99 protein-coding genes, 1 pseudogene and 1 riboswitch (1 of these 101 running past the window's edge) are annotated in these 115,343 nt (G+C 46.9%); of the genes and pseudogenes, 42 read left to right on the top strand and 58 right to left on the bottom strand.

Annotated elements, in window-relative coordinates:
- A protein-coding gene (locus ACFS25_RS17570) for a DUF4249 domain-containing protein (protein ID WP_381503664.1) crosses the window boundary here: on the top strand, positions 1–832 show its 3' portion. It extends 200 nt beyond the left edge of the window; only the last 832 of its 1,032 coding nucleotides appear in the window; the start codon falls outside the window, past its left edge; it ends in the stop codon at positions 830–832.
- Between the two features lie 2 nt (positions 833–834).
- Here the strand turns inward: ACFS25_RS17570 and ACFS25_RS17565 are convergent, their stop codons facing one another.
- The 4 genes from ACFS25_RS17565 to recQ form a co-directional block, all read right to left on the bottom strand.
- Positions 835–2,013, bottom strand: a complete 1,179-nt coding sequence (locus ACFS25_RS17565; protein WP_381503662.1) for a lytic transglycosylase domain-containing protein — start codon at positions 2,011–2,013, stop codon at positions 835–837.
- 203 nt (positions 2,014–2,216) lie between these two features.
- Positions 2,217–3,452 (bottom strand): lytic transglycosylase domain-containing protein, encoded by a 1,236-nt coding sequence (locus ACFS25_RS17560; protein WP_381503660.1) that lies wholly within the window; start codon positions 3,450–3,452, stop codon positions 2,217–2,219.
- Between the two features lie 167 nt (positions 3,453–3,619).
- Complete coding sequence (locus ACFS25_RS17555) at positions 3,620–4,684, bottom strand: lytic transglycosylase domain-containing protein (RefSeq protein WP_381503658.1); 1,065 nt, start codon at positions 4,682–4,684, stop codon at positions 3,620–3,622.
- Positions 4,685–4,872: 188 nt separating this feature from the next.
- Positions 4,873–6,996, bottom strand: coding sequence for a DNA helicase RecQ (gene recQ, locus ACFS25_RS17550; RefSeq protein ID WP_381503656.1), 2,124 nt, complete (start codon positions 6,994–6,996; stop codon positions 4,873–4,875).
- Between the two features lie 214 nt (positions 6,997–7,210).
- Here recQ and ACFS25_RS17545 point away from each other — a divergent pair, with 214 nt between their 5' ends.
- Positions 7,211–7,876, top strand: a complete 666-nt coding sequence (locus tag ACFS25_RS17545) for a hypothetical protein (RefSeq protein WP_381503655.1) — start codon at positions 7,211–7,213, stop codon at positions 7,874–7,876.
- Positions 7,877–7,933: 57 nt separating this feature from the next.
- Here ACFS25_RS17545 and ACFS25_RS17540 read toward each other — a convergent pair whose 3' ends face one another.
- Positions 7,934–8,359: a hypothetical protein gene (locus ACFS25_RS17540; RefSeq protein ID WP_381503653.1), complete on the bottom strand. Its 426-nt coding sequence runs from the start codon at positions 8,357–8,359 to the stop codon at positions 7,934–7,936.
- Between the two features lie 272 nt (positions 8,360–8,631).
- Between ACFS25_RS17540 and ACFS25_RS17535 the strand changes: the two genes are divergently transcribed.
- From ACFS25_RS17535 to ACFS25_RS17515, 5 genes are all read left to right on the top strand, one after another.
- The gene (locus ACFS25_RS17535) at positions 8,632–10,170 is read left to right on the top strand and encodes a serine hydrolase domain-containing protein (protein ID WP_381503651.1); all 1,539 of its coding nucleotides are present in this window, start codon (positions 8,632–8,634) and stop codon (positions 10,168–10,170) included.
- 87 nt (positions 10,171–10,257) lie between these two features.
- A complete protein-coding gene (locus tag ACFS25_RS17530) occupies positions 10,258–12,621 on the top strand; it encodes a penicillin acylase family protein (RefSeq protein ID WP_381503649.1) in 2,364 nt (787 codons plus the stop codon).
- A 140-nt stretch (positions 12,622–12,761) separates the two neighbouring features.
- Positions 12,762–14,591 carry an arginine--tRNA ligase gene (gene argS / locus ACFS25_RS17525; RefSeq protein WP_381503646.1) on the top strand — a complete coding sequence of 610 codons (1,830 nt, stop codon included), beginning with the start codon at positions 12,762–12,764 and terminating at the stop codon, positions 14,589–14,591.
- Positions 14,592–14,658: 67 nt separating this feature from the next.
- Positions 14,659–15,276 (top strand): glutathione peroxidase, encoded by a 618-nt coding sequence (locus tag ACFS25_RS17520; RefSeq protein WP_381503644.1) that lies wholly within the window; start codon positions 14,659–14,661, stop codon positions 15,274–15,276.
- A gap of 94 nt (positions 15,277–15,370) precedes the next feature.
- Complete coding sequence (locus ACFS25_RS17515) at positions 15,371–16,267, top strand: 1,4-dihydroxy-2-naphthoate polyprenyltransferase (protein ID WP_381503643.1); 897 nt, start codon at positions 15,371–15,373, stop codon at positions 16,265–16,267.
- A 16-nt stretch (positions 16,268–16,283) separates the two neighbouring features.
- Here ACFS25_RS17515 and ACFS25_RS17510 read toward each other — a convergent pair whose 3' ends face one another.
- The 4 genes from ACFS25_RS17510 to ACFS25_RS17495 all read right to left on the bottom strand — a co-directional run bounded on the left by ACFS25_RS17510 (position 16,284) and on the right by ACFS25_RS17495 (position 24,360).
- On the bottom strand, positions 16,284–18,614 hold the full coding sequence (locus tag ACFS25_RS17510; RefSeq protein ID WP_381503641.1) for a metallophosphoesterase: 2,331 nt from the start codon (positions 18,612–18,614) through the stop codon (positions 16,284–16,286).
- Positions 18,615–18,700: 86 nt separating this feature from the next.
- A complete protein-coding gene (locus ACFS25_RS17505) occupies positions 18,701–19,102 on the bottom strand; it encodes a hypothetical protein (protein WP_381503639.1) in 402 nt (133 codons plus the stop codon).
- 225 nt (positions 19,103–19,327) lie between these two features.
- Positions 19,328–22,786 (bottom strand): isoleucine--tRNA ligase, encoded by a 3,459-nt coding sequence (ileS, locus tag ACFS25_RS17500; protein ID WP_381503637.1) that lies wholly within the window; start codon positions 22,784–22,786, stop codon positions 19,328–19,330.
- Positions 22,787–22,959: 173 nt separating this feature from the next.
- On the bottom strand, positions 22,960–24,360 hold the full coding sequence (locus ACFS25_RS17495) for an OmpA family protein (protein ID WP_381503635.1): 1,401 nt from the start codon (positions 24,358–24,360) through the stop codon (positions 22,960–22,962).
- Between the two features lie 233 nt (positions 24,361–24,593).
- Here ACFS25_RS17495 and ACFS25_RS17490 point away from each other — a divergent pair, with 233 nt between their 5' ends.
- The 6 genes from ACFS25_RS17490 (at position 24,594) to ACFS25_RS17465 (ending at position 31,715) form a co-directional block, all read left to right on the top strand.
- Complete coding sequence (locus tag ACFS25_RS17490) at positions 24,594–26,015, top strand: Gfo/Idh/MocA family protein (protein ID WP_381503634.1); 1,422 nt, start codon at positions 24,594–24,596, stop codon at positions 26,013–26,015.
- Between the two features lie 91 nt (positions 26,016–26,106).
- Positions 26,107–27,501, top strand: coding sequence for a putative oxidoreductase C-terminal domain-containing protein (locus ACFS25_RS17485; RefSeq protein WP_381503632.1), 1,395 nt, complete (start codon positions 26,107–26,109; stop codon positions 27,499–27,501).
- A gap of 98 nt (positions 27,502–27,599) precedes the next feature.
- Positions 27,600–28,775 carry a Gfo/Idh/MocA family protein gene (locus ACFS25_RS17480; RefSeq protein ID WP_381503630.1) on the top strand — a complete coding sequence of 392 codons (1,176 nt, stop codon included), beginning with the start codon at positions 27,600–27,602 and terminating at the stop codon, positions 28,773–28,775.
- Positions 28,776–28,902: 127 nt separating this feature from the next.
- Positions 28,903–29,739 (top strand): ThuA domain-containing protein, encoded by an 837-nt coding sequence (locus ACFS25_RS17475; protein WP_381503628.1) that lies wholly within the window; start codon positions 28,903–28,905, stop codon positions 29,737–29,739.
- Between the two features lie 61 nt (positions 29,740–29,800).
- Positions 29,801–30,724 carry an SMP-30/gluconolactonase/LRE family protein gene (locus tag ACFS25_RS17470; protein WP_381503627.1) on the top strand — a complete coding sequence of 308 codons (924 nt, stop codon included), beginning with the start codon at positions 29,801–29,803 and terminating at the stop codon, positions 30,722–30,724.
- A gap of 73 nt (positions 30,725–30,797) precedes the next feature.
- Positions 30,798–31,715 (top strand): YihY/virulence factor BrkB family protein, encoded by a 918-nt coding sequence (locus tag ACFS25_RS17465; RefSeq protein WP_381504561.1) that lies wholly within the window; start codon positions 30,798–30,800, stop codon positions 31,713–31,715.
- 24 nt (positions 31,716–31,739) lie between these two features.
- On the opposite strand, the gene ACFS25_RS17460 is transcribed toward ACFS25_RS17465, so the two are convergent.
- Entirely contained in the window at positions 31,740–32,228 is a 489-nt protein-coding gene (locus ACFS25_RS17460; RefSeq protein WP_381503625.1) for a low affinity iron permease family protein, read from the bottom strand.
- Positions 32,229–32,516: 288 nt separating this feature from the next.
- On the opposite strand from ACFS25_RS17460, the gene ACFS25_RS17455 reads away from it, so the two are divergent.
- Entirely contained in the window at positions 32,517–34,937 is a 2,421-nt protein-coding gene (locus ACFS25_RS17455) for a PAS domain-containing sensor histidine kinase (RefSeq protein WP_381503623.1), read from the top strand.
- Positions 34,938–34,974: 37 nt separating this feature from the next.
- Here the strand turns inward: ACFS25_RS17455 and ACFS25_RS17450 are convergent, their stop codons facing one another.
- From ACFS25_RS17450 to ACFS25_RS17425, 6 genes are all read right to left on the bottom strand, one after another.
- Positions 34,975–35,487 carry a hypothetical protein gene (locus ACFS25_RS17450; RefSeq protein WP_381503621.1) on the bottom strand — a complete coding sequence of 171 codons (513 nt, stop codon included), beginning with the start codon at positions 35,485–35,487 and terminating at the stop codon, positions 34,975–34,977.
- A gap of 85 nt (positions 35,488–35,572) precedes the next feature.
- Positions 35,573–36,130 carry a hypothetical protein gene (locus ACFS25_RS17445; protein ID WP_381503619.1) on the bottom strand — a complete coding sequence of 186 codons (558 nt, stop codon included), beginning with the start codon at positions 36,128–36,130 and terminating at the stop codon, positions 35,573–35,575.
- Between the two features lie 38 nt (positions 36,131–36,168).
- On the bottom strand, positions 36,169–37,557 hold the full coding sequence (locus ACFS25_RS17440) for an alkaline phosphatase family protein (protein ID WP_381503617.1): 1,389 nt from the start codon (positions 37,555–37,557) through the stop codon (positions 36,169–36,171).
- A gap of 49 nt (positions 37,558–37,606) precedes the next feature.
- Positions 37,607–38,869: a metabolite traffic protein EboE gene (eboE, locus tag ACFS25_RS17435; RefSeq protein WP_381503616.1), complete on the bottom strand. Its 1,263-nt coding sequence runs from the start codon at positions 38,867–38,869 to the stop codon at positions 37,607–37,609.
- Positions 38,870–38,944: 75 nt separating this feature from the next.
- Positions 38,945–40,117 (bottom strand): 3-dehydroquinate synthase, encoded by a 1,173-nt coding sequence (locus ACFS25_RS17430; RefSeq protein WP_381503615.1) that lies wholly within the window; start codon positions 40,115–40,117, stop codon positions 38,945–38,947.
- 455 nt (positions 40,118–40,572) lie between these two features.
- Positions 40,573–41,562 (bottom strand): glycosyltransferase, encoded by a 990-nt coding sequence (locus tag ACFS25_RS17425; RefSeq protein WP_381503613.1) that lies wholly within the window; start codon positions 41,560–41,562, stop codon positions 40,573–40,575.
- 326 nt (positions 41,563–41,888) lie between these two features.
- Here ACFS25_RS17425 and ACFS25_RS17420 point away from each other — a divergent pair, with 326 nt between their 5' ends.
- Positions 41,889–42,641, top strand: coding sequence for an SDR family NAD(P)-dependent oxidoreductase (locus ACFS25_RS17420; protein WP_381503611.1), 753 nt, complete (start codon positions 41,889–41,891; stop codon positions 42,639–42,641).
- Positions 42,642–43,011: 370 nt separating this feature from the next.
- On the opposite strand, the gene ACFS25_RS17415 is transcribed toward ACFS25_RS17420, so the two are convergent.
- The 7 genes from ACFS25_RS17415 to ACFS25_RS17385 form a co-directional block, all read right to left on the bottom strand.
- Positions 43,012–43,566: a rhodanese-like domain-containing protein gene (locus ACFS25_RS17415; protein ID WP_381503610.1), complete on the bottom strand. Its 555-nt coding sequence runs from the start codon at positions 43,564–43,566 to the stop codon at positions 43,012–43,014.
- 143 nt (positions 43,567–43,709) lie between these two features.
- The gene (locus ACFS25_RS17410; protein WP_381503609.1) at positions 43,710–44,378 is read right to left on the bottom strand and encodes an alpha/beta hydrolase; all 669 of its coding nucleotides are present in this window, start codon (positions 44,376–44,378) and stop codon (positions 43,710–43,712) included.
- Between the two features lie 13 nt (positions 44,379–44,391).
- On the bottom strand, positions 44,392–44,898 hold the full coding sequence (locus ACFS25_RS17405) for a PaaI family thioesterase (RefSeq protein ID WP_381503608.1): 507 nt from the start codon (positions 44,896–44,898) through the stop codon (positions 44,392–44,394).
- A gap of 73 nt (positions 44,899–44,971) precedes the next feature.
- Positions 44,972–45,430: a DinB family protein gene (locus ACFS25_RS17400; protein WP_381503606.1), complete on the bottom strand. Its 459-nt coding sequence runs from the start codon at positions 45,428–45,430 to the stop codon at positions 44,972–44,974.
- Positions 45,431–45,463: 33 nt separating this feature from the next.
- Positions 45,464–45,901: a MarR family winged helix-turn-helix transcriptional regulator gene (locus ACFS25_RS17395; RefSeq protein ID WP_381503604.1), complete on the bottom strand. Its 438-nt coding sequence runs from the start codon at positions 45,899–45,901 to the stop codon at positions 45,464–45,466.
- 155 nt (positions 45,902–46,056) lie between these two features.
- Positions 46,057–47,076, bottom strand: a complete 1,020-nt coding sequence (locus ACFS25_RS17390; protein WP_381503602.1) for a bile acid:sodium symporter family protein — start codon at positions 47,074–47,076, stop codon at positions 46,057–46,059.
- Between the two features lie 101 nt (positions 47,077–47,177).
- Positions 47,178–48,104: a Ppx/GppA phosphatase family protein gene (locus tag ACFS25_RS17385; protein ID WP_381503600.1), complete on the bottom strand. Its 927-nt coding sequence runs from the start codon at positions 48,102–48,104 to the stop codon at positions 47,178–47,180.
- Between the two features lie 58 nt (positions 48,105–48,162).
- Between ACFS25_RS17385 and rpsU the strand changes: the two genes are divergently transcribed.
- From rpsU to ACFS25_RS17365, 4 genes are all read left to right on the top strand, one after another.
- Positions 48,163–48,360, top strand: a complete 198-nt coding sequence (gene rpsU, locus ACFS25_RS17380; RefSeq protein WP_046576296.1) for a 30S ribosomal protein S21 — start codon at positions 48,163–48,165, stop codon at positions 48,358–48,360.
- A 214-nt stretch (positions 48,361–48,574) separates the two neighbouring features.
- Positions 48,575–49,495, top strand: a complete 921-nt coding sequence (locus ACFS25_RS17375; RefSeq protein WP_381503598.1) for a tyrosine-type recombinase/integrase — start codon at positions 48,575–48,577, stop codon at positions 49,493–49,495.
- A 182-nt stretch (positions 49,496–49,677) separates the two neighbouring features.
- Positions 49,678–52,320: a GH116 family glycosyl-hydrolase gene (locus ACFS25_RS17370; protein WP_381503596.1), complete on the top strand. Its 2,643-nt coding sequence runs from the start codon at positions 49,678–49,680 to the stop codon at positions 52,318–52,320.
- 38 nt (positions 52,321–52,358) lie between these two features.
- Complete coding sequence (locus ACFS25_RS17365) at positions 52,359–53,033, top strand: EboA domain-containing protein (protein WP_381503593.1); 675 nt, start codon at positions 52,359–52,361, stop codon at positions 53,031–53,033.
- Between the two features lie 143 nt (positions 53,034–53,176).
- Here ACFS25_RS17365 and ACFS25_RS17360 read toward each other — a convergent pair whose 3' ends face one another.
- Together ACFS25_RS17360 and ACFS25_RS17355 are read right to left on the bottom strand one after the other, a co-directional pair.
- Positions 53,177–53,839 (bottom strand): porin family protein, encoded by a 663-nt coding sequence (locus ACFS25_RS17360; protein ID WP_381503591.1) that lies wholly within the window; start codon positions 53,837–53,839, stop codon positions 53,177–53,179.
- A gap of 6 nt (positions 53,840–53,845) precedes the next feature.
- Entirely contained in the window at positions 53,846–54,520 is a 675-nt protein-coding gene (locus ACFS25_RS17355; protein WP_381503589.1) for a DUF4136 domain-containing protein, read from the bottom strand.
- A gap of 161 nt (positions 54,521–54,681) precedes the next feature.
- On the opposite strand from ACFS25_RS17355, the gene ACFS25_RS17350 reads away from it, so the two are divergent.
- Together ACFS25_RS17350 and eboC are read left to right on the top strand one after the other, a co-directional pair.
- Positions 54,682–55,614: a TatD family hydrolase gene (locus ACFS25_RS17350; RefSeq protein ID WP_381503587.1), complete on the top strand. Its 933-nt coding sequence runs from the start codon at positions 54,682–54,684 to the stop codon at positions 55,612–55,614.
- A gap of 116 nt (positions 55,615–55,730) precedes the next feature.
- Positions 55,731–56,612, top strand: a complete 882-nt coding sequence (gene eboC, locus ACFS25_RS17345) for a UbiA-like protein EboC (RefSeq protein WP_381503585.1) — start codon at positions 55,731–55,733, stop codon at positions 56,610–56,612.
- 77 nt (positions 56,613–56,689) lie between these two features.
- Here the strand turns inward: eboC and ACFS25_RS17340 are convergent, their stop codons facing one another.
- The 10 genes from ACFS25_RS17340 to ACFS25_RS17295 form a co-directional block, all read right to left on the bottom strand.
- Entirely contained in the window at positions 56,690–57,121 is a 432-nt protein-coding gene (locus ACFS25_RS17340) for a BrxA/BrxB family bacilliredoxin (RefSeq protein ID WP_381503583.1), read from the bottom strand.
- 79 nt (positions 57,122–57,200) lie between these two features.
- Positions 57,201–57,512: a DUF59 domain-containing protein gene (locus tag ACFS25_RS17335; protein WP_381503581.1), complete on the bottom strand. Its 312-nt coding sequence runs from the start codon at positions 57,510–57,512 to the stop codon at positions 57,201–57,203.
- Between the two features lie 10 nt (positions 57,513–57,522).
- Complete coding sequence (locus tag ACFS25_RS17330; RefSeq protein ID WP_381503579.1) at positions 57,523–57,951, bottom strand: SufE family protein; 429 nt, start codon at positions 57,949–57,951, stop codon at positions 57,523–57,525.
- A 2-nt stretch (positions 57,952–57,953) separates the two neighbouring features.
- Positions 57,954–58,235, bottom strand: a complete 282-nt coding sequence (locus tag ACFS25_RS17325) for a type II toxin-antitoxin system RelE/ParE family toxin (protein ID WP_381503578.1) — start codon at positions 58,233–58,235, stop codon at positions 57,954–57,956.
- Complete coding sequence (locus ACFS25_RS17320; protein WP_381503577.1) at positions 58,232–58,456, bottom strand: hypothetical protein; 225 nt, start codon at positions 58,454–58,456, stop codon at positions 58,232–58,234. The genes ACFS25_RS17325 and ACFS25_RS17320 overlap by 4 nt, the downstream gene beginning before the upstream one ends.
- 19 nt (positions 58,457–58,475) lie before the next feature.
- Positions 58,476–59,714 (bottom strand): SufS family cysteine desulfurase, encoded by a 1,239-nt coding sequence (locus ACFS25_RS17315; RefSeq protein WP_381503575.1) that lies wholly within the window; start codon positions 59,712–59,714, stop codon positions 58,476–58,478.
- Between the two features lie 96 nt (positions 59,715–59,810).
- Positions 59,811–60,731 (bottom strand): esterase-like activity of phytase family protein, encoded by a 921-nt coding sequence (locus ACFS25_RS17310; protein ID WP_381503573.1) that lies wholly within the window; start codon positions 60,729–60,731, stop codon positions 59,811–59,813.
- A gap of 97 nt (positions 60,732–60,828) precedes the next feature.
- On the bottom strand, positions 60,829–62,154 hold the full coding sequence (sufD, locus tag ACFS25_RS17305; protein WP_381503571.1) for a Fe-S cluster assembly protein SufD: 1,326 nt from the start codon (positions 62,152–62,154) through the stop codon (positions 60,829–60,831).
- A gap of 97 nt (positions 62,155–62,251) precedes the next feature.
- Positions 62,252–63,010: a Fe-S cluster assembly ATPase SufC gene (sufC, locus tag ACFS25_RS17300; protein WP_381503570.1), complete on the bottom strand. Its 759-nt coding sequence runs from the start codon at positions 63,008–63,010 to the stop codon at positions 62,252–62,254.
- 243 nt (positions 63,011–63,253) lie between these two features.
- Positions 63,254–64,954 (bottom strand): DUF11 domain-containing protein, encoded by a 1,701-nt coding sequence (locus ACFS25_RS17295; protein WP_381503568.1) that lies wholly within the window; start codon positions 64,952–64,954, stop codon positions 63,254–63,256.
- A gap of 367 nt (positions 64,955–65,321) precedes the next feature.
- Between ACFS25_RS17295 and ACFS25_RS17290 the strand changes: the two genes are divergently transcribed.
- The 6 genes and pseudogenes from ACFS25_RS17290 (at position 65,322) to ACFS25_RS17265 (ending at position 70,546) form a co-directional block, all read left to right on the top strand.
- Positions 65,322–66,785 (top strand): arginine deiminase family protein, encoded by a 1,464-nt coding sequence (locus ACFS25_RS17290; RefSeq protein WP_381504558.1) that lies wholly within the window; start codon positions 65,322–65,324, stop codon positions 66,783–66,785.
- A 138-nt stretch (positions 66,786–66,923) separates the two neighbouring features.
- Positions 66,924–67,154 (top strand): annotated as a pseudogene (locus ACFS25_RS17285) (four helix bundle protein); the annotation flags it as partial.
- A 97-nt stretch (positions 67,155–67,251) separates the two neighbouring features.
- On the top strand, positions 67,252–68,181 hold the full coding sequence (gene ctlX, locus ACFS25_RS17280; protein ID WP_381503566.1) for a citrulline utilization hydrolase CtlX: 930 nt from the start codon (positions 67,252–67,254) through the stop codon (positions 68,179–68,181).
- Between the two features lie 137 nt (positions 68,182–68,318).
- Positions 68,319–68,786 (top strand): MarR family winged helix-turn-helix transcriptional regulator, encoded by a 468-nt coding sequence (locus tag ACFS25_RS17275; protein ID WP_381504555.1) that lies wholly within the window; start codon positions 68,319–68,321, stop codon positions 68,784–68,786.
- A 47-nt stretch (positions 68,787–68,833) separates the two neighbouring features.
- On the top strand, positions 68,834–69,049 hold the full coding sequence (locus ACFS25_RS17270) for a hypothetical protein (RefSeq protein WP_381503564.1): 216 nt from the start codon (positions 68,834–68,836) through the stop codon (positions 69,047–69,049).
- A 609-nt stretch (positions 69,050–69,658) separates the two neighbouring features.
- Positions 69,659–70,546 carry a cation diffusion facilitator family transporter gene (locus ACFS25_RS17265; protein WP_381503562.1) on the top strand — a complete coding sequence of 296 codons (888 nt, stop codon included), beginning with the start codon at positions 69,659–69,661 and terminating at the stop codon, positions 70,544–70,546.
- A gap of 30 nt (positions 70,547–70,576) precedes the next feature.
- On the opposite strand, the gene ACFS25_RS17260 is transcribed toward ACFS25_RS17265, so the two are convergent.
- Positions 70,577–71,104 carry an RICIN domain-containing protein gene (locus tag ACFS25_RS17260; protein ID WP_381503561.1) on the bottom strand — a complete coding sequence of 176 codons (528 nt, stop codon included), beginning with the start codon at positions 71,102–71,104 and terminating at the stop codon, positions 70,577–70,579.
- Between the two features lie 93 nt (positions 71,105–71,197).
- The gene (locus ACFS25_RS17255) at positions 71,198–72,028 is read right to left on the bottom strand and encodes a sugar phosphate isomerase/epimerase family protein (protein WP_381503559.1); all 831 of its coding nucleotides are present in this window, start codon (positions 72,026–72,028) and stop codon (positions 71,198–71,200) included.
- Between the two features lie 61 nt (positions 72,029–72,089).
- On the opposite strand from ACFS25_RS17255, the gene ACFS25_RS17250 reads away from it, so the two are divergent.
- From ACFS25_RS17250 to ACFS25_RS17240, 3 genes are all read left to right on the top strand, one after another.
- Positions 72,090–72,245, top strand: a complete 156-nt coding sequence (locus ACFS25_RS17250) for a hypothetical protein (RefSeq protein ID WP_381503557.1) — start codon at positions 72,090–72,092, stop codon at positions 72,243–72,245.
- A gap of 137 nt (positions 72,246–72,382) precedes the next feature.
- The gene (locus ACFS25_RS17245) at positions 72,383–74,029 is read left to right on the top strand and encodes an amidohydrolase family protein (RefSeq protein WP_381503556.1); all 1,647 of its coding nucleotides are present in this window, start codon (positions 72,383–72,385) and stop codon (positions 74,027–74,029) included.
- A gap of 801 nt (positions 74,030–74,830) precedes the next feature.
- Entirely contained in the window at positions 74,831–76,096 is a 1,266-nt protein-coding gene (locus ACFS25_RS17240; RefSeq protein ID WP_381503555.1) for a hypothetical protein, read from the top strand.
- 265 nt (positions 76,097–76,361) lie between these two features.
- On the opposite strand, the gene ACFS25_RS17235 is transcribed toward ACFS25_RS17240, so the two are convergent.
- Positions 76,362–77,204, bottom strand: coding sequence for a porin family protein (locus ACFS25_RS17235; protein ID WP_381503553.1), 843 nt, complete (start codon positions 77,202–77,204; stop codon positions 76,362–76,364).
- A 157-nt stretch (positions 77,205–77,361) separates the two neighbouring features.
- Here ACFS25_RS17235 and ACFS25_RS17230 point away from each other — a divergent pair, with 157 nt between their 5' ends.
- Complete coding sequence (locus ACFS25_RS17230; protein ID WP_381503551.1) at positions 77,362–78,075, top strand: SDR family oxidoreductase; 714 nt, start codon at positions 77,362–77,364, stop codon at positions 78,073–78,075.
- 60 nt (positions 78,076–78,135) lie between these two features.
- Here the strand turns inward: ACFS25_RS17230 and ACFS25_RS17225 are convergent, their stop codons facing one another.
- The 7 genes from ACFS25_RS17225 to ACFS25_RS17195 all read right to left on the bottom strand — a co-directional run bounded on the left by ACFS25_RS17225 (position 78,136) and on the right by ACFS25_RS17195 (position 90,061).
- On the bottom strand, positions 78,136–80,103 hold the full coding sequence (locus ACFS25_RS17225; RefSeq protein ID WP_381503550.1) for a S8 family peptidase: 1,968 nt from the start codon (positions 80,101–80,103) through the stop codon (positions 78,136–78,138).
- A 282-nt stretch (positions 80,104–80,385) separates the two neighbouring features.
- Positions 80,386–82,029: a TldD/PmbA family protein gene (locus ACFS25_RS17220; protein WP_381503549.1), complete on the bottom strand. Its 1,644-nt coding sequence runs from the start codon at positions 82,027–82,029 to the stop codon at positions 80,386–80,388.
- Positions 82,030–82,098: 69 nt separating this feature from the next.
- Positions 82,099–83,475, bottom strand: a complete 1,377-nt coding sequence (locus tag ACFS25_RS17215; protein ID WP_381503548.1) for a TldD/PmbA family protein — start codon at positions 83,473–83,475, stop codon at positions 82,099–82,101.
- Positions 83,476–83,785: 310 nt separating this feature from the next.
- The gene (locus ACFS25_RS17210) at positions 83,786–84,301 is read right to left on the bottom strand and encodes a hypothetical protein (protein ID WP_381503547.1); all 516 of its coding nucleotides are present in this window, start codon (positions 84,299–84,301) and stop codon (positions 83,786–83,788) included.
- Between the two features lie 31 nt (positions 84,302–84,332).
- Positions 84,333–85,796, bottom strand: coding sequence for a SusD/RagB family nutrient-binding outer membrane lipoprotein (locus ACFS25_RS17205; protein WP_381503546.1), 1,464 nt, complete (start codon positions 85,794–85,796; stop codon positions 84,333–84,335).
- A 27-nt stretch (positions 85,797–85,823) separates the two neighbouring features.
- Positions 85,824–88,985: a SusC/RagA family TonB-linked outer membrane protein gene (locus tag ACFS25_RS17200; protein ID WP_381503544.1), complete on the bottom strand. Its 3,162-nt coding sequence runs from the start codon at positions 88,983–88,985 to the stop codon at positions 85,824–85,826.
- A gap of 716 nt (positions 88,986–89,701) precedes the next feature.
- Positions 89,702–90,061 carry a carboxypeptidase-like regulatory domain-containing protein gene (locus ACFS25_RS17195; RefSeq protein WP_381503541.1) on the bottom strand — a complete coding sequence of 120 codons (360 nt, stop codon included), beginning with the start codon at positions 90,059–90,061 and terminating at the stop codon, positions 89,702–89,704.
- A gap of 173 nt (positions 90,062–90,234) precedes the next feature.
- On the opposite strand from ACFS25_RS17195, the gene ACFS25_RS17190 reads away from it, so the two are divergent.
- Positions 90,235–91,593 (top strand): amidohydrolase, encoded by a 1,359-nt coding sequence (locus ACFS25_RS17190; RefSeq protein ID WP_381503539.1) that lies wholly within the window; start codon positions 90,235–90,237, stop codon positions 91,591–91,593.
- Between the two features lie 77 nt (positions 91,594–91,670).
- Here ACFS25_RS17190 and ACFS25_RS17185 read toward each other — a convergent pair whose 3' ends face one another.
- The 4 genes from ACFS25_RS17185 to ACFS25_RS17170 form a co-directional block, all read right to left on the bottom strand.
- Positions 91,671–92,468 carry an SDR family oxidoreductase gene (locus ACFS25_RS17185; RefSeq protein WP_381503537.1) on the bottom strand — a complete coding sequence of 266 codons (798 nt, stop codon included), beginning with the start codon at positions 92,466–92,468 and terminating at the stop codon, positions 91,671–91,673.
- A 12-nt stretch (positions 92,469–92,480) separates the two neighbouring features.
- On the bottom strand, positions 92,481–93,389 hold the full coding sequence (locus ACFS25_RS17180; RefSeq protein WP_381503535.1) for a S66 peptidase family protein: 909 nt from the start codon (positions 93,387–93,389) through the stop codon (positions 92,481–92,483).
- 107 nt (positions 93,390–93,496) lie between these two features.
- Positions 93,497–94,357: a DUF2306 domain-containing protein gene (locus ACFS25_RS17175; RefSeq protein WP_381503533.1), complete on the bottom strand. Its 861-nt coding sequence runs from the start codon at positions 94,355–94,357 to the stop codon at positions 93,497–93,499.
- 103 nt (positions 94,358–94,460) lie between these two features.
- Positions 94,461–95,453 carry an ion channel gene (locus ACFS25_RS17170; protein WP_381503531.1) on the bottom strand — a complete coding sequence of 331 codons (993 nt, stop codon included), beginning with the start codon at positions 95,451–95,453 and terminating at the stop codon, positions 94,461–94,463.
- A gap of 112 nt (positions 95,454–95,565) precedes the next feature.
- Between ACFS25_RS17170 and ACFS25_RS17165 the strand changes: the two genes are divergently transcribed.
- The 3 genes from ACFS25_RS17165 to ACFS25_RS17155 all read left to right on the top strand — a co-directional run bounded on the left by ACFS25_RS17165 (position 95,566) and on the right by ACFS25_RS17155 (position 99,128).
- Positions 95,566–97,167: a Na+/H+ antiporter gene (locus ACFS25_RS17165; protein ID WP_381503529.1), complete on the top strand. Its 1,602-nt coding sequence runs from the start codon at positions 95,566–95,568 to the stop codon at positions 97,165–97,167.
- A gap of 186 nt (positions 97,168–97,353) precedes the next feature.
- Positions 97,354–98,367, top strand: a complete 1,014-nt coding sequence (locus tag ACFS25_RS17160; protein ID WP_381503527.1) for a glycosyltransferase family 2 protein — start codon at positions 97,354–97,356, stop codon at positions 98,365–98,367.
- Complete coding sequence (locus tag ACFS25_RS17155; RefSeq protein ID WP_381503525.1) at positions 98,304–99,128, top strand: polysaccharide deacetylase family protein; 825 nt, start codon at positions 98,304–98,306, stop codon at positions 99,126–99,128. The genes ACFS25_RS17160 and ACFS25_RS17155 overlap by 64 nt, the downstream gene beginning before the upstream one ends.
- A gap of 84 nt (positions 99,129–99,212) precedes the next feature.
- Here ACFS25_RS17155 and ACFS25_RS17150 read toward each other — a convergent pair whose 3' ends face one another.
- Positions 99,213–99,539 carry a DUF721 domain-containing protein gene (locus ACFS25_RS17150; protein ID WP_381503523.1) on the bottom strand — a complete coding sequence of 109 codons (327 nt, stop codon included), beginning with the start codon at positions 99,537–99,539 and terminating at the stop codon, positions 99,213–99,215.
- Between the two features lie 188 nt (positions 99,540–99,727).
- Positions 99,728–99,831, top strand: a riboswitch (SAM riboswitch).
- A 251-nt stretch (positions 99,832–100,082) separates the two neighbouring features.
- Here ACFS25_RS17150 and ACFS25_RS17145 point away from each other — a divergent pair.
- The 4 genes from ACFS25_RS17145 to ACFS25_RS17130 all read left to right on the top strand — a co-directional run bounded on the left by ACFS25_RS17145 (position 100,083) and on the right by ACFS25_RS17130 (position 103,946).
- Complete coding sequence (locus ACFS25_RS17145; RefSeq protein ID WP_381503521.1) at positions 100,083–101,396, top strand: O-acetylhomoserine aminocarboxypropyltransferase/cysteine synthase family protein; 1,314 nt, start codon at positions 100,083–100,085, stop codon at positions 101,394–101,396.
- Between the two features lie 52 nt (positions 101,397–101,448).
- Positions 101,449–102,543 carry a homoserine O-acetyltransferase family protein gene (locus ACFS25_RS17140; RefSeq protein ID WP_381503519.1) on the top strand — a complete coding sequence of 365 codons (1,095 nt, stop codon included), beginning with the start codon at positions 101,449–101,451 and terminating at the stop codon, positions 102,541–102,543.
- A 6-nt stretch (positions 102,544–102,549) separates the two neighbouring features.
- Positions 102,550–103,143 (top strand): GDSL-type esterase/lipase family protein, encoded by a 594-nt coding sequence (locus ACFS25_RS17135; protein ID WP_381503517.1) that lies wholly within the window; start codon positions 102,550–102,552, stop codon positions 103,141–103,143.
- Between the two features lie 74 nt (positions 103,144–103,217).
- Positions 103,218–103,946 carry an esterase family protein gene (locus tag ACFS25_RS17130; protein WP_381503515.1) on the top strand — a complete coding sequence of 243 codons (729 nt, stop codon included), beginning with the start codon at positions 103,218–103,220 and terminating at the stop codon, positions 103,944–103,946.
- A gap of 87 nt (positions 103,947–104,033) precedes the next feature.
- Here the strand turns inward: ACFS25_RS17130 and ACFS25_RS17125 are convergent, their stop codons facing one another.
- The 4 genes from ACFS25_RS17125 to ACFS25_RS17110 form a co-directional block, all read right to left on the bottom strand.
- On the bottom strand, positions 104,034–105,116 hold the full coding sequence (locus ACFS25_RS17125) for a lipase family protein (RefSeq protein ID WP_381503513.1): 1,083 nt from the start codon (positions 105,114–105,116) through the stop codon (positions 104,034–104,036).
- A gap of 232 nt (positions 105,117–105,348) precedes the next feature.
- Positions 105,349–106,533, bottom strand: a complete 1,185-nt coding sequence (locus ACFS25_RS17120) for an amine oxidase (RefSeq protein ID WP_381503511.1) — start codon at positions 106,531–106,533, stop codon at positions 105,349–105,351.
- 131 nt (positions 106,534–106,664) lie between these two features.
- On the bottom strand, positions 106,665–107,489 hold the full coding sequence (locus ACFS25_RS17115; RefSeq protein ID WP_381503508.1) for a 5'-methylthioadenosine/adenosylhomocysteine nucleosidase: 825 nt from the start codon (positions 107,487–107,489) through the stop codon (positions 106,665–106,667).
- An 18-nt stretch (positions 107,490–107,507) separates the two neighbouring features.
- A complete protein-coding gene (locus ACFS25_RS17110; protein WP_381503506.1) occupies positions 107,508–108,827 on the bottom strand; it encodes an NCS2 family permease in 1,320 nt (439 codons plus the stop codon).
- Between the two features lie 291 nt (positions 108,828–109,118).
- On the opposite strand from ACFS25_RS17110, the gene ACFS25_RS17105 reads away from it, so the two are divergent.
- Positions 109,119–110,498 (top strand): amidohydrolase, encoded by a 1,380-nt coding sequence (locus ACFS25_RS17105; RefSeq protein WP_381503504.1) that lies wholly within the window; start codon positions 109,119–109,121, stop codon positions 110,496–110,498.
- 130 nt (positions 110,499–110,628) lie between these two features.
- Here the strand turns inward: ACFS25_RS17105 and ACFS25_RS17100 are convergent, their stop codons facing one another.
- From ACFS25_RS17100 to ACFS25_RS17090, 3 genes are all read right to left on the bottom strand, one after another.
- The gene (locus tag ACFS25_RS17100; RefSeq protein WP_381503502.1) at positions 110,629–111,354 is read right to left on the bottom strand and encodes a glucosamine-6-phosphate deaminase; all 726 of its coding nucleotides are present in this window, start codon (positions 111,352–111,354) and stop codon (positions 110,629–110,631) included.
- Between the two features lie 215 nt (positions 111,355–111,569).
- Entirely contained in the window at positions 111,570–111,995 is a 426-nt protein-coding gene (locus ACFS25_RS17095; RefSeq protein ID WP_381503500.1) for a DoxX family protein, read from the bottom strand.
- A 100-nt stretch (positions 111,996–112,095) separates the two neighbouring features.
- Complete coding sequence (locus ACFS25_RS17090) at positions 112,096–112,584, bottom strand: hypothetical protein (protein WP_381503498.1); 489 nt, start codon at positions 112,582–112,584, stop codon at positions 112,096–112,098.
- 42 nt (positions 112,585–112,626) lie between these two features.
- Between ACFS25_RS17090 and lysA the strand changes: the two genes are divergently transcribed.
- Positions 112,627–113,910: a diaminopimelate decarboxylase gene (gene lysA / locus ACFS25_RS17085; RefSeq protein WP_381503497.1), complete on the top strand. Its 1,284-nt coding sequence runs from the start codon at positions 112,627–112,629 to the stop codon at positions 113,908–113,910.
- Positions 113,911–114,003: 93 nt separating this feature from the next.
- Entirely contained in the window at positions 114,004–114,717 is a 714-nt protein-coding gene (locus ACFS25_RS17080; protein WP_381503495.1) for a YebC/PmpR family DNA-binding transcriptional regulator, read from the top strand.
- A gap of 36 nt (positions 114,718–114,753) precedes the next feature.
- Here ACFS25_RS17080 and ACFS25_RS17075 read toward each other — a convergent pair.
- Positions 114,754–115,343: T9SS type B sorting domain-containing protein (locus ACFS25_RS17075; protein ID WP_381503493.1), on the bottom strand; the 590-nt coding region annotated here is incomplete at its 5' end.

The raw sequence follows: 115,343 nt of genomic DNA, 5'->3' as shown, positions 1-115,343 counted from the left end.
CGTGAAAGAAGCTCAGGTAGTGCTGGCCGATGATCAGGGGCATTCGACGCGCTTTGTGGCGATGGGATCAGGAATGTACCAAACCGTAGACTCAGCGTTTCGGGGTCAGGTTGGTCGGGCATACAGTTTATCCGTTGTGCTGGCTGACGGAAAACGCTACGTCACGAAGCCCGAACAGATGCCCGCTGTGCCGGTAATTGATAGTATTTCGGCGAAGTTGAGTGAAACGGGTAATTTGGCCAAGCCATATGCGGCTTCCTATTCAGTGAATACGCGCGATCCGGCTAGTGAGAAAAACTATTACCGCTGGACTGCCTACGGCTATACCAACCGCCTGTCGGTGGGAGTTCCCTGTAGCCTGGGTAGCCCAAGTCTCTGTAATAATCGCTGTTGGACAACGGTGTCGAGCGATGCCGTGAATGTGTACAGTGATGAGGCTATTAACGGGAATCCTCTTCGTGGACGGGTAGTATTACAAGTGCCAATTTATGCTATTGGCCCGCAACTGGTTGAAGTGCAGCAGTATGCTATCACACAAACAAATTACCAATTCTGGCAACTTTATAAGCAGCAAAACGCGCGAACCGGCAGCATTTTCGATCCGTTACCCGCACCTATTACCGGTAATGTCGTAAATGCTAATGACCCAACCGATATGGCACGTGGCTACTACGCCGTTACATCTATTACGCGTAAGCGCACCCGGCAGGCTAACTACAATGCCCTATTTTATGGAGCGTTGACCAGTTATCTATCAAGCCTGCTTTTGCCACCGGGCGATTGCCGCGATACGTATGGTCAAGTGCCTCTTACGGAACCTGACGGTTGGTAGACTTATAATTTCCACTGCACAATCCAACCGGTCTTTACAACCTTCGGGCGAGGAATACCTGCCAGACCCGTAGCGGGATTCATCGCTATGAGCGTGAGTGGAACTGTCGTATTTGTTTGGGCAGAAACGGCTTTAGTCGCTCGCAAAAATAGATTGCCATAAGCGTCTATATCATCGACGACCGCGTAAAGTATATCGCCCATTTTAAGCTCATTTTCGTCAATCTGTACATTTTCCGTAAGAGCAAACGACCAACTTTGGCCCACTTTTAGCTGTCCGGCCTGCACTAATCGCGTGGCTACATCACCCACAAAAACGGCTGGGACAGTTGGGTTCTTTTTGAACATTTCGGTTAGCAGACTGTCCATGACAACGGCTTCGTTGCGGCTATTCGTTGGAGAGTGGTTTGGCATATCACTCGAGTCGGTTAGCGACTCGACCGAAACACCAGATAATTCAGGTTCTGCGTCCTGAAGCCAGCCCATACGACGGGCCTGCTCGCGTTCCTGCTCGTAGGGATTACCTACCGTTGCCAGCATCATACCAACTGAGCCGACGCCGTAGGATGGATTCGTGAACAACTCTTTCATGGCCAGAATCCGGTATAAATAATAACCGGTTTCCGGGTTCATCGTCATGGCGTAATAATCGCGGTGCCCTACTTTTGTGATTTTCCGTTGCACCATACCTACGCCCCCGTTATACGCTGCGGCTACCAGTGTCCAGGAGCCTAATTCACGATACAGAAACCTCAGGTATTTGCAAGCGGCTTCGGTCGATTTCAGCAGGTCGGAGCGCTCATCATTTCCAGGTTTAATTGAGAGTCCCATATCCTGAGCCGTATTGTCCATAAACTGCCAGTAACCAACGGCTCCCGCTGATGATACGGCTTTGGCATTCCAGGCGCTCTCTATAAGAGGCAGGTATTTGAAATCGTTGGGAATGGTGTACTTGCTGAGAATTGGCTCGATAACGGCGAAGAAAGGTGCTGAGCGGGCCTTCAACCCATTTAGGTGTCGCACATATCCTGAACTTCCTGCCAACGCAAAGGCCAGTTTAGCCGACACATTACCTTGCTCGGTCGGTACAATTTCGCCACAGAAATGTAAACGGCCCGGTCCTGTTAGTGGCCGTTGCTGAACTGGAGAATGGTGGCTCAGCTTGCTCGTTGAAACAGGCATTTTTTTTTGTGCTGACACCGTCGATCCGAGAAATAAAAAACTCAAAATCAACAAGACAGCAAGCTTAGCGAATAGTATCAAAACAACCAGCTATTAATTGGATCTATAACCAACGCCACCGCATATAGGTTTAGTTTGACCTGAGTATTGGCCAGTGGAAATCACTATGTTTAATGAAACGTATTATTTCTACTAATAGTAAATTAAAGCGCCTTCCAGGTTAGAATCCAACCCGACTTTATTTGACTTATATCCGACAATTTAATGCCAAGACGGCCAGTAGAGGCATCTACTGCCGAGAGCGTGAGGTTATACGTATGCTTTTCGCTGGCCGAATACAACTTGTCAGCTCGTAGGTAAAGCTTGTCAGTTTTCTCATCAATATCTTCTACAACGGCATACAATACATCGCCTTCCTCAACTTCCAGTCCGCCAGCTATACCGTCGCGGGTGAGGTGGAAAACCCATACCTGCCCACGCTGTAAACCAGACTGCTCAGTTAATCGCGCTTTAATGCCTCCCCGGAATACATCAGCCGCGTTTGGTAGTGGAATATCCATCGTTCTGCCCCTTGTCGGGTGCAATTCTTCCTTAATTGGCGCACTGACAGCAGCCTTTGTAGCCTCATTCATGACAACTTCAGGAATAAGTATTTCATCAAGATCAGGTTCAGCGCCTGATATAGAGCCAAGTGGTTCGCTTAAGTTAGCCATCATCCGTGCTGGAATAAGATGCTGGTAGGAGCGATAGTTGGAGAAGAGTTCTTTAAAAGCTAGAATTCGATATAAGTATTTACCCGTTTCGGCATTCAGGCGCAGATAATAATAATCGCGTTGTTGTTGTCGCCGGATATTGCCTAATAATGCACCAATGCCATTATTATACGCTGCGGCAGCCAGTGTCCAAGAGCCTAACCGGTTATATAAATAACGCAGATACCGGCAGGCGGCATTGGTTGATTTAATCAGATGGTGGCGCTCGTCAACACCATGCCCTATGGTCAAGCCTAATTCACGGGCTGTGGCGGGCATAAACTGCCAATATCCTACGGCTCCTTTTGGTGATACGGCAAGGCTTTGCAGGGCACTTTCAACCAAGGGTAGGTATTTAAAATCCAGGGGTATTCCATGATGAGCGAGAATAGGCTCAATAATTGGGAAGAAAACAGACGCGCGTTGTCGAATGCGTAATAATGCCTGATTGTGGTCCGTGTTGCGTACCAACGCCGAGACTAACCGGCGGGCAACGACTTCTTCATGTATGGGTACTGATTCACCGCAGAAATAAACGGGCGGCAACATGGTTCTCAATCCCGGATCAAATGCTAAAGCAGTTGGTGCCGTAAAAACAGCAATAGATGTTGGTGTATGTAGCGAAACGCTGGGAGGACTTACACTTGCCACAACTAATCCAGTCGCCAGTGAAAGTGAGGCTAACAAGTTTATCAATGGTCAAGTACAAGTTTTAGCATTTATATCTGTTTAGACGAAATAGTTAATCTATTGTAACATTATATAGTCATTATTTCAAGAAATGATAAATTTAAAGTCAATAAAAAAAGCCACTTGATAAAAGCGGCTTTTTAACGGTGGGTTATTTATCTTAGCTATAACCAGTCCCAGAAGTGCAGAGGACGAATTCCTTCGCCTTTTTTCCATTGCAGGAAGCGTGGTCGACGGAATCGGAGCACCATTAGACCCATCATTAATTTTTTGATAGGTAGATGATTGCCTTGCTGTTCCAGATCAGGAATAGGCGCATTAAGTGTGGCTTTGGCTAATGCCGCGTTGGCAATCAATTGCTCAGTATCCGATAGCGTTCTGGTTAAAACCGTGTTAGGGCGAGGTCCCCAGGTGGGCATTGAATTGTCTTCGTCAACCAGTTCGATGGTAGGCGAATCTTTAATTTTTTTAGGCAATGCCAATGGTTTGTGCCAGCTTGGTAATGGCTTCATAAGTTCTGCCATCGTTGAGCCACGCAACATCAGGGCATACTGGCGCGGGTTACTTAGCAACTCTTTAAACGCCAGGATTCTGAACAGGTAGTGACTTGTTTCGCGGTGTAGCCGGAGTCGGAAATAATTCGACTGGCCCTGTTGTTCCATTTTATTGCGAACGTGCGTAATGCCACCATTATACGCTGCGGCTACCAGTGTCCAGGAACCTAATTCACGGTATAGTTGGTGAAGATGCTGACAAACAGCAACCGTTGCTTTTTGCAGATTATAGCGTTCATCAATGTCGCCGTCTATTTTTAGACCCAGTTCGCGGGCGGTAGCGGGCATCAGTTGCCAGTAGCCCGACGCGCCTTTATACGATACGCTGCTATTGTCCAAGGCACTTTCGGCCAGCGGCATAAATCGAAAATCGCGTGGAATCTTATACTTTCTAAGAATTGGGTCAATGATGGGAAAAAACGTGGAAGCTCGCAACCGGAGATCAAGCAGAAACTCCTGCTGTGCACCATATGTACGGAGTGTTTGTATCCACCGGCGCGACACCCGAGGTTCATTAACGGGTACTTCTTCTCCACAAAAATAAATGGGAAACAAGCGTTTTGTTGAGTCAACGACTAATAATGCAGGGTTGTTCAGTCCGCTTGACGACAAACTTAACCGGCTCGTGTCGGCCCCAAAAAGGGGGAGAGCGAGGGCCGGTTTTACAGCGGCCATGAGCAAAGAAAAACTTACCTCTTTTATCAAAATTACATTAGTTGTTGTGATACATACAGACAATAAAACCCGTACCGAAGTAGCGGGTCTGTCTGATTATAGAATACGAATCTAAGGAATTACCGATAAGATACCAAATGATTTTCTAAGAATTATCCAACGGTCCACCTGAAAACAGGATTTTATTTTTACATAAGCCCCATTACGAGGGTTAGTTTGCTATAATCATATCGACCGCCCAAATAGTCGAAAACAGGCTTTAAACGGCCTTCTTCTATACCTACCGTGGCAATTGCTTTTTCAATTTCACGCCGTTCGATGGGGTCAATAAGTGATACTAAATCGATGTCGTATCCTGAGCGCGCAAGCTGTACCAGATGGCTGGCAACAGAGCCCGGTGTTAGTTGCCGCTCGGTGGCAATCTCTGCAATTGTTAGCCCATTGTTATACAAATCAAGCGTTATTAATTGAGTTGATCCTTTAGGCTTTTCACCGGCCTGCACCCGACCGCGCACATAGCCGACAATCTCCGCCAGAAACCGCTTTCCGAACAGTTGTAGCTTACGTTCGCCAACCCCGCTCACATTGCGCAGGGTATCGGGTGTGGTGGGTCGCAGACGAGCCATGTCCTCGAGCGTTGTATCCGTAAAAATAACGTAAGGCGGCACATTCTGCTCGTCGGCGAGTTGCTTGCGTAGTACGCGCAGCCGCTCGAACAAATCGTCGCGTTGTGTTTCGGGTTTGGTTCTGGTTTTTTCGACCACCGGCTTTGGCGCATCATCAGGTCGAACGAGATCAATTTTGCGACCTGAATACAGCACTTGATCGGCCAGGATTCCCCGTCGTAGGGCGTAGTGTTGATCGTAGGCGATTTCGATTACACCAATATTAATAAGTTGATGTAAGTAGTTCCGCCAGTCTTCAAAGCGAAGATCGCGGCCTGCACCGTAGGTTTTTACCTGATCGTAACCGCCCTGCAACACCTGCTGACTTCGCGAACCCCGCAAAATATCGATGAGTAAGTTCATTGGTACTCGTTCGCCGGTTCGGATAATGGCCGACAAGGCTTTTTGAGCCAGAATCGTACCGTCGAACGTAACGCGGGGATCGCGGCAAACGTCGCAGTTGCCACAAGGGTCGGGGAGTTCTTCGGAAAAGTAAGAAAGTAAAATTTGTCGGCGGCAGGTGTGGGCATCGGCGTATTGTTGCATCCGCTCAAGCTTGGCTAACTGCAAACCAAGATTTGCCGGGCTATTTTCTGCCAGCATCTCTTTATAGGTGGCCACATCGGCAAAGCTGTAAAAGAGTACCGTTTGAGCCGCAGCGCCATCGCGCCCCGCCCGCCCAATTTCCTGATAAAAGCTCTCGATGTTTTTGGGCATATTGTAATGAATCACCCAACGCACATTCGACTTATCGATGCCCATGCCAAAGGCAATCGTCGCGCACATAATCTTAACGTCGTCCCGTAGGAAAGCTTCCTGCGTTTTTGATCGGTCGGTGGGGTCCATTTTGGCGTGGTAAAAAGCCGCATTAAACCCTTTCTCCTGCAATTTAGCCGCCAGCGATTCCGTCGATTTTCGGCTTAGACAATAAATAATGCCCGATGTATCGGGTTTCTGTTGCAACAACCGGACGATCTGCTGAATGCGATTCTGACCGGGGAGCACCTGTAAACTCAGATTTTTCCGATTAAACGAATCCACAAATATGGCCGGGTCGTTCATGCCAAGTCGCGTGGCAATGTCGTGCCGTGTGAGTTTGTCGGCAGTGGCGGTAAGGGCAATTGTTGGCACCGCCGGGAACTGCTCTTTCAGGATATGCAGTTGGGTATATTCTGGCCGAAAATCGTGTCCCCATGAGGAAATGCAGTGCGCTTCGTCAATGGCAAACAGCGATACCGTGGCTCGTTTTAGAAAATGATAAAATGACTCCGTGAGCAGCTTTTCAGGGGAAACGTAAAGCAATTTGAGTTTACCACTGATGCAGTCGTCTTCAATATCGCGCTGCTCCCGGCTGGTTTGTGTGCTGTTGTAAAAGGCCGCTTCAATGCCGTTCATATGCAGGGCACCCACCTGGTCTTTCATGAGAGCAATCAGGGGAGAAACCACTACCGTGAGGCCCGGTAGCATCAGAGCCGGAATCTGAAAACAAACCGATTTTCCACCCCCCGTAGGCATGAGTACCACCGTATCGCGACCACTTAGGATTGACTGGATGACAGCCTCCTGCATAGGCCGGAAGCGGTCATATCCATAGTAGCGTTTGAGGTAATCGGCGGGTTGCTGAATATGGGGCGTTGAAACGGTCATTAACTTGCTAAAGAACAGGTAACTAAGTCAGCCTAGACAGGCCGGATAATTCACATAAAAGGTCTGTTGATTCTGATTAACAGACTACTATCTTTATCTCAAATTTAAGGAAAATTTAAGTCATTTTCGTTAACGGATTCGTGATTTTATCCTCATCTTTCCGTCCTATGAACGAAAAAATAGTTGTTCTCTCACAAACCCCAATCCGAGTACCATGAAAAAGAACCTGTTAATCTGTTGCCTTTCCCTAGGCCTGCTTTTTGCCTTCAACGGTATGGCTCAGGATGATAAACCATCGAAAAATAAGGCTAAAAAAGAAATGAGTGAGGCCGATGCGTCGGCTAAAGCAGCGGCCAAAGCTGAAAAGAAAGCGGCTAAAGATGCGGTAAAATCGGCTAAAACCGACGCAGCTACTACGGGGGATGATGCTGCGAAAGCACAGGCTAAAGCTGATAAGAAAGCGGCTAAAGATGCGGCAAAGACCGCCAAAGCGGACGTTAAAAACACAACTGATGCAACTACGGATAAAGTCACTACAGCTACTGTAAATGACCGAATGGCAGCGGCCAGAGCGGCCAAAGCCGCTAAAAAGGCGGCTGCTGACAATGGCACTGTGGCTACTACAACAACGGATAATGCCTCGAAGAAAGCCGACAAGATGGCCAATAATTCGGGTCTGAAAGATGATAAAGTAGCGAAAACACCGAAAGGTACGAGTACAATGAAGGAAGAAAAAGCGACTCCTGCCGACTACAAAGCCCCAGTTGACGCTTCCAAAAAAGGCCCCAGTGGTGAGAAGGTTATGACTGGCCCGCGCGGTGGCAAATACTACATTAATAAAAACGGCAACAAAACGTATTTGAGTAGTATAAAAGGCTAGCCTATTGTCTTAAACAAGAAGTGGGGTCAGGTTTAAGAACCTGACCCCACTTCTTGTTTAATTCGTTGCCGACATTGTGTTGTCTGGCGGAATTGAGCCTACAATAATACCGTCTTTAATAAGTTGACTAACAATTTGGCGCGGAGGAACTTCATTGCTGCCGCCCGTTGTGACGATGGCTTTCCAAAAGGGCTTGCCAGTAGCAAGACTCGTCATTTCCAGATAAAGCTCATTATAGGACGATATATATCGGCCATTGCCGGACGTATAATTTCGATTAAGGTCAATTGTTAAAAGAACTTCGCTCTTGCAGGTCTGCCGTTGGTTCTCAATGGCTTCTTCCGGGCTATCGAATGAGATAGGGCTATTTGATACCGTACATACTTGATAGCCCGCTGGAAATGCCGTTTGAAAGGTAGGTAAATACGTTTGTTTGACTGTTGGGAGCCGTGATACAACAAGAATACGCCGAAACTCCGGCATAACGTCCTTTTTTATATTTGATTGTATCGTAGCTGTTACGCAACTCATTAAGTTTACGACTAAGCTAACCATAAGGACTATATAAGACGCCGTCTTCATTGCTTTCTTCGTTACAGTTGTTGAACAAAAACAACAAAATAGTTACGTTCTACTTGGTAGCGTCTATCAATGTTCCTGAAGGCGAATAATCCTGAATACCGCTGGATAAATTAACAAGTTGTGCATGTACATGGTGGTCCGTTATTTACGGGGAGTTTAAGCAGGCTAAACAAATGAATAATTCTTTATTCTATACGCTGTGCCTCGTTGCAAGCGTATTATTGTACGGTTGCAAGCATAATCAGGATGTTACTCCACCCGTAGCTGAGGTAATAAGCTTTAGTCAAGCTCCCACGGTGGCGATACGAAGCAGCGCATCAGCCATGCTTTCTGCCACTGTTACGGCAGCACCAACGGGTCAGGCCATAACTACTGGATTTGTGTGGTCGAAAACAAATGCATCACCAACACTTGCCGATAGCAAAACCGCCCGATCAGCAACGCTTTCAACCCTGCCTTACCAATTCGGTGATTCACTAACGGGTTTGGAAAACAAGGCAACTTACTTCGCCCGTGCTTACTTGACTACAGCGGCTGGCACCGCTTACAGTTCAGTCGTGACGTTCAAAGTACAGATTGCTCTGACAGATGTTTTCGCCCAGACCCTGACCAGCCTTCTGCAAAACCGCGATATTGGGTATGGCTTCGTAATTTATGAAAACAACGAAATGAAGGCGTCGGGCATGGGCGGCTTAAAGTCGAGGTCGGTTGATAGCGAAGGAGAAAAGCCGTACACGCTCGATACCAAAATGCACATTGCCAGTATGAGCAAAACCATTGCGGCCATGACTTTTACGCAATTGGCGGCTCAAAAAGGCATTCGAACAACCGATAAAATTAGTCCTTACCTACCGCCATCCTGGGCTAAGGGAGAAAATATTGACCAAATTACTTTTCGTGATTTATTTAATCACCGCAGCGGTATCATTGGTCTGGGTAACAACTGCCAGAACGGTGCCTATAGTGAAAATATTTATTCTGGCCTTAAGCAACTGATTGCGAATGGGGTCAAATCGGCTAATCGAGGACAATACTGCTATCAGAATGCTAATGTTGGTCTTATGCGTGTACTGATTCCGGCCATAACGGGCTACGTTTTCACGGGCAACGATGCCGTGGACGATCAGCAGACGCAACAACGTTATTTAGCGTATGTTCAAACTAATGTTCTTGACAAAGTGGGCCTTGGAAATGCGATTCCCACCTATCCGGCGGGCGACCCAACATACTGCTATAGTTATACTTATGTAGCCGGTCGGAAAGGGTGGAATCCGGGCAATTTTGCTAACACGCTAGGCGCTTATGGTTGGTATCTAACTCCTCGCGAAGCTGGTAAACTATATGCAACTGTACTGTCATCGCCCGATCAATCGGTGTTGCCAACGGCTTATAAAGATACATTATTGCTCAATAACCTGGGGTGTTACCGGGCCTCAACGAGTCTGGGCGATCTGGCTTATCATGATGGCTGGTGGTATTATGACAGCAAAGCGCCCTACATGGGCCTTCGGACAATCTGGATGAAACTACCGAACAATATAACCGTTGCGCTTTTTGTCAATGCGCTGAATAGCCAGACTGGTTTGTTCCCTACCGACAATGGTGTTGACATTGTGCCATTCGTATTCCGGGCTTATACAACGGCACGACAACTCAGCGGTGGGCGGCTGGCAGCCGTAACCTTAACCCTGGAGCATCCTGAGCCGCATTAAGGTGTTGTGGCTGTAATAAAGATAAACAACCGGCAAAAGCTACACTAAAGGGAAAAAGTTAGTATGTTCAGGTTCAAATCTGATCGTATGCGCCAATTGCTTTTTCTGATTGCTGTCTCTTTGCCACTTTGTTGTAACTCACAGTCAAGTCAAACGGTACAGATGTCCGGGTTGCACCAACCCGTCGAAATCATCCGCGATCGCTGGGGTGTCAACCATATTTATGCCAAAAATGAGTACGACTTGTTCTTTTCGCAAGGCTACTCGGCGGCTCAGGATCGGCTGTTTCAATTGGAAATCTGGCGTCGGCAGGCCACCGGTACAGTTGCTGAACTGCTCGGACCCCAGGAAACAAAGCGTGATATCGGCACTCGTTTATTTCGCTATCGAGGTGACATCAATAAAGAATTACTGCATTATCATCCACACGGACCGCAGATCGTCGGGGCATTTGTGGACGGTATCAACGCCTATATTACCAACATTCTAAAAACACCCGAGAAGTTGCCGTTCGAGTTTCGGGTACTCGATACAAAGCCGGGGTTGTGGACGCCCGAGGTTGTTATCAGCCGTCACCAGGGACTGATGTACAACGTTCGCGAAGAACTGAATTATGGTCGGTTAGTGAAACTGATTGGCCCCGACAAACTTCGTGAACTGCAATGGTTTCATCCCGTGACCAAAGCAACCGAACCAGACTTAACGCTACACATAAATGGCGACGAACTTTTTCAACCAATTTTGGAACTGTACGAAGCCTTTCGCTTGCCACTAAAATTTCAGGGACAAGCAACAAAGGCCGATGAAGATGAAGCCGCTTTACCACAACCTACCCCGAATCAAAACTTTGACGCTGAAAAATACTACGTCGGGTCTAATAACTGGGTTATTTCGGGGGCTAAATCCGCCAGTGGTTATCCGATGCTTGCCAATGATCCCCACCGGGCGCAATCGACCCCCTCATTACGTTATTGGGTTCATCTACACGCGCCGGGCTGGAATGTAATTGGGGCAGGAGAGCCGACGCTTCCGGGCGTTTCGGTTGGGCACAACGAGTATGGCGCATGGGGCTTAACCATTTTTGAGACGGATAACGAAGACTTATACGTTTATGAAACCAACCCGGCTAATCCAAACCAGTATCGATACAAGGGTCAATGGGTACTGATGAAAACCATGACCGAAACCATTTCTGTAAAAGGTGGGCAGTCGCAAACGGCCACCCTAAAATACACCCGACATGGGCCGGTAGTGTTCGAGGATAAGCAACATCACAAAGCCTATGCTATTAGATCGGGTGGGCTCGAAATAGGTAGTGCGCCCTATCTGGCTAGTTTACGGATGAATCAGGCTCGAAACTGGCCGGAGTTTCGGCAGGCATGTTTGTTCAGTCGGGTACCGGGAGAAAACATGATATGGGCGGATAAAACCGGCACGATTGGCTGGCAATCGGTTGGCTTGGCACCAATCCGAAAAAACTTTACGGGGTTAGTGCCGGTACCGGGCGATGGTCGGTTTGAGTGGGGTGGCTTCCTGCCTATCGAAAAGTTACCTAACAAACTTAATCCGCCCGAAGGCTATGTGGTAACAGCGAATAATAACCTCACATCGCCCGACTTTCCCAATCGAAATGCTATCGCCTGGACATGGGCCGGTCCCTCGCGGGCGCATCGTATCGAAGAAGTGCTAAACGATGGCAAGCGTAAGACTTTAGTGGATTTTATGGCGTTGCAAGCCGATTATCTGTCTATTCCAGCCCGGACGCTGGTGCCATTGCTGCAAAATCTGGCTTCGCCCACCGACCGGACCGAAAAGGCATTGAATTACCTCAACCGGTGGGATTACAAACTCACGCCCAATTCCGTAGCGGCTTCAATTTACGTAGCTTGGGAAGGGCAATTGAAGCAGTCGGTTTATCTGACAAAAGTGCCTGCAACTGCCCGTCCTTATCTAAAAAGTTTACCGACAAAGCGGATAATTGACGCCTTACTTATTCCAACTGCCGCTCGCGATAGCCTGCTGTTAACCTGCCTTGACCGAGCCGTAGCGGAACTTACAACCCGACTCGGCTCTGACATGGATGAGTGGTCGTATGGGCAGCGCAAAAACAAGCATATTACCCTTACGCACCCGCTTAGTACGATGGTTGATAAAGCTATGCGCCAGAAAATTAATCTTGGGCCAGTGGCGCGGGGTGGCTATGGTGAGACCGTCAACGCAACGTCTAATGATCTAAATCAGACGCATGGCGCGTCGTTTCGCATTCTGGTTGATACCGAAGACTGGGACAAGACGCTGGGTATTAATAATCCCGGTCAGTCGGGTGATCCAGCCAGCCCGCACTATGCTGATCTTTTTCCGATCTGGGCCGAAAATGGGTATTTTCCCGTCTTCTTCTCGAAGGAAAAAATTAAGACAGTTGCAGAAGGAACGACCACGTTGAAGCCCTGATGTAGCGTAGCCCATGACTATCGTTGCAAGAAAACCATTGAACTAAACCCACAATTAGAGTCATAGGCTGATACTCGCGCTATACTCTGTGACAGGTAGTACGCTCTATATAAGGGCTACATTTCGTACTTTTGCCGGTAATGGATATTCAGTCAACAATAGAAACCGACATTGTACGGTGCATAGCCGAATTATATCCGGTCAATCCCGGCGTTGTACAACTTAGTCCAACTAAAAAAGAGTTCGAAGGTCAGTACACCTTTGTTACGTTTCCTTACACAAAGATTCTCCGTCAGGCACCCGCGCAAATTGGGCAGGCTATCGGCACGTGGCTGGTCGAAAACAGTGTAGTCGTCAGCGGCTTCAATGTCGTTCAGGGATTCCTGAATATTAGCGTTGCCGGAGTTGTTTGGGTAGATAAGCTAAACGAGATTGTTCATAATCCATCGTTTGGCATATTGCCCCAAAAAGGGCAGTCGGTGATGGTTGAATTTTCCTCGCCGAACACCAACAAACCACTGCATCTTGGTCATCTGCGCAATAACTTTCTGGGCGATTCTGTAAGCCGGATTTTGGCGGCAAACGGCTACGATGTCGTTAAGACCTGCATCGTTAACGACAGGGGTATTCATATTTGCAAATCAATGCTGGCTTACCGGATGTTCGGCACCGATGCGTCGGGCCGGGCCGAAACGCCGGAGTCGTCGGGGATGAAAGGCGATCACCTGGTCGGGAAATATTATGTCCTATTCGATAAAGCTTACAAAGCACAAGTCGAAGAAATGGTTACGCAGGGATTGTCGGGAGGCCGCACCCCCGGCGTTCCGGTGACGAAAGAGGAAGCCGAAAAGAGTGCCCCATTGATGCTTGAGGTTCAGCAGATGCTACGACTTTGGGAACAGGGCGATCCCGAAACGAAGGCATTATGGAATCAACTTAATGGCTGGGTATACGATGGATTTGCGGTTACTTATAAAAGCATCGGTGTTAGCTTCGACAAAACATATTACGAATCAAACACGTATCTACTTGGTAAAGAAATCGTAGAGCAGGGTCTTCAAAAAGGCGTTTTCTATCGCAAAGAAGATAATTCAGTTTGGATTGATCTGACCGAAGAAGGACTGGACCAGAAGCTGGTTATGCGGGCCGATGGTACGTCGGTCTATATGACTCAGGACCTCGGCACCACAGCCCTGAAGTTTCAGGATTTTCATAGCGACCGCCAAATATGGGTTGTTGGTAACGAACAAGACTACCACTTTAACGCCTTGTTTGCTATCCTTCGTCGTCTGGGTACAGAATACGCGAATGACCTGTATCACCTGTCGTACGGCATGGTTGACCTACCAACGGGCAAAATGAAATCCCGCGAGGGTACCGTTGTCGATGCTGATGATTTGATTCAGGAAACAATCGACGCGGCTTCAACATCCGCTGATGAAGCCGCCAAAGGCAAACTAGCTGAGTTTAGCGAAGCCGAGAAAACAACCCTGTTTCAGATGCTTGGCTTGGGAGCCCTAAAATATTATCTCCTGAAGGTTGATCCGCAGAAACGAATGCAGTTCAATCCTGCTGAGTCGGTCGATTTACACGGGAACACAGGGCCGTATATTCAGTATGTACACGCTCGGATTCGGTCTATTTTGCGGAAAGCGATGGAGATGAATATCATCTTGGATGACACTGTTGCGGTAACTCAGTTAGACGACGTTGAGCAGCAACTGATATTCTTGTTGAGCCAGTATCCGCAACATGTAAACGACGCCGGAAAAGCTTATGCTCCTTCTTATATCGCGCAATATGCCTATGAGTTAGCGAAGACATTTAATCAGTTTTACGACAAGTTGTCCATCCTTAAAGAAACGGATAGGGTTAAGCTTCATGCCCGACTTATTTTATCAGAAGTCGTTGGTGAAACTATTCGTAAAGCAATGGGTTTATTGGGCGTAGAGGTCCCTGAAAAAATGTAGTTAGTTGCTTCTGCTTCAGTATCTTTAATTTACCTTTTCCAAATTCTACTAAAGTGTTAAATTAACAATGAAAAAGAACCTTGTTTTTACCTTAATCGGTGTCGTGCTGGTCGCGACCCTAACCAGTTTTATGTCCTTATCAACTCTTGTTAAAGGCATCTTTAGCAACAAACGTGAAGTTGCTATTGCCCCAGCAAATGCTGCACCTACAAAAAGTCTGTATGACTTCACCGTTAAGTCATTAGATGGAAAGCCCGTCTCGTTGAGCGGATTCAAAGGCAAAAAAGTAGTAATCCTGAACGTCGCATCGAAGTGTGGATTTACTCCTCAGTATGCTGACTGGGAGAAATTCTACAAAGAACATGGCGATAAAGTTGTGGTGCTAGGTTTCCCTGCCAATAACTTTAACAGTCAGGAACCAGGTACCAGTGAAGAAATCGCTACGTTTTGCCAAAAAAATTACGGCGTCACATTCCCGATGTTCGAAAAAGTAGATGTATTGGGTGCGAACCAATCTCCTCTCTACAAGTGGCTGACTGACAAATCGCTGAATGGCTGGAATGAAAAAGCGCCAACCTGGAACTTCTGCAAATACGTCATCAATGAAAAAGGTGAACTAACGCATTTCTTTGCTTCAAAAGTGAAGCCTGAAGATGAAGAGTTCAAGAAAGCAGTAGGTATGTAATTGACAAAACCGGGCCATTGTATTAAAAGAGTAAATAGTTGGTGAAAGCCTTACATGCTCCTTTACTTCAGTGGCCCGGTTTTACTTTTCAATAATGACAAAAAGCTGGATTGCGGCTGCCCGACCGCGTACATTGCCACTGGCCTTAGCCAGTATTATTCTCGGAAGTTTTCTAGCGTTCGCTAACCAACATTTTAGTTGGCAAATTGCTGTCCTGGCTGCATTGACAACCGTTTTTCTGCAAATTCTGTCCAATTTTGCCAACGACTATGGTGATGCTGTGTCGGGGAAAGATACCGAATTACGGGTAGGACCGCGCCGTGCTGTTGCTACCGGCGACATTACGAAGGAAGCTATGCTGCGGGGTATTATACTGATGGCGGTACTTTCGCTACTTTGCGGTATCGGGCTGCTGGTTGTAGCTTTTTATAAGGTAGAACCGAAAATATTCTGGTTTTTCTTCGTGCTTGGTCTTCTTAGCATTGCGGCTGCAATTGGCTATACGAATGGCAAACGGCCATATGGCTATGCCGGTTTCGGTGATGTTGCCGTACTTATTTTCTTTGGTTGGGTTGGTGTACTGGGTACCTATTTCCTGTACACACTATCATTCAATCCTTTGTTACTATTACCCGCTACGAGCGTCGGGTTATTTGCTACGGGTGTGCTGAACATCAATAACATACGTGATATTGAGACTGATACACTAACGGGAAAACGCTCTATTCCGGCTCGACTTGGCTTGCCACTTGCCATTCGCTACCATTGGGGATTGTTGATTACAGGTATGGCTTGTGCTGTTGCCTACTCGTTCCTGACCGATGCTACCTGGTCAGGCTATCTCTACATACTTGCGTTTCCGCTAGTTGTTCTAAATGGCCGTGCTGTTGCAAACCATAAGCGCCCTATAGAACTTAACGCTCGTCTTGGGCAACTTGCCCTGACGACATTATTATTTGTTGTCCTGTTTGGACTAGCGCAAGTGTTATAAACCTTGTTGGTTTAGCTTATTGCCGCACTACCTTCCTGGTGATTCTATTTTGTCCAGCCTGAACTGTAAGCAGATACGTTCCAGGCGCATTTGGCATCGGTACAGATTCGGAAATTGTCGTGACCTGACCAAACTGTTTCTGAAATACAGAACGGCCCTGTTCATCACGCAGGCTCAAACTGACTTCTTTTTTCTGGGTCGTACTCAATTCTACATAGACTACTTCGTGAGCCGGATTAGGGTAAATTTTTAGTTGTCCACCAGCAAACTCTTCTTCAGCGGTAGGTATCAGGACTGTTATCGAAGCCCGACCCGAAGCACTGCCTTTTCCGCAATTATTTTCAATACTTGCTACAGAATAAACGATGGATTTCGTTGACTGAATAGTCAGAACCATTGGGTTGATGCTACCCGAAAAAGAGGTGCCATCTGATAAACTACCATGCCAGGGACCATCGCCCGTAAAGCTTAACGTGAGGGAGATTGGTTGGCCCTGCAATACCGTCGTTGATCCAGCTAATGTTGCCGTTGGCAGTGATTTTATCGTGAAACCAGCGCTGGGAACAAGCTGTGCGTAGGTAATTCCCCGTGGTCTTACCCGTAATCGGTAGCCCGTTCCGGGTAATAAATTAGTTGGAATAGTAGCTTTCAACGTAGTCAACGCGCCTGAACCAACAATTTGTTCGGAGGTGAAATTACCGGATGCGTCGGATATAAGTACGTCGTATTGCCAACCAGCGGCTTTTGTGGTGTTTTCGGGTATGGCGGTAACGGCAATAGTACTACCTACACAGACGGCTGTTGATACGGATGATTTTGTTGTTATTGTAGGCGGTTGCTGCACTACAATGGTAAACTGATCAGTCAGGCATTGTCGAGCGTCAGTGTCAGTAACGGCAACCGGAATTGTTCCTGGCTTGTCGGCAGTATAGCGTATAGTTCGGCTGGTTTGTCCACCTGACCAGTGATAATCACCCATCCACGACGCTGTAAATTGTAGAGTATCAGCATATTCGGCGGTGAGCGAAGTGATTTTGTTTACATTTTTCATGATGGTAAACTTGTCTTGCACAGAGCCGTCAGCCATCACTAATTGTGCATCCAAGCGATTGTCGTTCACATCCAAAAGCATTGAGCCACCGAGGGTAGTATTGTTGTAAACAGTAGCTGGATGCGGAAAATCGGGAGATTGTCCACCCAATTGTCCACCTGACCCATTAACAACGTAAACTGTACCTTGGCCTTTGGTCAAAATGGGGCATGAGTTGGGCGACCCATCGTAACGGGCGGTTGTGTTTTCGGCTATGTTGGTCGCTTTATCAAATGTATTCGCTAAGCCCCGCAGTCCTTTAAGCCGATACGTTCGTTCATACCCGTGGCTGTGACCATTTAAGACCAGATCGACCCCAAACCGCTCCAGAATTGGGGTAAGATTCTCGCGTATCAAACGCATCGATAACTCGGTATCGGAATTATGGCCTCCTTTGCTGTAAGGAGGATGATGGAAAATTACTATCGTCCAGGGTAGCTTGTTAGCGGCAAGATCACGCTTTAGCCATTGCACCTGTGTAGATGTCGTATCATAAAGCCGGTATTGTCTATCCTGTCTACCCTGTGAGTCGAGTGAAATTAAATGAACATTACCATAGTCGGCGGAGAAGTAAGACTTTGAACCGGATGAAATTCCCCCCGATTCACCTTGCTCTGGAAAGGAAAATAGCCTGTAGTAAGCAGTATTGAAATTTGTCTCGCTGTCGGCATAGTCATGATTACCGGGCGTTATAAATAGAGGTGTGTTGCGTAATGTTTGTGCATAAACCGGGAACACGACCTGCTGGTATTCCTCTTCCAAACCATACGAATAGGCATTGTCACCCAGCCATATCCAAAGGTCGGCTGGCCGGTTGGTGGTAGCCGCCAGATAAGACTGATAAACGTTTTTCTGATTTTGAGTACCACTGCCAAAATCACCCAGTACCCAGAAACGAAGTGGGCGAGTATCTCCGGCAGGCACCGCCGTTTTAACGTAGTAATCGGGACCGTTCGTCAATTGAGTGTCGTCGTAACCAATGGCATAGGCATAACGGGTAGCGGGTAGCAATCCGGTAAGTGTCAAACTATGCTCAAGTGTAGGTTGCGACTCGCGGACATTGCCCGTTAATTGGCTTGCCGATGCGCCAAACCAGACCCGGCCAGTAGTCGGCTGGTCAGTCCGCCATCGAACGACAACAGACGTTGGCGTAACGACTTGTAAATAAGGGCCTCGCACTAGTTTCGGCGATTGTGCATCAGCCTTGTATCCTAAAAAATAAAAATAAATTATAATTAAGTAAAAACTATGTTTCATGCAGTGACGATTACAATCGCTGCGAAATTACGTCTGCCGATTGCAACATCCTATGTTATATTTTAAATATCTGTAAATCAGTATACTTATCTATGGCTAAGCAGCGATTGGTGAATACGAAGTAAGTATCGAACTGGCCAGTCGCTTTGATTATACGCTTCCAACTGAGATATTTTGAAAAGCAATTGCCGCTCTGTTCGTCTTCTCTCCTCGGGAGATAGATTCTTCAGGTTGATTGGTAGCTGATGAAGTGCAAGATTTAGCTGAACACAGGCTGTGATCGGTAAAGAAAAATGAGTTGCCAGCCGCTGGACGTCTGATAATTTCCAGAGATCGGGTTTTGAGCGTCGGTTTCGAATGGCATTACCACTCAGCCCAACAGCAATACCCAATTGCTCATCATTGAGCGGACACTCGCGCAGCCGCCACATAACAGCCTGATAATTATTAACAAACGAGTGTAATGTAGTGCGTAAATAGTCGACCAAAGCTATAAATTTTTAAGTGAACGGAGGGAGTAATACGTAATGTTTACTAAAGATAGACATATAATGCACTTAATTAATCTTTTACAGGCAATATTCGTGCCGTTGTATACTTGCAGTTAAATCTTTAGAATAAATAGATGCATAGAAATCGATAATATATAGTTGAAAGTAAAAAAGGTCACTCGCTGGCGAATGACCTTTTTACTGTATTAAAGGATGAAATGCTTATGCTCGATCTACTTTAAGACGCAGCTGAAATTCGTCCATCTCAATTTCTGCTGCCATAGATTCAGTCGAAAAATCGTTCAGATCACTAACCAGTTCAAGAGAAACGGCCTGGACTTCCTGCTGAATATAGGCTTTAGTCTCTGCGTCTTCAATTGCTTTGGTCAAAACTTCATTATTACGTTCGAGCTGGATGATAATCTTATCAGTAACCGCAAATCCCCGATCTTTCCGTAGATTTTGAATTCTGTTTACAAAGTCGCGGGCGATGCCTTCACGGCGCAATTCGTCGGTCACCGTCACATCCAGCGCAACCGTCAGTCCACTTTCACTCGCTACGAGCCAGCCCGGAATATCTTCGGTAGATATCTCAACATCAGTCAGTTGTAAGTTGTAAATGCCGAGTTGTAAGCTGTCGTTTTGTTCCAGTTGTTTCAACTGCTCGGGAGTTATGGCCGTAATGGTGGCTGCAACGTCCTTCATTTGTTTCCCAAATTTGGGACCAAGCGCTTTGAAATTCGGCTTAACTTTTTTCTTGAGGAGACCGCTGGCATCGTCCACAAATTCAACTGCTTTTACATTGACCTCCGACATGATGATTGGCGCAACGTGCTCAATCTGACGGCGCGTATCGGCGTTCAAAACGGGAACCAGCACTCGGCTCAAGGGTTGCCGAACCTTCAATTTGTGGCCTTTTCGAAGTGAGTGTACCAACGATGATATTTGCTGGGCCAATTCCATCGAGCGTTCTAACTCCGCGTCGATCAACGCATGATCGCCTTGAGGAAAATTAGTCAGGTGTACAGATGTAGTGCCTTCATTTAGGTTACCATAAAGCCAATCAGCGTAGAAAGGCGCGATGGGCGACATCAACTGCGACACGGTACTTAGGCATTCGTGCAGCGTTTCGTAAGCTGCTTGTTTATCGATTGTCAACTCGCCTTGCCAGAAACGGCGACGTGATAACCGGACATACCAGTTCGACAACTGATCGTTTACAAAATCTTGTACAGCCCGACCCGCTTTGGTTGGATTATAGCTGTCAAACTGCTGCTCAACTTCCAGAATAAGCGATTGTAGTTTGGATAAAATCCAACGGTCAAGTTCAGATCGTTCGGCTACGGGTACTGTTCGCCCGACAAACGAAAACTGGTCCAGATTCGCGTAAAGAGCAAAGAAGTTGTACGTATTCGATAGCGTACCGAACAACTTTCGTTGCACTTCACCAATACCGTCTGTGTTGAATTTTAAATTATCCCAGGGTTCTGCATTCGTGATCATGTACCAGCGTGTGGCATCGGGACCGTATTTCTCCAGTGTCGCGAATGGGTCGGCGGCATTGCCCAGTCGTTTCGACATTTTGTTGCCGTTCTTATCAAGCACTAGGCCGGTTGAGACCACGTTTTTGAATGCCACCGAGTCGAACAGCATAACCGAAATGGCATGGAGCGTGAAGAACCAGCCCCGTGTTTGGTCAACACCCTCGGAGATAAAATCGGCAGGGAACGACTTTTTGAAAACGTCCTGGTTCTCGAACGGATAGTGCCATTGCGCATACGGCATCGCTCCCGAATCGAACCAAACGTCGATCAGGTCAGACTCGCGCTGCATGACTTTACCGCTCTCCGAAACAAAATATACTTCATCAACATAAGGTCGATGGAGGTCGTGATCACCTGACGAAAGTTTTTCTAGAAAAGCACCATTCTTTATCCGTTGATCATCGGTGAGCGCATCACTCCATTGTGCTTTTTGAACATGATCTGTCAATTCAGCAACCGACCCAATGCAAACTTCTTCACCCGATTCTGACCGCCAGATAGGTAATGGAGTTCCCCAGAAACGACTACGGCTGAGGTTCCAGTCCACAAGGTTTTCGAGCCAGTTACCAAAGCGTCCCGTTCCCGTACTTTCGGGCTGCCAGTTAATGGTTTTATTCAGTTCGACAAGCCGATCCTTCTTGGCCGTTGTGCGGATAAACCAGCTATCGAGCGGGTAGTATAAAATTGGTTTGTCGGTTCGCCAGCAGTGTGGGTATGGGTGTTCGTATTTCTCGACCCGAAAGGCTCTGTTTTCCTCCTTTAATTTAATGGCGATGAGCACGTCAGTCGGCTTGAAATCCGGATCCGCACGTTCTTCGTCAGAATAATATTCTTCCTTCACATACCTCCCGGCATAGTCCGTGATTTCGGCAACAAACTGGCCGTGTTTGTCCACGATAGGCACGTCTTTCCCGGTTTCATCCTTCACCATGATGGCTGGAATTCCGGCAATCTGTGCTACCCGAAAGTCATCGGCTCCGAAGGTTGGCGACGTATGAACAATTCCCGTTCCGTCTTCGGTCGTGACGAAATCACCCAGAATTACCCGAAAAGCGGGCGTTTCAGGTGTAACGTAGGGCATGAGTTGTTCATACTCAATTCCCTCTAAGTGATCGCCTTTGAAACCCGGTATATCAATGATAGTCCAGGGGATGATTGCTCCGGCACTCCGATCATCATCGAGCAGATAATCCACGAAAGCCCGACTATTCACGCTATCCTGATGCCCTTTTTCGTTAAACCACCGGCTCACCAATGCCTTCGCCAATACCACATTGATTGGTAAGAAGGTATAAGGATTGAAAGTTTTAATCAATACATAGTCGATGTTTGCGCCAACGGTCAATGCCGAGTTGGCGGGCAATGTCCATGGGGTAGTCGTCCAGGCAAGAATAAATATATCGTCAGAATCAGCTGCATCGAAGAGATAGGCCGATTTGCCAGTGAGTTTAGCCTTAAACTGGGCGACTATAGTTGTGTCGCGAACATCCTTGTAGGTGCCGGGCATGTTCAACTCGTGCGAACTCAAACCGGTACCAGCCTTAGGCGAATAGGGTTGAATGGAATAGCCCTTGTAGAGCATTTTCTTGCCATCCACCTCCTGGTCATACAACTGTTTGAGTAGATACCAGACCGACTCAATGTACTCGTTTTTGTAAGTTACGTATGGATTATCAAGGTCTACCCAATAGCCCATTTTTTGGGTCAGGTCGTTCCACTGGTCGGTGAAGCGCATGACTGTTTCCCGGCATTTGCGGTTGTAATCCTCAACGCTGATGCCCCCTTCTGATTCGGGTTTACCAATATGATCTTTGGTGATGCCGAGTTCTTTTTCGACCTGCAACTCAATGGGCAGACCGTGCGTATCCCAGCCACCCTTGCGTTCAACCTGAAAGCCTTGCAGCGTTTTATACCGACAAAAAATATCTTTTATCGTCCGGGCCATCACATGGTGAATACCCGGTGCGCCATTGGCTGAGGGCGGACCCTCGTAGAATGTGAAACTGGGCTTTCCTTCGCGGATAGCAACGGATTGTTCAAAAACCTGATTCTGGTTCCAATACGTTAAAACCTCGGCTGCGATCTTTGCGTAATCGAGGGACTCATATTGCTGATACTTCACGTCTGAGAGGATCATACGGCGCAAGTTGGTCTCGTGTTGATATACGAGAATGTTTGTGCGGTTAAAAAATAAGTGCAAAGATAAGTAAATAGACAGCACAGGCTGTCTGATCCTATAAAGCTCTATCAGAAGGCAACAAAAAAGCGAACCGCTGTGGTTCGCTTTTTAAGAAAGAGGGTTGAATCCTCTCAAATCGTCAGGATCGCAAACTCAACTCGACGATTCACTTTGCGTTCATCGTCGGTGCCTTTGGTCAGAATAGGTCTCGTATCGCCATAGCCGATAGTCTGAATCCGGTCAATGTCGAGGCCTTTCTGAACCAGATAGCGTTGGCAGGCAATCACCCGGTCGCGCGAGAGTTGCAGGTTCTTGTCGTGGTCACCAATGATGTCGGTGTGCCCTTCGAGCCGGATGGTCATGTTGGGGTTGCCCTGCATCATTGACACCAATTGATCTAACTCAGCGTAAGAGGCCGATAGCAAATCCGACTTCGACATCTCGAAATAAATATTTTTGAGTGTCACCTTATCGCCTACGGCTAAAGGTGTTAGCGTAATATCGCGCGTGAGTTTTTGACCCCCAGCCAGTTTGCTCAAGTCCAGAACGCCACTGCTCGATTGATAACCCCGCGCCGATGCTATGTATGTGTAAACCTGTCCTTTTACCAGGCTCATTCGGTAGGCGCCCGTTGAGGCAAAACTCTGAACAGAATCAATTGCCTGTTTGCTGGACGAAAGTTGATAGTCGATGGTAGCCGTAACGGGCCTTTTGTTTTTTGCATCACTGACCACACCCGACACGGCTATTAAAGTGGGGACGGGTACTGGTGCAGGAGTTGGTTTGGCCTTTGGCGTTTCTGGTTTAGGTGTTTCCATCTCACCGCCGGATTCGCCCGATGTTTGGGGGAGCGTCATTGGTTTTTTGGTCGGCAAGGGTTTCGACGGAGTGGGTGTTGGCGTAGTTTGGGGGGCATAGACAACCTGATCTGCCGGATTATTCACATATAAGTTATAGATGTTCCAGCAAACATATTGATCAGTGTTACATTCAAAAAGATCAAAGTTCTCCAGTCCTTTGTCTAAACGCTCAAAATAAAGCGTAAACGTGACTACATCACCGGGGAAAGTATTCCTACCGACGAGCACCTTTCTTCCGGTAGCCGGATCGATTTGTTCCTTTTTTAATGGAATTCCTTCTGCCTTCACAAACGCAAATGTTCGCGCTCCATTGGCCCCAACCAAATAGCCTGCCGGGTCGAAACCAATAGTTCCTGTGGATGTCGGTCTTCCGTTTCGGTCGTATCTCGGCTTGGCATTATCCGTATAGGTCAGATTCACAATGGTGTAATCTCTTGTTAAACGGATGCTGTTCACCGTCACCCCAGGGTCGGCGGGGCGACTACTGCTTGGCTGATTGCTGGTGTTGGGATAGGTATCGTCGGGAGATTGTTGGCTACCGGATGGATATTGCTGACCACCACCTGAGGGATACCCGGATGGATAAGAGCCAAACATACAGGACGAAGTCAGTCCTGCCAAAAAGAGGAAAATAAGGTAGCGTTTCCGCATGGATTTTACTATATAAGGCATTATTAATCAGAGGTAAAGAACGGGATATTTGACGAAAAATTTCATTGTCACAGTTCAGAATGAACATTTAATCGGCTATTTCTATGAGACGGTTTTACCAGGCCAATGGTTACGGTAGGCCGGTATAAACTTTAGTTTTTGAGAATCGACCTACTAAACAAGTAAAGGAATAGTAAAAATTGGTGGGCTGAATCTTACTACATAATAGGAAAAGACTCTGAACTCCTGCGCGTATGTCCCCCGAAAAAAAATCAGTTGTCTCTCGACGAAAATTCCTCGATTTGGCGGCTAAAGGAACCCTGGCTTCTACAGCGATCCTCAACGGTTTTCCAACTATAGTACCCGCTTCGGTATTTGGAAAAAACGCTCCTAGCAATCGAATTAACGTCGCGGCTATCGGTACGGGGCGTATCTCACGCGGGCACGATATGCCGGGCGTATGGCAGTACGATAATGCACTGATTATGGCCGTTTGCGATCTGGACAGTAAGCGGGCAGAGGAAGCTAAACAGTTGGTCAATAGTATTTACGCCAAGAAAGCGGGTAAGGATTACGATGGCGTTCGGGTGTATACCGATTACCGTGAACTGTTATTGAACAAAGATATTGATGCGGTACTTGTCAGCACGCCCGATCATTGGCATGCTCCCATTGTTATTGATGCCGTGCGGGCCAAAAAGGATGTGTACATGCAGAAACCGGCATCGCTCACTATTGCCGAAGGGCGTATGATGGCCGATGCCGTTAAACAGTCGAACCAAATTGTGCAGGTTGGGAGTCAGCAACGGTCGTCTGAACAGTTTCGGTACGCTGCTGAGTTGGTACGCAATGGACGCATCGGGCAGTTGAAAACCGTGTATGTCGGGTTACCCGGTGATCCATCGGGCAATGAGGAACCACAAATGCCCATCCCCAAAAACCTGAACTACGACATGTGGTTGGGGACGACACCAGAAGTTTACTACACTGAAAAACGGGTGCATCCCCAGGCTGACTTCGACCGTCCCGGCTGGCTTCGTTGCGAGCAGTTCGGCGCGGGAATGATTACCGGCTGGGGGGCGCACCATGTTGACTCGGCGCACTGGGCTATGAACACGGAATATACTGGCCCGGTTGAAATCTGGGGTAAAGCCGATTTTCCAAAACACGGTTTGTGGGATGTACACGGCATCTTTCGCACAGAAGCGATGTACGAAAACGGTGTACACATGGTTGTGAGCAATGAGATACCCAACGGCATTAAGTTCGAGGGAACTGAGGGCTGGATATTTGTATCGCGGGGCGATGCAGCCGTAACCGCCAGTGATCCCGTAGCTAAACAAAATGCGGCTAAAAAACTCGACGCCAGTGACCCCAAAATTATGACATCGGTGATTGGACCAAACGAGGTTCATCTAACCGTTAGTAAAGAACACCACGGCAACTGGTTGGAGAGTATTGTCAGCCGAAAACCGCCCATCGCCCCGGCTGAAGTAGGCCACCGGTCGTGTTCGGCTTGTTTGCTGCACCACGCAGCCATGAAACTGAACCGGAAACTTTACTGGGACCCCAAAAAAGAGCAGTTCAAAAACGACCCCGAAGCCAACAAACTTCTGTCTCGTCCGCAACGGGCTCCATATGCCATTAAGATGCTGGCATCGGCTAAAAGTCATTAAGGAGCAAGTTAGTAACACTTCAACAGAGGCTTTAGACACTAGACGTAAAGCCTCTGTTGAAGTGTCACAGATTAGATAAAAAACACCATCAATGCAGTTGATACCCACCGTTGTTTGCCTATTTATGGCTACGCTGATTGCCGCCTGTCAGTCGTCGGAGAAGAGCGAAAAAGATCCTGCTGCAATCCGGCTAATTACGTTAGACCCTGGTCATTTTCATGCCGCATTAGTGCAGAAAATGATGTACGAAGGTGTCGATTCGGTGGTGCATGTGTATGCGCCCGAAGGCCAGGACTTACAGTTACACCTCAACAAAATTCAGGGGTATAATACCCGCCCTGACAATCCAACCCATTGGAAAGAAGACGTATATAAAGGCGCTGATTTTCTGGATAAAATGCTGGCTGATCGGGCCACGTTAGGCAACGCCAAAAATGTGGTTGTGATGTCGGGGAATAACCGGCTGAAAAGCGATTACATTCAAAAAACTGTTGGCGCTGGCTTTAATGTATTGGCTGATAAACCGATGGTCATTAACGCTTCAACGTTTGATCAGCTGAAAGAATCGTTTGCCACAGCCGAGAAAAACAAGGTGCTGCTCTACGATATTATGACGGAGCGGTACGAAATATCTACCATGCTGCAACGGGCATTTTCCAGGCAAGCCGGGTTATTTGGTACATTGGAAAAAGGAACGCCCGGTAATCCCGCTGTTACGAAAGAGAGCGTTCACCATTTCTATAAGGATGTGTCGGGGAGTATTCTAACCCGCCCGTCCTGGTTCATGGATGTAGCGCAACAGGGCGAAGGCATCGTAGACGTAACCACGCACTTAGTTGATCTGGTACAGTGGGAATGTTTCCCAGAACAAATCATTGACTACCAGAAAGATATTAGCCTGACATCGGCCCGGCGCTGGACAACAGATATGAGTTTGAGCCAGTTTAAAGCCATCACCAAGCAGAACTCGTTTCCGGATTATCTCAAAAAAGACGTAGTGAACGATAGTATTCTTCGGGTGTATAGCAACGGTGAAATTAACTACCAGCTTCGGGGTATCCATGCCAAAGTATCCGTGACCTGGGCGTATAAAGCACCGGCAGGAGCGGGCGACACCCACTACTCGATCATGCGTGGCACCAAAGCCAATCTGGTTATTCGACAGGCAGCGGCTCAGCAATATAAACCCACCTTGTATATTGAGGCTGTTACCGGAAATAAGGATTTGGAGGCTTCGTTGAAAGCTGTTTTGCCGAAAATCCAGCAGGAATTTCCGGGCGTTGAGGTAAAGAAGGTAGCTTCAGGTTGGGAGGTGATTATTCCCTCAACATATAAAGAAGGCCACGAAGCGCATTTCGGTCGGGTTGCCCAGAAGTATCTGGATTACCTGAAAGCGGGTAAAATGCCCACCTGGGAAGTCCCTAATATGATTGCCAAATACTATACGACAACACAGGCTCTGGAGCTGGCAAAGAAGGCAAAATAGTATTTCACCCCGGCCCCGCTCCTGAAAACAGGAATGGAGAATTAACTACAAAATTTACTCTGGAAGTCAATTCGACACTTGCTCATTAACAAGTAGATATGAACGAATCACAAGCGGCCAATCGGCGTCAGTTTATCAAGGGATCTATTGCTACCGCGGCTGGCTTAGTTGCGTTGCCAACACTGGCCAGTGAGACGATAAGTGCGCCCATTAACCTAAGTAGTGGATCACCGGGAGATCGTTTAGGGAAACCAGTAGCATCTCGGATTCGGTTTGCTGTTATTGGCATGAACCACGGCCACATTTACAGTCAAGTTGAAGCCGTAACAAGAGGAGGTGGCGAACTCGTTTCCTTTTATGCCAAAGAAGCTGATTTAGCTGCCGCCTTTGCCAAGCGATACCCGCAGGTAAAGCAGGCCAAAAGTGAAACGGAAATCCTTGACGATAAATCAATTCAACTCGTTCTCAGTTCTGCCATTCCTAATGAGCGCGCGCCTATCGGTATTCGGGTAATGCGCGCCGGTAAAGATTACATGGCTGACAAGCCCGGCATTACTACTCTCGAACAACTCGCCGAGGTGCGTCGTGTGCAGAAAGAGACCAAGCGTATTTACTCGATTATGTACAGCGAGCGGTTCGAGAATCGGGCAACGGTCAAGGCTGGCGAACTGGTTAAAGCTGGAGCCATTGGCAGTGTTATTCAGACGATTGGCTTGGGTCCCCACCGAATGACGCCAAAATTCCGACCAGACTGGTTCTTTGATCGTGAGCGCTTTGGGGGCATTATCTGCGATATTGGTTCACATCAATTCGACCAGTTTCTGTTCTTCACAGGCTCGAAAAAAGCTGATATAGTGGCCTCGCAGGTCGGTAATGTTCACTACCAGCAATACCCCAAATTTGAAGATTTCGGCGATGTCATGCTTCGTGGGGATGGCGGAATGGGCTATATTCGGGTGGATTGGTTTACACCTGACGGGTTGAAAAGTTGGGGAGATGGCCGATTAACAATCCTTGGTACCGAAGGCTTCATCGAGATTCGGAAGAATGTTGACCCCGGTGGACGGGAGGGAGGAAACCATCTTTTTATAACGGACCAGAAGGAAACGCGTTATCTGGATTGCAGCAAAGAGCCGCTGCCTTATGGCGAACAACTTGTAGATGACATTCTGAATCGAACCGAAACGGCCATGTCGCAGGAGCATTGTTTCCTGGCAACAGAACTGGCACTCAAGGCGCAGAAACAGGCACAAACGATTCATCTTAATAAGTGAGATTCATTCCTTTTGCTAAGTTAGAAAGAAGTAATACGGTCAACGGTTACCCATTGACCATGAATCGACGGTCACGCGTAGATAATTGCCAAGTTGTGCTTATAGATTCATCAACCAGGCGCAGAAGATGAATCGATTTAGTACGGTATGGCTTTTAGGATTGTTTTTATGCTTGCTGTCCATAAGTGTTGGCCGGAGTCAGAACGTTAACTGGAAAAAAGTCAAGGTGCTGGTTTATACGAAAAATGGCAAAGGGTACGTCCATGATAACATTCCTAATGCGGTTGTGTGCATACAGAAACTTGGCCAGCAGAATGGTTTTCTGGTCGATGTGGCCGACCAGCCAACTAGCTTCACCGAAGATAACCTTAAGAAATATACCCTCCTGATTTTTCCAAGTACGAACAACGACGTTTTCGATACGGATGCCCAGCGACTGGCTTTTCGGCGCTATATCGAAGCTGGTGGTGGTTTTGTGGGCATCCATTCCGTAATGGGAACTGAGCGAAACTGGTCCTGGTTTAAGCGGATGATTGGTGGCACGTTTGCGTGGCATCCTAAGTTTCAGAAATTTAACGTTGACGTTATCGATTCAAAAAATTCATCGATGCAGGGATTGCCGAAGGTATGGGAGCGGGAAGATGAGTTTTATTTCACTAAGGAAATGTCGCCCGGTCCAACGGTCATTATGGCGAATGAGTTAACATCGCTCAATCAGGATGAACCGGAAAAAGTAAAAACATTCGGCGGGTCTTATACGCAACTTTATCCATCGGCCTGGTACTATAATTTTGATGGTGGCTATACCTGGTGTACCACGCTTGGTCACGCTAAAACAGATTACGAACGCGATCCTATGTTTATCCGGCACATTTACCAGGGTATCCGTTATGTGGCCGGACAAGTAACAACGATTGATTTCAGTAAAGCCTACGCTGATTCGAGAGACACACCAATTCGGTGAGTTTACTGACAACTGCGCGAAAAATTGACTTAAAAAGGCTACTTCCCATTAACTCTATTTTATGAACAAGTACACCAAAATTGGATTTACACTGGCATTCCTCTTAACCGTATCCTGTGATTTATTTAGCCAATCAACCACTATGCCACGGGCTGATTCCGAAACCATCATTGCGGCAAATGCTACGCTTCAAAAAATTTCCAGTCAGTTTAAATTCACCGAAGGTCCAACCCCTGATAAGACCGGAGCTATTTATTTTACCGACCAGCCTAATGATAAAATCTGGAAATATGGCGTTGATGGAAACTTATCTCTTTTCATGGATAAGGCTGGCCGCTCTAATGGCATGTATTTCGACAAAAAAGGGAATCTAATCAGTTGCGCCGATGAAAAAGATGAATTATGGTCCATCAGCCCAGATAAAAAGATTACCGTGTTGCTCACCGATTTTCAAGGCCACCGGCTCAACGGGCCGAATGATTTATGGATTGAACCAAAAGGCGGGATTTATTTTACAGACCCCTATTACCAGCGCGACTATTGGGATCGGAAAAAGCCAGATATCGATGGGGAGAAAGTGTATTATCTGCCGAAAGGAAAGAAAGAGGCTATCGTTGTTGATAGTGATTTAAAGCAGCCTAATGGAATTACTGGCACGCCCGACGGTAAATATTTATATGTGGCGGATATCAGGGACAACAAAACGTACAAATACCAGATACAGTCGGATGGTACCTTAACCAACCGCCAGCTTTACGTTAGCCAGGGGTCTGATGGTATGACGCTGGACAATCGGGGAAATCTTTATCTGACAGGCAAAGGTGTTACCGTATACAGTCCGACAGGCAAAAAAATTGAGACTATTGCGGTGCCATCTGGTTGGGTTGGTAATGTCTGTTTCGGCGGAAAAGACCGGAGCCTTTTATTTATCACCGCATCGGAGTCTGTTTATACGCTTCAAATGCAAGTAAAGGGCGTCGAGTAGCAGGTATCCGTAAACTCTACAGCTAAACCTAAGGTTACTCTAATACACGTAGATCGTTTAGCTGTTGAAAAAAGTGGTGCCTGTCTTCCGGCTTCTAAAACAAGCGTTTACCAACTTGCAGGCCAATGACCCCGTTCGTATGGCTGGGGCTACTGCTTTTTTTGCCTTTTTCGGCTTGCCACCCATTGTCATTATCCTCAGCAGCGTACTCAGCCAACTTTTCAATGACCGTTATCAGCGCGTTAGCGGCCAGTTATTCAATGAACTAGCTGACCTGTTTGGTCCTAAAAGTGCAAATCAGTTAGAAGATATCTCGCATCGCTTACAGTTTCCTAAGCCCAGTTTGCTCCTTACTGTACTCAGCTTTGTTTTATTGCTGCTGGCCTCAACTACCTTATTTGCCATCCTTAAAAACTCACTCAATCAACTCTGGAATATTAAAAGTAAACCGGGTCGAAACTTTTTGCATGTTCTGACCGACAAGTTGATTGCTCTGGCTATCATTTTAGGCTCCGGCTTATTGTTCAGTTCGTCGATAGCGCTGGAGCAACTGATGGCCCAACTGGGTACTGAGTTATCTTTTTCTTCACTAACTTATCACCACAGTATCGCTAACCTTGGGCATCATGTCGTATCAATATTTATCCGCATGGTCTGGTTTGCCATACTGTTTAAGTTTTTGCCGGATGTTCGAATTTCGTGGCGAGCGGTTTGGTTAGGTGCTTTTTTTACAAGCGGCCTTTTTAAAGTAGGTGAAGGTATTTTAAATCATCTGCTGATTAATAGCCAGATTGGATCGATGTATGGCACGTCGGGGGCTATCATTTTATTGCTTCTGTTTGTTTTTTACGCGTCCTTAATTTTCTACTATGGAGCAGCCTTTACTCGTCAGTACAGCGAATGGACCCATTTATCCGCCGAGCCTACTAGCCATGCCATAGCCTATACCATTACTGAGATCGAGCCAGCAAACGATAAAAATGTTGAGTAGGATTGAGGTTTATCTGTACCAGATTTACAAAGTATGTCCTGTGCCAGATTCATCTTCCAGTTTTTCGGAGGCATCCTTAATCGCTTCCTCAATAGAATGGGACTGACGGAGATCAGAGGCATTTTTAGTTATATCGGCCATCGTCTGGTAGTGTTGTTGCAACACGAATAATTCTTCCTCTGTCAAGTTCTCCACTGATACCAATCGATTACTGGCTCCCTTTGTAGCGGCTATGAGTTCATTGAGTTTTAATTGAACAGACATTGACTCTTTATTCTGAGCCTTTTGGATTAAAAACACCATCAAAAAGGTAATGATTGTTGTGCCAGTATTAATGATCAACTGCCAATTTTCAGAATAGCCAAAAATAGGACCAGTTATAGCCCATATAAGTACAGTTGCTAAAGCGATCAGAAAAGCCGCTGAGCTACCTGTTGCTTTAGCTACGGTGGAGGAAAAACGTTCAAAAATGCTTTTAGAAACAGCTTGTGAAGGTTGTTGTTGGCTTTCCATTACTATAAGGTGTTAATTTATTCAACGCCAAACTTCGCATAAATGAAACAGAATGATGGCATCTTTTGCAAGGTTTAACCGCTTTTTATCCCTTCCTGTTAATCATACGTTTTTTTAGGCATTCCCTAACGCAGAAAAGGTTATTGAACAAGCTTCCGTTTAAGTCGTTGTGCCTCTATAAAAGCTGTGTCTGGTTTGCAACCATCAGTTGCTTTTCTCCTGAATGAAAGACTTGACGATTACTTTTTTTTTCTACTAATTTGGCGTGATATTTCTGATTCTACCTGAATGACAGGCAACTATAAAAGCGCTGACGAGGAGTTACTCGCCCTAAGAGAAGAACTTCAGCGAGTTAAACAACAGACAAGCTCTGCTTTAGAAGCCGTTGGTATTGGCCTGTGGACTATGATTCCACAGCAAAATCGTATTCTCTGGGACGAGCAATGCCAGAAAATTTATGGTTGGCCAAAGAAATCTATTCCATTCGACGAGTTTCTATCCCGTATTCATCCCCAGGACATAGACAATCTGCGGGCCGCACTAACCAACCCACCTAGTCAGCAAACGGGTAAACCCACAACGATCGATTACCGGATCACCAGTCCAATTGATGATACAATACGCTGGATACGCATTACTGGCCGGGTAACTAAACAATCATCGGGAGCCGCTGATTATTTTTCAGGTACCGCCCAGAATATTACGGAAGAAAAGCGCAAAGAGGCTACCCTGAAAACGGTTGAAAAGCGGTTTCAAATGGCATTCACACACGCATCCGTCGGCGTGGTCATTCTGGATACTCAGAGCAATATTCAGCTCATCAACAAAGCCTTCGCTGATTTGGTCGGCTATTCGCAGGAGGAACTGATCGATAAACATTTTGAGTCCATCACTCATCCCGACGATATGGAAGAAAATGTGTTCCTGATTCAGCAATTGTTACGGGGTGAAACGAACTCGTATGTATTTAATAAGCGCTATGTGCGTAAAGATGGCCGACTTGTTTGGGGGCAGGTTAGTTCGGCCTTAATTCGGGATGGGGAGGGTAGGCCAGACAGTTTCATTAGTATTGTACAGGATATTACCGCCGAACTACAAGCGCAGTCTGAACAGAAAAAACTACTATCGTTGCTGGGAGCCAGTGAAGAACGTTTACGGGAAGCTATCGAACTGGCAGAGCTAGGCACCTTTGATGTAAACATTGCTGAAGAAACGATACAACTCTCGGAGCGGGCCAAAGGTTGGCTAGGGTTTACACCTGATGAAATACCTGATGTAGCTCAGTTATTCAATGTTATTCGGGACCGGGACGTTTTGGAAACCGCTCTATATGAAACAATAAATAAGGGGGTAGATGCCACACTGGATATTGAATATTGGGCGCTGAATCGACAAACGGGTCAGGAGCGGCTGTATCACGCACAGGGGCGCATTATTAAACGTAGCCCGGAAGATACAACCTTTTCACTACGGGGTATTGCGAAAGATATTACAGCGCAGAAGCAGTATGCTCAGGCGTTAGAGCAACAAGTCCAGTGGCGCACCCAAGCTCTGCAGCAAGCTAATAGTCTGGTCGAGTTACAAACCGATCAGCTTCGGTTTGTAACTGATAGTGCGCTGACGGCCATTGCACTCTATTCCATCATACGCAATGAAGCAACCGGCGACGTTATTGATTTGCGTTACGAATTGATCAACCAGATGGCCCTGCGCATGACGGGCCTGCAGGTTACCGATTTAATTGGCCACACTATGCTGGAGGTATTCCCTGCTATTAAGAACAGCAGTGTCTGGAGACGCTATCTGGAACTGGCTCAAACCGGAGTACCCCTTCGGTACCACAATCATTATACGCAGGATGGGTACGATATTTGGTATCAGGTGCAGGGCGTCCGCCAGGGTGAATTGCTGGTTCTATCCTTTCTTGACATTACCGAGCTTAAACAAACCCAGCTTAAACTTGAAGCGCTTAACAAAAATTTAATAGAGGCTAACGACAATCTGCAACAGTTTGCCTTCGTAGCCTCGCACGATTTGCAGGAGCCTTTACGGAAGATTCAGTCCTTCGGTACTCTTTTACAGGAGCAGTACGCCGATCGATTGGGCGAAGGAGCTACCCTCATACAGCGGATGCAGCTGGCTGCCGAACGGATGTCTATTTTAATTAAAGATCTTCTAACCTTCTCCCGAATTACGGCAAACTCCCAAATTACAACTGATGTTCCTCTTGACCGAGTGATAGAACGGGTAATCGACGATTTGGACGTTGCTATTCAGGAAGCCAATGCGAACCTACAAATCAAGTCGCTGCCTAGTGTAAAGGGCGACGAGTCTCAATTACGGCAACTCTTTCAAAACTTACTCTCTAATGCGTTGAAATTCCGCCAGCCGAAAAATGAATTACATATTTGTATTAGCGCCCGACTAGTTGCCGAATCGGATTTGCCAGCCAGCGTTAAACCGACACGGCAGACGGCCAACTATCATCTTATCTGCGTTGAAGACAATGGAATTGGTTTTGATGAGAAGTATGTGGATCGCATTTTTCAGGTATTTCAACGCTTGCATGGCAAGAGTCAATATGCCGGTACGGGTATCGGTCTGGCTATTGTTCAGAGAGTAGCCGCTAACCATGGCGGTGTAATTACGGCTACGAGTCGATTAGGCGAAGGGAGTACGTTTCAGGTGTATCTGCCAGCCGGAAGCTGAATCGAAATCAGAAAATGGTCGATAGAAAAAATAACCTCTACTGATCATCCAGTTTCTTAGGCGTTTGCACAACTTTGCCGTTTTCAACAAGTTTGGTCTTCAATACTTTCTGTTTAGGAATGGTAAATAACAGCATTGGCTGACTGGTAAACGACTGAGGAGACTTTGTGAGCGTTGTGTCGGCCATACGAATGTACCGCACCGTAAGGATTGAGTCCTGCACGAATACTTTACTAATCGAAAGTTTTGGGGGTGTTTTGGTTGGTGGAAGCGCAATACCGATGGCCATTTCTTTATCAAAATTAGGCACATCAGGTTTTTTGCTCATGGTCGTGGCTGGTTGAAACACCTGCCCGAACGTGTCGGCCTGTTCAAACACGAAAAGTGTAGGTTTTCCCTTACTGACCGGGGCATCGTTGCTTAGAAAATAACCGTTGAGCAAACGGTACTTTAAATTGACTTGAGCGAGGGCAAATAGACTAAAAGATAGGCTAGCAGCAACGAAAAGAGGAACGCGAAGATGACGACAAAAAAAGGCAAAAAGAGACATAATCAGACAAAAACAAAAGGGTAACCATATTTCCCTAACGTCTGATTTCAGGATTCGGTGTATATATGAACATAAAAAAGATAGCTTACTTTGGCAATTGAGATGCTGGTCCCGTAGCATTTTGAATGGTCATACCCGATACATTAAAACAGGAATTTTGGTTATCGCTCTGACACTCAAATAAATCAAACGATTCAACGCCCTTATCTAGCCGCTCGAAGTAAAGAATAAAGGGCACTCGCTCGTCATTTTTAATGTCACGGGTGTCCGGCGAGGTAGGAATGCCTTCTGTTTTTATTAAGGCATAAGTGCGCTTCCCGTCCGCTGTAGCCAAAACCGCTTTAGGGTTAAACGAAATGCTGCTGCTGCCGTAGTAATTGCCATTACGGTCGCTCTTATCTTTACCAAACGACATGTACAACACTGTATAACTGGCTGTCAGGCGTATATCGGTCACTCGAATATCGGGGTCTTGTGAGTGACCAAGACCACCTTGCGGGTCTGGATAAAGCCGCGGTAGAATAGCCGCCATTGGCTGCCCATGCTGATAGTATTCAGCACCATCGGCTGGTGCATTCACCGCCGGTGGTCGGTGCGACGTACAGGCAGAAACAAACAGAATGAGGGCGACAGTGGCTTTCATACGATTAAATTACGTCCTTTCGTCTAATAACCAATAACTTACTTCGTCTGTTTTTCGAATACCTCTGCGGATAACGTTTCCCAGATTTTGTCGTATACAGCCGTGGCTGACAGGGTGTTGCCTACTTCCTGACTACTCACAAAAACAGGATGATACTCCCGCGCGGTGCCAATCCGTCCGTGCGATCCTTTAACGAGTGTAGCATCCAGCGAAATCACGTTCATCAGATACCGGAAGCCAAGCAATTTACGCCCTAATTTGTAACCGGCTTTAAGTTTGATAAGTGGATTCGTTTGGTCCATAAACATCTCAACGGGGTCGTAGCCCGGTTTCTGGTGAATAGCTACCAGACGGGCAAAATCTGGCGCACGGGCATCGTCGAGCCAATAGTAATAGGTGAACCAACTATCGGCGTCGGCCACCACAACCAGATCACCGGAGCGTTCATGATCAATATGATACGCTTTTTGTTGTTCTTTGTCGAGAACCAATTCAATACCCGGTGTTTTTTCCAGTAGCGAACGCACTTTATCAAAGACACTTGGGTCATTGATGTACACATGCGCAATCTGATGGTCGGGCGTGGCGAAAGCAGGTGAAGCTCCTCCGTCGAACAATTCCAAACCACGTTCTTCCCGGTAGCGAATCATACCCGCTTCGCGCAAAATCCGGTTGATGTGAATTGGCTTACTCACATTCGTAATGCCGTATTCCGACAACACAATTACTTCGGCATCCTGCTTTTCGTAGTACTGAATCAAATCGCGGCAAACGTCGTCGATTTCACGCAGGTCAGTGGCGATTTTTGAGAAATCCTGCCCGAATTTCTGTAGGCAATAATCCAAGTGGGGCAGGTAAATCAGCGTCAGTGTTGGGTTGTGCCATTTGTCCACCAGCATCGATGCGTCGGCAATCCAGCGAGTGCATTTGATCGTAGTGGCGGGCCCCCAAAACTGAAAAAGCGGAAACGTGCCAAGTTCTTTCTGAAGTCGGTCGCGAAGGTCGGCGGGTTGGGTGTAGCAATCAGGTATTTTCATACCGTCAGACGGATACTGTGGCCGGGGCGTGGCCGAATAATCGGCGGAGGAGTACATATTGTACCACCAGAACATCTTGGAAACCGTAAAATTCGGATCAAGTTTTTTTGCCCGTTCCCAAATCTTTTCACCCGAAACAAGCTTGTTTGACTGTTTCCAGAATTTCACTTCCGAATCGGTGCGATCATACCACCCGTTGCCAACAATGCCGGTTTCACTGGGCCATTTGCCCGTTACATACGTGGACTGCACCGACGTTGTTACAGCCGGTAGCATTGGGTCGATAGTGGCCTGATGCTTACTGGCAAACCATTGTTTCAGAAAAGGAGTGTGTTCGCCGATGAGCGAATAGGACAAGCCCACAACGTCGAGTACTACGGTCTTTTTCATATGTTTTGACAATAATGACGAGATAATCAGCTAATTAAGGAAAATCCAGTTAATCTAAATGTTCCTCATACTGTAAGCCTACCCCCAAAACCCACTTCATTTCTCGTTCAATTGAGTCAACTAAATCTTTTTTTAGCTCGTCTGGCAATACACCCCATGTGTAGGTTTCGACCTCAAGCTGATTCGTAAACCGCCGGTCGGCTTGTAACTGCAACACCTCCCGAATATCATCCTGCGTGGATGTTAGTACGTCATACGCTGATACGAAAAGCGGGACATGAAAATGCGCCCGCCACTCGGCATGATTGTTGTCAAAAGCGGCCAAAGCCTCCGGCAAATCGGGAAAGCGTACTAACTCGCCAGATTGCATTCGGGCCACGACCTGGTGCAAATAGGTTGGCTCGTTAAATTGTTCGAATGCCTGTCGCACGGCCTCACGGCTTTGCTTGGTCGAAGGCGACTCCAGCATTGGGAATTCAGCTTTTAAAGCCGCGCTAATCTGAATTTTACCGACGCGTAAGCCATATTTTTTGAGTTTATCCAGTACTTCAGCCGGGCGTTCGTAACCTACGGCAAAATGGCAAACATCGTAACACAAGCGAACGTGTTCGCAGATGGCGGCTTCGGCTTCTTCGTCGGTCAGGCCAAACTGTTCACTCAACTGCTCAATACCCATCGGCAATAGGTAATCCATGAACCAGCTAACAAATTCGTCGGCTGTTTCAATAACGCCGTCGGGTTCAGGCTCTAGATCGAGGTGCATCAAGCGGTCGGTTTGGCGGTGCAAACGAACCAATTCACTAACGACTTCCAATACATTTTGCGTCGTTTGCGAAAAGATGAGGTCTCGAGCGGCTGGTAGATCCCACTCAAACCAATGACGGTAGGAGAGGGGCGAGGTCGAAACGCCCCCCTGAATAGCATTTCCCAACTCATCGACTGGCAATAAAACCGACAAAATTCGGAACAGCCGTTTCGTGTACTCGACCCTTGCTTCGGTGGTCCAGTCGGGAGCGTGAACCTGATCTTTAACAACGGTATTGTGAAACCCACCAAACGGAAAACCGTTCATCGTGAAGATATAACAATCGTTTTCGGTCAGCCAATGTTGAAACGCCACTAGATTTTCGGGCATTTCCAATTCTTCGCTAGCCACATTAGACAGCCGCAAACCAATGCCAAACGGTGCATCGGGCGATAATCGTTGCTTTAGTTCTGGAATAGTTTGCTGCAAGGCGGTAAAATGGTCCGTCCATGTTTCACCAGCATGAATATTGGTACAATAGCCCAAGTGTCCGAGGGAAGTTTTCATACGAAGAAACCTGTTAAGTATTGGAAGCCACTTCGCTTCGGTGCGGGGCCACTTGTATAATCTAACTTATAGGTTTTATAAGGCAGGCTGAAGATTTAATGATTCCTGTTCACGTAAGGTAGCAATTGCCTGTCGAACGTGGTCAGCATCTATTTCATGCACCTCTACCCCCCGACCAATGCCTTGTAACAGCATAATGGTTAGTTGTCCGCCCAAATGTTCACGAAACTCGGCAAGTCCTTTCAGCACACCCGCGCTGTTATCGGTGTCGAGCATGGGCTGATAAAGGGTAAAGCCAAGTGTTCGCAGCGTGGTCAGAATACGGCTCGTATCGGCTTCGGTTAGCCAACCGAGTTGCTGGGAGTACAGACTATCCAGCGCAATGCCAATGGCAACGGCTTCGCCGTGACGTGTCTCGAAGTTGGTGAGTTGTTCCAGCTTATGGGCACTCCAGTGGCCGAAATCCAGCGGTCTTGAAGAACCCATTTCAAACGGATCTCCGCTCGAAATATGTTGCAGGTGCATCTCAGCGCAACGATGAATGAGGTACTGCATTGCCGTCATGTCGCGAGCTGCAAGCCTTTCGGCATGGCTCTCAATCCACTCAAAAAAAGCGTTGTCTTTAATGAGCGCTACTTTAATGGCTTCCGAGATACCCGCCCGCCAGTCACGATCATCGAGCGTCAATAAAAACTGATTGTCGTTGAAAACCGCCACGGGTGGTACAAATGTCCCGAGAAAGTTTTTCTTTGATCGGTAATTAACGCCATTCTTAACGCCCACGCCCGAATCATTCTGCGAGAGCACGGTTGTCGGGATGCGAATATGGCGAATGCCCCGGTGTGAAATAGCAGCCGCATAGCCGACTAAATCGAGCACCGATCCACCCCCAATAGCGGCTACATAAGAATGTCTGTCAATCCCATTACGATCTACGGCATCCACAATTTTCTCGACTAAATCAGGGTCATTTTTCGCGACTTCGCCACCTGGAATAATCAATAACTCCGGCACAAGGTCAACAAGATCAGCGTGTTGAGCAAAGTACGTTTTGATGCTTGTCGGTAAGTCAGGATGTGTATCAACAACACCTGAATCAATAACGAATAAAAGTTTTTTTCGAGTCTCGGCGCTGGCTTGTTGAGTGAAAAAGTCAGCGAGTAACGGGTTGGTACTATCGAAAAGTTTTCCGGTAAAAAAGACGTTGTATACGAATTGAACCGTGAAAGACTGCTGCAAATGGCTCATCTCCTTAATTATGTAAAAACTCAAAATTACCCAAAAAACAACAGGATTGCTCAAAAAAGTCCCCTACGCTAAATTCATTTTTTTGCGAAATCTACCAAGTGATCATGCGACCTGGAGATTGTCGTACAGCAACTGTGTTTCGATTAGTTCTAAAAAATTAATGTACTAAGAAGCCGATGGGATGATTGGCCGGTTTGCTGATTGCAAAACGAATGAATAGGAGAGTCGCCTGGGTAACTGGCTAATGCAGATTGGCGTTGGTCCGACTTAAAACTATATGCTGATGTCGTATGTCACTGTCGTAGTTCCTATGAAACGGATTGTGTACGACTATCTTAAACGTATTGAGGGGCGTGACCGGAGAGGTTAGGCAGGTACGTTGAAATCAAGTAAGAAAAACTGGCATCAAAAAGATGCATTGAGGAATACCCCGGCTAGCGTATTCCTCAACGCACTTACCAATACAGCACTTTGTATTTAACCGCTCCGTAGAGACGCCAATAGACGGATAAAAACGGCGTTGCAACAGCCGTTAGTACAGCGTGTTTTATGACAATCCAGGTTAGAGGTGAACTGGGCAAATGATGCATTACCAGATCTGTTGATAAAAAAAGCCAGACACTAAGGCTCATAATGGCAATGCCTTCCTGCCCGATCAGCAGACTAATCAGACCGATGGCTATACTCACTACAGAGGCATAATAGCGCATTACCTGCCGCCGGTAAGCCGGAATACGCTCCCGAAAAAGGTTTGGATGACGTTTGTAAAGCAAGGCATCGTAGGAATTTTTGCGCTCATCCTGAAGTAAAATATACCAGGGAAATGGGCGAATATGATAAACGACAACCGATTCAGGGCATTTCACAATGGAGATTCCCGCCTGAAGAAACTTGAATTGGAGATCACTGTCTTCGCGCCAGGCTGTATCAAACGCTTCCTCAAATCCGTCAACTTGTTCCAGTGTGGATTTCCGGCAAAAGCAGTTAGCCGCCATGAATTCCGCGCGTTTCAGAAATGTGGCGGTGCGATCGAGTGGGGTAGGTTTATTCGGCAAGAGTACCCGTAGTTGCCCGCTCATGACCTGCGCTCCCTGCTGAAAGTAAGGTAGTGTGGATGAAAGCCATTCTGGTTCAGGCAGGCAGTCGTCGTCGGTGAACGCAATGATACGTCCGCGAGCCGCTCGCCAACCCCGATTTCGGGCAGCCGCTGGGCCGCGTCGTTCGGTCTGGCCGAAGTAGCGTACGTCAATAGGTCCGCCGTTGCGGGCTATTTGTTTAGCAAAGAGTAAGACAGCCGTTTTGGTTTCGGGCGAGTTCCCTTCATCGACCACAATAATCTCAAATCGATCGTGCGGAAATCGTTGACGACCCAGTGCGTCGAGGCATTTGAGCAGTAAGGCCGGCTGTTGATAAGTCGGGATTACTACCGAAAATTCAGGTAGCATAAATTAAAAAAATAAGAATGACTGTTTCGTTAAAAAAGAGTAGCGAAGTGGCTCATTCTGAGTAGTGTTTTACCCAATACAGGTATGGATATGAAACGTTTTACTCTTTTAACCCACAACATAACCGACGCAGTGCAAAAACCCGACCAAAATCGGTCGAAGGCTTTTTTTGATTAAATTATCATTTGGTAAATTATTGTGAGTAAGAAAGTTAGATGTTTTAAACTCTACCATACGGGATAAACGAAGAGGAATTGTAGTGTGCGGTTCACAAACCTCCGACAGCCCGTTTATCTTTGCGGAATCACCTATTTTTCGTCGTTTATATGTCTCGTATTGCCCTCATCACCGGCGCAACGTCTGGTATTGGCCGCGCCACTGCTAAAGCCTTTGCCGACCTCGACTACCGTCTTATTCTTTGCGGTCGTCGGCAGGATCGTTTAGAGGAATTGGAGGAACAACTTATTGCTCAGACCATAGTGACAACGCTCAGCTTCGATGTGCGCGACTGGACCGACGTCGAAGAGGCTATTAGTGGCCTGCCCGACGAATGGAAAGCCATTGATATTCTGGTGAACAATGCCGGGAGCGCACAAGGAATGTCGGCTATTCAGGATGGAAACCCCACCGATTGGGATCAGATGATTGATGGGAATGTACAGGGGTTGCTCTATGTTTCAAAAGCTGTTATGGCAGGAATGGTTGAACGCAAGCGGGGCCATATTGTCAACTTGAGTTCTATAGCAGGTAAACAAACCTATGCCAATGGTGCGGTCTATTGTGCCAGCAAAGCCGCAGTTGAAGCGATTAGTATGGGAATGCGGCTGGACCTGACCCAGCATGGTATTAAAGTAACAAACATTGCGCCCGGGGCTGTTGAAACGGAGTTTTCCGTTGTGCGTTTCAAAGGAGACACCGACCGAGCGGCCAAGGTTTATGAAGGCTTTACACCCCTTACCGCCGACGATATTGCTGATACAATTGTGTATGCTGTAACGGCTCCTGCTCATGTAACCATCGCAGATATGACAATTCTGGCGAGTGCGCAGGCCGCAGCTACGACGATTTATCGGAAGTGAATTTCGCACTGACCAAGGTTTTCGCCCTGAACTATGCTACCGGCTCAGGGTGAAAACCTTGGTTAAGATAACGGCTACGAAAAAGACTATTTTTATCACGGGAGCGTCATCGTGCATCTGTCTATCACGCTACTAAATTTGGTGTGGACGGGTTGTCAGAATCCCTGCCAGGCACGATGCTCAGGCGTTGTATAGTGCCTGGAAAATCATGAGTAATGACGACTTCTTCGCTATGATTAACCAGCGGTTTGGTTTAGTAGATTGATAACAGGTAGTTGCCTAAGTCTACAATTGCTCTGGCTATAGCCTTGAGCAACTGCCCTTACAACAGAGTAGTTAAGGAAATTATACCTGTTGCCAACTAACATAGTTATCTGATCAATAGAGATTTTCCCATAGAGAGCTGGCCTACGGAACCGGTCCAGACTGACATGCCACCAGTCATATTCTTAACATTTTTAAAGCCATTTTCCGTCAATATGTAGCTAGCACGTGGGCTGCGATGACTGTGCGAACAATACACGATGATCTCCTTATTTTTGGCGTCTTTCAACTCGGCTAAGCGACTCTCTAATTCCTGAATCGGAATGTTAATGGCGTTTTTTAAATGACCAAACTTTTCGTCGGCCTTACCCGTAAATTCTTCGGGCGTTCGCACGTCCAACAATACCACATCTGGTCGCAGGGCGACAATCTTACAGAGTTCGGCAGGGGTAACATTCTTGAAAACAATACTATTTTTGAGCACTAAGCGCATGCCACAATGCGGACAGGTACCCGGTTTGTCAACTATAGCATGGTCGCAGTCAGACCCGCAGGGTAGGCATACATATTGTTCGCTATCCTGTTTAACGTTTTTTTTCTGCCCGTAAGCCTGGAAAAACAACCCCGACAAAAGCACCAATAGAAGCAGTAAATGTTTCATTCATATACGTTTTTTTACAAGAATACGACCACGCTGTAATTTGTCAGGTTAATTATGATGAGCGGTAGTTTTCAGCAACTTAGCTTCACAAACGTCTGAAAAGATCGGTAGTATTTAACCTAATCTACAGGAATGGCCTTCAATCAGTGAGCCGTAAAAAGTGATTGCAATACCTCGGACTCTACCCGATGCCCACCGTCAAACGCCGTTATGTTTAACCCCGAAACTTCGGTTTTCATCCGGCTCAAATAGCCTTCGACATCGTCCATTTTCCCAATATATTCGTCTTGTCTGCCATAAACATAGTGCGTTTCGATAGGAGCCAACTTAGCCGGGTCAATTAGTCCCTGAAAACCATTTGGAAAATAGCCCGCCCATAAAATCAGCCTGTCAGCGCGAATAGGACCGTTTGGGCCAACGCTGTAGTTGAGCCATCGGCAGGCCGTAGCTGCGCCTTGCGAAAAACCCAATACTGTAATGTGAAGTTGTGTGGCGTCGTAACCATTCAGAATCAGGTCATATAGCGAATTCAGATAAGCCAGGAAGTCGCTGATTTCGTGTTCCCGCTCTTCACGGGTTAGCCACGAAGCACCGATTCGAGTGTAAGTACCGTCTAAATAAAAGCGGGATAAGCCCTCCGGCACGACGATTAACGTCTGACCATCGTCTAAGCTTGAGAATTTACGGCTGAAATATTGCGCCAGTTGACCAAATCCGTGCAAACAAAACCAAATGTTTTTTGTCTGATCGGTCAGTTCACCAATGGTGTAGTAGCGGGCCGTTCGCTGAACGGCGAGGTGGTGTTCAGTCATTCTTTCTAGAAGATTATCGCCACGGAAAAAGCATACAGGTCGTTGTGGCGTGGGCATAGAGTTTTCCCTGCTCATCCACAATTTTGGCCTCGGCAGTTGCTACAGATCGCCCTGAATGAATAAGCGTCCCTATAGCCAGCACCTTGCCCGTGGTGATTGTCAGTGGCCGAATGAAGTTGACCTTTAGCTCAAGCGTGGTATAACCTGTTCCCGCGGGTAATGTCGAATGGATAGCACAGCCTAGGGCCGAATCGAGAATGGTACAGAAAACACCTCCGTGAACAGAGCCAATGGGATTATAATGAAATTCCTGTGGTACAATCGAGAACGTAACTTTGCCTTCCTCGACCGCTTCAATCTGCATGTCGAGTGTGTTGGCGATAGCAGCAGCCGGATATTTGCCCGCAATGATTCCCCGTAAATAGTCCATGCCCGATAGGGTAGACCCCACTTTTACCCCAATTGCCTGATCTTCCCACGAGTAGGTGCGCGTACGTTCTGGTTGATTTATGTCATTCATTACTTATAAAGAAATTGGCTCTGAATAGCGATGGATAATTGAGTTGATTTTAAGATACTGGTCTTATAGAGAGTTATTTATGAGAAAAATAATTTCCTTTCTTTATTGCCTGCATTATTTGACCGGCGTGATATGAGTTGTGATGCATTAGAAATGTAAGCCCTTGCAGTCTTGATACCTCCCCAAAAGGCGATTGTATAATCTCGGCCCATTGGGTATCACTCGTTTGTTGTATGTACCCGGCGATCATCGCGAAACTATCATTGACCAGTTGCTGAACTGATACCAGATCGAGTGGATTGCCTTCGTCCGAAATACCCCCACTAGCCTGTGGGTGAATGCTCAGTTCTCGGCCAAACAGAATTTGGGCAAACCGATGCATAACCTCGGCTGTGTGCAGTGCTATGAAACCCGCCGAAGCGGTTTCGGGTGTTAGACGATTGCGGTAATTGTCAGGTGTCAATTTCCGAATTGGTCCCTGTGCAGGAGTTTGATTCAGCTGCCAGAGTTGGGTCAGGAATTCAGTTGTCATAGATATTTTGGCGTGTAGCCTCTAGCTACGCTATCAGGGTAAAAGTTTGGTCATTGCATTATCAGAAAAAACGGTTAGCCCCTCAATAGCATCAGTGCCAAGCTCGTTGCGAATTTGCTCATTTAGTACTTTCCAGATTTTGTGGCATCGTTTCGCTAATGACCTGCCATCGTCGCTCAAAAATAAACCGCTTCGTAGACTGTCGGTTAGCCAGCCGTTTTTATGTAACAAGTGCACATCCCGGTTCATAGCCGATTTTTCGATCTGTAGCAATTGCGACAACTCAGCCTGTCGCACACCCGGTTGCGCAAAAATGCGCATGAGTAATCCTGCCTGAGCGAAGGTAATACCCTCGCACACGAAGGCATCGTTATATCGTCCTGTCACGACCCGCGCCAACATCCTGAGTCGTCCGGCAATGCAATAGGTCTCGGTCGGATCGCTGTTTTGCCAGTGTGGTTTGGTACTCATATCGTAAACATAAATTAATAAGTTGTATATGCAACTTGCATTGACTGAAAAAGCCATTTAGCTGATCGACAACTAAATGGCTTTTTTAACGGTCTCAACCTATCTTAATGCTCACTTTAGTAAGAACATGCGTAAGTCAGCATAGACCTCCGTTTTTACATTCCCTGAATATCCTCTGAGGACACAGGATAAGTTGAAGAGGTTATATTTTGATTTAGCAGAACCCCTTTCGGTGGGTGCTGGCTCCAGTAGGTGGCAAGCAGCGAACCAGTCGTGTTCATAATTGGTCCGAAGAGGGCAGGAGCTAGTCCTACGGTAGCAATTTTGCCCATCTGAACGGCAATCCCCGATGCTAACCCGCCGTTTTGCAGCCCAACTTCAATAGCCACCGTGCGGCAACTCTGCTCGTCCATACCAAAAAGCCGGGCGCTCCAGTAGCCTAACGTGAAGCCGGTTAAGTTGTGGATCAGAACGCAAAGGGCTAGTGTCCAGCCTACAGTTAAGAGGCTATCGCGACCAGTGGCTGTAATAATGGCAACAATCAGCACAATACCACCCATCGAAATGAGAGGCATTACACGGTTTAGGATGACGGCTGACTTGTGGAAAATACGGTTCAGTGCTAACCCTACCAAAACGGGTAGAATGACAATCTCCATAATTTCAATCATCATTTTCAGGAACGAAATCTCAATGAATTGGCCCGCCAGCAATGTCATCAAAAGTGGCATCAGGAGAGGGGCCAGTAACGTTGCCAGTGTTGTAATGGTGATTGACAGGGGCACGTTGGCTTTGGCAATAAAGCACATAACGTTCGAAGCAAGGCCGCTGGGCGAACAGCCAATTAGCACGACCCCAGCCGCAATTTCGGGTGGAAAGTTGAATACGTTAGCCAGTGTAAAGCCCAGCAAAGGCATGATGAGAAAGTGGCAAGACACGCCAATGAATACCGCCTTGGGTTGTTTAATAACGCCCTCAAAGTCTTTGATCGACATGGTAGTGCCCATGCCAAGCATGATGATTTGCAGTAGTGGCACAATAAGTTTTTTCAATGGGAAGTCACCTATTTTGGTGAATGGCCCCGGAAAGGTCATTGCTGTGGCCACAGCGGCAATAATCAGGGCGGTATAGATCAAATTGCTGTAGGACGAGCGGGCATTGGTTTCTGCTTTCATTTCCTGAAATGAGTAATGTGTAATGAATACCGGGCATAGATAGTCCAAAGGGCGAATACCCATAAAATTACCCGTTCACAAAGGCATTACTCGCTAAACATTTAGTCATTAAGTGACGCTAAGATCCCTTCTTTTAAGGAGTATGTCGAGGTTCTGATCTGCGAAATTCCGTACGTCTTTAACACATAATCAATCAGGCAAACCGCTACCACGATCATATCTACCCGCAGTTCGATCATACCGGGAATCTGCATACGGTCAGCATGATTTTGGGTAATAAGCAATTCATAAGCGCGATAAAATTCTGCAATGGGTAAGGCGAAGTCGCTTTGATTTACATCGGGTAAGTGCCCTTGTTCGTGCATGCACCACATATCTACCAACGTATCAAACGAACCAGAGGAACCTACCAGAATTGTGGGCTGATATTGGTGGATTGCGTTGGCTAACGGCAGCAGTTGTTCCTGAAAGTAATCATAAAGCCGATTAAGACTACCCGAATTAATCGGGTCAGTAGTCATGAATTTTTCGCGGAGACGTTGGCCACCGATCTCAAAACTTTGTTTCCAGAAAATCCGCGACTGATTACCCAGAATAAACTCAACACTGCCTCCGCCAATATCCATCACCAGAGAAGTTGCATCATCCAGGGCTCCAGCCGCCCGAACACCTTTGTAGATATAGTCGGCTTCCTGCTCGCCCGAAATAACCTGAATTTGAATGCCCGTTTCTTGTTGAACACGGTCAATAAATTCCTGCTGATTGCTGGCAACCCGAATTGCACTAGTTCCGGTTGCTATGACCTGAGTGAGTTCAACACCATACTGGTCAAGTACTTGCCGAAAGTAAGTTAGCACAACTAACGCCCGGCCAATGCCTTCTTCCGTGATGATTCCCTTATTTATACCAGCCTGACCGATTCTGGCTGGGTGACTTTCGCGGAAGAGTGTTGTGTATGTATCACCGCTTTTGTCAGCAATCAGCAGGTGAAATGTATTGGTACCTAAGTCAATAATGGCTTGTTTCATAGTTGCAAATTTATTACCTTTGCCGTCCGGTTTTTAGCTAAAACAGAATATTTAGAACATGCTTATCATTAACGTAAAAGACAACGAGTCGATTGACAAAGCCCTGAAACGCTTCAAGAAGAAATTCGAGAAGACGGGTGTGTTACGGCAGTTGCGGTCGCGGACAGCTTTTCAAAAGCCGTCGATCAAGCGTCGCACCGAGATTATCAAAGCCACCTACAAAGAACGTATGTACGGCAACCACACTGAGCAATAGAAGTAGCTCGTGTGGTGTAATTGGTCTTAACCGAATCGTTGAATGCGCAGTCAACGATAACGAATTGCCAGGTAAAATATGGAAGCAGCAAGCAGAGATGTTTGCTGCTTTTTTGTTTGTCATTTTTTTTCATTACTCGCCATGGGCCACCCCTGTTTCATCGGAATGATAGAAAATGAAGTAGCTTTGGTGACGTAAAAATCAGGGAAATCAAATGAATCCCACAAATCCTGCCGGGCAAACTTTCTGTTCAGACTTTCTCCAACACATTCGTTACGAAAAACGGCTGAGTCATCATACCTTGACTGCCTACACAAATGATTTAGAGCAATTTCGCCTGTTTCTGTTAACGGAATGTAACATTGCTGAACCCGAACGCTCCGACTTTCGACACATCCGCTCGTGGATTGTGAGCTTGGTCGAAGCCGGGACGGATAAATCATCGGTAAACCGGAAGATAGCCACGCTTCGGAGTTTCTTCGGTTTTCTGCTACGACGGAAAGTAATTGATTTCGATCCAACGTCGAAGATTCAGGCGTTGAAAGCTAGTAAAAAATTACCGCAGTACGTTGAAGAGAAACCAATGGAAATGTTGCTCAACGACATTGAGTTTTCCGATACATTTGAGGGCATCCGCGACAAACTAGTACTTGAATTGCTATACGGAACGGGTATTCGTCTGAGCGAACTGATTGGCCTGAAAACCGCTGATGTCAACCTCTACGAGAAGACAATTACTGTACTGGGCAAGCGTAACAAGCACCGGATTATACCCTTGAACCAACCTCTGTTTGAGCTAATTCAGCAGTACTGCCGATCCAAAGAAAACGAGTTCTCCGGCCAGGCCGATGGCATTTATTTAATCGTGAGTGATAAGGGTGTGGCGGCCTATCCAATGCTGATTCAGCGGATTGTGAAGCAGAACCTCACGCTTGTTACAACGCTTGAGAAAAAAAGCCCACACGTATTGCGACACTCGTTTGCCACGCACCTGCTCAACCGGGGCGCCGACCTGAATGCTATTAAAGATTTGCTTGGACACAGTAGTTTAGCCGCTACCCAGATTTATACACATACCAGTCTGGAACAACTAAAAAAGACCTACGATCAGGCTCACCCAAAAGCCAAAAAGTAAGTGGATTTAGTCTGCTAGTGAGCCAATTCATTAGATGATGTCCTCTGTTTTTTTGAGGGAATAGCCAAAGGGTGAGGTGAGTATAGTTGTTGACCAGCGGAGTTTTAGATAGAGAACCAAACCAATTTGGTACGACTCCTTTATGTGTCATGGCAAGAAATAGCCTCAATCGTCGCACCTTCATGAAAGCCACTAGCTTTTCTGCTACAGGTTTTCTACTGGATTTTTCGTCTCTTACTAATCGCTTCTTGTCAGTCCAAGACAAATCTGACCCGACTAAACCGTCGCCTGAATGGATCAAATCGTTATATGAACGCGGAGCGCCAACCACCTACCGGAAAACAAAAAACGAGCTTCAGTACATCGGGATGCCTGTAGGAGGAATTGGTTGCGGGTGTGTGTATTTGGGTGGCGATGGACGGCTTTGGCTTTGGGACATCTTCAACAAAAACCAGACTGGCGTTGTCTATAAAGACGTTCCGTGGCACGAAAAAATACAGAATAACCTGTCGGTTTTGCGCCCATTCGATGGAGCTAACTATGTTGAGCCCGTTAAAGATATTCGCCCACTAGAACAGGGTTTTTCGCTTAAGATTGACTACGAAGGAAAGAGCGTAACCAAACGCTTATTAGCGGAAGATTGGGATGAAATTGAATTTGAAGCCACTTACCCAATGGCGACTATTCGCTATATTGATGCTACGTTGCCGGTTCAGATTTCGTTACACGTGTACTCGCCGTTTATTCCACTGGATGAAACTAATTCGGGGCTGCCCGCTACTATTTACTCCTTCACGATTGCCAATAAAAGCCAGGCTGTGGTAACGGTATCGGTGGTAGGTTGGCTGGAAAATAAAGCGGCTATCTACACGGCAATTGACGACCAATACACTAAGTCGAATAAGGCGGTGCCTAATGGCGTTTTTAGCTCCGTTATCAACAAAAATTGGGCTGATGACGCGTATTCTTTCAAAGCAGATTACGGCAACTTTTGTCTGCTTTCCCTGAATCCCTCTACGGTAGTTAACACGGCTGCTACGCTAGCTCCCGACGTTTTATTTGGTCCCGAAAATGCCCAGCCATCTACCAAACGATTTGACGAAATATTACTGGGAGCGGTACGTAATGCGGTACAGATTCCAGCCAATGTAACGACCGAGTTGAACTATGTTTTAACCTGGTACTTCCCGAATTTATCGTTTCATTCGATAAAGAATGAAACCAAGCGTTACTATACCAACCAATTCAAATCGGCTGCCGAAGTTGGTGCCTATATCCAACAGAATTTCGGAAAACTATCCGGCGAAACCAAAACCTGGTGCCAAACCTGGTATGACCAAAGTACGCTGCCCTACTGGTTTCTGGAGCGGACGTTGCTAAATGTGTCTACGCTAGCCACCACCACAGCACACCGATTTTCGTCGGGGCGGTTTTATGCGTGGGAAGGCGTAGGCTCCTGTGCGGGTACTTGTACGCACGTGTGGCAATACGCGCAGGCGATGGGCCGTCTTTTTCCGGCGCTGGAACGGGATACGCGTGAACGGGTGGATTTAGGATTCGGTTTTCATGAGGACGGCCACATCGGTTTCCGGGCTGAATACGACCAGCAACCCGCCATCGACGGACAAGCCGGGCGAATCTTGGGTATTTATCGCGAACATCAGATGAGTGCTAACGATGAATTTTTGAAACGAAATTGGCCAAAAACAAAACGGGCAATCGAGTATGTGTTGAAACAAGACCGGAATGGCAACGGCATGGTTGACTCACAGCTCGAAAATACACTGGATGCCAAATGGCCGGGCGAAATTGCGTGGCTCGTGGGCCTGTGTCTCACGGCTGTAAAAGCGGGTGAATGTATGGCTGAGGAAGTCAACGACGCTGACTTTGCCGCTGTTTGTAAAGCTTTCGTCGAAAAGGGAAAGGCTGGTATGGAATCGCAACTGTTTAATGGCGAGTACTTTATTCATCTCCCCGACCCTAAATTAGGCAAAACGGTATTGGGCTCTTACGACACCTGCCACATCGATCAGGTGTATGGTCAGTCGTGGGCGTTTCAAGTTGGTTTAGGTCGAATTATTGATCAACAGAAAACACTGTCGGCACTGCGAGCTCTCTGGAAATACAATTTTGTGACTGATGTTGGACCGTACCTCACCAGCCATCATGGCGGGCGTCCGTACGCTTTACCCGGCGAAGGCGGTATGCTGATGAATACCAGCCCAACGAATGAAACCATTCCGTATGGCGTAAAGGATGCCTGGCAGGTTACCTATTTTCACGAATGCATGAGCGGATTTGAGCATCAGGTGGCCGGACACATGATTGCCGAAGGCATGACCGACGAAGGACTTGCTGTAATAAAAACGGTTCATGATCGTTACCATGCCGCTAAACGGAATCCATTTAACGAAGTGGAGTGCAGCGATCATTACGCGCGGGCAATGGCTAGTTACGGGGCGTTTATTACGGCCTGTGGCTACACGTATCACGGGCCGAAAGGAGAAATATCATTTGCACCAAAATGGAACACCGGCAAGTTCACAACTCCGTTTACTGCCGCCGAAGGTTGGGGTACGTATGCTCAGCAGAAACAGGGTAAACTATACGAATACCGCGTTGATGTAAAGTATGGCTCTCTTCAGCTAGAGCAGCTTACCGTTGAGAAAAACGATGCTAAGCCCGCCAAAAAAGTGACAGCTACGCTGGGAGATCAGTCCATACCTATTCAACTGAAACAGAATGCCAAAACGCTAACAATAAAATTTCCCACTCGCCACAAACTTCAGGTCAACCAACCTTTACTTGTGGTGGTGCATACTTAATTATCGGACTGAATCCGACGAACGTCTATTTTTGCGTTATGAATATTCTTACAATGAGCCAAACGCTGTTCTACCTTATTGAGCAGCAAACTGATTCAGAGAAGGCGGTCACTTACCTTCGCCAACAGACAGATGCATTTCATGCGAACCCACAAGTAGCTACGTTCTATCGCGTATTTACGGCTCTGCCTCGCTTTGTGGGTAAACAAACTGTTAGCGTGCCGTCTGATATAACGTTTGCTTTAGAGCGCGTACGGCCCGGTTTCACTGTAGCCGATTGGACGCTTGATCGACTGGCGCGGGTGTGGTGGCTACTTCAACTCCCCGCCGATGACGAAATTGCCTACGTCAAAACCATCAGCCAACTATTTAAAGCGGGTGAACTCAATGAACTGGTGGCCCTTTATTCGGCTTTGCCGGTTTTAAGCTTTCCCGAAGCTTGGAAGTTTCAGGCGACAGAAGGTATTCGAAATAATATTGCCGATGTTCAGTCTGCGATCATGCTTCACAATCCTTACCCCGCCGATTACTTTGATGAATCGGCCTGGAATCAGATGATTCTTAAAGCATTTTTTACCGATAAAGACGTTACGCAAATTACTGGCTTAAACGAACGAAAAAACGCCCGACTCGCCCAAACGCTGACAGATTATACTGCCGAACGTCGGGCTGCCGGGCGTACTTTACCTGCTCATATTGAGGAATTGATGTAACGTGGATATATATAGACCTATAAGGTTTTTGAAAAAACTTTATAGGTCTCATCTTGCAGTGGTGTCGGTTATTAGTAACAGACACCACTGCATTAATTTAAAGCGAGGGGTTTCCACGGCAATGGCTGACCGTCCACGTTACCTTAATAAAACCGATACGAAATACCTGCCGATAACATCAGTGACGGAGCACTATTCTTCAATAAGTCGTAGTTAAAGAATACGTTTTGATACTGCGCTTGAATCTCGGCTCCTAAACCCCGGTCACGTTTACCATAGTACTTAAGGCCAATGGCAGGAGCAATAGCGCCCTTAAAACCATTTTTTGGATCGGCTAGCGTCCCGAAGTAATTGGTGTAGTTAACAAATGCACCCCCGCCCGCAAACTGGACGTAAGGTCGCAGGGCAGCGGCATTGTCGGCGAAGTAATATGAGAGTGAAACCATTGCCGGAATAATCGATAACGTTCGGGTTTGCACTGCCGAAATAGCCTGGTCGCCATACTGATAAACCTGACGATCAAGCCGTTGCTGGCTGTACTGATAGCCCGTTTTTAAGCCTATCGAAAACCGTTTTGGAAACAACCACTCGCCATCTATGGCAAGATTGGTAGGCGATATTTTATTAATATACCCCTGTTGTCCGCCGAATGGAAAAGCAACACCGTAACGTGCCGAAATATTAAACGTGACATATTGCTGATACGGTGACGGAAAAGCATCATCACCCGTATTGTCGTTTTTATACTGCGCCCAGGCCGTTGTTGTTAACGCCATAAGGGCAAAAAGTGCTATTATCGGTTTCATGATTACCTATTCAGTTGCCTTTAAATAAGGCGATTGATTAAAAATGGCGGTTATAGCCGTGTCCACTGCTTGCTGATCAGTGATATCTGTACCCCGGATCGTTGCGTCATAAATGACATTCAGCTGCTGCTGATCGGTACCCGTGCCTGTTGCCGGGCGATTTTTTAGATCAACAATCTGAATCTCCCAGTACTGGTCGGTAACCTGATATGTGTAATAGCTAGGGTAATAAGGTGAATACCCATAACCGCCTAACCCACCATAACCACCACCCCAATAGCTCGAATAATACGAATATGGATTTGACGCAACACCCGTATACTGATTGTTAACCCGAATAATTGCCACGCCTAAATCGGCGCTATCTCCTCTTGTAACCCGCTTGAATCCTTTCGCTGTCAGGGAGTTCGCTACGTTTGTTACGAACCGGCTCGAAATATCAGTTTGTCCCGTGCTATAGGCATCGTTAGACTCAATCACCACCGAGTCGGGCAGGCTAAACGTTTTATATTGGCTAAAATTAACCGAGCGGTCGTAGTTCGTAATGTATACCGGACTGTCAGCTGGGCTTAAATCGTTGATTGCATTTTCACGGCAGGCCGTTAACCCACCGCCCACTAGGAGAAGTAGAGACGCCCATACGCTCCACTTTACTGGCTTAAATTGTTGACGCATTTTCATTGTTGCATTTGTTGTATGACTATCTATAAAACGGATAGACTAGTAGGAAGGTTGTATATGGAATTAAAATGTTGCTAAAATTCGTGCAGAAAAGAGGTGTATTTTTGCGGAACTTTGCGCCCCAACTGACGTTTTTATAACGCCCTTAACGTAGAAGAACTATGGATTTTATGGATTCAATTCGTGGTATGTCGTTTTTCGATATGCACGTTCATATGACCTCCCGCACAACCGACGATTATCAGGCTATGGCCGATGCAGGCGTAGTAGCCTTGATCGAACCGGCTTTCTGGTTGGGACAGCCTCGCTCGGGTGTAGATTCGTTCCGGGATTATTTTGCCAGTCTGGTAGGATGGGAGCGATTTCGGGCGTCGCAGTTTGGTATTCGGCACTATTGCACCATTGGGTTGAACTCCAAAGAGGCTAATCAGGAAGAATTAGCTGAACAGGTTATGGAAATTCTGCCATTATTTATCTATAAAGAAGGCGTTGTGGGTATAGGCGAAATTGGATTTGACGACCAGACGCCTGCTGAAGATAAATACTACCGGGCACAGTTGGATTTAGCCAAAGAAGCTGGCCTTCCTGTGCAGATTCACACGCCCCACCGCGATAAAAAGCAAGGAACCAGCCGAAGTATGGCCATTGCACTCGAACACGGCCTGGAACCGGGTATGGTTATCGTAGATCATAACAATGAAGAAACGGTACGCGAGGTGTTGGACAGAGGTTTCTGGGCTGGTTTTACCATTTATCCATTTACCAAAATGGGTAATGAGCGAATGGTTGACATTGTGAAGCAATACGGACCGGAGCGCATTATGATTAACTCTGCCGCCGACTGGGGGATTAGCGATCCATTGGCCGTACCCAAAACGGCTGCATTGATGAAACAGCGTGGTATTTCGGACGAGGCCATCAAACTTGTAAGCTTCACTAATGCCGTAACAGCCTTCGCCCAAAGTGGTCAACTTAGCCTGGACGACCTCACTCAACCGATAGGTATTGATCAGAGCCAGCGTTATAATGGTAGCTCGGTTCTACGCGGTGGGCAGGCTCCAAGAATAGACAAAGAATCAACAATTATTAAATAGTGAGTGTGGTGTCGGTTTAGACCGGGCTGTTGCTCCTGAAACCAACACGCTACTTATAAACGCTATACATATGTCGGTTTCGATGGGGCTGGTGCTTCACAAACCGACACCACTACATGAACAAAACAAAGGCATTTCTCTCCCTCACTCGCCCTGCCAATCTCGTTACCGCTGTTGCCGATGTGTTAGCGGGTATGGCTATTGCGGGGTATTTTATGATCCCCGACGCTTCCCCGGCGCCTATCGGCTGGCTTAGTTTAGCAACGGTCGGACTGTATGGTGGGGGCGTAGTATTCAATGATGTTTTCGATGCCGAGCTAGATGCCGTCGAGCGTCCCGAGCGCCCCATTCCCAGTGGTATAGTCAGTAAAGTTGCCGCTACTCTATTAGGAACCGGCCTATTGATTATTGGTATTGCTGCTTCGTTTTTAGTGAATCAAACGGCTGGTTTTCTGGCCATTGGGATTAGTGTAGCCTCGCTTGTGTATGATCGGTTTGGTAAGCATCATAACTGGTTAGGGCCCGTTAATATGGGACTTTGCCGAGGGTTGAATTTACTGTTAGGTGTAAGTATTCTACCCGACCAAGTTTTGCCATGGGCGTGGGTTGGGGTTGTACCGATTGCCTATATTGCCGCTATAACGATGATCAGCAGGGGAGAGGTTCATGGCGGTAGTCCAACTATATTGCGGGTTGCCGGACTATTTTACGCACTCGTAATCGGCTGTGTAGCGGCTTTGGCACAACGGCAGCAGCAGCTAGGTACGGCGTTGCCCTTTCTGCTTCTGTTTGGATACTATATTTTCCCCCCACTTTGGCGGGCGGTAAAAGAACCTGTTGGTCGAAACATCGGTATGGCTGTGCAGGCGGGAGTATTATCGCTCATTGTCATGAATGCGGCATGGGTAGCGGCTTTCGCATCATTTCCGCTGGCAATGTTGGTGTTTTGTCTGTTACCCCTATCACGATTGTTAGCGAAGGCATTTGCTGTAACGTAATTTGTCAAATCAAAGTGGGTCAGGCCGACTATACAGCGTATAGTCGGCCTGACCCACTTTGATTTGAGGTGTCTTATTTAGGCGTTTGCAGGTGTGCAGAATTCTTCCAGCGCCATTTCCAGGTGCTGAGCAATCATCTGCGCCGAGCGCCCTTCAATGTGGTGCCGCTCAATAAAATGTACTAAATCACCATCTTTAAAAATACCGATTGCAGGCGATGATGGTGGATAAGGAAGCAGATATTCCCGCATCTTGGCGGTAGCTTCCAGATCACTACCGGCAAATACAGTTACCATCTTGTCCGGCTTTATGGCACTAGCCGCCAGAGCTGATTTCACTCCTGGACGAGCCGCACCAGCTGCACAGCCACAAACCGAGTTCACAACAACAAGCATTGTGCCCTCTGCGTTTTCCATTGTGTTCACCACATCGTCAGCAGTGGTCAATTCTTCAAACCCGACGCTCGTCAGGTCTTCCCGCATCGGGATAAGCAAATGAGGAGGATACATAATTTTTGTGATTAATTAATAGTCAATTGCCACAAGCCACTGTTAGTTGTTTAGGTAACGAATGGCCAACAACATAAATTTACATAAATCCAAGTTCAAGTTTCGCTACTTCCGACATGAGTTCGGTCGAATAGGGAGGATCAAACGTTAGTTCAACACTAACATCATTAACGATGTCGATAGCTCGTATTTTCTCTTCAATCTCAGCCGGGATTGACCCTGCCGATGGGCACGAAGGTGAGGTTAGCGTCATCAAAATATAAACGTTGTTGACGGGAAATATCTTGATGTCGTAAATAAGACCTAGCTCGTACACATCTACCGGAATTTCGGGATCGTAAACGCCTTTAAGGGCTAATACGACTTGTTCTTTCAGTTCTTCGTCTGTCATGACATAACAATTAAACAGTTTTTTCGGTGTATGCGCGGCCGTACGCTTTCATCCGTTCAATCATCGAAGCCAGTCCACCGGCCCGTAAGGAGGTAATCAAATTACCCATACCGACTTGCGGAATAAAGTATAAGTCAGCCTTGGCAATATCTTCAGGTTTTTGACCTGACAGCACCCGAATCAGCAGGCCAATCAGACCTTTGGATATTTGCGCTGTTGGTTCAGAATCGCCGTAAAAATACAGACCATCTCCTTTCAATTCGCCATCTAACCACACTTTCGACTGGCATCCCATAATCCGATTATCGTCTGTTTTAGCCGATTCGGGCATAAGAGGCAGTTTTTTTCCTAAATCAATAATGTATTGCGTCTTGTCGAGTTGATCATCGAACAAGTCGAATTCCTCAATGATCTCGTCTTGTATTTCGTTAATTGTCATAATTAGATTCTCCCTAAAGGCTGCCCCATTGCACGAAGGGCCAATATTCGAAGCGTTTCGTCCTGATACTGGACTAATCTATACTTTCGGACAAACACCTCTCGAATAAAGCTTATATCAACATCTGGTACTATCCGTCCCATTTCTGGAAACTTTATTAGCAAGTCAACTTTCTTGTTTAGCTCGTCTGACCAATCTTCGGCTAAGACGGGAGAGTAATCGTAATAATTACTGTATGCTTTTCTAACCTCTTCCTTTGCACTGTCATTCCAGATTAAATTCATGCTACGTTCCCGCTCCCTCTTTTCTGTGCTTTGAATTCATTGAATTCTTGCATAAAATCTTTGTGAGAAGTGCCTGGTTCGCTTTCCGCTTCCCGAAGTCGCTCATTAATTAATCGTATAAACAAAATTCGTTCGATCAATTGATCTGCTGTTACCTGGTCGGGTAAATTTCCAAAACTTTCGATGACCTGATTTTTGTTCAACAGTGTTTCTGTTTCCATACAGTGCGGTATATAAAAATCAAAGCATCATTTTCTGAACCCGGCAAAGCCCCTGCACGAGCCGGTCAATTTCATCTCTGGTGTTATAAACCGCAAATGACGCCCGCGTAGTTCCGGCAATACCAAAACGGTGCATAAGTGGTTGAGTGCAGTGATGACCCGTTCTGACGGCAATGCCCTGCTGGTCCAGAATCACGCCCGTATCCTGGTGATGAATACCGTCCAGTACAAAAGATATGACACCAATTTTGTGCGCTGCCTGTCCAACAATTCGTAGGCCCTTCAACTCACTCAATTGTTCTGTAGCATAGTGTAGTAGATCGTTTTCGTGCGCTGCAATGTTTTCTTTTCCCAAACCCGCCATGTAGTCAAGGGCACTTTTGACCGCAATCACATCGGCAATATTAGGTGTGCCGGCCTCAAATTTATAAGGAATGTCATTATAAGTGGTCTTGGCAAACGTGACCTCTTTGATCATTTCACCCCCGCCCCGATAAGGAGGCATCGAGTCAAGAATTTCTTTCTTGCCATACAAAACCCCCATACCCGTTGGGCCGTAAAGTTTGTGTGCCGAGAGAACGTAAAAATCAACGTCGAGCGCCTGTACGTCAATCTCGAGGTGTGAACTGGCTTGTGCACCATCAATCAATACCAGTGCTCCGACAGCGTGTGCTTTGTCGATAATCGTCTTGATCGGATTTATCGTTCCGAGAGAATTAGAGACGTGAACGCAGGAAACGAACTTAGTCCGTTCCGTCAATAGTTTTTCATATTCTTCCAGAATAAGTTCGCCTTGGTCATTTACTGGAATGACTTTCAGAACGCATCCTTTCTCTTCACAAAGCATCTGCCAGGGGACTATATTGGAGTGATGCTCCATCGTCGAGATAATGATCTCATCGCCCTCTTTTAAAAACCGTCGACCGTAAGTTTGGGCTACCAGATTGATGCCGTCGGTGGTGCCATAGGTGAAAATAATTTCCTGCCAGTGCTTTGCATTAAGGAACTCCTGCATTGCCCGGCGTGATGCTTCAAAGGCAGCTGTTGCCTGTTCGGCCAAATGGTGAATGCCCCGGTGAATATTGGCATTGTATCCCTCGTAGTATTGGGTTATTGCGTTAATGACCGATTGCGGCTTCTGATTCGTAGCGGCATTATCAAAATACACCAACGGGCGACCGTTAATTTCCTGGTGAAGCACCGGGAAATCCTGGCGAATTTGCTGAATATCGAGGGTAGTTTCTATTGCTGATTGCATGTCGTGTTCGTACCGAAAAGAGGTAAGATAAACGTAACGCTGACCGAAGAGTCATCTGTAAAACGTAAATCAAGGGCGGTTAGGTTCGTATAAAATCTATAGTCTGCGTAAAACGATTACCTGGTTGCGTAAAGTTTTGCTTCGACGAAAATTGTCATCGGCAATTAACACAAGCGTCTGCTTTTGTGCATCAGCCCAGGCCACTGCTTCAAGATTACAGACGGTACCCGGAAACTGGCGGTTAAAATCGAACGCTAATTCCTTTCGTAATCTATGTGTCGTTTCGTCTAGAGTCGCCAGATATAGGTTCGCCGTAACTCGCTTCTGGCTGGCATCGTAGCATCGTTCCAGAACGAGTATTTGTGTATCATCTACCGCCAGTATTTCCGAAATCCCCCCTAACCGTTCTTCTCCCTGCGCAAAGGCGCAGCGGTTTATAGGGTAAGAAAATCGCTCGACAACTGGATCAGCTGCGCGTGGATTTGGGTAGCGGAAAAACGTTATCGTATCCTGACTCATGCGGGTTTCGCCCTCCCAACCGGCTTCGGGAGCGATCCAGAGGGTGCCCGATGGGGTTAGTGCCAGCCCTACGAGACCTTTATTGGGACCTGGCAATGGCATTTTTAACAACACCTGAGCCGCACTGTCACGAATAGTTTTGCCGTATTGAACTGACGTAACAAATTCGTGTTCATCGGCCCAGAAGTAAGTTCCGGTTTTGACATCGTATCGAACTCCTTCGAACCAGAAGGGCGTCTTTTGAGACATCTTTAAGCGTGAACTGTCGCTCAGATCACGGATAGTTCGGATGTTGTTGAACGTAAAGTGCCATCCACGGTCACTCACCAGATGCCACTCGCCCGTTGTTGGTACAATGTCCAGACCCGAAATGCCCCGCAGGCTATCATGAACCAGCGGAATCGTCATCGAATCACCTTCGAAGATAAAGCGTAACTTTTGCCCTGAGACAGCGTTCGCCATGACCAGAAAAAAAGAGAGTAAACGGAGTAATCTCATGTATACCTGAAGCAGGGACTAACTTAAAAAAATATCGGTCAGTAAATCAGTACTTTCTACCTGATTTACTGACCGACTTGTCAAGCAGTCAACTGACTTATTTTGTCAACTTTTCGCGTACTACCCCTTCCAGATACTCACGGATAGGCTGAATTTTGATCTGGCTCAGTATGTCCTGCGAGAAAGCATATAACAGTAACGTCCGGGCTTCATCTTTCGGAATACCCCGCGAGCGCATGTAAAATAAAGCCTCGTCGTTTAGCTGGCCGGTGGTGGTACCGTGCGAACATTTTACATCATCGGCATAAATCTCCAGTTGCGGCTTGGTATTCATCGTAGCCCCAGGCGACAGCACCACGTTCTTACACGACTGGTAAGCATTGGTTTTCTGGGCATCGGGTCGAACGAAAATTTTGCCGTTAAATACGCCTGTACTGTTATCGTCCAGAATACCCTTGTAGAGTTCATTGCTGTACGAATTGGGCATGGCGTGATCGACAAGTGTGTGATTATCCACATGTTGCCGACCATTAGGCATGTACAGGCCATACATAAAGGCTTCTGTATGCTGGCCGTTAAGCACAATATTCAGGTTATTGCGAACAAAGCTGCCATTGAGCGTTATCGCGGCTGAATAAAAGTGGCTGCTATCGGCTTGATTCACCTGCGTGGTGCCAATATGATACGCTTTTTCTGTTTCGTTCAGCACTTTATAATACTGCATCCGGGCGTCGCGGTCGAGCACAATTTCAGTGACGACGTTAACAAAACTGGACTTTTCGCCAAGCGTCCGATAGGACTCGGCCACCATCACTTCCGAATTTTTGCCGACAACAATAAGGTTACGCGGCTGCGAGGCCACATTTTTATCGCGGGCATCGGTAATAAAACGTAGAATAATGGGTTGCTCAACAGTTGAATTATTCGGCACCCGAACAACTACGCCATCGCTAGCCATAGCCGTGTTCAGCGCTGTAAACGCATTTTTTTGATAATCAGCATACCGGGCGAAATGCGATCCGATAAAATCAGGATCAGCCTTCATGGCTTCGGCAAAACTCATGATTTGAACTTGATCGGCTGGGCTGACAATGCGCGAAAGCTCGGGATGGTACAGGCCGTTAATAAAGTACAGAAGATTACCTTCGAGGTTCGGAATTTCTAATGGAACAAGGTCAGCCGCCGTCAGTGTAGACGTTGTATCGAGGCCAAAGTCTTCTTTAAGCAACCCATTGACACTAGAATATTTCCATTCTTCGTGCCGAATAGTGGGGAACCCAAGCTGCTCAAACTGTTTCAGAGCCGCCCGCCGAAGCTGGTGCAACGGAGTCTTCCGTTCGCCGTTCATGCGCTCTTCGTTATCTCGAAAAGATGTCAGCAGCTGCTCTTTAAAATCGTTATATGATGCGTAGGAGGGAGTCATCTTTTTAATGAGAAATGAGAAATGATAACCGGGTCGCCGAAGCGATGACAAATGATCCGTAGTTCGGATCATTCATTAGTTACCATGCATCATTGATTTATACCGCAGCTTCGGCTTCAGCCTTAATCCAGTCGTACCCTTTTTCTTCCAGTTCGAGAGCCAGTTCTTTTGGACCAGACTTCACAATACGACCTTTATATAATACGTGCACGAAGTCGGGCACGATATAATCCAGCAACCGCTGATAGTGGGTTACTAAAATCGTTGCCCGCTCTGGCGACCGAAGTTTATTTACGCCATCCGCTACAATGCGTAGCGCATCAATGTCCAGACCCGAATCGGTTTCATCCAGAATCGCCAGTTTCGGTTCGAGCATAGCCATCTGGAAAATTTCATTTCGTTTCTTTTCCCCGCCCGAAAATCCTTCGTTCAATGATCGGCTTAGTAATGACTGATCAATGTTGACGAGTTTCATTTTCTCTTTCATCAACTTCAGAAACTGCACCGCATCAAGCGATTCCTGACCGCGATACTTACGGATTTCGTTCAGCGCTGTTTTCAGGAAATTTGTCGTACTGACACCAGGAATCTCTATAGGATACTGAAAAGCCAGAAAAATACCTTCGGCTGCCCGCTCTTCAGGAGCCATATCTAATAAATCCTTACCATCGAATAATACGCTACCGCTCGTTACATCATAGTCTTGACGACCTGCCAATACTGATGCCAGCGTGCTCTTGCCAGCTCCGTTAGGACCCATAATGGCGTGAACCTCACCAGCATTGACTTGCAGGTTGAGACCTCTTAGTATTTCTTTAGTGCCGATTGAGGCATGTAAATTACTGATGGATAACATAATAGGTTGTATCGTGACCACTCTAAATAAAGCCGCAAAGATAACAGACGAAACGGCATCTACGTTGTAGGATAACAAAATCGGACGTTTAAAAGTTGTCGTGTCTTGTTTATATGAGAATATAAACAAGACACGCTAGCCAAAACGCCGACGCCCGCCGGATAAAGGGCGGGCGTTGATCAGTAATCAATAGATTTTAGACGTACAAATATGGGTTAGTACTGCATCTGGCAGATGGACAAGTTAACGTTCGTCACCGACGCGTTTTGCCCGCTTGGTTTGGCCAAGCATGTAGGGAATGCACACCACAGCCGGACAGGTACACACCGATGGCTCCAATAAGACCGTCATATCCGTGTAACATCCCGAACTGTTGTAAACCCGAATGGTGTAAGCCTGCGTCACTACCGGATTGCTGAGGTTGCTCACCAACACTCCACCCACCGGTATTAGCTGGGCCTTGCCCGATAAGGAAGCCGCTTCGTTGAAGTCTGCTCCTACTGAATATTGGTATCGGTACGCCGAATTATAGCCACTGAGTACAATCCTGCCATCAGCCTGAGCGGTATTGCCCACGCAACTGACGGGGCTGGTCATGGCCTTAAAACTGGGTAGGGTGTCTTCTTCGATAATAAAGGGGCAACAGGAGAAGTCGGGGCAACTGCCTGAGACGTTGTCGACAGCCAAACTGTATGTGCCCGGTTCGGTGATATCGAGCGTGTTGGTCGTTTGCGTAGTCAACTCGACAGACCCGTTGAACCAGCGATAACTACTTCGACCCGCGGGGGCAGTTAGTCGAAATGTGTAAGTATCGCCCGTGCAGACCTTAACGGGAATGGATGTGCAGACCGTAGCTGTATCGCCGGGGATGGTAGCCTTAGTATAAAGAATGCCCGAACTGTCAGCGATGGCCTGGAATGTCAGGCGGAGACTCTGTCCTGAACTGATGGAGGCAATGGACCAGGTGCTGACCAGTGTGCCCTGAGTAAACGTAGTACCGGTGGGAGCAGTAGCGGAGTTTGTAACATAGGTGAGGCCGGTAGCGCTGGAGTCCCGCACGACGACATTGGTGGCGGTAGTGGTACCCACATTACTCAACAGTAGTGTGTAGGTCAACACCTCACCTTTTTGGGCTCTGGATTTATCGACGAGTGCAGTAAGGGTCAATTGGGTACCTGTCGGTTGGTTGCACGAGCCGGGTGCGGTGTAAGTTGTGGTGGTTGAACACTCCGGCAGGCTGGCCGTTACGGTGTGCAAACTCCCATCGGAAGCAACGCCACTAAACACCGCCGTAAAGCTACTCTGATCGCTTGTCGTAACGGTGAAGGTTTGACTTTGAGGACCATCACTCACGGTAAGAATACCAACTGCCGGATTCATCATGGTAACGACGACCGTTGATGAATAGGTATTCGTTGAGGTTATACATAAACCCACAGTGGCCGTTGCGGTTAAGCTACAAACGAGTGCCAAGTCCATAGGCTGTTTCAGAGTAGCTACACTGAATGAGCGGTTCGTGATTTTGTTATAAGCCTGTGCCCCAAGTGACCTCACCGCATACGCTGGAAGGATGAAGTTTACAGGAACGCTGTGATTCGTACCTGCTGTAGTATCTGACAAAAAAAGGAGTGGATTCGCCCGGCTAACACCATTAATTTCGGTGGCTTCCTGTAGGCTCTTTGCGTTACAGTCATTAAAGACCTGACCGCCCAAGCAACCCGAAATTATGCCATTGTTTATAGCGACGGATGACTGAGCGTGTGTAAGCCCCGCCGAAAGAATAAGCAGGACGAACGAAACGATTAGTTTTTGTAGCACATCATTACCAAAATTCGGACAGAATCTACCGGTAATTAGCTGTCCAAAATTTGGTGTCAACTCATCTATATGGAGAAGCCAATCATTTTTTTTTAGAGTAGACACGGGCATACGCTCTTGAGTCATAAATACGTAAATACAACACGCATTAGAGGCTGTCAAAAAACATGCCGATTGTTTAGGTAATACCGGGAAGCGATAATTTATAAGTGGTTTTAGTAGTCATAGTATTCGATAAGTAACTAAGTGCTTATTTATTTATGATAGATAAGGTACCAATCTTATTCATCTATGTAGTTACACCATCTAGCTTGGTTTAGATTTATTTGGGTGACATGCATATGATTTTCTCAACACTGTATTTGAGATGAAGATAATGTGAACTGGTTTATATCCATCTCAAACCCGTACCTTGTAAACCCGACCCGTCGCTAAACATAGACCGGATTTAGGTATGAAAAATGAACAGAATAACACGGTTCCTGAGCGCTTAATGGCAGGAATTACTGACCATACTGATACACTTCTTATCAACGTCTCATCTGAAATCGGTACGCTCCGGCGACTGCTAATTCATAGTCCCGACCGGGGTTTAGGTAAAGTGGTCCCTTCTAAGGCTCAGGACTGGCTTTTCGAAGACATTGTACACCTGGATATGATGCGCCGGGACGAGTACGATTACTACGTCAAGATTCTGCTATACTTCTTAGACCCCGACAAAGTACGGAGTAGGATTGCTGATCTGGGGCCTGATTCTGACCGATCGTTTTTTAAACCAGACCATGCCGATTATTTCAAGTCTGATAGAGTAATTGATATTCAATGCCTGCTTTCCGACATTTTGGCCGATGAGGTTATTCGAACCCGTCTGATTGCGGCAATCTGCGGTATTGAACGAACGTCGTTTCGAACTCAGCAACAATTGAGTCAGTATGAACCGACCGAACTAGCGAAAATTATGATTTCGGGGACGCTGCCCGATTTGACGATGCTCTTCGCGCCATTGCCTAATTTTATTTTTACGCGGGACATTGGTATTGTCATCAACGACCATATTCTGCTCAATAAACCAGCGAAAATGGCCCGTACACGCGAGGCATTACTAGCGCAATATATTTTCTTTAATCACCCACTCTTTATTAATTACCAGGAAAATATACTTGAAATTCCTGATAACGAACATGCCTTTCTGCTACCAGATGCCGATGCAAACCGTGACGTTACGAGATCAACGCTTGAAGGGGGCGATGTGATGATGATTGGCAAACGACACCTGATAATTGGGGTTAGTGAGCGTACTACTTTATACGCGGCTCAGCAGGTAATGCGGTTGGTATTTGACAAGAACGTGGTGGATAAGGTTACGATTCTTCAGATTCCGAAAAAACGGGATTACATGCACATCGACACGGTTTTTACGCAGGTGAAACGCAACGTGTGGGTATTGCTTGGGTCGCTGGCCCGCACGGGTGATGAAGCTAAAAAACGGGACGTCATTCATTTCTTCGCACCAAAGAATGTGTCAGAAGACTTGAAAATCATGCAATTCACCAAAGGGTTAGAACAGAAACCCGTCGAAATTGAGAACCTCGAAGACCTGCTGATCGACATTAGTAAAAATGACCTCGGCACCACTGAACCGGTACAGTTTATCTATTCTGGCAACAATGAGTTTCCGTTTGGTGCACGGGAACAGTGGACGGATTCGTGCAATCTGCTTGCCTTAAAAGACGGCGTTGTGGTGGGTTACGATCGCAATGAAAAAACGGCTGATGCTTTCCGGGCGTCGGGCTTTGAGGTGATCGGAGCTGCAAAATTGCTGGCGCGTTTCGAGCGCGGTGAATCTTCGCCCGAAACCATTGAAAACACATTTATTATGCTGCCGTCAGCCGAACTAAGTCGGGCGCGGGGCGGGTCGCACTGCATGAGCTTACCGCTTTTGCGCGATGAGATATGATAAGTTCGAAAGCCGTAAGTTGATTTCGTGATCTTTCATAGCTGTAAAACGATTTGATGCTTTATTAATCCGGAAGAAGGGTCAAACCTTGGCTGTTTTAGGGTGTGAAACATATCGTGAGAATCGCGCTTAGTTTTTAAAGACCAACTTTACCAAGATTCTATGTCCGTTGCCAATACTATTGCCGAGGGTTTTGACCGGGAGAGTAACCTTGATTTTAATCGATATTTAAATTATTCCTGTACGTCTTCCAGTCAAGCTAAGTCTGGATCATGTTTAGCTTACCATCTGGAATACATTGGATTAGGGAAGTGGAATAGTTCATCAGAGCAATTGACGAATCATCTAAAATGCTTCTTGGACTTATAGGCTCGTTGAACAATTAATGCTTTGGTACTAATTTGCTGTTGTATTGGTGTAGTAGCGTTACTGACCCCTTACAATTTACGCCCTTACAACTATTATTATGCAATCTCAGGCTACGTCCCATATTTTAATGATTCGTCCGGTCAACTTCGGTTTTAATGCCGAAACTGCCGAATCGAACGCGTTTCAGGATAGTAAACTGGCGGCACAAACGAAGGATAGAGCCCAGGAAGGTGCCCGACGGGAGTTCGACGAAATGACACGCCAACTTCAGGCTATCGGTGTGGATGTAATAATCTATGACGACGCTGTTGACCCCTACACACCTGATTCGATCTTTCCCAATAACTGGGTTTCTTTCCACGCTAGCGGAACGGTGGTGCTTTATCCAATGCAAGCCGAAAATCGTCGTCTCGAACGCCGACAGGATATTATTGACGACCTCGCTAAACAGTATCACGTTGCGAAAATCGTTGATCTGACCCACTTTGAAAAGGAAGGTAAATTCCTGGAAGGTACCGGCAGCCTGGTACTTGACCGGATGAATAAGGTTGCCTTTGCCAGTCTGTCGCCCCGAACCCATCCTGATGTGCTGGCCGAATTCAGTCGGCAGACCGGCTACCGAACCGTATCATTCCACTCAGCCGATGCGAGCGGTAAGGCTATTTATCATACCAATGTGCTGATGTGCATTGCTGATACCTTCGCCATTGTCTGCTTGTCTGCTATCAGCGACCCCGACGAACGACTGATGGTACGCCAGGAGTTAGAAAAGCTGAACAAGCGTATAATCGATATTTCGCTGGAGCAAATGGCCAATTTTGCGGGTAATATGCTGATGATTACTACCCGGAAAGGGCAGAAATTGTTGGTGATGTCTACGCGTGCTTTTGAGTCGTTAACACCTAAACAGATTGATCTTTTAGATGATTATGCTACCCTGCTTCACTTCGACTTGTCGGTAATTGAAGGAAACGGCGGTGGCTCTGCCCGTTGCATGATGGCCGAGGTTCACCTGCCGAGGAAATAAGTAGACGGCATAAATACGGTTACGTTTGCGTTTTGTAGCCCACGACTTTAATCGTGGGCTAAATTATTTTTCCTGATGTTGCTTGCACATACAAATATCATTTTATACCTTTGTTGCCATAGTACAGAATGAACATGATGACCGAAGAGAAAACAGTTACCGTAGCCGAGGAAAAGAAATTCGCAACACGATACAGTGCTTGTTTGTTATTCTCAGCTAACGCATTGTCGCGGGCTATTACGGCCATTGGTGATGAGGAATTTGGTCGTTTTGGACTCTGTTATTCCCACGCCTACATGCTTTGTGAAGTAGTAGGACAGCCGGGCATAACACCGTCCGAATTGAGCAAAACCCTTTATTTGACGCCATCGACGATTACTCGCTTGGTTGAAAAACTTGAACAGAAACACTTGGTTCGACGTGAGTCAGAGGGAAAGAAAACGCTGATTTATCCAACAAATGAGGGTGTAGAACTTCAGCCTGAAGTGGCAGAAGCGTGGGATCGTGTGGGAACGCGCTATTCCCAACTAATTGGCGAAACGAACGTTTGCCAATTAACTCAACAGGTATTCAAAGCGGCAAAGGCGCTGGGTGAAGCCTTATAAAAAATTCGTCAAAAAACTTGTTTGCACATACAATAAATTCAACAGCCATGAAAAAGAACGAAGAAACCGTAGGATTAGTGATCGGTAATGCAACCGATACAACAAAAGAAATTTGCCGGTCACTGGCTAAAAATGGTATTTCGGCGATTGTTGTGCAAAAAGAGAGTACTCAGCATGAAGTAGAAGACACGACAGACCATCATCATTGGTCGGGTCAGCCGGGTAAAGACCTGTTTTTTAACGGCTGGAAACTGTTATTCTAATAAAATGAACAGACAGAAGTAATGGCGCTCAACTGTTTGTTATAGACTAACTCATTAAGGCTAAGTTGGTAGTTCTGCTAATACGAATGACTAAGCCAATTTTACCTGGAAATCCCTCCCTTAACACAAATAGCGTACAAAAACGCCGGATCATAGTATGGTCCGGCATTTTTTGTACCTCACAACCAAGGTTGTCGAAAGACGCATCGATACAGTAATAATACCTCATATGGCTTTCGAATACGGACGTACCTGATGTACTTTACCGAAAAGGTCGAAAATTTGGGTTCGGTCGTTGGCATGAATCCACACTATTGACCTTTTTCAATAGCCAAGATCTAATAGCTGTCAAGCTATATTTGTAGGATATAGAAGAAAGTGAATATTACATTCGTTCATGCCTGGAACTTGACGAGAAGACGAATCGATGTAACCTAATCTTTGTCCAAATTGGCATTAGTCAAAACCATCAGACCAAAGTCAAGTTACCTTCTTCAATGAACCCTTTGTAGATTTTGCGGTATTGAACGACTCTAGTAGTGCCAAATAGATTAAAGCGACTCGTTGAACCTCATAAGTGAAGCGTACACCTAGTAAACAAAAGTTAGCATGGAGCAACAGCCTATAAAATCTAATCAGGCTGAACGGGGCCAACAATCAACGCTGGTTGGTATCGTGGTAAATATTGGGCTGGTATTGGTTAAGGGAACCGCTGGGTGGTTTGGTAACTCCTACGCCCTGCTGGCCGACGCAATGGAATCGGCTACTGACATTGTGACGTCGATATTTGTTTGGGTTGGTTTGCGCACAGCCGCGCGTGCCCCCGATCAAAACCACCCCTTCGGTCACGGAAAGGCTGAACCGCTGGCAGCTATCGTCGTGGCGGTGGCCTTAGTTGGCGCGGCTATTTTAATTGCGGTGCAAAGCATTGGAAATATCCGGGTGCCCCATAAGATACCCGCCCCTTTTACGCTGGTAGTGCTGGCGGGTGTGGTCATTGTTAAGGAAGTGCTTTTCCGGCGTGTTACCAAGGTTGGCGCTGAAGTTGACAGTAGCGCGGTTAAAGCCGATGCCTGGCACCACCGCAGCGATGCTATTACATCGCTAACGGCGTTTGTTGGGATTAGCATTGCTTTGATTGGCGGACCGGGTTACGAAAGTGCCGATGATTGGGCAGCCTTGCTGGCCTCTGCTTTCATTATTTACAATGCCTACCACATTTTTCGGCCTTCGTTCGGCGAAATCATGGACGAAACACCGCCTGGTGATTGGCAAGGGGAATTAAGAGCTATTGCGTTAACGGTACCTCAAGTGCGGGGTATCGACAAATACCGAGTGCGCAAAACGGGTTTTGAATACTTCATTGATCTCCATGTGCAGGTACCCGGTGAGCTAACCGTTGGACAGGGACATGCTATTGCCCACGCTGTGAAAGCGGCTGTGTTGCGGGCAAAACCCGCTGTTTATGATGTGCTGGTACACATTGAACCCGCCTAGCGAATAGTAAACAAGCGTTTGATTGACTGGTTAAAAAGTGGGATGTTGCTCGTAGAGAGTCCATTGTTGCCGGGTAGTGGGCTGTTTTGGACTGAGAATAACGCCTGAATTGATTTCGCCAGAACTGTCTGCCGGAGTCAAGTATAGATCCGAATTGGCTAACTTAATTAGATAGGTATGATTTGCGATGGGAACAAATTCCCACTGCTGGTCCAGCTGGTTAGGGTGAATGGGTTGTTGAGCAACTTTTTCGCCAATAGTGGCAGACCCCGTAGCTGGTTGCAGTGTTTTGCTGGTAAATAGGTTTTTCAACTGGTAGGCGTTGCCACTCAGATGGTGGAAATCCCAGGTCATACATTTCCAGTTGGTTGGGGTGTAGAGCACAATAGGGGTTCCGTCCTGTTTTTGGGCATCTTTAACCCGCAGAAGCATACCCGTCTGAACGTTTTTAATGGCGTAGGTACCTTGTATGGCTTGCCCCTGAGTAGTCTGGCCCGACGTACTCTGACCAGATAGCATTAACGCCAGACCAAGCCAGTAATAAAGTAGTTTCTTCATGCCAGTAAGTTAATTTAGGTGTTGACTACTAACTAATTAACAAAACAATTTACTGAAATTATCATCCTTTAACTACAAATTAAGTATTGTTGATTAGTGCGCCAATGTTTTCGCAGCTTTATAACTTGTAGTTAAGCTCGGCCAAACCGAAGGGTGGAAATGGCCATCCTGCTCAACTAGGGCGTGGGTTAAGCCTGCTTGCTTGGCATGGTCAAAAAGTCGTTTGTAGTCGATATTACCTTTCCCAACTTCGGTATTAGCGGTAGGGTCATGCTTGTCCATATCCTTGACATGCCATAGAGGAAAGCGACCGGGATACTTCTGAATATAGGCCACCGGATCTTTTTTCATGCGGGCAAACCAATAGATCTCCAGCTCCATAACCATAAGTTTTGGGTCAATCTGTTTCAGGAATAGGTCGTAGGGCATGACACCATCGAACGTCTCAAAATCATAGCCGTGATTGTGGTACCCAAATTGTACCCCGTGTTTGCGGCATAATTCGCCCAGGCGGGTGTACTCATCAACGGCCCGCTTGCTGCTTTCCAGATCGGTAAGTTTGTTGAAGGGGACAATCATATATTTCAGGCCTACTTCGGCTGCCTGAGTGATAGAGGCTTCGGGCGTCTGGCTGAAATTAAAGTGACTGGCGAATAAATTCATGCCCAGATCGCGGGCTATTTTAGTGAATTCAGCGGGCTTCAACCCGAAATAAATGCCCTTATCACCTTGGTAAGATTCAAGTTCGGTATAACCAATGGCAGCGAGTTGTTTGAGCGTACCAACGGGGTCCTGATTCATCAGGTCACGCACGGTATAAAGTTGAATACCAATGGGTTTGTTGGTAGCTGCCCAGGCCGGTTCAACTGCCAGCAAGGTTGCCATTGATCCTGTTGTTAAAAGAAAGTCTCTGCGGGTAATCATTGGGTATAACGAAAAGGGGGGATGAGCGTACTTAATTGAGCTGTCAACCAAAGTACGTTTAATGAGTATTTCTACCCCTTTGCGAAAGATTCTAAAAGGATATTTACTTATTTGGTCGTCCATTGAGATTGACCAACGACTAGTCGTGTATCAGCTAATTCAGCAGCAAGTTTTAACCCTATTGCCTGATTGGCTGTCATTCGCTCACAACGCGTAGCATTTGCTTAGTGGCTAATAAATCTTTATGTTATCCACAAATCGGTTTGACGTTATCTCATTACTATCTCAACTTCTGGACTGATGCTGATTTCAGTGCAGTCGTGACAAAGTCTTCGTTTATTAATTTTCCTTGCTATGCTCACCTCTTCTGGCCGTCCGTTATGTATAGTGGGTAACGTTGTCGATTCTCAAGGTCGCCAATCAGTAAAGACAATTCTTGTTCAAAACGGCCAGATCACTACTGTTCAAAACGGCAAGTTACCGCTCTCATTACCGAACGTGATTTTGCTAGAACTAGCTGATAATGAGGTTGTCTTTCCTGGTTTGATAAATTTACATGTTCATTCGGAATACAATATTTTTCCACTCTGGCAAAGCCCGGCAGTTTGGAGTAACCGCTTTCAATGGCGTAATAATGAGCAATACCTTCGGGAGATAAAAAGCTTCAAGGACTTTTTGGATACGAACTGGAAACAGGATTCCTTCGACTTTGTGAAGCCTATTCTTCAATCCCTCGCCACCGAAAAACACCTGGTTCTAACAAACCTTTCCTTGCCTGTCGCCATGCGGGAAGTGCAAAAAATGTATGGCGTTGTCACAGAACTACAAGCGGTTGCCGGTGGTACTACGCTTAGTCAGCAGACAATGAAATTAGAGGCTGATGCCAACCTTCCTACATTTATTGTCCGTAACACCGGCGATCCCCATGACTTAGGCATTCCCTTAACAAAAAAAGTTTTTTCGGTGGTCGATTTTGTCAGACCGGGACCGAATTTCGATGCACCGGGTAACCCCGATCATGCGCACGATGACACGACGGACTGGCCCATGATGCGTCATCCCAGCTTTGCAGATTTTCTGAGTTCGGTTCAACAAGATAATAATCGCTATTACGCGACTATTGCTCATTTGGCTGAAGGTAGGGCTGGCTACCTCCAACAAGGAAAACCTGATGGATTTAGCCGCCGGGAGTTTATTGAATTCCGACGAGTTCTAGATCAGGTACCGGATAGAACAGCGCTCAAAAGAGCTAATCTAACCCTCACCCATGCCTGTGGACTAGATTATTCGGATGCCTCTACACTCGATTTCCTGCGTGACAATCACATCAGCATCGTTTGGTCGCCGGTGTCTAATCTGCTTTTATACGGGGATACCATTCCCGTAAAAAGACTTCTCGATCACGGCATTAATGTGTGTCTGGGGTCCGATTGGGCACCTAGCGGTAGTAAGCACGTGTGGGATGAGCTTAAGTTTGCCCGTCATTTTTGTGATGTACTGTCATTGGATGTCAGTAACGCTCACCTGCTGGCCATGATTACGCAGAATCCGGCCACTGCTTTAGGGCAGATAAAGGCGGGTAGAATTGAGCCCGGCTATAACGGCGATTTCTTTATCCTGCGTAAAGCGTCTGCTAATCAATCAGCTTTAGACGCTCTATTGACTCAGGACGATAGTGCCGTCCGTTGCACCATCGTAAACGGTCGGGTGGTATACGGTGATGAAGACCTTTTTGCGAATACATTAGCCGTTGATTACCAACGCTTACCACTTAGTGAAGGGAAGGCCGCGGCTTCGAAAGTCGTTAGTATTAATGCGGCCCTCAATTTCAACTTGACAATGGCGTTATTACAGGTTAATTCCCTGATGCTGCGTTACACGACCGAAGCGTTAGACCAATCCCAACTTCGACGAAGCCGTTTGCTTTCCTCTGATGATTACCTCTACCAAAATCGCATAAAGTTATTGAAGACCACTTTGGCTGAACTGATTAAACATTAAAAGAAAACAAGCTTCCTACGTATTCTTACGACGAAATCACTGAAAATCACTACGAATAGTTGATCGTTACCAGAGTATGAAGAAATTTAGTTCGAATAAGATACTCGTATAGTCTATACCGTTACTTGTATCTAATTCCCGGCGCTACGCATTCCCCAGACGGGTCGATAAAGGGTGGATTGACAGCTACAAGGCTGCGTTTAATGAAGGCTGGAGCAAGTACCGCCAGCGGGTACTGGCAAACCAAGAAAAGCTGGGACTTGTCCCACAAAACATTACTCTACATTCCCTGCTTTGACCGGATAAAAGCCTGTGATTCGCTGTCTGCCGATGAGAAGAAACTAGTGGCATGCTGACAGCAGAGACAAGCTAGAATCGGATGATAAGTAAAAATTAAGGTGCTAGTAGAGCTATTGCTGACTGGACTTTATGGGCCGTTTTATCCAGTATAAATAAGGCGGCCAAATCGTGAACTAAGTTGCTAAACTTCATGTATTAGTGAAACAAGGTCTTAGCGGAATTTACCAAAATTTTAGGGATCTTTTGTAAGCCATTAGATTACCTGTATCAGAGGAATAGTTAATAACCGTCGCTGACATAAAATCAGTGCTGGGCAGACTGAATACTACTAAAACAGACTAACAGCCGGAGAAGAACGTTTCTCTTATGTCAGCGGACTTTAGTAAAACAGAATTTGGCTAACCGTACAAAAAGCGTTATTTTAGCCATTAATTAGTGAGAAACACTAGTATTCCAATAAACTCTATATCATTCAACAACATTCATTCTGTAACCCACTCAATGGCTAAGGCAGCTGGGGCACCCTTCGAACAGAAAAGCCCTGTCAATAGGCTGAATATTCGTAACATAAACTACACCTTTGATCAGGCTGAAACAGCCAATGAAGCCTTCGATCAGGCCGTTAAACAGGTGCTGCGCGATTGGATTGAGCAGGGTACTGTTTCGACTAAAAATCTGGATGATCCAGGAGACACAGAGGAGTTTGTTGAACATGGCGCCCTGCGCAGTTTTTTCAAACATCGGGAAGATGCTTTCGAGCGTTTACTCCAACAGGAACACATTGCCCGCCACCTGCTTCGACCCATCGACGAAGTCTATTTTCAGACGGATGCCTATGAACCGTTACTGGCCAAATTTGAGAAGCGTATCTATAATATAGCCGCTCAACGGGAGCAGTTGGAAGTGCCCTTTCGCTACAGCCCTCTCAGCCGACAGGGAGCTCATGGCGACACACTTCACCAAATTGACTCGAACGGTAATTTGCCCCACGAAGATATCGGGGCTTATTTCGGCACCCGCCGTAGCGACAGCACGGCTTTGGCAATTCTATCTCATCAACTACGTTGGGAAGCGATGTCACCTTCTGGGTTACCTATTCAGGTCATCACCGAAGGCTACATGGATGATTCGCTACGGCGAGTCAGATCTATAACCGAGCAGTTGGGTGAGCAGGGGAATAACCAGCCCCATTGTTTTGTTATTCAACGACGCCATGCAGCCGACGACCGGCACCTGGGTGCAGCCCTGTTGATCATGGACCCCCAAATGTCTACTCTACCGCAACGCATTATTTTTTGCGATACCCTGCGGTTAGGTCAGCAACCACCCTGGTGGGACAAGTTTAAGGCGAAGGTAGATGCTACTTTCCCTCAACCTGAGGGCTCTGCACTGGCTTCGGACAAACTTGAAGATGGCGGGGTAAAACTTCAGCGCTTGCATGATGGTGTGCCTGTGCGTCACCAGGACATTGACTGTGCGTTCTACACGGCATCGATGGGCCGTGCGCTGATTCAGTTGGTAAAGGCAGATGCCGACCTGGTGTTGTATGGCACGATCGAAGCGATTGTGGAACAAATGACGGAACGGATGCCTGAATACTATGAACAGCCTAACCAACCCAAAGAGCCAGCCGAGGTACGTGAGGTCAATGTAGTTCGCCGGTGGAACACGGGTTGGCAGGCTTTGAAAAACATGATGCAAACTCGGCTGACAGGCTTGGTCGCTCAACTCTCGGTAACCAGCGATCAACCAATGGAGTATTCCTAACTCTGTTTAGTCAATACTAATAGGCCAGATACCAAGCCGTTGATTATGGTATCATTTACCTAGTACAATACCGGTAACCCAGCCTTGAAATTGTAGAGAACGTCTGGGTTATCAAAGGCTTGGAAGTAAGTGTGATTTTACTAAAAAAGACCCGCCATCGCGGGTCTTTTTTAGTTCTACTGACCGGGTAAAATGGAAACAAAAATGGCGACGCCCAACCGGTCACCGCCATTTTGAAAACCCACTCTATGAGAAATATTTTCGCCTAACGGCCGCCTAGTGGAAATATATAACCAAGTGTCGGCTGAATGAATATTGTTTTGGAGTCTGTGTTAAAGCCACTTTCTGTATTGCCTAATGAGTACAATCCCCGCACTTCAACAGTAACATGTCCTGGTCCGGCTTTCAGGGCTGCTCCAACACCCAAAGCCGCGCCAAAACCAAAGCGTCCTTTGAGTCCATTAAGCGATTCTTTCTGGCCATCTATGCTGGTACTAAGGACATAAGATGCATATGGACCTACGTTTACGAAGAATCGGCTACCAGCATAGGTACCTGACGATATCTTCAGGAACAAAGGCACTTCGAGCAAATCTACAGATTCAGTATACTTATTGAGTCCAAAATCAGTATTTTTGGTACTGTACCGGGTGTAATTGACTTCTGGCTGAAAGGAGACGGTTCCTCCCCCGAAGTTGAACGTTAGCCCTCCTACAAAACCAACGGCGGGATCGACACTAGCTAGTTTCTCCGTAAAAAGAGGATATGTAATGCCCCCCCGAACACCAATTCGAACACCAGAGCTATTGCTTTCCGACGAAATTCGCTGTGGCTGGCTGGCGGTTTCAGTTGATTGAACAGGGGTAGGAGTGTTGGCTTGTCGGGGTGATTCAGGGCGGACAGGGGTAGATGCAGATATCGCTGGCTTTTTGGTAATACCATGATACTCATCGTAGAGGTCCTGCTGGCGGTTTGTACTCGTTGAGGTTACAGTTGTAGTAGTAGGATTCGTGATTGATGTTGTTGAGTTCGTTGACGGTTGACTTTGGGCTACTGACAGCCCAACAGATATAAGTGTAAAGGTCAGAAAAGAATAAAGCGATTTCATTGGGTACTTAGTTGTAAATTGATTGTGTAAGATTAGTCGCTAATCTACTAAATTCTATGACAGCACTTAGGAAACGGTCAATCAGTTTGAGCATACGGTTTATTTTCGCAAACATTTTGTCTTAAAGTGAAGTAAATAGACTAGTAAACCAGTATATATGAAAACGGAACACCAGCGCACTGCCCTCATTACGGGTGCCAATAAAGGAATCGGTAAAGAAATTGCCTGGCAATTAGCCAAACGCGGGTTTGCCGTATTTATCGGTTCTCGCGACATAGCTAAAGGACGGGAAACATCGGAAGAAATCTGTCAGGCCGGTTACGAATCTACATTTATCGAGCTTGATGTAACAGACCCGGTTAGCATACGAATGGCTTGTGGTACCTTTTCGCAAAAAGCCGATCATCTGGATATATTGGTTAATAATGCGGGCGTTTTGGAAGATCACGGCGAAAATATTCTCAATCTGAACACCGAAATGCTGGACCGAACGCTAAAAGCTAATGTGACTGGGCCAATTCTGGTGATTCAGGATTTTCTACAACACTTACGAAAAAGCCGACTTGGTGGCCGGATCATCAACGTATCGAGCGGGGCCGGTTCGTTGACCGGAATGAGTACCTATGCACCCGCCTACAGCATTTCGAAAACGGCTTTAAACGCCGTGACTAAGCAATTTGCCGGTGCCTTAAAAGATCAGAATATCGCCGTTAATTGTGTGGATCCGGGTTGGGTACGCACCGATATGGGCGGTCCCAGCGCCAGCCGATCTGTTGAGAAGGGAGCTGAAACAATCGTTTGGCTAGCTGCCGACGTGCCCCAGTCCGAAACCGGGAAGTTCTGGCACGATAAGCAGGAAGTAGAGTGGTGAACGTCTTCTGGTGTGCAGTTTATAGGTGATTGACATCCTTAAACTGCATACCAGAATCCTTTACTTCTTTCCTGTAAGTTCCATCGCCAACTTTACTGCTTCGTAAGCATTTAATAAGCCACCGGAACGACTCAGATTTTTAAAAGCTATTTTCTGCTCTGAACGGCCCGGCTTGCGTACCTGTACATCGGGTTTGTAACTGCTTTTGAGAAGGATGTCTTTAACTTGAACAGCAGTTAATTTTGGGAAATAAGACAGTAGTAGAGCGGCCACACCCGCTGTCATAGGTGAGGCCATGCTGGTACCCGAAAAACTGGCATAACGGTTATTGGGCAACGTTGATAGAATGTCGGTGCCGGGGGCAAACAAATCTACCGTTTGTACACCGTAGTTAGATGATAGGCTGGGGAGCCCTTCGCCAACGCGCCATGCACTGTTTCCCACAACTAAAACGTTTTGCGCCGTTTGGCCATTTTCATACCGCGCCGACGGATAGGCCGGGAGCGAATCGTAATTTTCGCCGTTATTGCCTGCCGCATGAACGATTAGTACATCACGGTCTTCGGCGAATCGGATAGCCGAATCAATCTGCTCTTTAAATGGTGACAATCGCTTGCCAAAACTCATATTAATTACCTTCGCGCCATTTTCAACCGCGTAACGGATACCATTTGCCACATCTTTATCGCGTTCGTCACCATTGGATGGGACTACCGAAACGGGCATAATTCGAACATTGTCGGCCACACCATCAATGCCCCGGCCATTGCCGCGTTTGGCGGCAATGATACCTGCCACATGGCTCCCGTGCATGGCTAACTGCTGTGATTGACCAATGAGTAATTGCGGGCTTCCGTAATACCGTTCGGTTGGGTCAGCGGGATCATCGCCGACGGCTTTACGGGCATTATAGTCAGGATTATAGGCAATATTTGTATCGCTGCCCGTCATTTGCCGGAAAAGTGTCCAATTCCTGCGAACGAGAAGTAAGTAGTTTCGAAAGGCACCATATTGTGGAAGGTAGGTATCAGCCAGCAGAGTTCGCACCATCATCGCTACCGAATCGACTCCAAGGTCAACCTGCCGGATCGCACTCTGTGACGTGGCAGAATCAGCTAATTTTGCCTGGATTTGGTCAGCTATCTGCCAGAATTTCACCGTGTCGGCAAAAGCTAGACGTTTACGCTGGTCCTGCTGAAAGCGCAGTAAATATTGCTTCTTGGCGGTCTGATACGTGTTATACTGGCGCTTCTCAGTTGGTCGGAGTTTCGCTGGGTCCATGTTGTCGTATTTTGATTTCAGAACTAGATATGTTTGCGTGATTTCGGGTTGGTCGTATTCATAAGTTGTACCGTCTTTAGCACCCATAAAATTCCATCCGTTCACATCGTCGGCATAGCCATTTTTGTCGTCGTCTACTTTGTTATTGGGAATTTCTTTCGGGTTCAACCAAATTACGTCGCGCAGGTCTTCATGTGTCAGATCAACGCCCGAATCCAGAACACCCACTATCACCGGCACCGACTGTTTGTTTTTCAGCAGATCATAGGCGCGATAAAGGCTGATGCCTGCTACCGAATCGGCGGTAGGGTCGAGATAAGGCCAGTTGCGTGGTGGTTGACTCGGGTTAGGGCGTAGGCGAACGAAAAGTGTTTTCGATTTGAACGTATTTTGTCGCTCAAGGCATTCATCACGAATGGGTTGTAGTCCAAATCCCTCACCATTATTTACGTAGTTGAGTCGGTACAGGCCCGTTATGTTGATGTTGCAGGGACTTTTGCCTGCAATTTCCTGTAGCTGAAGTGTATCGCCCATTTGCTGATACCGCATCGTTTCAACGGGCATATTGTCGGCTTCGGTCGTAATAATCAGCGTATCAGCACGAAACGTTACAAGCATCTTAACCTCAGTTGGAGCGAAAATAACCCCCTTCCAGCGGGTGCCGCGAAGAGGTAACTGTGCTTGGGCAACCGCGAAAATTCCGGTAAAACATAAAGTGAATAACAGACGAATTCTGGACAAATTCATGATTGATTCCATTAACGTACGGGCAAAAGATAGTTTTATTGATGGGAAATACGAGCATTAGTTAGCTGTAGTCGACATTAGCCTGCGAAAAAGGTATATCTTCCAGTAAGTAATTCAAGCTGTGGACCACAAGCTCTACCAGCCTCTTGGGTACTATTCAAGTATAAATCACTGGCTGGATACCACTGGATTGTAAAAGTAAAGTAAATCTGTAACGATGTAGAAATGCTCCTGCAAACACTGTGTCTAGTGTTTGCAGGAGCATTTCTACCTTCAATTATTCTATACTTTGCGGGCTGTATTGATCACATTAACGCCGTTAAAGCGAGCTGTAGCACTGCCATGAGAAACGCAGCTAAGCTGAGCAGGTTGCCCTTTTCCATCGAAAAACGATCCTTCAACCCGGTAATCGCGTTTGTCGCTGACCTTCACGCAGGCATTCCAAAACTCCTGCGTGTTCGATTGGTAAGCAACGTCTTTGAGCATACCGGCTAGTTGCCCGTCTTTGATTTCGTAGAACAACTGGCCGCCAAACTGGAAATTATACCGCTGCTGATCAATCGAATAAGACCCGTATCCAATGATATAAATTCCTTTTTTGACATCCTTAATCAATTCGTCCACAGATAGTTGGTCAGGTCCAGGTGCCAGTGATACGTTGGCCATCCGCTGAAATTGAACAGCGTTCCAACTGTCGGCGTAACAACAGCCGTTCGATTCTGTTTCGCCCAGCATGTGCACCTGATCACGAATGGCCTGGTAATTGACCAGAATACCATCTTTAATCAGATCCCATTTTTTGGTTTTTACGCCTTCGTCATCCCAGCCAACGGCACCCATCGAACCAGGTTGAATTTTATCGGCAAAAACATTGACTTGCTTGCTACCGTAGTTAAAGGTTTTGGATTTCCATTTGTCGAGGGTAGCGAAAGACGTACCGGCCAGATTGGCTTCGTAGCCTAACACGCGATCCAGCTCCGTCGCATGCCCTACCGATTCATGAATTGTTAGTCGAAGATGCGACGGGTCTAGTACCAGATCGTATTTGCCTGCTTCTACCGATTTAGCCTTGACTTTTTCCTTGACTTGCCTAGCCGCCAGGGTGGCATCGTCCAGCATGTCATAATAATTATTAAATAAGGTAGTTGGCCGTCCGGTAATGCGATCAGGCGGAGCCGTTTGGAGGTATTCATACCCCATTGCCTTGGCCGTGCCCAGTGAGTTGCGTGTCTGAAACTGTCCCGTTGCCCGGTCGATTCCCGTTACGGTAAACGTAGGCCAGATTCGGTGAACATCCTGATCGATGTACGAACCGTCGGTTGAGGCAAAGTACTTCTGCTCGTTGACCATGAACAGCACCGAGTTAACGAAATTGGCGCCATTGGTCATCGCAGCGCCGTTAACTGACAGTAATAAATCGACTTTTTCCTTGATGGGAACCTCAAACAGGTTTTTAGTAAACGGGGTCTTGTAACTTACTTCTCCAAATCCTTTCTGAGGAGCCAGTTGCACCGGCTCGGCCAATAAGGCGATGTTTGCTTTTGCGATTGCCACCGCGATTTCAGCCGTTTCAGCTACCTGCGCTTCGGTACTGGCATCTCCCAGAGAAGCAAATCCCCAGCAACCGTTTACGAGTACCCGAACACCTACGCCAAACGATTCCAGATTAATAATACTCTGAACCTTGTCTTCACGGGTAGTAACGAATTGGTTGAGGTACCGACCAATGCGAACATCTGCGTACGAAGCTCCTCTCGCTTTCGCTGCACTCAGACCCGCATCTGCCAGCCGTTTTTTGATGGCGACATCAAGACCAGGATCCAGAAGTGCTTCGGCTGCAATGAATCTTCCGCCGGTAGTCAGGCCAGGTACTATCAATGCGCCAGCTCCCGCGCTGGTGAGTTGGATAAAATCTCGACGATTCATTGAAGAAGTGTTTTGATGGTGGTATCGGCGGGGCCGCCCGCGCGGTTCTCAAACCGACTCCACTGCCGTTTATACCGCATCTGATAAGCTGGTAAAGGTGAAATCACGAATTTTCATCGGTGGAATCAAGCTGCCGTTCGCCCGCATGGGTTTGCCCATCGCTTCGATGTTATTGAGCATAACAATCGGACTTTCGTTAAAACGGAAGTTTTTTATGGGAAACTTGATCTGGCCGTTTTCGATGTAAAATGTACCGTCGCGAGTCAGGCCAGTATATAGCAGTGTTTGCCGATCAACATCCCGAATGTACCAGAATCGGGTAACTAGGATGCCATTTCGTGTACTTTTAATAAGATCAGCTATTGATTCGTTTCCACCTTCAATAATGATTCCGGAAGGAGCCGGAATGGCTTTAACCCCTTTTTTGTCGGCCCAGTAGCGCGAATAAAACATGTTTTTAACCACGCCTTTATCAACCCATACCACCTTTTCCTGGGGGCGTCCGTCCGTACTACTACCCCCTCCGCCACCGCCCAGTAAATCGCCATAACCAGGGCGACTACCTCCCGCAACAAATGGAGTTCCGGGAATATCAGTATTCATGGGGTCCGAGTAAATGGTGATACGCTCGTCCAGTAATTTTTCGCCCAGCCGAGTTCCTCCTCCTTTTTTACCTAAAAAACTACGCCCTTCCTCGGCACTGCGCGCGTCCATATTCGACATCATATTGCGAATCAGTTCCTCGCTGGCCGTTGGTTCCAGAATAACCGTATACTTACCGGGTTCCAGCGCCTGCCCCTTGGAGGAGGCTAATGCTTTTTGGACGGCGACCTGCGTAAGCGAACCGCTGTTGAGCTTGGAAACATCATTGTAGTCTCGAACCGCATAGCCCGAGCCAGTCCCATCGAAGGTTCTGACCGTTACCGAAAAATCGATTGATGTTGCTTTGTTATACCCGTAAAGTCCTTTGCTATTCCCGATAGCTGAAAAGCCAGTCGAGTTTTCAAGAAAACCTGCTGCACTAACTGAATTCTTTTTGCAAATATCAATACTGTCCAAGGCTAGTTTAGCACGATAGGCGGGGTCAATAGCCGCTGTTGCTTCAACGAACGTCTGGGTTTCCAGATAATTCTGCGGGCCTAACAATGGAACGTACTCCGGATTTTCGGGAGCTAAACGAGCTACCTCTTCAGACCTTCGTATCGTTTTTTCCAGGGATTGATCATCGAACACGTTAATGGTTGTTGTACCCGAACGTTTTCCAAATACGGACGTCACCGCCAGTGATAGATTAGCGGATTGGCCGCTGGTACTTACCGAATTTCGCGCATAGCGAATGTTACCGCTCTTGTCTCCATTTAGACTAACACTTATTTCATCTGCTTTCGAAAAAGACAACACCCTGTCGATTAGTTTCTTTGATTCTTCCCTGGATAAAATAGACATTGAATTTGCTGGGCGAAAAGGGTATAAGCTTAACTAGCGGGAACGATGATGACATGACTGTCTTTCATTGGTACGTTACAATCTTCTATAGGGTATGTCCTATTTGGCCAATTCCCATCATGTCATTTGTAAAATTAATCCGAAAGCCGATAGTAGCAAGCTGATAAACACCTTTTTAGTGCCTATTCAAGTTGCATCCTATAAGCTCTGCCTTTTGGGTAATTTTGGCTTACCTCACGCTCTGAAACTATCAAAAATAGGAAAGCCCTTCGAATACTCGAAGGGCTTTCCCATTAACAAAAGTGATTAATTACGCTACCACCCGTACCCGTACCTGCTCTGTGACAATCTGCGTGTTATCGTCCAGGGTCACTAGAAATAGAAACGCTAGTTCGGTGAAGTTTGGTAACGCCACCGGAACAATTGAAACAGATGGATATTTGGCTTTAAAAGCGGCAATCGTCGTGGTGAAAACAACCGTAGTGCCCGTACCAGCAATTGGTGCTGCATTGTAAGCAGATGTAGCCGTTGCACTGCTTAACGTACCGGGATTGATACCCGTTGCACCACCTACTATTCTGGTGATTTCCTTAATAGTACGTCCACTCGACGCTGGGATTGTTACCGTAAAGGTAATAGGTCCGCCAGCCGCCAATGAACTGAATATATACGGATTCCCACCATAGGTAGTTGCTTCAGCAAACGTAACCGGCACAGCCGGACGGTTATCCTGAAATAAATCATTGTATTTATAGTCGTCTTTGCAGGAAAAACCCGCCAAGGCTACTAAAGAAAGCAGCAGAAATCTAAATGCTATATACTTCATGTGTCAGTTCATTTAAAGAATTGAAATGGAATTATTTGGTAGCCCACCAAACGGGTACATTCGATTGAGGAGCTGGGTTTTTGAAATTAGGATTCCGCTGCAGCTCCTCATTGATATACACTAACCGAACAGGACGCGTACCATCAATACCGGCCGCATTCTGAGCTGGTAATAGCGTAGGATAGCCCGTACGGCGCAAGTCATTCCAGATTTCCAGGTTGTTGCCCGTGAAAGCAATGTACTTCTGCGTAATAATCTGAGCTATCTTCTGCTCGGTCGTGCCCGATAGGGTTGCCACCGTTGGGTTCGCTGTCAGGTAAGCAGTAATCTGGTCAGCAGTTAAGCCTGCCAATGTCATCGACGCAGTGATACCTTCTTTATACAGCGCCTGTGGATCACCGGGGGTACCTAACCGCAGAGCGGCTTCTGCTAGAATGAATGCCCGCTGAAAATTGGTAATCATCCGTACCGGTCCAACACCGTTTGCTCCTGTCACATACGCGTTGTAACGTGACCAGGTAGAGGTTGGTGCTGGTAGTGTACCCCGAAACCCATTGTCAATCGTTACGTAATCAGCTGCTGGTTTCGTAAAGAAAATCGGCAATCTCGGATCGTTCAAACTTTTGAGCAGGTTAAGGTAACGGGTGCTCAAAATAAGATCGTCTTTGAATAAACTAACGTATGTCCAGGTATAAATTGGGGACTGGCTACCTACAGCCGCGCCGAAAGGCTGATTCAGGTCTAACGAATTATTGTTGATGTACAGATTGCCTGTCAACACTTCGTTGATAACACTAGTTGCCAGAGCGGGCTCTTTATTGCTGATCTGCATAGCAAGCTTCAACAGCAGTGTGTTGCCCGCGCGCTTCCATTTCGCTACATCGCCACCGTAGATCAGGTCATCTGTAGTAGGCTTCGTTGCCGAAACAGCATCCAGATCTTTTACGCCTTCGCGAACCAGATCAAACAAACTCTGGATTCCCAGTGTCGTGTTTCCCTTATAGATGTCCTCCTGCTTATCTAAACGGGGCTGAAGATTAGCTTCTCCCTGTAGAGCCTGAGAATAAGGAATATCTCCCCACGCATCCGTAGCCAGAGCGAAGGTATACGCCTTCATGATCTTGGCGATTCCTGTATAGGTTTTAGAGTTTGATACATCTGCAAGCCGGATGATCTGCTGATAGTTTACCAGGGCTGCATCGTAAATCTCAAACCGCCACTGGTTACCAAAATCTCCACCATTCGTTTGGTAAACATCGAACGTAGACGGAGCATTGTTTGCACCAGCCAACTGTTGCACGATTACCGAAGTAAAACGATTCAGTTCATTGCCATTGGCGAAAGCCGAAGCCGCTTCAGCTGCTGGTAACAGTACCGATGGCGGCACCGAAAGCGGGTTGTTGGGCGTCTGGTTAACGTCTAGAAACTTTGTGCAGGCGCCCATCCCTAATAGAATGGGTACGAACAGGTATTTTTTTGGAACTATAAATTTCATAAGAAAGTCGGAGTGATTGATGAATGCTTACAAAGTGGCCCGCAGGTTAACACCGAAGTTGCGTGTGTTTGGCGGTCCCTGTAAGTCCAGCCCCTGAATATTACCAGCCCCCTGCGTGTTCAGTTCGGGATCACCAATGAAGTTTGGCGCGAAGAAGAACAGGTTACGACCGCTTACACCAATCGAGATTGATCCAAATGGCGTCTTGTTCAGCAGGCCTTTTGGTAAGGTGTAATTGAGGGATGCTTCGCGTACCCGATAAACGGTTGCATCGAATACGGTTGCTTCCGATTGCAGGCCACCAACACCTGCCCAGTACGTCTGCGCCGGAACCTGAATGTTGTTTGGCTTGTATGAAGTCGTTCCATCAGCCGCTGTTACTGGAACTACACCGGGTAAAATTCGGGGCTGATCGCGGTCGATCCCCGTCACATACAGAGCACCATTCGACCGTTGAGCCGCTGCACCAAAAGATAGAATCTGACCACCCTGGCGGGTATCTACCAGCACAGACAAGGCGAAGCCTTTGTACGAAAACGTGTTTGTTAAGCCAGCCGTGTAATTAGCCTGTGGAGATGAAATAACCGAGTTGGCCACGCCGGGTGCAAAAGCACCGGTTATGGCATTGACCAGATATTGGCCATTGTATAGCCCTGATGCATCGTAGTTGGCTGCGGTTCGATCAGTACTCTGAACGCGGGAGTTAGCCGTACCAATAATTACTCCGTATGGGTAGCCTTCCTTAATTGATGGCGTACTGCCAATAAAACTATTCCCTGGAATAGCCGCCGATGTTACTCCTGGCGCAATGGATTCGACCATATTGCGGATCAGTGTGTAGTTTAGGGCTACATCCCATTTGAAGCCATTTACCCGAACAGGCGTACCCGTTATGACCAGTTCAAGCCCCTTGTTCCGTAATGAACCAACGTTGGTTGTCCGGGTATCGTACCCTGTTGAATTGGACACAGCAACGTTGAAAATCTGATTCGTACTCTGCGAGTTAAAGTACGTTGCATCAACACTAATCCGGTTTTTAAACAAACCGACGTTTACACCAAACTCGTATGATTGCACAAATTCGGGTGTCAGGATGTTGCTACCAATCCGGTTACCAATACCGAAACCAGGAACACTACCACCATTTACCGAAAGTGGGAAGTTAATACTAGCTACGTTGTTGCCAAGGCTTGCTGTATTGTATACCGAATTAAGCAAATATGGATCGGCATCGCGGCCCACTTTGGCGATACTGGCGCGGACTTTCGCATACGTCAATATAGGCGAGTTAATCTTGAAGGCATCAGTAGGGACAAAGCTGACCGATGCACCTGGGTAAAAGTAGGTGCCGTTTGCCTTAGGCAAGGTCGACGACTGATCAGCACGGCCGCTGAGTTCCAGAAATAAATAGTTGTTGTAACTTAGGGATAACTGACCGTAGTAACCAACTAACCGCCGGATGCTACTGGTTTCGTAGCTGGCCGTATAAACAGATGCGTTATTGATGTTGGTATAGCCCGGAATTGTTAGCGTTGATCCATCCAGAAACACTTCCTGCGTTTTCCGCTGGTTAACGTTATTGCCTAACAACAGGGTTGCATTCAATCCATTCAGGAACAGATTATCTTTCCGGGCATTGATGATCAGGTCACCATTGATTTCGCTCCGGAAAAAATTGTCTTGTGTTACTTCACCCGTTGGGGCACGAGCGGAGCCAATTTGCTCCACAAATTTACGACGGTCGGTATAGGTGTCACCCGTTACCCGATACGAAACGTTCAGCCATTTGGTAATATCATACCCTAACTGAAAGTTTCCGAAAAACCGGTCCACCTGACTGTTGAGCGTTTCATTGTAAAGGCTCCAGTTCGGATTGTTGGCCGTTGGGTTGAAGTAAATACTCCGGCCTGTAAGTGTGTCCTGATAGGCTTCTCCGGGTAAGTTGTAGCTGCGCGGAATTGCCGTAAGCTGACCGAATGCACTACCGCCATTGCCACCGGGAACACCCTGCTGCACCGTTTGTACATACGTACCGGTTCCACTAATACGCAATCCATTCTGAAGTTTGGACTCACCACCGATCTGGATGTTAGTACGGTTAAACTTCGTGTTTGGAATAATCCCCTTTTGTACGGTATTACCAATCGCCAGAATGTAGTTCCGGTTCTGATCGCCCGATGCTATATTAACTGAGTTTTGCAGGATACTACCCTGTTTGTAGAAATCCCGGATATTATTAGGATAAGCCTGATAAGGTACTACCTTGCCCTGGGCATTAGTTACTGAGGATAAGGCCGAAAAAGCCGGTCCCCAGGATACCCCTGATGTGGGTACATAATTATTCAGGGTTCCCTGTCCATAGCTGTTCTGATATTTAGGTAAGCCATAAACATTTTGAACGTTATACGACGAATTGAGGGTGACCTCCGTTTTGCTGTTTTGGTTTCGTCCCGACTTGGTCGTGATGACGATAGCACCAGCCGAGGCTCGGGAACCATACAATACGGCAGCCGCAGGACCTTTCAAAACGTTTAACGATTCAATACTTTCGGGGTTAATGTCAGCCAGACGATTGGAAGGCGTTGAGCCGAACAACGTATTCTGCGTGCTATTGACGTCATTACTAAAGATAATACCGTCCACCACGATCAATGGTTGGTTGTTACCTGTGAACGATGTAATACCGCGAATGTTGATGTTAGTTGACGCACCTGGTGCACCACTGGCGGTCGTAATGCTTACGCCAGCTACCTTACCCTGCAACGCATTCAGTACATTCGGTTCTGACCGCTGCGATAACGCATTGCCACTTACCTCTTGGATTGCATAGCCTAACGACCGTTTGTCGCGCTCGATACCCTGCGCCGTTACCACAATTTCGTCGAGGCTCTGTGCGCCTGCCACCAGGGCTACATTGATAGTAGTTTTGTTGCCAACGGCAACTTCCTGACCCGAAAAACCAATGAAACTAAATACTAGTCTTGCATTGGCTGGCACGCTGATACTGTAATTCCCGCTGGCGTCGGTTATGGCGCCACGAGTTGTTCCTTTTACCTGCACGCTCACACCTGGTAGGGTAGAGCCGTCGTCTGATGAAGTGACCCGGCCACTCACCGCTACATCCTGCGCCAAGGCTGGCAAACAGAATAGTAGCGAAAGTAGCCAACTGCCTAATAAAATTTTCCGCATAAGAAAATAAGAGTTAAAACATATAATAAAATCCCACGAATGGGAATACAAAGTTAATGTATAAACACTAATTGCTACCGTCTCCGTAGAAGGTTTTTTGTGATATTCCAATAATCACACTTATACGAGTTTCAGTATAAAGTAGATACTTTAAAATAGTTACGTTTTCGGTACAAAAGTCGATAAAGGGGAACATAGCTATGATTGACATAGTGGCTCTAATTCGATCTGGCTACTCCATGCGAGACTAGTGGAAAGGTTATAAAATTGACGAATTCTAAAATTTACACTTAACTATTCGTTTATTAGCCTTACTTAATATGCTTTATATCAGTGCTGTAGTAGTGGATATGGATAAAAGGGTGATCCATAACTTTAAATCATAAAAAGCCAACCAGTAGAGGGATATTTACTTACTACAAAAGTGATTTAAAATTTTACAGCGTTAGCAATTATGTATTGAAAAATGTATAAATATCAAGATAAAAGTACTTAAAAATTTACTAAGACAATATATAATACTTATTCTGTTCTATCTATCGAAACTAGAAGTTTTGGTAGATTTTTGACTAATTCCGGGAAAATACTCATTAATCGTTTTTGTCTTGTCAGCGTGATTTTCCGGTTCGATAAGACAAAGACGATTAATGAAATGAATGGTTTGGCTATTGTTTTAGATGCATCTTAGTTCAAACTGATGCTGATTCATTCGTTGTTTAATTAATTATTCTTAGACTCTCTAGCCAATTGTCTTGAGAATATATGTGTGTAGAGACTTTGACGGAGGCTATTAACTCAACGTTTACTACAGCGCGAGATCCCAGCACGATCTCTTGGGAGGCAAAGCCAATCGCCGAAAAAACCAGTGTGGGATTGCCCGGAACGGCTAAGCGGTAATTTCCCTGAGCGTCGGTTGTTGTTCCATTCTGAGATTTCTTTACCGTGATTGTAACACCCGGAAGAGCACTTCCATCCTTGCTAGCCGTTACGTGCCCTGTTACAGTATGATCCTGCGCCTGCAAAGGCAAGTAGGATAATACTAATAAGAAAAAGCTTCCTGTTAAAGTTTTTTTCATTGTCGTTCAGTTGATGATATAATTTTGAATTAATAAATTTGAAGCAACGAAATTAATGGATAAGATATTTAAGTCAATAGATTCTATGGAGAAAGTGTATATTATCGATAAAGAAAATTAAAACGTAAATTGCCTATAATACTATATTTAAACATGAAAAATTGTATAATTCTATGAGTAATTATCAACTTTGTAGGCGTGTATTACTAATTGGCGGCCTTGCTGTTCAAACGGCCTTTGGACAAACAGCAACGCTTAATGCCCGAATGGATAAAACAGCAGAAAGTATTGAAAAAAAGGTGGTTACCTGGCGTCGGGATTTTCATCAGCATCCGGAATTAGGTAACCGTGAATTTCAAACGGCATCCAAGATTGCCGCCCATTTGCAGTCACTCGGATTTGAGGTTAAAACGGGTGTTGGTAAAACGGGTGTTGTTGGTTTGCTTAAAGGAGGTAGACCCGGTCCTGTTGTCGCCTTGAGAGCTGATATGGACGGGTTGCCTGTTACCGAACGCGTTGATATTCCTTTCAAATCAGAGGCCAAAACAGAATATAACGGTCAACAAACGGGCATCATGCACGCTTGCGGACACGATACACACGTAGCCATATTGATGGGTGTGGCAGAAGTGCTGGCATCGGTTAAGAACGACCTGCGCGGTACGGTCAAGTTCATTTTCCAACCAGCTGAAGAAGGTGCTCCTGCCGGTGAAGAAGGTGGTGCCGCTTTAATGATAAAAGAAGGTGTACTGGAGAATCCTAAAGTAGACGCCATTTTTGGCCTGCACATTAACTCGCAAACCGAAGTTGGTACCATCAAATATCGGCCTGGTGCGACAATGGCGGCTGTAGATTCATACGCTATCAAGATTAAAGGTAAACAAACGCATGGCGCATCTCCGTGGTCAGGTGTAGACCCGATTGTAACATCAGCGCAGGTGGTAATGGGACTGCAAACAATCGTTAGCCGTAATATTACCCTGACCGACGACGCGGCTGTTGTATCCGTTGGAGCCTTGCACGGTGGTATTCGGCACAATATAATTCCAGAAGAAACTGATATGATTGGAACAATCCGTACGTTTAGTCCACAAGCGCAACAACTTGTGCACCGACGTATCAACGAAATCGCGACTAACATTGCCGAAAGCGCGGGAGCCAAAGCAGATGTGACAATTACTGTTGGCTGTCCGGTGACATACAACGATCCTAAACTAACGGACCAGATGGCGCCAACGCTCGAAGCCGTGGCTGGTAAGAACAACCTCAAACTCACACCTGCCGTGACAGGAGCCGAAGACTTTTCGTTCTACCAGCAAAAAGTACCGGGTTTCTTTTTCTTCCTGGGCGGTATGACAAAGGGTAAAAAAGTAGAAGATGCCGCTCCACACCACACACCTGATTTCCAAATTGACGAAGGTGGTTTTGTGCTTGGTATCAAATCGCTTTGCCACCTTACTACTGACTACATGGAGCTTGCCAGTAAGGGCGTTGCCATTAAAGAACTCAGTACGAATGCGAGTGGGAAATAAGATTTAACGGCAGAGAAATCAGGGGGTTAAATAGAGAACATTCTCTATTTAACCCCCTGATTTCTTGTGATTACCCGTTACGCTCCTTCCCGGTCTCGTAAGACTCGGGACAGTAATCCCGGCAGAAACCGTTTGAGGTAAATACCGTAGATTTCAGTACCACCAATATAGACCTCCTCTTTTTCCTGAGAAACCGCTCGCAAAAGTCGCCGGGCAAACTCATCAGCGGCCATACCCTTTTCCTGATTCGTATCCATTTTGCCATGAATCTGGCCGTGAGCACCCAGAGCGTTCGTAGAAATAGCTGTACGAATATAGCCTGGGCAAACAAGGGTCACGCGTAGACCAACGTTGTACGTTTCGGCCCGGAGCGAGTCGAAAAAGCCGTGCAGCGCGTGCTTACTGGCGCTATAGCCCGAACGCTGTTTGGTGCCTAATTTACCCGCTACGCTGCTTGTGATGACAAAATGCCCGCTGCCCTGTGCTAGCATGAGAGATAACACGGCTTGGGTGAGGGCTACGACACCAAAAAAATTTACATCCATCAGACGCTTGTAAACCGAAAAATCGGTCTCTACAACGCTACTCCGCTGAGTAATACCCGCATTCTGAAAAACGTAATCGATCCGGCCAAAGCGCTGGCGTACGGCTTCGACATGAGCGGGCAAGCTTTCGGTATCGCTCATGTCCATTGGCAGCACCATCACGTCAGAAGCAGGTAGCCCTGTTTGCGCAGCTACCCGATGCAGTTCATTTTCACGCCGGGCCGATAGCACTAGTTTAATCTTCTTTGTTCGTCCCAATTCAAGGGCAATGGCTTCGCCGATACCCGACGAGGCCCCGGTAATCCAGATAACAGAATCGGAAAGAGGCATATTGACCGGGCGTTAGGGATGAAAATTAAGTCGGCCTGTTTTCTGCTGCACCACTAATTCCACCACTTTCCCAATTGGCAAAGCCAGATTATAATCAACGTGCCCAGCCGGAAAATTGACTAATACGGGATAGGCGTAATCAGAAACGGCATCGGTAATAATCTCGTATGAATCTTTGCCGAACGGCAGTGACAGGTTCGCCCGCATATCCGTAAACTGCCCTACTACTAAACCCGCTAGCTCGGCCAATCGTCCGGCTCGGCGAAGTTGGGTCATCATGCGGTCGAGAGAGAAAAGAGTTTCGTCAACATCTTCGATGAAGAGAATTTTGCCGCTAAAGTCCATATCGGTTGGCGTGCCGATTGAGTTGATGAGTAAGGTCAGGTTGCCCCCTACAAGTGGTCCAGTGGCTTTTCCTTGTCGGTTGAGAGCGTGTTCTGGTACAGCATAGTGCGTAGGGAGTTCACCAAACAGCCACTGCCGCACTGACTCCAGCGACTCGGCCCGGTTGGGATCGCCAAATTGCCGGGGCATAAGGCCATGAAGACTCACCAGACCATGATTGTGCAGTAAACTCAGGAGTACTGTTACATCGCTGAAACCTACGAGCCATTTTGGATTTGCCTGTAACCCCGACAAATCCAGCCCGTCGGCAATGCGATAACAGCCATAACCACCACGGGCCGCGAACACCGCCCGCACAGTCGGGTCATCGAAGAAACGTTGGATATCGGCTCGGCGGAGGTCATCAGAACCGGCAAATGGGCCGTCGATGGCGTGTAAACTATTTCCTTCGATAACATTGAGCTGCCAATCGTCGCGCAGAATCCGCAGCCCATCGGCTAGCTCGTTGTACGGAAATCGACTGGCCGGAGCCACCACACCGACTGTGTCGCCGGGAGATAGAAAAGGTGGAAGCATTCAGTTAAGTAGTTATCAGATTGTGGTAGGTATTGTCCCAATGGTTGACATGTAAGTACGCTTGTCAGAAATGCGCGCACCCTCATCCTCTTGCTCGCTAATATTGGTTAAGCGGGAGACAGCCAACTCAAAATTGCGGGACCCCAATAATACAGCGTGAAATAATAGCTACCTAACAATAAGAATCCGGTTGCGAAGAGAAGTACAAAGGAGGCCGACAGCCTGAGTGCAGGAGAACTTTTATAATTCCGTGCTCTAACAAACGCTTCGACTACTAACAGATTGGGGATATAGAAAAAGAACGCCATCACCATATCAAACGGGCCACTAAACGTACGGGTATGGCCAAGGCCGTTCGTTAAAAGCAGCCAGAAGCCATAGTCCATTCGGTACAGCCAGGAACCGATAGCCAGCGCGTACAAGCGCAGCGCCCATGTACGATGCCTGTCCATATTGCCCGCTACCGCGTACCGATACGTTGCTATTGCCGAGATGAACATTAAGATGCCGTAGAGGGAAAATCCGATGTCCATCACTAAACCACCAATAGTTCCTGTAACGGCGATGAACGCTAACCCGCCAACGGCGGCAAGCAGGCACGAGATCACGTATAAGCGTCCAATCCAACGGTGCAATGCGGGAAAACGAGCTCTAACAGAGTCAATTAACTGGATGCTTCCCAGGATAAGAATGATGCCCCCTGCCGCAAAATGGAAGCCAATTCCGGTAGTGGCAGTAGTCGCACCTTGCTCGTGTAAGCCCGGTAATAGGTTGTTCCATCGGTCCATTTTGTCCTCATAAAGGGCGGAGGCATAGAATGCCAGAATGTATAAACCGAACAGGGCAGCGCTGGCCCAAACTGTAGCCACAAGTAAAATGCTTGACCAGCGCAAGGCATTTACACTCAATTTGTTCAGTAATTGATGGCTGGCAGGTTGGGAGATAGTATCAGGTATAACCTTTGCCATACACTTTACTTTTTATGAATAGATGAATTATCCTGTAAAGAAAACTACTTCTTTGTATAGAAAAATGCCTGCACCAACTTTAGCTTTTTTAATTTACAGCCTATTAATTCAGATCAATATCTTCAGTATCATCTAGTTTATCTAAATCGAGCTTAACCATTCCGTGCTGACTACTGTCAAACATGGGCATAAACTTTTGTCCCCAGAGAACTTCATTGTATCGGTAAGAATAGCGGCTATGCACCGACTGTGCGAATGTATCGTCCATTGCCTGTAAGGAAATTAAAAACTCGGTATCCGATTTCTCCAGGTCTTCGGGTGTACAGCCAAACAGAGGACTTTCTGTTGTAATCGGATGGACCAGCGTCCAGTTTGTTGGGAAGAAAGCTATTTTGTTTCGCTCTAAATTAAGGCCGTAGTATTTCCGAAAAGGTGTGCCGTCGGGTTTATTTTCAAGGCGGGAAATCGTAACGGTTACCTGCAAATCGATGAGCTGATTGGCGCGTGTGTTAATGATGCGGAACATCCACCCATTGACATCTAAATAAGGGGCAAAAACCGATTGCTTAGAAAATCGAACGTGTGCCACCGGCCTTGAAAAACGACCATACAGCAGCCCTGTCGCCAGTGCGAAGGCCAGCAAACCAATCATAGATTCAAAAGCGGCAACCGAGCTAGTCAGGAAATTCGCGGGCGAAATATGCCCATACCCAACGGTTGTGAGGGTTTGGGCACTAAAGAAAAAGCACTTCCAGAAAGGGCCGTTCAGCGCTTTATCATCTATACCAATGAGGGTTTCGGGTCCGGCCAGCATATACATACTGGCAAAGAAAAAATTCGCGACTAAATAGAAAATAAGAAGCCAGCCCAAAAACTGAAACCAGCCCATCATAATGAGTCGATTATATATATTCAGCCGGTCGCCTAATGTGTTGTTAACGTGAATAATGTTAAAACTGCCATCTTTGTTAATCAGCCTCGAGGAGGAGTCGGTCAGTTTTGTCCCAAAACCAAGATCGTCACGTCGTTCTTCTTGCTCAACCAATTTGCTGTTTTCGGGTGCATGGTTAAAAAGACGGCGGTTTGTTGAGTTCATAATGGATATATTGGTCGGTATTAGGTAAAGAAGGGGCCTACTAACAAAGTTATTGCAAATTTGTCCTGCTCTTCAACCCATAACCTGAATTATCCATCATTCTGTTCACCTTATGAATCCAATTGAAATTATAACTGGTCTACTTGGTGTAACAACGTTATTGGCAGTTATAGCCCGTCGATTGCGGCTATCCTATCCCATTTTATTGGTTGTTACCGGACTATTCATTGGATGGATACCCGGTTTGCCGCCTGTTATATTATCACCAGATGTCGTTTTTCTGGTCTTTCTACCGCCATTGCTTTATTCTGCCGCTTGGCAGATAGACAATAGAGAATTGAAACTCTATAGTCGCTCGGTATCGTTTCTGGCCGTTGGGTTAGTATTATTTACCTCGACCGTGGTGGCCCTAGTTTCTTATATGTTTATTCCGGGGTTTTCGCTGTCGCAGGGTTATTTACTTGGGGCCATTATTGCCCCGCCAGATGCTGTGGCGGCCTCATCGGTTACGAAAGGACTAAACATTCCGAAGCGTATTACAACCATACTGGAAGGTGAAAGCTTAGTGAATGATGCCACCAGTCTAATTATTTACCGGTACGGATTAGTCGCCATTTTAACCAGCCAGTTCGTATTGTGGCAGGCAGGCCTACAGTTTATTGGCATTGCCCTGACTAGTCTGGCCTTAGGGCTGGCCATTGGTTGGGTAATGGCTCGGGTGCATCAAGCCATCAATAAAGATACTGTTACGAATACGGCAATAACCCTGCTGATACCCTATGGCTCCTACCTGATTGCCGAAGAATTGCATATTTCTGGCGTGTTGGTTGTTGTAACTGTTGGTCTGTTTCTGTCGGCCCGTAGTGGTGAGATATTTACCTATCAAAGTCGGTTGCAAACAAATTCAGTTTGGGCCGTTGTTGTCTTTTTGCTCAACGGGCTGGTATTTATCCTGATAGGGTTACAACTCCCCACAATTGTGTCGGAATTGAATGGCTATACGCTTCCTCAGGCGGTCACTTATGCCTTGTTAATCAGTGCAGTAGCTATCGTTTGCCGGATTGTATGGGTTTTTCCGGGTGCTTACTTGCCCCGCTGGTTGAGTCGGCGTATTCGGGAACGGGAACAAAAACCAAGCTGGCAGCAAATTGCTGTTCTGGGTTGGGCTGGTATGCGGGGCGTTGTGTCGCTGGCTGGTGCGCTGGCCTTACCCATCACAATGCCCAACGGTCAGTCGTTTCCAGGCCGTGACCTAATCTTGTTTATTACGTTCGGCGTCATTCTATGTACGTTAGTGCTACAAGGTCTGACGTTACCAGTGCTGATTGATGAATTAAACGTTCGGGAGACGATTGACGAAAAGCTGGAAGAACGTCAGTTACGTCGAAAAATGGCTCAACAGGCTATTACGCACTTAGAAGCTAATCATTCGGCGGGGTCAGTTCATGATGATGTGTTAAGTTACGTAAAAAATGCTTATGAGCTAAGAATCAATGAGTTAAATGGAATGCTCCGGGCACAAAATACGTCAGAACGACCAGCCGAACTTTACCAGCAATCTGTCCGACTTCAATTAGAGTTGCTATCTGTAGAACGAACTGTACTGATTGAGCAACGTAAGGATAGTTTATTGGATGATGAAATACTTCGAAAAATGGAACAGGAATTGGATTTAGAAGCTGCTCGCCTTTCCTTAGTACAGCCTATAGAATAAAGTAATAGAGAGTTGTTAAATTATGAAAGCCATTAGTAGATAGGGCTTTAGGAGTAGAAGAAATAAGATGTTAATAGTTTGCCGCTAACATTTAATAAGGTAATATTGAAAAACTAGGTAAAAATACTTAATTTAGCTAAAAATTAGCGAGAAGCCGTCCGTAACGGTCTTAATCACAAATAGAGCATGGAATTTCATCCGGGTATGATCAGTTTAGTCGTACCAGCGTTTAACGAAGAAGAGAATTTATCGGTATTAGTACATCGGCTTATGGCCGTTATGGAACGGTACGAATCGTACGAAATCCTGATCGTGGATGACGGCAGCTCCGACCAAACCCGTCACGTATTAAGACAATTGAGTCAGGCATATCCCGTTGTTCGCTTTCTTTCGTTTTCGCGTAATTTTGGTCATCAGATGGCGTTGCGGGCTGGGTATGACAACGCTTATGGTGAGGCTGTTATTTGCTTGGATGCTGACCTCCAGCATCCGCCCGAACTGATTCCGACATTAATTGACAAGTGGCGTGAAGGCTACGAAGTCGTTTACACTGTTCGGCAGTCTGACCCTAAATTATCTTGGTTTAAGCGCGCAACCTCGAAATATTTTTACCGATTGCTCCGCCACGTTTCTAACCTGCAAATTGAGGATGGCGCGGCTGACTTCCGGCTCCTTGACCGGAAAGTGGTAGATACCCTCAAGCAGTTTAAGGAAAATGATCTCTTCCTGCGGGGCGCTATTTCTTGGATAGGTTTCCGACAGTGCCGTATACTGTACGAACCAGCCGCCCGCTATGCTGGCCGGACGAAATATTCGTTTCGTAAAATGCTGCAATTGGCCGCAATGGGCATTACATCCTTTTCTACGCGTCCTTTATATTTGTCGGTCCTGCTCGGCTTTAGCATGTTTATATTTGCCGGGTTGTTCGGTGCAGAAACGTTATATGAACGCTATTTCACGAATGAAACCGTATCCGGCTGGACAACACTGGTATTGCTTATGGTACTTATTGGTGGCGTGCAGTTCATTATGATTGGCATCATCGGCGTATATTTGGGTAAAACGTTTGTAGAAGTAAAAGGCCGCCCTGCTTATATTATCGGCGATACGAGCGAGATAGTGGAGAGTGTAACAACATGGCAAGCCCCAACCAAGGAGCCGCATCCAATGCGGGAAGTATTTTATTCACCGTTGACGTAGAAGAGTTTGATACCGCCGTTGAATTCGGTCACGACATTCCGTTGAGTGAACAAGTGGCCGTTTCAACGCGTGGGTTGACTTTACTGGCTGAACGATTCGAAATAGTGGGTGCCCGCACCACCTTGTTCACGACCGCCAATTACGCCCTTCATGAACCCGAACTGATTCGGGATCTGGCACGAAAACACGAAATAGCGTCGCATGGCTACTTTCATACGACGTTCGAGCCCGCCGATTTGTTGAAATCCCGACTGGCACTTGAGGAACTACTTAACCAGCCGGTAACAGGCTTTCGTCGGGCTCGGATGGGCTTTGTTGATCCAACCGATGTGCAACAGGCTGGCTATCACTATAATTCATCATTGCACCCAACCTGGTTGCCCGGTCGTTACAATCATTGGGGCGAACCCCGGCATCCATTCCGTGAATTGGGCGTCTGGCAGATTCCGGCTTCGGTTACACCTATAATTCGCCTGCCGCTATTCTGGTTGAGCCTGAAAAACTTTCCGTTCGCTTATTACAAACAGCTCTGCCGTCAAACCTTAAAGTCTGACGGTTTCCTGAATCTGTATGTTCATCCGTGGGAGTTCACGGACCTGTCGGCTTATGAGAAAATCCCAGCCTACGTGCGTCGGCACTCGCGGGATGCGTTACTTGACCGGGTGGAAAACCTGTTGCGTTATCTAAAACCGCTTGGTGAGTTCGTAACGATGGACGAGTTTACTCAGGAACTGAACCGAAGGAACCCGGCTAAAATTTGAGTCTTTTGGCTCACCTCAAACAAATGCAACGGCCATATCTATCAGGATATGGCCGTTGTATTTGTTTGAGGTTTGATCGGAATGTCAAATGAAAACCACATCTTCAATCACGTCTGTACCCATATCTTTATTAACGAGCTGAATTAGTTTCTGCTTGGCATTGACGAGTTCACTGCGGAGAGGTGCCGAGGCAATTTCAATATAGAGTTTACGGTCGCGAACATAAAGTCGGCTTGTACGCGAGGCAATAGTTGGTCCCATCATACGGCCCCAAAATGCTTCAAGGTACGTTTCGTTGAAACGTGTTTGAAGTTGATATGTTTTTAACAACTGCCCTATTGCATCTTTTAAAGACGTGACTCCGGCCACTCGGGTGGCTTTCTCACGGTTGTATCGGTACGGCTGATTCATTGGGCGGGTGTCTTATTGCAAAAGTAAACAATGAATCGACTTAACAAATATCCATTTGCTAACTGACGATAAAAAAAGTTTATTGAATAGAAAAAAGAATTGGTGTTTGGATTCGCACCATTTGGCTAGTATACTTGCGGTATCAAGTCAATAGCTACGCGTCAATTCAGCGACTCACGACGTGCATTGATTTATACAGAAGCGGGGAGAGATCAGGCTCTGTGAACCGCTGGCAACCTACCACATGGCAAGGTGCTAACTCCTGCCTAAACTTATTTAGGAACTATAAATCGTTAACTCACATGCTCTACAACAAGCAGTGTATGCCCCCGGCCAGATGGTCCAGCAGGGTGTACTAAGCACTCTTCACTTACCGCCACGAAAACCGGGAGGGTTTGTCGTGCGCAATCTTTCGTTTTCTACGACTCACTGTAGGCTGACGCGTCAGTTGCAGGCTACCTGTGGCAGCAGCTACCTATAGAAATGCCAGGCAGAAAATCGCACATAGTGCAATAGAATAAATCGTAAACTATTCCCTAAATCATGTCTGAACTTCATTTTGATACTCTCCAACTGCATGCCGGTCAGGAAGTCGATTCGGCTACCAATGCCCGTGCAGTGCCTATTTACCAAACCACATCGTTCGTGTTTAATGACTCGGCACATGGGGCCGATTTGTTTGCGCTGAAGGCGTTTGGAAATATCTATACCCGTATTATGAACCCTACCTCCGACGTATTTGAGAAGCGCATGGCCGCTCTCGAAGGTGGGGTAGCGGCTTTGGCGGTAGCGTCGGGGCAGGCGGCTCAGTTCATTGCACTAAGCAATATCCTGAATGCGGGCGATAACTTTGTAACATCCCCGTTTCTGTACGGTGGCACGTATAACCAATTTAAAGTTTCGTTTAAGCGGCTGGGCATCGATGTCAGGTTTGCCAATGACGATAAACCTGAATCGTTTGCTACACTGATTGACGATAAAACAAAAGCTATCTACCTTGAAACAATCGGTAACCCGCGTTTCAACATTCCTGATTTTGATGCCTTCGCGACGCTGGCGAAAGAGTATGATTTGCCGCTTATTGTCGATAATACATTTGGGGCGGGGGGCTATCTTTTCCGACCCATCGAACACGGTGCCGCCGTGGTGGTAGAATCAGCAACGAAGTGGATTGGCGGTCACGGAACGAGCATTGGTGGCGTAATTGTAGACAGCGGTAATTATAACTGGGGCAACGGTAAATTCCCTCAATTCAGCGAACCGTCGGAAGGCTATCATGGTATGGTGTTCAGCGACGTATTCGGTGTTGGCGGACCCTTCGGCAATATTCAATTCATTATTCGTGCTCGGGTAGAAGGGCTGCGTGACTTCGGACCAGCTATCAGTCCATTTAATTCGTTTCTGTTACTACAGGGACTGGAAACACTCTCATTGCGGGTAGACCGCACCGTGCAGAATGCACTGGCACTGGCCCAATGGCTCGAACAGCATGAACAGGTCGAAGTGGTAAACTATCCCGGTCTGGAAAGTAGCCCTTATCACGAACTGGCAAAAAAATACCTTGGTCGTGGCTTTGGTGGCGTATTTTCCTTTAAGGTGAAAGGTAACAGCGATGCCGCCAACGAATTTGTAAATAGCCTGAAATTAGTGAGTCATTTAGCTAACGTTGGTGATTCAAAAACGTTAATTATCCACCCAGCCGCCACCACCCACCAACAACTGAGCGAACTGGAGCAGGCCAGTGCGGGCGTTGAATTGGGTGTACTACGTGTTTCGGCGGGTATCGAACACATCGACGATATTAAAGCTGATTTCGAGCAGGCTTTCGCTAAAATTGCCGAGCCAGTTCTCAGTTAAACAGGTTTAGCCGGGCCGCCGGCCCGGCTAAACCTACAAACTATAAACTTGATTGAACCTACAGTACTTCGATTATAAATATTCGTTCCCGCTCGAATCGGGGGAAAGTTTGCCGGGATTCCGGCTAGCTTATACTACACGCGGCACCCTCAACAGCGACCAGTCGAACGTTGTTTGGGTGTGCCATGCCCTGACCGGCAATGCCGACGCGGGTGATTGGTGGGGGGGCATGGTCGGACCGGGTAAGTATTTTGACCCGGAACCTACAGCCAAATCAGGTGATTTTATTGTCTGTGCCAATGTGATTGGTTCGTGTTACGGGTCTACGGGGCCATTGTCGGTGAATCTAACGACAGGCCAACCGTTTTATCACGATTTTCCGATGGTTACAATTCGTGATATAGTAGCAGCTCTGGATCTACTGCGGCAGGAGTTGGGCATCGAGAAAATCCATACCTGCATTGGTGGTTCGGTAGGGGGTGAACAAGCCGTTGAATGGGCTATTCTCCAACCGAATCTTATTGATAATTTGGTGGTTATTGCAGCTAGTGCCATCGCTTCGCCCTGGTCTATTGCGTTTAACGAAGCGCAGCGAATGGCAATTGAAGCCGATCCAAGCTGGACCGAACGGCGCGATGATGCGGGTTTGGCCGGTATGAAAGCGGCTAGAGCTATGGCAATGATTTCATATCGCAACTACGATACATATGGTTTCACGCAGGCGCTCGACAATAATGAGCAATTAGATAACTATAAATCGGCTGGCTATCAACGCTATCAGGGTGAAAAACTGGCTGACCGTTTTAATTCATTTACGTATTGGGCGCTGTCGAAAGTAATGGATTCGCACAACGTTGGCCGAAACCGGGGTAGTATTCCAAATGCACTGGGTCAGGTTAAAGCTCGAACATTGGTCGTTGGCATTCGTTCTGATCTGCTTTTTCCACCGCTAGAGCAGCAATTTTTAGCGCGTCATATCCCTGATGCCGCCTACGAAGAAATAGATTCTCTCTACGGGCACGATGGTTTTTTAATTGAATTTCGACCGCTGACGGGCATTATCCGTAAGTGGATGGCGAGTGCAGCTTCGGCTGATGGGGTACCGGTCCTCAACTCGCTCAAAACAAGTAGTCAGCCGGTTAAATAGAGAAGTATGGTTTGGTACGAAGACGACGTTCGACAACTTGAAGTTAAACTTATTGCTTTGCCACCGGCTCCGGACAGAGTCGTTTTTTATGGAAGTTCATCCATTCGGCTTTGGACAACGCTGGCGCAGGATTTTCCTCAGGTCAATACCCTTAACTTAGGGTTTGGAGGCTCAACATTAGCGGCTTGTGCCTGGTTTTTTGAGCGATTGATTCTTCCAGCAACGCCCAAATCCATTGTGTTTTACGCCGGAGACAATGATCTCGGCGATGGTCGCCATCCAGAAGAAGTTTATCTGTTCTTCTGTGCTTTTGCCGAAAAAATGGGTAAATTATTGCCAGGTGTACCGGTATCTTTTTTATCGATCAAAATCAGTCCTTTTCGCTGGGGTATTGCTAACCAAATACAAGCCACGAATAAATTAATTTGTGGTGAGTTGGAAAAAATGCCCGGCTGCCATTATGTTGATACGACAACTCCCTTGCTAGCCGCTGATGGCAGACCCCGACGGGAGTTTTTCGAGAAAGATGGCCTCCACCTGAATCCGGCTGGTTATCGGATATGGCAACAGGTGTTACAACAGCAAGCTCAAATTTTTTAATAATTTGTTGATCCGATTGCTTGTTACTATTCGCGTTAAATGTTACAACTTCACGGGTACTTAACGCTATTGTTATGCACCGAGAGTATCATAAATGGTTTAGTCCAAATCTGAACCGTGATATGGAGTTGCTCATTTTAGGCCATGCGGGCGCACGAGTGCTGGTATTCCCAACTCGGCGCGGGCGCTTCTATGAGTATGAGACGTTGGGATTGGTCGATACATTGGCCGACAAAATTGAAAACGGTTGGCTACAACTATACTGTGTGGATAGCGTTGACTGCGAGAGTATTTACAATCGCTCGGCTCATCCTCATGATCGTATTCGTAGACATAGTCAATATGAGCAGTATATTATCAATGAAGTGCTACCGCTTTCCCGCCTAAAAAATTCACAACCGTTTATGATTTCGCATGGATGCAGTTTAGGAGCCTACCACGCTCTTAACATTGCATTCCGGCATCCACACTGTTTCGGTAAAGTTGTCGCTTTCAGCGGGCGGTACAATTTGTCGGAGCCTGTAGCGGAATTTCGCGGGTTATTTGATGATTATTATAACGAAGAAATTTACTTCCACAGTCCTAATCATTTTCTGCCCAATCTGGATGATGGCACGATACTAGACTCGCTGCGACGCATGGAAATTGTACTGACGATTGGCGACGAAGACCCGTTTCTTGGCAGTAACGTTACGCTGAGTTCAGGACTCAATGCCAAACATATACCTCATGACCTGCATGTTTGGGGAGGTCGGGCGCACCAGTCAAGCGATTGGCAGAAAATGGCACAATTGTATCTATAAAGCTAAACCAATAGCCGTAACTGTACTTTAATTACCACTTGCAAGCTATTTTTGGTTTAAGAAAATGGTCTGAGTTGGGTCGGTCGACTAGGGGAGTTTCTCCGCCAGGTATAGATAAGGCGGGTGGAAATGGTGAGTGAAAATCTTCTCCTGGCTTTCAGGATATTGTTTAAAGTAAGCGCTGTCGGCAAGCAGAACAATGGGTGTACCGGCTCTGACGTAATCACTGCTGTTATAATATTCAGGGGGTACATAACCATTTAGGTTTTTTTGCACCGTTTTGGAGGCTAGTTTGCCTAAGTATTTCTGATAATTCTTCTGCGCTTTCAGAGCCGGTTTGCTTAAGCTGTTATAAATGTATTTCAAGATAATACGTTGCGGCAGTTTTTGTTTTTTAATCATGCCGGGTGCCCCACTGAATGGGTTAGTGGTATTTACATCGTTGATAGTTTGGATGGAAAAGGGTACTTCGGGTACCCAGTCGGCGGAGTTGACAACATTATAAGCCCAGCCGTTTTGCGTAGCGGCTTCATATTCATAGGCGAAATATAGATTACCCGGTTTAGGTCCCGCACTACAATACGTCTTAAACTGAATATCAGCGGGAATACGGGACTGCTTTTGCAGATTTTTCAGATAGGCGGTCAACAGATAGGCAATACCTCCGCCCTGGCTATGGCCCATAATGAGCATATCTTTGATTCCTGCTCGATAACACGAATCAATTTTCGGTAAAATATCCTTCGCCAAAAAACCCATGCTCACTAACCAACCAACATGAACGGCAGCTTTAGGACTGGCAGCTAGTTCATAACTGAATTTGTTGGTATTGGTAAGCTGTATTTCTCCTTTTGCCGGAACCATTGCTGCGTAAAAATTGCCAAGCCAACTTACGCTATTCGCCGTTGTCCCCCGAATGCTTATTACACTAATTGCCCGATTATCAGTCCATAAATCCCAGCGATTTTCTAATCCGATAACTGGAGACCGGTAAGCGAGTTTGAACTGTTGCGGAGCCGGGAAGGTACTTATGTAAGTAGAATCACCAAATTGGGCTGATACTTTTAGGAGTTCAATGTACTCGGCTTTATCGAAACCCGGCTTAAGTTTCTGGCTAAAGAGGACAAGCGGAAGTAACAGTAGTATAAAGGTTTCGAAGACGTATTTCATTAGAAGAAGGATTAAACAAGTGTGGCATTAATGAAATTTCTAAACGGATTTAACTTCGAAAGAAGCAAATACTATTAATGAAATGAACACAGCGTAAATGTCTTTCTAACTAAAAAAATGTCTGAAAGTTAGTTCGTAATAAATCTAAAAATACCGGCAGCGACCGCCCTTAAAGTGGACTAAATTCGAGCGCAAATAAAGCTCGGTAACAGCCGGTATTAGTTAGATATGTTCAATGTGTCAGTAAACTAGCCTCCATCACAACTGCTTGTGCTCGTAGCAACGCATCGGCATACGGTTTAAACAGTACTCGGCCCGGTGGAGTAGTCGATAAGTCGGCGTCCCATAAGCCGGAACGGTGCCATTGGTCGAGGTGATCCCAGTCGGGGCGGTCCACAATCGGATATAGACAAGCCCCTAATAGAGGGATACCTGCCTGAGTTACAGCAGCACATTCGCGGCCAATCATCTCAATCCAGACCGGACGATCAATGCCAGGATGACTAGTTTCAGTCAAGGCAATAGGCCGTCCGTAACGCCGGTAGGCTTTGATGAGCAACTGCCGGAGTGGTACCCAACGTGAGTCGGGTCTGTAGTCATTCCAGCCCAGGAATTGCCCGGTGCCTTCGACCCATTGGTTGTTGTAGTAGTAATTGAATCCCAGAATATCGAGGTATTCTGGTGACCCGCCTAAATGAGGGGCTAGTATACCCGCCAGCATATCTACCGACTGAAATTGATTCTCATCAGCGATAGCCGCGTTAATAATTTGCTGCTTTGTCGCATTGAGTGGCGGCACCATTTGCACCAGCGGTTCGGTGGTCAGGATTCGAATTGTGGGGTCAATCTCGCGCATGGCGGCTACCCCTTCAATGTAGGCGCGCATAAGTCCGATTTTAACTTCCCAACCCTGCTTTGTGCAATATGGCGATGTACCCCGGACATCACCGCCCAGCCAAGCCATGAAACTGGCTTCGTTGATGGGCGTTACAATCAATGTATCGTCGGGATAGTGGCCCCGGTAAAAGTGGACAAAGGCTCGGCACAGAGCCGCAAATCGTCGGGCAAACATCGGGTGTAGTGGTGTCAGATCGTCAGGATAGCCGAAATGGCAAAGGTCCCAAACCTGCTGGATTCCCTGCCGATGGCCTTCAACAAGCATGGCTTCGACAACGCTCCAGTCATACTGATACGCTCTTTTTTCGACCTGGCTCCATTGAATACCCTCTCGAACAGTACGAATATTGAACGCGTCGAGTCGCTTGTAGTCTTCATGGATTAATTGAAGATGACCTGATTGCCGCAGCAAATCAACACGATTGCCGAAGCAGTTTTGCTGGTCGGTACACTCATAACCGGCCCACCAAAACGACCGAAATGGATTTGTAACCGAAGGAACTGTGGAATTTAGTAGCAAGGAAGAAGTAGTTGATATAATCAAATATGAGAAAAAAGAAATCGGGCATCAAGAAATCGTATCTTTTCTGAGAGAGCATTAACCAGTAATTATTGCCCGTTCGCCGAGTTCTCAGAAGTAATACTGTCCGTTTACAACGCCCGCACAATAGCAATAACCAGTTTTGCTGAATTTCGGGCGGCTGTTGGGTAAAATTTATCGTAAGCAATGTGGGCTTCTGCGTCGGCCCGGTCGCTTAAACTACGGATAATCAAGTGCGGCACCTGAATCTGATAACATACCTGCGCGACAGCGGCTCCCTCCATTTCGGTAGCGTCAGCCCCGAAATCAGTCCGGAGACTACGAACTTTATCGGGCGATGCCACAAATACGTCGCCCGTTACCACGGTGCCCGTCATAACCTTCACTGTCCGGTCCGAAACGCCACCCGATGCTAGCGGAATGCCTTCTAGCGGAACCGTTTTTACAACCGTCTCGGCTAGCCTCATCAATGTCGAGTCGGCTGGAAAATAAACCGGATTGAACTGTTTCGTAATCGCATTGCGCGTTTGTCTGGTGGGCGTGTTCTTGTCGGTGATGGAACCATAATCATGGTGGGCGGTTCGGCCAGCAATTACAATGTCGCCGGGTTGAAGGTCAGGGTTCGTTCCACCCGCGATACCCGTAAATAAAACACGCTGGGGCCGGAAATGATCTAACATCAGCGCCGTTGTCATGGCTGCATTAACTTTACCGATTCCCGTTTCGGCCACCACAACCCGTTGTTTTCCTATGCGCCCGGTAGTAAATGAAATGCCATCGACAATAACGGTTTTGGGCTTTTTTAATGATTCCTTAACCAGCGCAACCTCCGCGCCGAAAGCACCTAATAGACCCGTTATGGGGCGGGGTTTATAGTGTTGGGCAAGTGTAAAATGGGAAACAAGAAGGAAGAAAAGAAGTAATCGGTTATTCATCGGTTAGCAAGTAATAAATTAATGACCAGCGGTTAAGGCCAGTATACAAAATACATCGACAATCCACAGACCAAGAGGCACTTCGCGGCTTTTGCCAACGGCCACCTTCACGACTGTCCAGGACAAAAAACCCCAAATTAGCCCCTGTGTGATTGAGTAACTGAACGGAATGAGTACGAGAGCCAGGAAAGCAGGTACTGCATCGTCTAATCGGCCCCACTCAATGCGGGTAATGGGTTTCATCATAAAAGCACCAACCAATACCAGGGCCGGAGCTGTCGCAATAGCCGGAATGACCGACAGTAGGGGTGAGAGAAAAAGAAACGGCAGAAAACAGCAACCTGCCACTATGGCCGTCAGACCTGTGCGCCCGCCCTGCGAAATGCCCACTGCCGACTCAATGTAAGCCGTGCCAGGACTGGTGCCGAACAAGCCCGCCAATGTAGTCGCGACGGCATCGGTTAGGAGAGAACGGTTCAGGTTGCGCGGTTGCCCATCGCTATCCTGCAAGCCGCCCGCTTCGGCAACGCCCACAAAAGTAGACAGGCTATCGAATAAATCGGTAAAGGCGAAGGCAAAAATAACTGGCCATAGCGACCACGACAGCGAACTCATCAGGTCTAACTTGCCAAGCAGTGAAAAATCTGGCGTAGCCCAGATACCCTGAAAATTTACCAGCGTTTTCTGCCCGAAATTAATGACCGATGCATCTCCCCAAAATCGTCCGATGGGCCAGGCCGCGAGCGTTGTCAGAACGATGCCAATGATAATGCCCCCCGGTACGTCGCGCACGACCAGCACACTCATTAGTAACAGACCAAAAATAAACGTCAGCACAATGGGGTCGTTAAAATGAGCAATGCTGACCAACGTAGCCGGATTTGCCACAATGAATTTGGCATTCTCGAAGCCAATGAGCGTGATAAACAGGCCAATTCCTGCCGAAACAGCGTAGCGCAGCGGTTGCGGAATTGCCCGTACAATGGCCGATCTGACGTTTAATAACGATAGCAATAAAAATAAGACGCCCGCCCAAAATACGGCTCCTAAGGCCACTTCGGGACGGATTCCCATTCCTTTGACCGCCGTAAATGTGAAGAAGGCATTCAGGCCCATGCCCGGTGCTACGACAATGGGATTACGGGCATAAAGCCCCATCATCAGGCTGCAAAAAAAAGATAGCAAAACCGTGGCCGTCAGTACGCCACTAAATGGTAATCCAGCCTGACTCAGAATGGCCGGATTGACAACAATGATGTACATCGTTGCCAGAAAGGTCGAAATACCAGCGAGAATTTCAGTTCGGCGTGAGGGAATAAAATGGTCATTCGGTGTCATAAGGTGTTGAACATACAACCAATGAAGAACAATGGCAATGAATGGCGTATTTAAACTGGTATCTAAGCAGTCGGGTAAACTAACTATGTCGCTGGCATAGACTAAAATCCATAGCAGCGATATGCACTAACTTAAGTTGGAAGTCAATTTCTGTGAATCATGATGAATATAAAATATTATTTTTCAAATTTATAAATACATAAAATATTGTTTTAGTTTGAAGATTAGAAGCAAAATATTAAATCGGTGCCCTAAGGTATTATCTTGTCATGTAATTTAACTCTATTATTCATGGCAAGCTTTCAGGCTTTCTTAAAAAAGCTCAAATACCCTTTACTCGGATTTTTTGCCGTTCCCCTTCTTTGGTCTGTAGCGGGTGCCCAACCTTCCGACGTATTACTTACTAAAGTGCGTCAATTAGCCTACACGGACTCGGTACGATTAGTGGCCTTATTTAAAGACCTGCACACACATCCAGAGCTGGGTTTCATGGAAGTGAGAACAGCAGAGATTGTTAGCAAAGAACTCAAAAGTTTGGGTTACCAAGTTTATTCAGGTATTGGGAAAACCGGCGTAGTCGGTATTCTGAAAAACGGTGATGGCCCAATCGTGATGTTTCGCGGAGATATGGATGCGCTGCCCGTAAAAGAAACGACGGGTCTGGTCTATGCAAGTACAGCTACGGTAAAACTGCCAGACGGCAACGAAGTCCCGACTATGCATGCCTGCGGACATGATGCCCACGTGACGTGGTTACTGGGGATTGCCAAGCTAATGAAAAGCATTCAGCAGGAGTGGCAGGGAACGCTGGTGTTGGTTGCCCAACCCGCCGAAGAGCCAATAATGGGCGCCAGGGCGATGCGGGAAGACAGCACGTTTATCAAGCATGTGCCCTTACCCGATTATTTGCTGGCCATGCACACCGGACCATTTCCAACGGGAATGGTTATGAACTTAGCGGGTACCCGCATGGCGGGTACCGATCAATTAGACGTTACGTTTCGCGGTATAGGTGGGCATGGTTCTTCGCCACAAACAACTAAAGATCCCATTATTATGGCCAGTGAGGCCATTCTGCAATACCAGACCGTAATTAGCCGGAGCAACGATCCACAAACACCGGCAGTGCTCACGGTTGGTTCTGTTCAGGCTGGTCAGGATAATAACGTTATCCCTGCTTCGGCACTGGTAAAAATAAACTTTAGATGGCTGAAGCCAGAAACCAGAAAACTTCTATTCGACGGGGTTAGCCGGATTGATAGCGGGATTGCGGTAAGCAACGGACTACCGATGGGGCTTTATCCAATCATGAAAAAAAAGGGTTATTCGTTTCCGGTTGTTAACGATTCGGCTCTCGTAAGTAAAGTAAATTCCACCTTGCAAAAGGTTGTAAAGAAAGGTAGTCTTATTACGTCTGGTTTCCCGACAGCCATGGGCTCCGAAGATTTCCATCACCTCGTTTTAGACAATAAGAAATCAGTTTACGATTTTATATTCGTTGGAACCGCTCCGTTAGACATGGTTCTGGCCGCCAGAAAGGAAGGGAAAGCGGTACCTTTCTCAAATCACAATGGAAATTATATGGTTGATCTTGCCGGTATACCCTGGGGTGTTCAGATTGGGGCCGATGCCTTGCTAGGTGTGCTCAAAGTAAAGCAGAGTAACCCTTAATTACAATAGGCAAGTATTTACGCAAAAGTAGAATAGATCATTTATGGTCACAATATGACCGCAACGGCGGACTGTCCTGAAGGGGTCATACGCTGGAGAGATAACTTAAATCTGCTCAATTACTTAGTCACTAAACTAGTAAATGTCCGGCGGCTTCATCTACCCAAATTTGTGCGTTGGGGTGCGTTTGCATGATGCTGGCAGGCATTTGCTCCGACACAGGGCCTTGTAGCGCGTCGCGTAATACAGGGCCTTTTTTTGTTCCACTAACCAGCAAGATGACTTCCTTGGCTTCGGTCAAGTGGCGAAGGCCGAGGGTAATACCCTGTGTTAGTGTTGTTTCTTTCTCGAAATATTTCTGTCCGACGGTTTTCGTGCTTTCGGCTAAGTCAACAACGTGACATCCTAGAGTAAAGGATGTACCCGGCTCATTCAGGGCGATGTGTCCGTTCATACCCATGCCAACGAGCAATAAATCAAGTCCACCCCGTGACTGAATCAGTGCATCAATACGGGTGCACTCGGCTGCGAGATTAACTGCTTTCGCATCGAAAACGTGAATTTGGTCTGGACGAAGATTCAGAGGGATGAACAAATCCCTGAACACGTAAAACGAACAACTACCAAAATCATCGGGGCCAAAGCCAACCCACTCGTCCAAGCCCACGAATGTGCATCGGCTAACATCTACACGTTCGGTCTGCGCCAGTGCCACGAACCGACGATACGTTTCGATTGGCGTATCGCCCGATGCCAGACAGAGCGTCGCGTCGGGTTTCTGGTTAATGATAGCGGCAATATGCTCGGCTGTGTACTGCGAAAGGGTGTTGTGATCAGGAAATTGGTGGATGGTCATGGGGCTCTGATGTATCAAGTTCTACCGTGTAAATCCCAAATAAGGAACTTGATACTCATTTCAACTCACTCGCCCGTAAATATTTTGTCCAGCGTTCAGTAACTTTCTGATCATATACCCTGATAGTCAACAGCCTATCGATTAGGGGCCGCTAACACTCAGAAGACCAAAATTGCAGTCGGCAATCAGCGTATTCGCCACATAAGTGGGAATCTTTATTTGGGGGAAGATCTGAAATTCTGGATATAATAATCGAGTGAAATTTTGTCCCATTTTTCTGGAACAATAAGTAGAAAAATTAACAAAATAGCACGATATATGACGTGGGACAAATTCCAAATTGGTTCAACTAAACCGTGTCCAAATGTTACTATAACAAGGTCTGATGCAAGAACATATAGAGAAAAATTCTTCTTAAAACCTACAACAAGCAAAAATCCTCCTATTAATTCCACATAAGATGTGTAATAGGCTGTTGATAGGATGATAAAATCTGGTAATATATTCTTATAGGCCTCATGGAAAAAGTCCATATTGTACAACTTTTCTACCCCCCATGTAAAGACCTTCCCATACCCTTGCATCAAAAATATAAACCCTAATAGTAACCGGGTCGTCAATACTGCTATAATCCTATTCATAGTCATTTTAATTGATGCCCTTACCGGGCCGGTCTATGTCAGGTTCGTTGACGTATGTGTAGCTTCCTACGCCGAAGCGAAACGTCGGAGGGTCGGTCCGCTATTGACACAGGCTTTGGGTTTGGAACGGTGTCGGGTAGGGCAGGCTCACCTTCTGGCCCTCGATTAACACGTCGTACTCGTGCATTTTTCCGGGTTCCACCTGATCGGCGAGCAGGTGGGCTATAAAAACCGTTTGCCGGTTAATATAGACTTCATTCGTCAGATAACTGGGTAAGGGCTTACCGACCGTTGAACGACTAATCGACGGACCACCCGCTTCATGGTAACGAATCTGAACATGAGCGAGTTGTTTGTTTTGTGCCCGAAGCATCACCTCACGCCTATCAGAATAGCCCGCCATTGGCCCTGACCGGACTGATTGGCTAGCCAAGCGTGGCCCGGTTGCTTTGCTGGTATTTCGATTGTTGAAAGAAACAACCGGTTTTAGTGAGGTATGCGTCGCTGGCCTTTTGGAGACCTGTTGACTGAATAACGCAAACGGCGCTACCAGAACAACAACGACCAGAAAACGATGAATTTTGTACATAGTGGAAAGATGGCGTAATTTTGCGGTTCGTTCAATGAAGTCATGCAACTAAATAACCGTACCTACCAGATTCAAGGGGTCAACGTATTGGATATCGCCGATGAATTCGGCCTGCCCTTATACGTATATGACGCTGACAAAATTATCGAAAAAATCGGCTTGCTCCGATCGTCATTTACCGGAACGCCGAACCGTGGAGTCAACCTAAAAATAAAGTATGCGGCTAAAGCCCTTACGAACATATCAATTTTGAAGCTGATGCGTCAGCAGGGTGTTGAAATGGATTCGGTATCGGTCAATGAAGCCCGGATGGGTATGCTGGCGGGGTTTGAGCCGAGTCAGATTATGTTTACGCCCAGCGGGGTTTCGTTCGATGAAATCCGTGAAGCTGTTGCTCTTGGCTTGCAACTGAACGTAGATAGTCTGCCGCTTTTGGAATGGGTTGGACAGACTTACGGGAGTCAGGTGCCCATCAGTGTGCGCATCAATCCCCACATTAGTGAGGGCGGCAATATCAAAATTTCGACGGGTCACGCCGACTCTAAGTTCGGTATTTCGATTCTGCAACGGGAGGCTATTCGTGAATTGGTTGAGCAGTATCAAATTCCGGTTGCCGGATTGCATATTCATACGGGTTCTGATTTCAAGAATGCCAGTGCGTTTTTGCGCGGAGCAGACGTTCTGTTTGACCTTGCCAGTGATTACCCCAACCTGACGTTTATTGACTTTGGAAGTGGATTCAAAGTAGCGTATAAAGAAGGCGATCATATTACTGATGTTGCCGAACTTGGTCGTCAGGTATCGGAAGCGTTCTATAACTTTTGCCAGCAGTACGGTCGCGACCTCGAACTTTGGTTCGAACCGGGTAAGTTTTTAGTAAGCGAGAGTGGTCATTTGCTTGTTAAGACTAATATTGTCAAGGAAAATCCAACGCGAACATTTGTTGCTGTCGATTCAGGTTTGAACCACCTCATTCGCCCGATGATGTACGATGCCTATCACGATATCAAAAACATCTCGAATCCGTCGGTTCCGGGCGAAGCGACAGTCGAAAAAACGTACAATGTAGTCGGCTATATTTGCGAGACGGATACATTTGCTACCGACCGCTCTCTGCCTGAAGTCAGCCCCGGCGATGTGCTGTCATTTGAGAATGCAGGCGCGTATGGTTTTAGCATGGCCTCGAACTATAACGCCCGTTTTCGACCAGCCGAAGTGTTGGTTTATGAAGGACATCCTTACTTGATTCGTCAGCGCGAAACGTTCGAAGATTTATTGCGCGGTCAGGAAATTATTGAGTTTGAAGAAGAGTTTGTAAAAAAATAGTATAGTCAAATACGGAATTAACCAACTACAGGGAGAACCTAGAAGGACTCCCGTACCCCGTTAAAATTCCGTGTATTTAATCAATCCATTACAATGGGACGCGCATTTGAATACCGAAAAGCTCGCAAAATGAAACGGTGGGGGCAGATGGCTAAGACCTTCACCCGTATTGGAAAAGACATCGTGATGGCGGTCAAAAGTGGTGGGCCTGAGCCCAACACCAACGGGCGACTTCGGGCCATTATCCAGAACGCCAAAGCGGCTAACATGCCGAAAGAGAATGTAGATCGGGCTATCAAAAAAGCCATATCGAAAGACCAGGAGGATTACAAAGAGATCGTGTACGAAGCCTACGCTCCACACGGTATCGCACTGGTTATCGAAACCGCAACCGATAACCATAACCGCACCGTTGCCAATGTGCGAAGCTACCTTAATAAACTCGGCGGTAGTTTGGGAACACAGGGAATGCTCGACTTTATGTTCGACCGTAAATCGGTTTTCCGGATTCCAGCTGAAAATATAGACCAGGAAGAACTTGAATTCGAACTCATTGATGTTGGGGGAGATGACGTGGAACTGGACGACGAAACCAACCAGTATGTCATTTACGGCGAGTTTACGGCTTTCGGTACTATACAGAAGTTTCTGGAAGAAAAAGGATACGAAATCAAACAGGCTGAGTTCGAGCGCATCCCAAACGACTTCAAAGAATTAACTGACGACGAAGTTGCCGACGTTGAGAAGCTCATCGAGCGTATTGAAGAGGACGACGATGTTCAGATGGTGTATCACAATATGAAATAAAAAAAGGCCGGTTTAACCGGCCTTTTTTTATGGTACTTACTTCATGCTCATGTTTTCCCGGATGATCTGGACCCAGCTTTTGAATACCTGGGGGGGCGCATTGCGGTCCAGCATCGCATAGTAGACCGTGGCCTGGTAATAGTACAGGCCCGTGGGCAGATCCGTCCCATCGCTGCTCTTGCCATCCCAACTCAGGGTCGGCCCCGAGCCCGCATATAGCTTGGCCCCCCACCGGTTGTAAACCACAAAGTCGATGCGCTCCACAAACCGGGGGCACTTCAGGGGGGCAAACACCTCATTCTTGCCATCCCCGTTGGGGGTGAACACGTTGGGCAGCACCAGCTCCGGACAGGCCTGGTTGCAGACCTTGTTAGAGGGCGCACTCTCCAGCCCCCGCTGGCTGACGGCCGTCACGTAGTAGCAGCCCGCCACCGTGCTCAGACTGCTGTGGTCGAAGCTGGTGGCGGGAGCCGCCACACTGGTCAGCACGCCCAGCGTGTCGGTGCGGTAGCGCCCGTAGTAGATCTTGTAGCTGGCAATGTTGGCCTCGCAGCTGGGTGAGGCCGTGGGTGTCCAGCGGAGCTGGTTGGTGAAGCTGGTCTGGTCGCAGAAGCTTTCGGCACTCA

This window comes from Spirosoma flavum, from assembly GCF_042686045.1.
Lineage (GTDB): Bacteria > Bacteroidota > Bacteroidia > Cytophagales > Spirosomataceae > Spirosoma > Spirosoma flavum.
Note: the sequence above shows the minus strand (reverse complement) of the source record. Positions and strands in the feature narration are given on the sequence as shown.

Coding starts and splice junctions, on each gene's coding strand:
- ACFS25_RS17565 (WP_381503662.1), bottom strand. CDS start 2,013: ATGCCTGTTTCAACGAGCAAGCTGAGCCACCATTCTCCAGTTCAGCAA.
- ACFS25_RS17555 (WP_381503658.1), bottom strand. CDS start 4,684: ATGGCCGCTGTAAAACCGGCCCTCGCTCTCCCCCTTTTTGGGGCCGAC.
- recQ (WP_381503656.1), bottom strand. CDS start 6,996: ATGACCGTTTCAACGCCCCATATTCAGCAACCCGCCGATTACCTCAAA.
- ACFS25_RS17545 (WP_381503655.1), top strand. CDS start 7,211: ATGAAAAAGAACCTGTTAATCTGTTGCCTTTCCCTAGGCCTGCTTTTT.
- ACFS25_RS17540 (WP_381503653.1), bottom strand. CDS start 8,359: ATGCCGGAGTTTCGGCGTATTCTTGTTGTATCACGGCTCCCAACAGTC.
- ACFS25_RS17535 (WP_381503651.1), top strand. CDS start 8,632: ATGAATAATTCTTTATTCTATACGCTGTGCCTCGTTGCAAGCGTATTA.
- ACFS25_RS17530 (WP_381503649.1), top strand. CDS start 10,258: ATGCGCCAATTGCTTTTTCTGATTGCTGTCTCTTTGCCACTTTGTTGT.
- argS (WP_381503646.1), top strand. CDS start 12,762: ATGGATATTCAGTCAACAATAGAAACCGACATTGTACGGTGCATAGCC.
- ACFS25_RS17520 (WP_381503644.1), top strand. CDS start 14,659: ATGAAAAAGAACCTTGTTTTTACCTTAATCGGTGTCGTGCTGGTCGCG.
- ACFS25_RS17515 (WP_381503643.1), top strand. CDS start 15,371: ATGACAAAAAGCTGGATTGCGGCTGCCCGACCGCGTACATTGCCACTG.
- ACFS25_RS17510 (WP_381503641.1), bottom strand. CDS start 18,614: ATGAAACATAGTTTTTACTTAATTATAATTTATTTTTATTTTTTAGGA.
- ileS (WP_381503637.1), bottom strand. CDS start 22,786: ATGATCCTCTCAGACGTGAAGTATCAGCAATATGAGTCCCTCGATTAC.
- ACFS25_RS17495 (WP_381503635.1), bottom strand. CDS start 24,360: ATGCCTTATATAGTAAAATCCATGCGGAAACGCTACCTTATTTTCCTC.
- ACFS25_RS17490 (WP_381503634.1), top strand. CDS start 24,594: ATGTCCCCCGAAAAAAAATCAGTTGTCTCTCGACGAAAATTCCTCGAT.
- ACFS25_RS17485 (WP_381503632.1), top strand. CDS start 26,107: ATGCAGTTGATACCCACCGTTGTTTGCCTATTTATGGCTACGCTGATT.
- ACFS25_RS17480 (WP_381503630.1), top strand. CDS start 27,600: ATGAACGAATCACAAGCGGCCAATCGGCGTCAGTTTATCAAGGGATCT.
- ACFS25_RS17475 (WP_381503628.1), top strand. CDS start 28,903: ATGAATCGATTTAGTACGGTATGGCTTTTAGGATTGTTTTTATGCTTG.
- ACFS25_RS17470 (WP_381503627.1), top strand. CDS start 29,801: ATGAACAAGTACACCAAAATTGGATTTACACTGGCATTCCTCTTAACC.
- ACFS25_RS17460 (WP_381503625.1), bottom strand. CDS start 32,228: ATGGAAAGCCAACAACAACCTTCACAAGCTGTTTCTAAAAGCATTTTT.
- ACFS25_RS17455 (WP_381503623.1), top strand. CDS start 32,517: ATGACAGGCAACTATAAAAGCGCTGACGAGGAGTTACTCGCCCTAAGA.
- ACFS25_RS17450 (WP_381503621.1), bottom strand. CDS start 35,487: ATGTCTCTTTTTGCCTTTTTTTGTCGTCATCTTCGCGTTCCTCTTTTC.
- ACFS25_RS17445 (WP_381503619.1), bottom strand. CDS start 36,130: ATGAAAGCCACTGTCGCCCTCATTCTGTTTGTTTCTGCCTGTACGTCG.
- ACFS25_RS17440 (WP_381503617.1), bottom strand. CDS start 37,557: ATGAAAAAGACCGTAGTACTCGACGTTGTGGGCTTGTCCTATTCGCTC.
- eboE (WP_381503616.1), bottom strand. CDS start 38,869: ATGAAAACTTCCCTCGGACACTTGGGCTATTGTACCAATATTCATGCT.
- ACFS25_RS17430 (WP_381503615.1), bottom strand. CDS start 40,117: ATGAGCCATTTGCAGCAGTCTTTCACGGTTCAATTCGTATACAACGTC.
- ACFS25_RS17425 (WP_381503613.1), bottom strand. CDS start 41,562: ATGCTACCTGAATTTTCGGTAGTAATCCCGACTTATCAACAGCCGGCC.
- ACFS25_RS17420 (WP_381503611.1), top strand. CDS start 41,889: ATGTCTCGTATTGCCCTCATCACCGGCGCAACGTCTGGTATTGGCCGC.
- ACFS25_RS17415 (WP_381503610.1), bottom strand. CDS start 43,566: ATGAAACATTTACTGCTTCTATTGGTGCTTTTGTCGGGGTTGTTTTTC.
- ACFS25_RS17410 (WP_381503609.1), bottom strand. CDS start 44,378: ATGACTGAACACCACCTCGCCGTTCAGCGAACGGCCCGCTACTACACC.
- ACFS25_RS17405 (WP_381503608.1), bottom strand. CDS start 44,898: ATGAATGACATAAATCAACCAGAACGTACGCGCACCTACTCGTGGGAA.
- ACFS25_RS17400 (WP_381503606.1), bottom strand. CDS start 45,430: ATGACAACTGAATTCCTGACCCAACTCTGGCAGCTGAATCAAACTCCT.
- ACFS25_RS17395 (WP_381503604.1), bottom strand. CDS start 45,901: ATGAGTACCAAACCACACTGGCAAAACAGCGATCCGACCGAGACCTAT.
- ACFS25_RS17390 (WP_381503602.1), bottom strand. CDS start 47,076: ATGAAAGCAGAAACCAATGCCCGCTCGTCCTACAGCAATTTGATCTAT.
- ACFS25_RS17385 (WP_381503600.1), bottom strand. CDS start 48,104: ATGAAACAAGCCATTATTGACTTAGGTACCAATACATTTCACCTGCTG.
- rpsU (WP_046576296.1), top strand. CDS start 48,163: ATGCTTATCATTAACGTAAAAGACAACGAGTCGATTGACAAAGCCCTG.
- ACFS25_RS17375 (WP_381503598.1), top strand. CDS start 48,575: ATGAATCCCACAAATCCTGCCGGGCAAACTTTCTGTTCAGACTTTCTC.
- ACFS25_RS17370 (WP_381503596.1), top strand. CDS start 49,678: ATGAAAGCCACTAGCTTTTCTGCTACAGGTTTTCTACTGGATTTTTCG.
- ACFS25_RS17365 (WP_381503593.1), top strand. CDS start 52,359: ATGAATATTCTTACAATGAGCCAAACGCTGTTCTACCTTATTGAGCAG.
- ACFS25_RS17360 (WP_381503591.1), bottom strand. CDS start 53,839: ATGAAACCGATAATAGCACTTTTTGCCCTTATGGCGTTAACAACAACG.
- ACFS25_RS17355 (WP_381503589.1), bottom strand. CDS start 54,520: ATGAAAATGCGTCAACAATTTAAGCCAGTAAAGTGGAGCGTATGGGCG.
- ACFS25_RS17350 (WP_381503587.1), top strand. CDS start 54,682: ATGGATTTTATGGATTCAATTCGTGGTATGTCGTTTTTCGATATGCAC.
- eboC (WP_381503585.1), top strand. CDS start 55,731: ATGAACAAAACAAAGGCATTTCTCTCCCTCACTCGCCCTGCCAATCTC.
- ACFS25_RS17340 (WP_381503583.1), bottom strand. CDS start 57,121: ATGTATCCTCCTCATTTGCTTATCCCGATGCGGGAAGACCTGACGAGC.
- ACFS25_RS17335 (WP_381503581.1), bottom strand. CDS start 57,512: ATGACAGACGAAGAACTGAAAGAACAAGTCGTATTAGCCCTTAAAGGC.
- ACFS25_RS17330 (WP_381503579.1), bottom strand. CDS start 57,951: ATGACAATTAACGAAATACAAGACGAGATCATTGAGGAATTCGACTTG.
- ACFS25_RS17325 (WP_381503578.1), bottom strand. CDS start 58,235: ATGAATTTAATCTGGAATGACAGTGCAAAGGAAGAGGTTAGAAAAGCA.
- ACFS25_RS17320 (WP_381503577.1), bottom strand. CDS start 58,456: ATGGAAACAGAAACACTGTTGAACAAAAATCAGGTCATCGAAAGTTTT.
- ACFS25_RS17315 (WP_381503575.1), bottom strand. CDS start 59,714: ATGCAATCAGCAATAGAAACTACCCTCGATATTCAGCAAATTCGCCAG.
- ACFS25_RS17310 (WP_381503573.1), bottom strand. CDS start 60,731: ATGAGATTACTCCGTTTACTCTCTTTTTTTCTGGTCATGGCGAACGCT.
- sufD (WP_381503571.1), bottom strand. CDS start 62,154: ATGACTCCCTCCTACGCATCATATAACGATTTTAAAGAGCAGCTGCTG.
- sufC (WP_381503570.1), bottom strand. CDS start 63,010: ATGTTATCCATCAGTAATTTACATGCCTCAATCGGCACTAAAGAAATA.
- ACFS25_RS17295 (WP_381503568.1), bottom strand. CDS start 64,954: ATGACTCAAGAGCGTATGCCCGTGTCTACTCTAAAAAAAAATGATTGG.
- ACFS25_RS17290 (WP_381504558.1), top strand. CDS start 65,322: ATGGCAGGAATTACTGACCATACTGATACACTTCTTATCAACGTCTCA.
- ctlX (WP_381503566.1), top strand. CDS start 67,252: ATGCAATCTCAGGCTACGTCCCATATTTTAATGATTCGTCCGGTCAAC.
- ACFS25_RS17275 (WP_381504555.1), top strand. CDS start 68,319: ATGACCGAAGAGAAAACAGTTACCGTAGCCGAGGAAAAGAAATTCGCA.
- ACFS25_RS17270 (WP_381503564.1), top strand. CDS start 68,834: ATGAAAAAGAACGAAGAAACCGTAGGATTAGTGATCGGTAATGCAACC.
- ACFS25_RS17265 (WP_381503562.1), top strand. CDS start 69,659: ATGGAGCAACAGCCTATAAAATCTAATCAGGCTGAACGGGGCCAACAA.
- ACFS25_RS17260 (WP_381503561.1), bottom strand. CDS start 71,104: ATGAAGAAACTACTTTATTACTGGCTTGGTCTGGCGTTAATGCTATCT.
- ACFS25_RS17255 (WP_381503559.1), bottom strand. CDS start 72,028: ATGATTACCCGCAGAGACTTTCTTTTAACAACAGGATCAATGGCAACC.
- ACFS25_RS17250 (WP_381503557.1), top strand. CDS start 72,090: ATGAGTATTTCTACCCCTTTGCGAAAGATTCTAAAAGGATATTTACTT.
- ACFS25_RS17245 (WP_381503556.1), top strand. CDS start 72,383: ATGCTCACCTCTTCTGGCCGTCCGTTATGTATAGTGGGTAACGTTGTC.
- ACFS25_RS17240 (WP_381503555.1), top strand. CDS start 74,831: ATGGCTAAGGCAGCTGGGGCACCCTTCGAACAGAAAAGCCCTGTCAAT.
- ACFS25_RS17235 (WP_381503553.1), bottom strand. CDS start 77,204: ATGAAATCGCTTTATTCTTTTCTGACCTTTACACTTATATCTGTTGGG.
- ACFS25_RS17230 (WP_381503551.1), top strand. CDS start 77,362: ATGAAAACGGAACACCAGCGCACTGCCCTCATTACGGGTGCCAATAAA.
- ACFS25_RS17225 (WP_381503550.1), bottom strand. CDS start 80,103: ATGAATTTGTCCAGAATTCGTCTGTTATTCACTTTATGTTTTACCGGA.
- ACFS25_RS17220 (WP_381503549.1), bottom strand. CDS start 82,029: ATGAATCGTCGAGATTTTATCCAACTCACCAGCGCGGGAGCTGGCGCA.
- ACFS25_RS17215 (WP_381503548.1), bottom strand. CDS start 83,475: ATGTCTATTTTATCCAGGGAAGAATCAAAGAAACTAATCGACAGGGTG.
- ACFS25_RS17210 (WP_381503547.1), bottom strand. CDS start 84,301: ATGAAGTATATAGCATTTAGATTTCTGCTGCTTTCTTTAGTAGCCTTG.
- ACFS25_RS17205 (WP_381503546.1), bottom strand. CDS start 85,796: ATGAAATTTATAGTTCCAAAAAAATACCTGTTCGTACCCATTCTATTA.
- ACFS25_RS17200 (WP_381503544.1), bottom strand. CDS start 88,985: ATGCGGAAAATTTTATTAGGCAGTTGGCTACTTTCGCTACTATTCTGT.
- ACFS25_RS17195 (WP_381503541.1), bottom strand. CDS start 90,061: ATGAAAAAAACTTTAACAGGAAGCTTTTTCTTATTAGTATTATCCTAC.
- ACFS25_RS17190 (WP_381503539.1), top strand. CDS start 90,235: ATGAGTAATTATCAACTTTGTAGGCGTGTATTACTAATTGGCGGCCTT.
- ACFS25_RS17185 (WP_381503537.1), bottom strand. CDS start 92,468: ATGCCTCTTTCCGATTCTGTTATCTGGATTACCGGGGCCTCGTCGGGT.
- ACFS25_RS17180 (WP_381503535.1), bottom strand. CDS start 93,389: ATGCTTCCACCTTTTCTATCTCCCGGCGACACAGTCGGTGTGGTGGCT.
- ACFS25_RS17175 (WP_381503533.1), bottom strand. CDS start 94,357: ATGGCAAAGGTTATACCTGATACTATCTCCCAACCTGCCAGCCATCAA.
- ACFS25_RS17170 (WP_381503531.1), bottom strand. CDS start 95,453: ATGAACTCAACAAACCGCCGTCTTTTTAACCATGCACCCGAAAACAGC.
- ACFS25_RS17165 (WP_381503529.1), top strand. CDS start 95,566: ATGAATCCAATTGAAATTATAACTGGTCTACTTGGTGTAACAACGTTA.
- ACFS25_RS17160 (WP_381503527.1), top strand. CDS start 97,354: ATGGAATTTCATCCGGGTATGATCAGTTTAGTCGTACCAGCGTTTAAC.
- ACFS25_RS17155 (WP_381503525.1), top strand. CDS start 98,304: ATGGCAAGCCCCAACCAAGGAGCCGCATCCAATGCGGGAAGTATTTTA.
- ACFS25_RS17150 (WP_381503523.1), bottom strand. CDS start 99,539: ATGAATCAGCCGTACCGATACAACCGTGAGAAAGCCACCCGAGTGGCC.
- ACFS25_RS17145 (WP_381503521.1), top strand. CDS start 100,083: ATGTCTGAACTTCATTTTGATACTCTCCAACTGCATGCCGGTCAGGAA.
- ACFS25_RS17135 (WP_381503517.1), top strand. CDS start 102,550: ATGGTTTGGTACGAAGACGACGTTCGACAACTTGAAGTTAAACTTATT.
- ACFS25_RS17130 (WP_381503515.1), top strand. CDS start 103,218: ATGCACCGAGAGTATCATAAATGGTTTAGTCCAAATCTGAACCGTGAT.
- ACFS25_RS17125 (WP_381503513.1), bottom strand. CDS start 105,116: ATGAAATACGTCTTCGAAACCTTTATACTACTGTTACTTCCGCTTGTC.
- ACFS25_RS17115 (WP_381503508.1), bottom strand. CDS start 107,489: ATGAATAACCGATTACTTCTTTTCTTCCTTCTTGTTTCCCATTTTACA.
- ACFS25_RS17110 (WP_381503506.1), bottom strand. CDS start 108,827: ATGACACCGAATGACCATTTTATTCCCTCACGCCGAACTGAAATTCTC.
- ACFS25_RS17105 (WP_381503504.1), top strand. CDS start 109,119: ATGGCAAGCTTTCAGGCTTTCTTAAAAAAGCTCAAATACCCTTTACTC.
- ACFS25_RS17100 (WP_381503502.1), bottom strand. CDS start 111,354: ATGACCATCCACCAATTTCCTGATCACAACACCCTTTCGCAGTACACA.
- ACFS25_RS17095 (WP_381503500.1), bottom strand. CDS start 111,995: ATGAATAGGATTATAGCAGTATTGACGACCCGGTTACTATTAGGGTTT.
- ACFS25_RS17090 (WP_381503498.1), bottom strand. CDS start 112,584: ATGTACAAAATTCATCGTTTTCTGGTCGTTGTTGTTCTGGTAGCGCCG.
- lysA (WP_381503497.1), top strand. CDS start 112,627: ATGCAACTAAATAACCGTACCTACCAGATTCAAGGGGTCAACGTATTG.
- ACFS25_RS17080 (WP_381503495.1), top strand. CDS start 114,004: ATGGGACGCGCATTTGAATACCGAAAAGCTCGCAAAATGAAACGGTGG.